Annotated in this window: 103 protein-coding genes, 3 tRNA genes and 2 pseudogenes (2 of these 108 running past the window's edge); 62 read left to right on the forward strand and 46 right to left on the reverse strand. The window is 59.9% G+C overall.

Annotated elements, in window-relative coordinates:
- A pseudogene (ilvA, locus tag AC1UK9_RS14865) lies at positions 1-418 on the reverse strand (threonine ammonia-lyase, biosynthetic); its annotated part reaches 541 nt to the left of the window's first position; the annotation flags it as partial.
- A gap of 283 nt (positions 419-701) precedes the next feature.
- On the opposite strand from ilvA, the pseudogene AC1UK9_RS14870 reads away from it, so the two are divergent.
- Positions 702-1,036 (forward strand): annotated as a pseudogene (locus AC1UK9_RS14870) (DUF2834 domain-containing protein).
- Between the two features lie 91 nt (positions 1,037-1,127).
- Here AC1UK9_RS14870 and AC1UK9_RS14875 read toward each other — a convergent pair.
- The 3 genes from AC1UK9_RS14875 to AC1UK9_RS14885 form a co-directional block, all read right to left on the reverse strand.
- Positions 1,128-2,090 (reverse strand): IS110 family transposase, encoded by a 963-nt coding sequence (locus AC1UK9_RS14875; RefSeq protein WP_482577820.1) that lies wholly within the window; start codon positions 2,088-2,090, stop codon positions 1,128-1,130.
- A gap of 232 nt (positions 2,091-2,322) precedes the next feature.
- On the reverse strand, positions 2,323-3,246 hold the full coding sequence (locus AC1UK9_RS14880; RefSeq protein ID WP_025109569.1) for a magnesium transporter CorA family protein: 924 nt from the start codon (positions 3,244-3,246) through the stop codon (positions 2,323-2,325).
- A 7-nt stretch (positions 3,247-3,253) separates the two neighbouring features.
- A complete protein-coding gene (locus tag AC1UK9_RS14885; RefSeq protein WP_482577821.1) occupies positions 3,254-4,828 on the reverse strand; it encodes a RimK family protein in 1,575 nt (524 codons plus the stop codon).
- A 92-nt stretch (positions 4,829-4,920) separates the two neighbouring features.
- Here AC1UK9_RS14885 and rimI point away from each other — a divergent pair, with 92 nt between their 5' ends.
- Positions 4,921-6,015, forward strand: coding sequence for a ribosomal protein S18-alanine N-acetyltransferase (gene rimI / locus AC1UK9_RS14890; RefSeq protein ID WP_482577823.1), 1,095 nt, complete (start codon positions 4,921-4,923; stop codon positions 6,013-6,015).
- Positions 6,016-6,155: 140 nt separating this feature from the next.
- Here the strand turns inward: rimI and AC1UK9_RS14895 are convergent, their stop codons facing one another.
- Positions 6,156-7,301, reverse strand: coding sequence for a PQQ-dependent sugar dehydrogenase (locus tag AC1UK9_RS14895; RefSeq protein WP_482577825.1), 1,146 nt, complete (start codon positions 7,299-7,301; stop codon positions 6,156-6,158).
- Positions 7,302-7,353: 52 nt separating this feature from the next.
- Positions 7,354-7,695: a hypothetical protein gene (locus tag AC1UK9_RS14900; RefSeq protein WP_482577826.1), complete on the reverse strand. Its 342-nt coding sequence runs from the start codon at positions 7,693-7,695 to the stop codon at positions 7,354-7,356.
- Between the two features lie 189 nt (positions 7,696-7,884).
- Here AC1UK9_RS14900 and ku point away from each other — a divergent pair, with 189 nt between their 5' ends.
- A complete protein-coding gene (ku, locus tag AC1UK9_RS14905) occupies positions 7,885-8,757 on the forward strand; it encodes a non-homologous end joining protein Ku (protein WP_473015858.1) in 873 nt (290 codons plus the stop codon).
- Between the two features lie 154 nt (positions 8,758-8,911).
- Here the strand turns inward: ku and lpxO are convergent, their stop codons facing one another.
- Complete coding sequence (gene lpxO, locus AC1UK9_RS14910) at positions 8,912-9,811, reverse strand: lipid A hydroxylase LpxO (protein WP_025109563.1); 900 nt, start codon at positions 9,809-9,811, stop codon at positions 8,912-8,914.
- A 391-nt stretch (positions 9,812-10,202) separates the two neighbouring features.
- Between lpxO and AC1UK9_RS14915 the strand changes: the two genes are divergently transcribed.
- Positions 10,203-11,789 (forward strand): ABC-F family ATPase, encoded by a 1,587-nt coding sequence (locus AC1UK9_RS14915; RefSeq protein ID WP_025109562.1) that lies wholly within the window; start codon positions 10,203-10,205, stop codon positions 11,787-11,789.
- A 280-nt stretch (positions 11,790-12,069) separates the two neighbouring features.
- Entirely contained in the window at positions 12,070-13,263 is a 1,194-nt protein-coding gene (locus AC1UK9_RS14920; RefSeq protein ID WP_482577828.1) for an MFS transporter, read from the forward strand.
- 121 nt (positions 13,264-13,384) lie between these two features.
- Here the strand turns inward: AC1UK9_RS14920 and AC1UK9_RS14925 are convergent, their stop codons facing one another.
- Positions 13,385-14,422 carry an alpha/beta hydrolase family protein gene (locus AC1UK9_RS14925; protein WP_025109560.1) on the reverse strand — a complete coding sequence of 346 codons (1,038 nt, stop codon included), beginning with the start codon at positions 14,420-14,422 and terminating at the stop codon, positions 13,385-13,387.
- A gap of 236 nt (positions 14,423-14,658) precedes the next feature.
- Complete coding sequence (locus AC1UK9_RS14930) at positions 14,659-15,270, reverse strand: FMN-dependent NADH-azoreductase (RefSeq protein ID WP_025109559.1); 612 nt, start codon at positions 15,268-15,270, stop codon at positions 14,659-14,661.
- A 125-nt stretch (positions 15,271-15,395) separates the two neighbouring features.
- Here AC1UK9_RS14930 and AC1UK9_RS14935 point away from each other — a divergent pair, with 125 nt between their 5' ends.
- Both AC1UK9_RS14935 and AC1UK9_RS14940 read left to right on the forward strand, forming a co-directional pair.
- Positions 15,396-16,304 carry a LysR substrate-binding domain-containing protein gene (locus AC1UK9_RS14935; protein WP_025109558.1) on the forward strand — a complete coding sequence of 303 codons (909 nt, stop codon included), beginning with the start codon at positions 15,396-15,398 and terminating at the stop codon, positions 16,302-16,304.
- Complete coding sequence (locus tag AC1UK9_RS14940; RefSeq protein WP_473015862.1) at positions 16,301-16,660, forward strand: MmcQ/YjbR family DNA-binding protein; 360 nt, start codon at positions 16,301-16,303, stop codon at positions 16,658-16,660. Before AC1UK9_RS14935 ends, AC1UK9_RS14940 begins: the two co-directional genes overlap by 4 nt.
- A 114-nt stretch (positions 16,661-16,774) precedes the next feature.
- On the opposite strand, the gene AC1UK9_RS14945 is transcribed toward AC1UK9_RS14940, so the two are convergent.
- Together AC1UK9_RS14945 and AC1UK9_RS14950 are read right to left on the reverse strand one after the other, a co-directional pair.
- Positions 16,775-17,203 carry a DUF1294 domain-containing protein gene (locus AC1UK9_RS14945; RefSeq protein WP_482577830.1) on the reverse strand — a complete coding sequence of 143 codons (429 nt, stop codon included), beginning with the start codon at positions 17,201-17,203 and terminating at the stop codon, positions 16,775-16,777.
- A complete protein-coding gene (locus tag AC1UK9_RS14950) occupies positions 17,200-18,030 on the reverse strand; it encodes an undecaprenyl-diphosphate phosphatase (protein WP_025109555.1) in 831 nt (276 codons plus the stop codon). The genes AC1UK9_RS14945 and AC1UK9_RS14950 overlap by 4 nt, the downstream gene beginning before the upstream one ends.
- Before the next feature lie 305 nt (positions 18,031-18,335).
- Between AC1UK9_RS14950 and AC1UK9_RS14955 the strand changes: the two genes are divergently transcribed.
- The 9 genes from AC1UK9_RS14955 to AC1UK9_RS14995 all read left to right on the forward strand — a co-directional run bounded on the left by AC1UK9_RS14955 (position 18,336) and on the right by AC1UK9_RS14995 (position 26,580).
- Positions 18,336-19,970, forward strand: coding sequence for a methyl-accepting chemotaxis protein (locus AC1UK9_RS14955; protein WP_473015864.1), 1,635 nt, complete (start codon positions 18,336-18,338; stop codon positions 19,968-19,970).
- 193 nt (positions 19,971-20,163) lie between these two features.
- A complete protein-coding gene (gene pnuC / locus AC1UK9_RS14960) occupies positions 20,164-20,727 on the forward strand; it encodes a nicotinamide riboside transporter PnuC (protein ID WP_482577832.1) in 564 nt (187 codons plus the stop codon).
- Positions 20,724-21,248, forward strand: a complete 525-nt coding sequence (locus tag AC1UK9_RS14965) for an AAA family ATPase (RefSeq protein WP_025109552.1) — start codon at positions 20,724-20,726, stop codon at positions 21,246-21,248. The genes pnuC and AC1UK9_RS14965 overlap by 4 nt, the downstream gene beginning before the upstream one ends.
- 335 nt (positions 21,249-21,583) lie before the next feature.
- Positions 21,584-22,033, forward strand: a complete 450-nt coding sequence (locus tag AC1UK9_RS14970) for a hypothetical protein (protein WP_025109551.1) — start codon at positions 21,584-21,586, stop codon at positions 22,031-22,033.
- A 1-nt stretch (position 22,034) separates the two neighbouring features.
- On the forward strand, positions 22,035-22,607 hold the full coding sequence (locus tag AC1UK9_RS14975; protein WP_025109550.1) for a hypothetical protein: 573 nt from the start codon (positions 22,035-22,037) through the stop codon (positions 22,605-22,607).
- Positions 22,608-22,678: 71 nt separating this feature from the next.
- Positions 22,679-23,677 carry a hypothetical protein gene (locus AC1UK9_RS14980; protein WP_025109549.1) on the forward strand — a complete coding sequence of 333 codons (999 nt, stop codon included), beginning with the start codon at positions 22,679-22,681 and terminating at the stop codon, positions 23,675-23,677.
- Between the two features lie 63 nt (positions 23,678-23,740).
- Positions 23,741-24,421, forward strand: a complete 681-nt coding sequence (locus tag AC1UK9_RS14985; RefSeq protein ID WP_025109548.1) for a C39 family peptidase — start codon at positions 23,741-23,743, stop codon at positions 24,419-24,421.
- A gap of 44 nt (positions 24,422-24,465) precedes the next feature.
- Entirely contained in the window at positions 24,466-25,212 is a 747-nt protein-coding gene (locus AC1UK9_RS14990) for a hypothetical protein (protein ID WP_473015867.1), read from the forward strand.
- A gap of 45 nt (positions 25,213-25,257) precedes the next feature.
- On the forward strand, positions 25,258-26,580 hold the full coding sequence (locus tag AC1UK9_RS14995) for a hypothetical protein (RefSeq protein WP_482577835.1): 1,323 nt from the start codon (positions 25,258-25,260) through the stop codon (positions 26,578-26,580).
- A gap of 102 nt (positions 26,581-26,682) precedes the next feature.
- On the opposite strand, the gene AC1UK9_RS15000 is transcribed toward AC1UK9_RS14995, so the two are convergent.
- Positions 26,683-28,008, reverse strand: coding sequence for a sigma-54 dependent transcriptional regulator (locus AC1UK9_RS15000; RefSeq protein WP_025109545.1), 1,326 nt, complete (start codon positions 28,006-28,008; stop codon positions 26,683-26,685).
- 344 nt (positions 28,009-28,352) lie between these two features.
- Here AC1UK9_RS15000 and AC1UK9_RS15005 point away from each other — a divergent pair, with 344 nt between their 5' ends.
- From AC1UK9_RS15005 to nhaB, 3 genes are all read left to right on the forward strand, one after another.
- On the forward strand, positions 28,353-28,619 hold the full coding sequence (locus tag AC1UK9_RS15005) for a hypothetical protein (RefSeq protein ID WP_025109544.1): 267 nt from the start codon (positions 28,353-28,355) through the stop codon (positions 28,617-28,619).
- Between the two features lie 279 nt (positions 28,620-28,898).
- Positions 28,899-30,188: an NHL repeat-containing protein gene (locus AC1UK9_RS15010; protein ID WP_025109543.1), complete on the forward strand. Its 1,290-nt coding sequence runs from the start codon at positions 28,899-28,901 to the stop codon at positions 30,186-30,188.
- A 67-nt stretch (positions 30,189-30,255) separates the two neighbouring features.
- Positions 30,256-31,758 (forward strand): sodium/proton antiporter NhaB, encoded by a 1,503-nt coding sequence (nhaB, locus tag AC1UK9_RS15015; RefSeq protein WP_482577836.1) that lies wholly within the window; start codon positions 30,256-30,258, stop codon positions 31,756-31,758.
- A gap of 1,653 nt (positions 31,759-33,411) precedes the next feature.
- On the opposite strand, the gene AC1UK9_RS15020 is transcribed toward nhaB, so the two are convergent.
- The 3 genes from AC1UK9_RS15020 to gnd are packed head-to-tail and all read right to left on the reverse strand — an operon-like array spanning position 33,412 to position 36,718.
- Complete coding sequence (locus AC1UK9_RS15020; protein ID WP_482577837.1) at positions 33,412-34,221, reverse strand: HAD family hydrolase; 810 nt, start codon at positions 34,219-34,221, stop codon at positions 33,412-33,414.
- Positions 34,218-35,741: a glucose-6-phosphate dehydrogenase gene (gene zwf, locus AC1UK9_RS15025; RefSeq protein ID WP_473015871.1), complete on the reverse strand. Its 1,524-nt coding sequence runs from the start codon at positions 35,739-35,741 to the stop codon at positions 34,218-34,220. Before zwf ends, AC1UK9_RS15020 begins: the two co-directional genes overlap by 4 nt.
- A complete protein-coding gene (gene gnd, locus AC1UK9_RS15030; protein ID WP_025112437.1) occupies positions 35,738-36,718 on the reverse strand; it encodes a phosphogluconate dehydrogenase (NAD(+)-dependent, decarboxylating) in 981 nt (326 codons plus the stop codon). The genes zwf and gnd overlap by 4 nt, the downstream gene beginning before the upstream one ends.
- Positions 36,719-36,991: 273 nt before the next feature.
- Between gnd and AC1UK9_RS15035 the strand changes: the two genes are divergently transcribed.
- Both AC1UK9_RS15035 and AC1UK9_RS15040 read left to right on the forward strand, forming a co-directional pair.
- Positions 36,992-37,174, forward strand: a complete 183-nt coding sequence (locus AC1UK9_RS15035) for a DUF6026 family protein (protein WP_003225385.1) — start codon at positions 36,992-36,994, stop codon at positions 37,172-37,174.
- A gap of 199 nt (positions 37,175-37,373) precedes the next feature.
- Positions 37,374-39,122, forward strand: a complete 1,749-nt coding sequence (locus AC1UK9_RS15040) for a phosphoethanolamine transferase CptA (RefSeq protein WP_025112438.1) — start codon at positions 37,374-37,376, stop codon at positions 39,120-39,122.
- A gap of 341 nt (positions 39,123-39,463) precedes the next feature.
- On the opposite strand, the gene galU is transcribed toward AC1UK9_RS15040, so the two are convergent.
- Complete coding sequence (gene galU / locus AC1UK9_RS15045) at positions 39,464-40,303, reverse strand: UTP--glucose-1-phosphate uridylyltransferase GalU (protein ID WP_007912230.1); 840 nt, start codon at positions 40,301-40,303, stop codon at positions 39,464-39,466.
- Between the two features lie 258 nt (positions 40,304-40,561).
- Between galU and AC1UK9_RS15050 the strand changes: the two genes are divergently transcribed.
- Positions 40,562-40,747, forward strand: a complete 186-nt coding sequence (locus tag AC1UK9_RS15050; protein ID WP_122611379.1) for a hypothetical protein — start codon at positions 40,562-40,564, stop codon at positions 40,745-40,747.
- Between the two features lie 154 nt (positions 40,748-40,901).
- Positions 40,902-41,189 carry a hypothetical protein gene (locus AC1UK9_RS15055; protein WP_081794906.1) on the forward strand — a complete coding sequence of 96 codons (288 nt, stop codon included), beginning with the start codon at positions 40,902-40,904 and terminating at the stop codon, positions 41,187-41,189.
- A 3-nt stretch (positions 41,190-41,192) separates the two neighbouring features.
- Here the strand turns inward: AC1UK9_RS15055 and AC1UK9_RS15060 are convergent, their stop codons facing one another.
- Both AC1UK9_RS15060 and AC1UK9_RS15065 read right to left on the reverse strand, forming a co-directional pair.
- Positions 41,193-41,423 (reverse strand): hypothetical protein, encoded by a 231-nt coding sequence (locus AC1UK9_RS15060; protein WP_003225391.1) that lies wholly within the window; start codon positions 41,421-41,423, stop codon positions 41,193-41,195.
- A 72-nt stretch (positions 41,424-41,495) separates the two neighbouring features.
- Positions 41,496-41,852 (reverse strand): hypothetical protein, encoded by a 357-nt coding sequence (locus AC1UK9_RS15065; RefSeq protein ID WP_025112440.1) that lies wholly within the window; start codon positions 41,850-41,852, stop codon positions 41,496-41,498.
- A gap of 212 nt (positions 41,853-42,064) precedes the next feature.
- Here AC1UK9_RS15065 and AC1UK9_RS15070 point away from each other — a divergent pair, with 212 nt between their 5' ends.
- The 5 genes from AC1UK9_RS15070 (at position 42,065) to ada (ending at position 45,197) form a co-directional block, all read left to right on the forward strand.
- The gene (locus AC1UK9_RS15070) at positions 42,065-42,367 is read left to right on the forward strand and encodes a DUF1883 domain-containing protein (protein ID WP_025112441.1); all 303 of its coding nucleotides are present in this window, start codon (positions 42,065-42,067) and stop codon (positions 42,365-42,367) included.
- 29 nt (positions 42,368-42,396) lie between these two features.
- Complete coding sequence (locus AC1UK9_RS15075; protein ID WP_177327363.1) at positions 42,397-42,567, forward strand: hypothetical protein; 171 nt, start codon at positions 42,397-42,399, stop codon at positions 42,565-42,567.
- 93 nt (positions 42,568-42,660) lie between these two features.
- Positions 42,661-43,371 (forward strand): 2OG-Fe(II) oxygenase, encoded by a 711-nt coding sequence (locus AC1UK9_RS15080; protein ID WP_025112442.1) that lies wholly within the window; start codon positions 42,661-42,663, stop codon positions 43,369-43,371.
- Between the two features lie 5 nt (positions 43,372-43,376).
- Positions 43,377-44,042 carry a DNA oxidative demethylase AlkB gene (gene alkB / locus AC1UK9_RS15085; protein ID WP_473016000.1) on the forward strand — a complete coding sequence of 222 codons (666 nt, stop codon included), beginning with the start codon at positions 43,377-43,379 and terminating at the stop codon, positions 44,040-44,042.
- 87 nt (positions 44,043-44,129) lie between these two features.
- A complete protein-coding gene (ada, locus tag AC1UK9_RS15090) occupies positions 44,130-45,197 on the forward strand; it encodes a bifunctional DNA-binding transcriptional regulator/O6-methylguanine-DNA methyltransferase Ada (protein WP_482577841.1) in 1,068 nt (355 codons plus the stop codon).
- Here the strand turns inward: ada and AC1UK9_RS15095 are convergent.
- Positions 45,194-45,652 carry a GyrI-like domain-containing protein gene (locus tag AC1UK9_RS15095; RefSeq protein WP_025112445.1) on the reverse strand — a complete coding sequence of 153 codons (459 nt, stop codon included), beginning with the start codon at positions 45,650-45,652 and terminating at the stop codon, positions 45,194-45,196. The two genes, ada and AC1UK9_RS15095, sit on opposite strands and share 4 nt — an antisense overlap.
- Positions 45,653-45,714: 62 nt before the next feature.
- Positions 45,715-46,698 (reverse strand): acrylyl-CoA reductase (NADPH), encoded by a 984-nt coding sequence (gene acuI / locus AC1UK9_RS15100; RefSeq protein ID WP_482577842.1) that lies wholly within the window; start codon positions 46,696-46,698, stop codon positions 45,715-45,717.
- Between the two features lie 189 nt (positions 46,699-46,887).
- On the opposite strand from acuI, the gene AC1UK9_RS15105 reads away from it, so the two are divergent.
- The 12 genes from AC1UK9_RS15105 to msrA all read left to right on the forward strand — a co-directional run bounded on the left by AC1UK9_RS15105 (position 46,888) and on the right by msrA (position 58,822).
- Positions 46,888-49,350, forward strand: coding sequence for an autotransporter (locus AC1UK9_RS15105; RefSeq protein ID WP_482577844.1), 2,463 nt, complete (start codon positions 46,888-46,890; stop codon positions 49,348-49,350).
- A gap of 114 nt (positions 49,351-49,464) precedes the next feature.
- Complete coding sequence (locus AC1UK9_RS15110; RefSeq protein ID WP_473015877.1) at positions 49,465-50,529, forward strand: NAD(P)H-dependent flavin oxidoreductase; 1,065 nt, start codon at positions 49,465-49,467, stop codon at positions 50,527-50,529.
- Between the two features lie 169 nt (positions 50,530-50,698).
- On the forward strand, positions 50,699-51,466 hold the full coding sequence (gene modA / locus AC1UK9_RS15115; protein ID WP_025112449.1) for a molybdate ABC transporter substrate-binding protein: 768 nt from the start codon (positions 50,699-50,701) through the stop codon (positions 51,464-51,466).
- Positions 51,467-52,147 (forward strand): molybdate ABC transporter permease subunit, encoded by a 681-nt coding sequence (gene modB, locus AC1UK9_RS15120; protein WP_025112450.1) that lies wholly within the window; start codon positions 51,467-51,469, stop codon positions 52,145-52,147.
- Positions 52,148-52,150: 3 nt separating this feature from the next.
- Positions 52,151-53,230 (forward strand): molybdenum ABC transporter ATP-binding protein, encoded by a 1,080-nt coding sequence (gene modC, locus AC1UK9_RS15125; RefSeq protein WP_473015879.1) that lies wholly within the window; start codon positions 52,151-52,153, stop codon positions 53,228-53,230.
- Positions 53,231-53,303: 73 nt separating this feature from the next.
- Positions 53,304-54,332, forward strand: coding sequence for a DNA topoisomerase IB (locus tag AC1UK9_RS15130; protein WP_025112452.1), 1,029 nt, complete (start codon positions 53,304-53,306; stop codon positions 54,330-54,332).
- 146 nt (positions 54,333-54,478) lie between these two features.
- Positions 54,479-56,104 (forward strand): ABC-F family ATP-binding cassette domain-containing protein, encoded by a 1,626-nt coding sequence (locus AC1UK9_RS15135; RefSeq protein WP_482577846.1) that lies wholly within the window; start codon positions 54,479-54,481, stop codon positions 56,102-56,104.
- Positions 56,105-56,174: 70 nt separating this feature from the next.
- Positions 56,175-56,405 carry a hypothetical protein gene (locus AC1UK9_RS15140; RefSeq protein WP_473015882.1) on the forward strand — a complete coding sequence of 77 codons (231 nt, stop codon included), beginning with the start codon at positions 56,175-56,177 and terminating at the stop codon, positions 56,403-56,405.
- Positions 56,406-56,527: 122 nt separating this feature from the next.
- Positions 56,528-56,758, forward strand: coding sequence for a hypothetical protein (locus AC1UK9_RS15145; protein ID WP_007964939.1), 231 nt, complete (start codon positions 56,528-56,530; stop codon positions 56,756-56,758).
- A 106-nt stretch (positions 56,759-56,864) separates the two neighbouring features.
- Complete coding sequence (locus tag AC1UK9_RS15150; RefSeq protein WP_025112455.1) at positions 56,865-57,149, forward strand: hypothetical protein; 285 nt, start codon at positions 56,865-56,867, stop codon at positions 57,147-57,149.
- A gap of 259 nt (positions 57,150-57,408) precedes the next feature.
- Complete coding sequence (locus AC1UK9_RS15155; RefSeq protein ID WP_482577847.1) at positions 57,409-57,975, forward strand: hypothetical protein; 567 nt, start codon at positions 57,409-57,411, stop codon at positions 57,973-57,975.
- A gap of 340 nt (positions 57,976-58,315) precedes the next feature.
- On the forward strand, positions 58,316-58,822 hold the full coding sequence (msrA, locus tag AC1UK9_RS15160) for a peptide-methionine (S)-S-oxide reductase MsrA (protein ID WP_025112457.1): 507 nt from the start codon (positions 58,316-58,318) through the stop codon (positions 58,820-58,822).
- A gap of 33 nt (positions 58,823-58,855) precedes the next feature.
- On the opposite strand, the gene AC1UK9_RS15165 is transcribed toward msrA, so the two are convergent.
- On the reverse strand, positions 58,856-60,286 hold the full coding sequence (locus tag AC1UK9_RS15165) for an aldehyde dehydrogenase family protein (RefSeq protein ID WP_482577848.1): 1,431 nt from the start codon (positions 60,284-60,286) through the stop codon (positions 58,856-58,858).
- Positions 60,287-60,410: 124 nt separating this feature from the next.
- Between AC1UK9_RS15165 and AC1UK9_RS15170 the strand changes: the two genes are divergently transcribed.
- A complete protein-coding gene (locus AC1UK9_RS15170) occupies positions 60,411-61,313 on the forward strand; it encodes a LysR family transcriptional regulator (RefSeq protein WP_473015884.1) in 903 nt (300 codons plus the stop codon).
- 145 nt (positions 61,314-61,458) lie between these two features.
- Positions 61,459-61,620 (forward strand): hypothetical protein, encoded by a 162-nt coding sequence (locus tag AC1UK9_RS15175; RefSeq protein ID WP_482577849.1) that lies wholly within the window; start codon positions 61,459-61,461, stop codon positions 61,618-61,620.
- A 234-nt stretch (positions 61,621-61,854) separates the two neighbouring features.
- Here the strand turns inward: AC1UK9_RS15175 and AC1UK9_RS15180 are convergent, their stop codons facing one another.
- Positions 61,855-62,295, reverse strand: a complete 441-nt coding sequence (locus tag AC1UK9_RS15180) for a hypothetical protein (protein ID WP_482577850.1) — start codon at positions 62,293-62,295, stop codon at positions 61,855-61,857.
- A gap of 577 nt (positions 62,296-62,872) precedes the next feature.
- Positions 62,873-62,959: transfer RNA gene (locus AC1UK9_RS15185), tRNA-Leu, on the reverse strand.
- 587 nt (positions 62,960-63,546) lie between these two features.
- On the opposite strand from AC1UK9_RS15185, the gene AC1UK9_RS15190 reads away from it, so the two are divergent.
- A complete protein-coding gene (locus tag AC1UK9_RS15190; RefSeq protein WP_482577851.1) occupies positions 63,547-64,638 on the forward strand; it encodes an acyltransferase family protein in 1,092 nt (363 codons plus the stop codon).
- 365 nt (positions 64,639-65,003) lie between these two features.
- On the opposite strand, the gene AC1UK9_RS15195 is transcribed toward AC1UK9_RS15190, so the two are convergent.
- The 8 genes from AC1UK9_RS15195 to AC1UK9_RS15230 form a co-directional block, all read right to left on the reverse strand.
- Positions 65,004-65,414: a hypothetical protein gene (locus AC1UK9_RS15195; protein WP_049828038.1), complete on the reverse strand. Its 411-nt coding sequence runs from the start codon at positions 65,412-65,414 to the stop codon at positions 65,004-65,006.
- A gap of 22 nt (positions 65,415-65,436) precedes the next feature.
- Positions 65,437-65,510: transfer RNA gene (locus AC1UK9_RS15200), tRNA-Cys, on the reverse strand.
- A gap of 46 nt (positions 65,511-65,556) precedes the next feature.
- A tRNA-Gly gene (locus AC1UK9_RS15205) sits at positions 65,557-65,632 on the reverse strand.
- Between the two features lie 60 nt (positions 65,633-65,692).
- The gene (pgsA, locus tag AC1UK9_RS15210) at positions 65,693-66,253 is read right to left on the reverse strand and encodes a CDP-diacylglycerol--glycerol-3-phosphate 3-phosphatidyltransferase (RefSeq protein ID WP_025112503.1); all 561 of its coding nucleotides are present in this window, start codon (positions 66,251-66,253) and stop codon (positions 65,693-65,695) included.
- A gap of 32 nt (positions 66,254-66,285) precedes the next feature.
- Positions 66,286-68,109 carry an excinuclease ABC subunit UvrC gene (gene uvrC, locus AC1UK9_RS15215; RefSeq protein ID WP_473015887.1) on the reverse strand — a complete coding sequence of 608 codons (1,824 nt, stop codon included), beginning with the start codon at positions 68,107-68,109 and terminating at the stop codon, positions 66,286-66,288.
- Positions 68,110-68,111: 2 nt separating this feature from the next.
- Positions 68,112-68,753, reverse strand: a complete 642-nt coding sequence (gene gacA, locus AC1UK9_RS15220) for a response regulator transcription factor GacA (protein WP_024012761.1) — start codon at positions 68,751-68,753, stop codon at positions 68,112-68,114.
- A 127-nt stretch (positions 68,754-68,880) separates the two neighbouring features.
- Positions 68,881-69,324: a GNAT family N-acetyltransferase gene (locus tag AC1UK9_RS15225; RefSeq protein WP_482577852.1), complete on the reverse strand. Its 444-nt coding sequence runs from the start codon at positions 69,322-69,324 to the stop codon at positions 68,881-68,883.
- Complete coding sequence (locus tag AC1UK9_RS15230) at positions 69,321-70,082, reverse strand: carbon-nitrogen hydrolase family protein (protein WP_482577853.1); 762 nt, start codon at positions 70,080-70,082, stop codon at positions 69,321-69,323. The genes AC1UK9_RS15225 and AC1UK9_RS15230 overlap by 4 nt, the downstream gene beginning before the upstream one ends.
- 616 nt (positions 70,083-70,698) lie before the next feature.
- Between AC1UK9_RS15230 and AC1UK9_RS15235 the strand changes: the two genes are divergently transcribed.
- Complete coding sequence (locus tag AC1UK9_RS15235; protein WP_482577854.1) at positions 70,699-71,775, forward strand: 3-deoxy-7-phosphoheptulonate synthase; 1,077 nt, start codon at positions 70,699-70,701, stop codon at positions 71,773-71,775.
- Positions 71,776-71,848: 73 nt separating this feature from the next.
- Here AC1UK9_RS15235 and AC1UK9_RS15240 read toward each other — a convergent pair whose 3' ends face one another.
- Positions 71,849-73,027 (reverse strand): hypothetical protein, encoded by a 1,179-nt coding sequence (locus AC1UK9_RS15240; protein WP_482577855.1) that lies wholly within the window; start codon positions 73,025-73,027, stop codon positions 71,849-71,851.
- A 337-nt stretch (positions 73,028-73,364) separates the two neighbouring features.
- Between AC1UK9_RS15240 and AC1UK9_RS15245 the strand changes: the two genes are divergently transcribed.
- The 10 genes from AC1UK9_RS15245 to AC1UK9_RS15290 all read left to right on the forward strand — a co-directional run bounded on the left by AC1UK9_RS15245 (position 73,365) and on the right by AC1UK9_RS15290 (position 86,779).
- Entirely contained in the window at positions 73,365-74,234 is an 870-nt protein-coding gene (locus AC1UK9_RS15245) for an esterase/lipase family protein (RefSeq protein WP_482577856.1), read from the forward strand.
- 96 nt (positions 74,235-74,330) lie between these two features.
- Positions 74,331-74,612: a peptidylprolyl isomerase gene (locus AC1UK9_RS15250; RefSeq protein WP_007912303.1), complete on the forward strand. Its 282-nt coding sequence runs from the start codon at positions 74,331-74,333 to the stop codon at positions 74,610-74,612.
- Positions 74,613-74,746: 134 nt separating this feature from the next.
- Entirely contained in the window at positions 74,747-76,615 is a 1,869-nt protein-coding gene (locus AC1UK9_RS15255; protein ID WP_482577857.1) for an extracellular solute-binding protein, read from the forward strand.
- Positions 76,615-77,676, forward strand: coding sequence for a microcin C ABC transporter permease YejB (locus tag AC1UK9_RS15260; RefSeq protein WP_482577859.1), 1,062 nt, complete (start codon positions 76,615-76,617; stop codon positions 77,674-77,676). Before AC1UK9_RS15255 ends, AC1UK9_RS15260 begins: the two co-directional genes overlap by 1 nt.
- On the forward strand, positions 77,676-78,698 hold the full coding sequence (locus AC1UK9_RS15265) for an ABC transporter permease (protein ID WP_473015895.1): 1,023 nt from the start codon (positions 77,676-77,678) through the stop codon (positions 78,696-78,698). Before AC1UK9_RS15260 ends, AC1UK9_RS15265 begins: the two co-directional genes overlap by 1 nt.
- Before the next feature lie 9 nt (positions 78,699-78,707).
- Positions 78,708-80,282 (forward strand): ABC transporter ATP-binding protein, encoded by a 1,575-nt coding sequence (locus AC1UK9_RS15270; protein ID WP_482577860.1) that lies wholly within the window; start codon positions 78,708-78,710, stop codon positions 80,280-80,282.
- A 600-nt stretch (positions 80,283-80,882) separates the two neighbouring features.
- Entirely contained in the window at positions 80,883-82,289 is a 1,407-nt protein-coding gene (locus AC1UK9_RS15275) for a sigma-54 interaction domain-containing protein (protein WP_482577861.1), read from the forward strand.
- Positions 82,290-82,572: 283 nt separating this feature from the next.
- Positions 82,573-83,964, forward strand: a complete 1,392-nt coding sequence (locus tag AC1UK9_RS15280) for a GntP family permease (protein ID WP_473015898.1) — start codon at positions 82,573-82,575, stop codon at positions 83,962-83,964.
- A gap of 7 nt (positions 83,965-83,971) precedes the next feature.
- Positions 83,972-84,745 (forward strand): 3-hydroxybutyrate dehydrogenase, encoded by a 774-nt coding sequence (gene hbdH / locus AC1UK9_RS15285; protein WP_482577862.1) that lies wholly within the window; start codon positions 83,972-83,974, stop codon positions 84,743-84,745.
- A gap of 78 nt (positions 84,746-84,823) precedes the next feature.
- Positions 84,824-86,779: an acetoacetate--CoA ligase gene (locus AC1UK9_RS15290; protein ID WP_473015899.1), complete on the forward strand. Its 1,956-nt coding sequence runs from the start codon at positions 84,824-84,826 to the stop codon at positions 86,777-86,779.
- A gap of 922 nt (positions 86,780-87,701) precedes the next feature.
- On the opposite strand, the gene AC1UK9_RS15295 is transcribed toward AC1UK9_RS15290, so the two are convergent.
- Positions 87,702-88,814: a PilT/PilU family type 4a pilus ATPase gene (locus AC1UK9_RS15295; protein ID WP_473016001.1), complete on the reverse strand. Its 1,113-nt coding sequence runs from the start codon at positions 88,812-88,814 to the stop codon at positions 87,702-87,704.
- Between the two features lie 133 nt (positions 88,815-88,947).
- Between AC1UK9_RS15295 and AC1UK9_RS15300 the strand changes: the two genes are divergently transcribed.
- Both AC1UK9_RS15300 and AC1UK9_RS15305 read left to right on the forward strand, forming a co-directional pair.
- Entirely contained in the window at positions 88,948-91,497 is a 2,550-nt protein-coding gene (locus AC1UK9_RS15300) for a PAS domain-containing hybrid sensor histidine kinase/response regulator (RefSeq protein ID WP_482577864.1), read from the forward strand.
- A gap of 39 nt (positions 91,498-91,536) precedes the next feature.
- Positions 91,537-91,812, forward strand: a complete 276-nt coding sequence (locus AC1UK9_RS15305; protein WP_025112520.1) for a peptidylprolyl isomerase — start codon at positions 91,537-91,539, stop codon at positions 91,810-91,812.
- 224 nt (positions 91,813-92,036) lie between these two features.
- On the opposite strand, the gene kdgK is transcribed toward AC1UK9_RS15305, so the two are convergent.
- From kdgK to AC1UK9_RS15345, 8 genes are all read right to left on the reverse strand, one after another.
- Complete coding sequence (gene kdgK / locus AC1UK9_RS15310; RefSeq protein ID WP_482577865.1) at positions 92,037-92,969, reverse strand: 2-dehydro-3-deoxygluconokinase; 933 nt, start codon at positions 92,967-92,969, stop codon at positions 92,037-92,039.
- Positions 92,970-93,099: 130 nt separating this feature from the next.
- Positions 93,100-94,314, reverse strand: coding sequence for an amino acid deaminase (locus tag AC1UK9_RS15315; RefSeq protein WP_482577866.1), 1,215 nt, complete (start codon positions 94,312-94,314; stop codon positions 93,100-93,102).
- Positions 94,315-94,354: 40 nt separating this feature from the next.
- Positions 94,355-95,119: an IclR family transcriptional regulator gene (locus AC1UK9_RS15320; protein WP_025112523.1), complete on the reverse strand. Its 765-nt coding sequence runs from the start codon at positions 95,117-95,119 to the stop codon at positions 94,355-94,357.
- Between the two features lie 146 nt (positions 95,120-95,265).
- A complete protein-coding gene (locus tag AC1UK9_RS15325; RefSeq protein ID WP_025112524.1) occupies positions 95,266-95,655 on the reverse strand; it encodes a RidA family protein in 390 nt (129 codons plus the stop codon).
- Positions 95,656-95,684: 29 nt separating this feature from the next.
- Positions 95,685-96,482 carry an amino acid ABC transporter ATP-binding protein gene (locus AC1UK9_RS15330; protein ID WP_025112525.1) on the reverse strand — a complete coding sequence of 266 codons (798 nt, stop codon included), beginning with the start codon at positions 96,480-96,482 and terminating at the stop codon, positions 95,685-95,687.
- Positions 96,479-97,141: an amino acid ABC transporter permease gene (locus AC1UK9_RS15335; protein ID WP_025112526.1), complete on the reverse strand. Its 663-nt coding sequence runs from the start codon at positions 97,139-97,141 to the stop codon at positions 96,479-96,481. Before AC1UK9_RS15335 ends, AC1UK9_RS15330 begins: the two co-directional genes overlap by 4 nt.
- Positions 97,142-97,150: 9 nt before the next feature.
- A complete protein-coding gene (locus AC1UK9_RS15340) occupies positions 97,151-97,813 on the reverse strand; it encodes an amino acid ABC transporter permease (RefSeq protein WP_003225455.1) in 663 nt (220 codons plus the stop codon).
- A 51-nt stretch (positions 97,814-97,864) separates the two neighbouring features.
- Positions 97,865-98,713, reverse strand: coding sequence for a transporter substrate-binding domain-containing protein (locus AC1UK9_RS15345; protein ID WP_482577869.1), 849 nt, complete (start codon positions 98,711-98,713; stop codon positions 97,865-97,867).
- A 337-nt stretch (positions 98,714-99,050) separates the two neighbouring features.
- Between AC1UK9_RS15345 and AC1UK9_RS15350 the strand changes: the two genes are divergently transcribed.
- The 6 genes from AC1UK9_RS15350 (at position 99,051) to AC1UK9_RS15375 (ending at position 108,080) form a co-directional block, all read left to right on the forward strand.
- Positions 99,051-99,482 (forward strand): thioredoxin family protein, encoded by a 432-nt coding sequence (locus AC1UK9_RS15350; RefSeq protein ID WP_473015903.1) that lies wholly within the window; start codon positions 99,051-99,053, stop codon positions 99,480-99,482.
- Positions 99,483-99,658: 176 nt separating this feature from the next.
- Positions 99,659-100,813 (forward strand): non-hydrolyzing UDP-N-acetylglucosamine 2-epimerase, encoded by a 1,155-nt coding sequence (gene wecB / locus AC1UK9_RS15355; RefSeq protein ID WP_473015904.1) that lies wholly within the window; start codon positions 99,659-99,661, stop codon positions 100,811-100,813.
- On the forward strand, positions 100,810-102,984 hold the full coding sequence (nfrB, locus tag AC1UK9_RS15360; RefSeq protein WP_482577870.1) for a cyclic di-3',5'-guanylate-activated glycosyltransferase NfrB: 2,175 nt from the start codon (positions 100,810-100,812) through the stop codon (positions 102,982-102,984). The genes wecB and nfrB overlap by 4 nt, the downstream gene beginning before the upstream one ends.
- A complete protein-coding gene (locus AC1UK9_RS15365) occupies positions 102,981-106,142 on the forward strand; it encodes an NfrA family protein (protein WP_482577871.1) in 3,162 nt (1,053 codons plus the stop codon). The genes nfrB and AC1UK9_RS15365 overlap by 4 nt, the downstream gene beginning before the upstream one ends.
- Positions 106,142-107,020 (forward strand): DUF4434 family protein, encoded by an 879-nt coding sequence (locus AC1UK9_RS15370; RefSeq protein ID WP_473015907.1) that lies wholly within the window; start codon positions 106,142-106,144, stop codon positions 107,018-107,020. The genes AC1UK9_RS15365 and AC1UK9_RS15370 overlap by 1 nt, the downstream gene beginning before the upstream one ends.
- Positions 107,004-108,080: a GGDEF domain-containing protein gene (locus AC1UK9_RS15375; RefSeq protein WP_473015908.1), complete on the forward strand. Its 1,077-nt coding sequence runs from the start codon at positions 107,004-107,006 to the stop codon at positions 108,078-108,080. Before AC1UK9_RS15370 ends, AC1UK9_RS15375 begins: the two co-directional genes overlap by 17 nt.
- A gap of 105 nt (positions 108,081-108,185) precedes the next feature.
- Here AC1UK9_RS15375 and AC1UK9_RS15380 read toward each other — a convergent pair whose 3' ends face one another.
- From AC1UK9_RS15380 to cobN, 5 genes are all read right to left on the reverse strand, one after another.
- Entirely contained in the window at positions 108,186-109,745 is a 1,560-nt protein-coding gene (locus tag AC1UK9_RS15380; protein ID WP_482577873.1) for a TerC family protein, read from the reverse strand.
- A gap of 413 nt (positions 109,746-110,158) precedes the next feature.
- On the reverse strand, positions 110,159-111,805 hold the full coding sequence (locus tag AC1UK9_RS15385) for a phospholipase D-like domain-containing protein (protein WP_482577874.1): 1,647 nt from the start codon (positions 111,803-111,805) through the stop codon (positions 110,159-110,161).
- Between the two features lie 172 nt (positions 111,806-111,977).
- Positions 111,978-112,613: a vWA domain-containing protein gene (locus tag AC1UK9_RS15390; protein ID WP_473015911.1), complete on the reverse strand. Its 636-nt coding sequence runs from the start codon at positions 112,611-112,613 to the stop codon at positions 111,978-111,980.
- A gap of 23 nt (positions 112,614-112,636) precedes the next feature.
- Positions 112,637-113,635 (reverse strand): magnesium chelatase ATPase subunit I, encoded by a 999-nt coding sequence (locus AC1UK9_RS15395; RefSeq protein ID WP_482577875.1) that lies wholly within the window; start codon positions 113,633-113,635, stop codon positions 112,637-112,639.
- 166 nt (positions 113,636-113,801) lie between these two features.
- Positions 113,802-114,601 carry the final stretch of a cobaltochelatase subunit CobN gene (gene cobN / locus AC1UK9_RS15400; RefSeq protein WP_482577876.1) on the reverse strand. 3,049 nt of this gene lie beyond the right edge of the window, so the window shows 800 of its 3,849 coding nt (coding positions 3,050-3,849); its start codon lies off the right edge, out of view; the stop codon is at positions 113,802-113,804.

The raw sequence follows: 114,601 nt of genomic DNA on the forward strand, positions 1-114,601 counted from the left end.
GTGCGCCCGGTCTGCTCGGCCAGTTGCAGCGCATGGGCCAGGGCAAACGGAAAACTCTCGCCGTGCAGCAGCGCATCGGCACCACGACTTCGCACCCCAAGCACCTTGAGTTCGGGTGTGGTCGAGGGCATGACGATGGTCGCCGCGATCCCCAATTCCCGCGCCGCCAGCGCCACGCCCTGGGCATGATTGCCCGCCGAGGCGGTGATCACCCCGCGTGCTTTCTGCGCATCGCTCAACTGGACCAGCCTGTTGTAGGCACCACGGATCTTGAAGGAAAACGTCGGTTGCAGGTCTTCGCGCTTGAGCAGGATCCGATTGCCCAGCGCCTCGGACAGTGCGGGCGCCGCCTGTAACGGCGTGCGCACGGCAATGTCGTAGACCGGCGCGGCCAGGATTTTTTTCACGTACTGCTCAAGCAGGGCTTGCTGGTCGGGGCTGTGCGGCATGATCGTCTCCTGACGTTTTGATCAGAACCCCGGAGACAGAAAGTAAAAACCCGCCTCTAGGGCGGGTTGGGTGCTGCAGTCGTGAGCTAGCCCGCCAAATGAGGAATGGCGGTAATAATGCTTGGCTGGCAGCGCAATACGGTGGAAGTCATGAACCTGAAATTAGCCCGACGGCGGTGCGCGCGTCAATGGCTTATTTGGCGCCGGCGCTATAGGCTGGCGATTCTGCTCATCACCCCAAGGAAGGAATGCATGATGTCTGTCGCCCTGCCCCTCACTGCGTTGATTGCGTTTACTGGCTACACCGTGTCGGTGATGCTCCAGGCTGAACAGTCGTTGATCGACTTCGGCATCAGTCTGATGTCGCGTCCGGATACCGCGCAGGTGGTGATTGATCTGTATTTGCTGGCGACGCTGGCCGGGGTGTGGATGGTCAAGGATGCGCGGGCGCGGGGGATGTCTGTGTGGTCGGTGGTGCCGTATTTGCTGCTGACGGCGGTGTTTGTGTCGGTTGGGCCGTTGTTGATCTGGTGGTGCGTGGGGTTCGGGAACGCAGGAAGGTGGTTGTGGCGGATCCAGCGAGCTGATCCCGAGCTCCAGTGCTGCTGAAATAGCTTTCGCGAGCAAGCCCGCTCCCACAGGGGTTATGCGTCAGACTCAGATCCAATGTGGGAGATTCTATGTTGCAGGGGAACCCTGCAACCTCACATTCGGTTGGTATTCGCTCTGATTTTTCATGAGAGCGAATGCCACTCGGCAGAGCTTGCGGGCGAGGATGACCAAGGCTCGAGTTCTGGCCAGACCTCTTGCCAAGTAGGACTCATAGAACGGTTTCCAAACAGGAGACCGGCAGGCAGCCATTGCGGCATTGTGCGCAAGACGCCTTAACTCTCCATCACCTTTTTTGCTCAGGTGGCGAGGACTGTGCTTTTTCCCTGAGTCCTTTGCCCTCAAGTCCATCCCCAAAAAGGCTATAAAAGCGTCGGCGCTGGCGAAATCACCAGGCATAAAAGTGGTAGCCAAGCCCGTGGCCGTCAACTCACCGATCCCTTCAATCGCCTTACAGCGCCGGATATTTTCGGTGATGCCCGCCTCCTCGCTGATTTCGCGCAGCAATTTCTGAATCACCTGTTCAGAGCGTTTGAAGTGTTCCCGCTCTTGGACCGAGAGTTCTTTCAAAAGAGGTTCGCTTGACCAGCTCAGCATGAGGCCAGCGTGGTTTTTTACCAGCTGTGCACGCTTATTAAGCAGGCTTTTCAGCACGGTATAGAGCTGAGGAGGTGGACTCCAGACCCGCAGTCGTTGCTGCTCGCTGGAAAGATAACGCGCCAGCAGGCGCGCATCGCAGGGGTCAGTTTTTGCTCTCTGACCAACACCTTCGCGGTAATGGCTCACCCGGTAAGGGTCCACAATATAAACACGGTGCCCCATGCCGTGAGCCAGCTCAGCCGTATCGAGGTGGTAAAGGCTCGTGGCCTCCAGGGCAATCGAGCTATGAGCAGGTAGGGTCTTGAGCCAGCGGCCAATCGATGCGCGATCGTTGCTGATGAACTGGATATTTTTCAAGTCTTCGCGGTAAACGACGATTTCGGCCTTGGCGACATCGATACCAACTACCGTTGGCGAGGTAAGGATTGTCATGACGAATCCTCGGAGCTAGGGTTTAGGTGCTTGTTGGGGTCTACCGTAGCGCTGGCTTGCCTCTATCGTCGGTTCTACCGATGAATTCTTTATCGGCGCTTTAGGTAGAAGGGGCGGAACGAGAAGTCTCCCACGGTCCGTACTGGCTAGAGTCGGAATCGAGCTTTTAGTCCCGCCCACCCCTTCAAGTCTAAACATACAAGCGGGCTTGCTCGCGAAGGCGTCCGCTCAATCACTTGGCCAACCGCCGCAGCCCAAACAACATCCCCCCTGCCCCCAACAACATCACCAGCAGAAACACCGGGTACGAAATCCACCACGGCGTGCCTGCCGTCATCATGCTGAACTCCGACATCCCGCCGATGCTCGCAATCAGGTTCAACGGCAGAAACACCACGTTGATCAACGTCAGTTTGCGCAGCAGGTTGTTCATGCTGTTGTTCATCAGGTTGCCACGCGCATCGATCAGCCCGGAAAACACCGTGGAGTAGATCTCTGCCTGCTTGTAGCACTGGTTGTTTTCGATGATCAGGTCGTCGATCAGCCCGATCGCCTCGCTACCGAAATGCTGTTTGTCGGCATGATTACGCAGCCGCGTCAGCACCGCGCCGTTGCTGTGCAGGGCGTTGATGTAATAGATCAGGCTTTCGCTGAGGTTGAACATCTGCACCAGATGCTGGTTCTGCATCGAGGCGTTGAACTTCTGTTGAAGTTCACGGGCCACCAGTTTGATTACCTTCAGATGGCCGAGGTAGTGGTGAATGTTGTTGAACAGCAAATCAAGCAACACATCCAGCGGCGCGTTGAGCGGCTGGCGCGTGCCGATGCCGTGCAGCGGCGTATCGTCGGTGGCGATTACCAGCAGTTGCCCAGGTGAGAACAGCAAGCCGCAGGACGACACTTCAAATGCCAGGCTGCCACCGCCGGAATAGTTTTCCGGGCGTTTCCAGATCAGGAACAAGTGATCGGGGTGAAACTCGATTCGCGAGACTTCATCCGGGTCCAGCGCCGAGGCCAGCGCGTGTTCATCGACCTTGTAGTGACTGTGGAGCAAGTCGCGCTCGGCAGCATCGGGCTGACTGAACAGCATCACCTCGGCGTCCAGCCGCTCGACCCGCTGCAACGCGCCATGACTCAATGCAAAACTGCTGATCATCGGCGCTTCACCAGGCCTGGCCGCGACGTTTGAGCTCCAGCCGTCGCACAAACTCTTCCAGTACCAGTGAATACAGATCGTCCTGCAAATAAGCGTCTTCGATGCCGGCGTCGAGGTTCGGGTTGTCGTTGACCTCGATCACCACCACCTTGTCGCCAGCCTGTTTAAGATCCACGCCGTAGAGGCCGTCGCCAATCAGGTTCGCGGTCTTCACCGCCAACTCCACCACCGCACGCGGCGCTTCATGAACGGCCATAGTGCGGCACTCGCCGTTGATGTCCTGGCCCTTGGCCTTGTGGTTGTAGATTTGCCAGTGACCCTTGGACATGAAGTATTGGCAGGCAAAGATCGGCTTGCGGTTAAGCACGCCGATGCGCCAGTCGTACTCGGTGTAGAAAAACTCCTGGGCCAGCAGCAACACCGAGTGTTCAAACAGTTCTGCGGTGGCCTCAAGCAGCGCCTGCTGGCTTTCAACCTTGATCACCCCACGGGAAAAACAGCCGTCGGGAATCTTCAGCACCAGCGGAAAGCCGAGGCGCTCGCCGACCCGTTCGAAATCTTCCGGTCGTTCCTTGTAGAGGATTTCGGTGGCAGGCATGCCCAGTTGATGGCTGTTGAGCAGGTCGGTCAGATAAACCTTGTTGGTACAGCGCAGAATCGACGTCGGATCGTCCATCACCACCAGCCCTTCGCTTTCAGCCTTCTTGGCGAAACGATAGGTGTGGTTGTCGACGCTGGTGGTCTCGCGAATCAGCAAGCCGTCGTACTCGGCGAGCCGCGCATAGTCCTTGCGCTCGATCAGCTCGACATCGATGCCCATGCGCTTGCCGACTCGCACGAAATTCTCCAGTGCCTTGGGGTTTGACGGCGGCAGCGCTTCCTGCGGATCGTGCAGGATCGCCAGGTCATAACGCGCTACTTGTGGCGAGCGCGGCACCCGCCAGACTTTACGGCTGAAACCGTCCAGTGCATTGGCGAACTGATCTTCCTGATCGTCACGCAACTTGTGCAAGGCGCCAGACTTTATGCCTTCGATGTGCCAACCGTTAGTTCGACGAAACTCAACTAACAAAATCGGACACGGGAACACTTCAAACAACTGACGGGCCAGATCCTGCAGCGGCTCGATATGCGTGTTGCCGAAATAAAGTGTCAGGGTGAAACCTTCGGTATCACTGTACAGATGATGACTGAGCGCTTTTTCCAGGGTTTTATCCAGGTCATCCAACGCCAGCCCGTACAGTGATTTTCTGGTCAGTTCGCTGATGGTGCGTACCGAGGGAATCACCTTGTGCCCACGGGCTTCCGCCAGCAGCGAGCAGTAGTAACCGTGCCCCAGGTACTTGTAACTGCGGCACAGATTGATCACCTGCACGCGCTTGCCCGGCTCACTGTCACGGGTTTGCTCAAGGTATTCCTGCGCGGTGACGATGTCCTCGCTAGGAAAGTATGAGGCCCAGTCTTCCTTGCGTTCGACGATGATCAACACTTGACTGGAAGTTCTGATGGCTGGATTTAAAAAAGTTGCCGCCGGCAAACTTTGCTCGGATACTTCGCGCCAATGACCCTGTACCGCTGACATAGAGATTGATCCGTTGGAGAACAAGACCATTTCTATTAAGCACGAAGTTTTTCGAAAGTCCCGTTTCGTTACGCAACTTTTACGGTGGTCATATGAAGGCTGTTTTTCGTTTGGCGGTAGTTGAAGATCTGCCGGCGCTGCTGGCTCTGGAAATGCAATGTTTCACCACCGATCGGCTGACCAGCCGCAGCTTCCAGTGGATGATCACCCGCGCCCATGCGCAGTTGCTGGTGGCCGAACATGAGGGGCAATTGCTCGGCTACGCGCTGGTGCTGTTTCATCGCGGCACGTCGCTGGCGCGGCTGTACTCCATCGCCATTGCCAGCGAAGCGCGGGGCATCGGTTTGGGCAAACAGTTGCTGCAACGTATCGAGGCCTGCGCGGTGGAGCACGATTGTGCGTACTTGCGCCTGGAAGTGCGCATCGACAACCCCGCCGCGATTGCCCTGTACGAGCGCAACGGCTATCGGCGCTTTGCGCTGATTCACGATTACTACGAAGACCATGCCGACGCGCTGCGTCTGGAAAAGCGCATCGTGCAGCACCGTGATTCACTCGGCATCAAGGTGCCCTACTACCCGCAAACCACCGAGTTCACCTGTGGCCCGGCATGCCTGTTGATGGCCATGGGCGCGCTGCAACCCGGGCGTTTGCTGGAGCGGCGTGAAGAACTGCAACTCTGGCGAGAAGCGACCACCGTGTTCATGACCTCGGGTCACGGCGGCTGCAGCCCGCAGGGTCTGGCGCTGGCGGCATGGCGCCGGGGCTTTCGCGTACGTTTGCAATTGAGTATGGCCGGGCCGTTGTTTCTCGACGGCGTGCGCGATGAGCATAAAAAAGACGTCATGCGCCTGGTGCATGAGGAGTTCAGCGCGCAACTGCAGGAGACCGACATCGAACGGATGATTGGCACCCATCTTGATCTGCCGCGCCTGCTGGGGACTGGCGGTCAGCCTCTGGTGCTGATCAGCAGCTATCGCCTGACCCGCTCCAAGTCACCGCACTGGGTGGTGGTTACCGATTGCGACGAAGATTTTGTGTACCTGCATGACCCCGACGTCGATCACAGCCAGCATCGTCAGCCCATGGATTGCCAGCACGTGCCGGTCAGCCATGGGGAGTTTGAGAAGATGAGCCGGTTTGGGCGAGGGAAATTGCGCGCGGCGGTGGTCTTGTCACCTCGATAAGTCTTCGCGCTAAGAAACCCGTGGCGAGGGGGCCTGCCCCGCTGGGTCGCGGAGCGGCCCCTGTTTTAACCAGGCCTGCTTCGCAGGCGAACGGGGGCAAGCCCCCTCACCACAGGATTATCCGCCTGCCAGGACGAGGGTTACTTCAGGCCGACCTTGTACAACGAGCCATTGTCCTCATCCGTCAGCACATACAGATAGCCATCCGGCCCCTGCCGCACGTCACGAATTCGCTGCTTCAGATCGCCCAGCAAGCGCTCCTCGTGCACCACCTTGTCTCCGTCAAACTGCAACCGGATCAATTCCTGACTGACCAGCGCGCCGATAAACAGATTCTGCTGCCAAGGCTTGAAGCGATCGGCATCGTAGAACGCCATGCCGGTAACGCCGGGTGACTTCTCCCAGACATGGTGCGGATCAACGGCGCCCTCGACACTCTTGCCCTTGGCTTCCGGGATCGGTTGCAGGGAGTAGTTGATGCCGTGGGTCGCCAGCGGCCAGCCGTAGTTCTTGCCGCGTTCGATGATGTTCACCTCATCGCCACCACGGGGACCGTGTTCGTTCTCCCAGAGTGTTCCGTTCCATGGATTGAGCGCCGCGCCTTGCGGGTTGCGATGACCGTATGACCAGATTTCCGGACGCACGCCGGACTGCCCCACGAACGGGTTGTCATCCGGCACCTTGCCATCGGGGAAGATCCGCACCACCTTGCCCTGCAGTTTGTCGAGATCCTGCGCGGTAGGCCGGTCGTTGTTTTCGCCCAGGGTGATGAACAGGTAACCGTCGCGGTCGAACACCAGCCGTGAACCAAAGTGATTGCCGGTCGACAGTTTCGGCTCCTGACGGAAGATCACCTTGAAGTCGTTCAAGGTGCGCAGGTCATCCGAGAGCCGTCCACGGCCCACCGCCGTTCCGGCCATGTCCCCGGCGCCACCACCCTCGGCGTACGACAGGTAGACCAGCCGATCCTGCTTGAAGTCCGGCGACAGCACCACATCGAGTAAACCACCCTGCCCCTTGGCCCAGACCTTGGGCACGCCGATGATAGGCTCCGAACGTTTGCCGTCGGCACCAATCACCCGTAGGGCGCCCGGACGCTCGGTTACCAGCATGCCTTGGCGATCGGGCAGAAAGGCCAGTGCCCAGGGATGTTCGAGACCCTGGGTAATGGTCGTGACCTCAAGGGTGCCCTGTTCGCTTTGCAGCTCTTTGGGGGTAGTGGCGAACACCGGAGCGCTGACCAGCGCGCCGGCGCACAGCGTGGCTAGAAGGGTTTTACGCAACATGCACGATTCCTTTTGTTCGTCTGAAAGGCTTGCAGGCGCTCAGGCCTGGCGTTCACCGGTTGCTGTCTCCGTCTCGTGGAGGAGGATTGGGAATGAATTTCGGCGGCGTACTCGGTACTGAACGTTGCTGCTGGCCATTGCCGATGCCGCCGTTGCCGACCGTTGGCATGCTCGGCACCGGCACCGTGCCGGGCCCGCGAATCACCGGCGCACTGGGCTGTGTGCCCTGCATGCTGTTGGGATTGGCCCGGCGGATCGGGCTGTTGTAGGGATTGTTGTTGGTGCCCGTGGGACTTTGCGCCAGCAACAGCGGCGCGGACGGTGCCCCGACATCAGCATGCGCCAGACCTGCCCCAAAAAGCAGAACGATGATGCCTAGCGGAATTCGGTTCATGGGTCAGCCTCACGATGCACAGGGGATAGAGCCTTCGTGTCCACGCTACGCCGCCGGTTCGGATTTGTTAACCCATGGCCTTTAAACAACATGTAACACGGCTTGACCAGAACCCTTGGGGCCCACGCAATCACTGGAAACTTTCGCCGCGCGTCGCAGGTCACCTGATCATCACTCGGAGAACTGACCATGGCTCGGGCAATCTGGAAAGGCGCGATCAGCTTCGGACTGGTGCACATCCCCGTCGCGCTGGTGTCGGCAACGTCCTCGCACGGTGTCGACTTTGACTGGCTGGACAGCCGCAGCATGGATCCGGTGGGCTATAAGCGGGTCAACAAGGTGACCGGCAAGGAAGTCACCAAGGAGCACATCGTCAAAGGCGTGGCCTATGAAAAAGGTCGCTACGTGGTGCTCAGCGAGGAAGAAATCCGTTCAGCACATCCGGTATCGACCCAGACCATCGACATCTTTTCGTTCGTCGATGCCGAGCAGATCCCGCTACAGAACATCGACACGCCCTACTACCTCGCCCCGGACAAACGCGGCGGCAAGGTCTACGCGCTGCTGCGTGAAACCCTGAGCAAAACCAACAAGGTCGCCCTTGCCCGTGTCGTTCTGCACACCCGGCAATATCTGGCTGCACTGATGCCGCTGGAATCGGCGCTGGTGCTGGTCAAATTGCGCTGGCCGCAGGAAGTGCGCGGTCTGGATGAACTGGAGCTGGGCAGCGAGGTGACCAAGCCGCAACTGGCCAAGGGCGAGCTGGATATGGCCAAGCGCCTGGTGCAGGACATGAGCGGAGACTGGAGTCCCGAGGACTACAAGGACGAATTCGAAGACAAGATCATGGCCCTGGTCGAGAAAAAGGCCCATGAAGGCAAGATCGAAGATGTCGAGACGGTGGGTGGCGAGGAAGAGCGCAAAACGGCGGATGTCATCGATTTGACCGAGTTGCTCAAACGCAGCCTGGGCGGCAAAGCGCCGGCCAAGACCCGGGCGAAAGCCAAGCCGGCCAGCAAGGCTGCACCGGCGAGAAAGACCAAAAAAGCTTCTGGGGAATAGTCAGATGCGGTTCCTGTCAGGAAGTGGACAGGTTGGCTTTGAGACACTCTTCGCGAGCAGGCTCGCTCGCACATTTGGAATGCATTTCTTTCTGAGGGAATGTAACCCTCAGGATTAATCATCCGCTGTGGAAGCCAGCCTGTTGGCGATGCGGTCAGATCAGAATGAAGATCGCCAGCAAACCGCCGAAGATCGCCCACTTTTCCATGTAATAGCGGGCGCGATTACGTTTTTTCAGCTCTTTGCCACGCAGGCGGACTTTGTAGATCCTGGTGAACAGCCGGTTGATCCCGCCGGTACGGTCGCCCGCATCGTTTGGCGCACCGGCCGCCGACATCACGGTGCGGCTGAACCAAGCGTTGAACGCCGCCGCCCAGCGGTATTTCATCGGGCGCTCGATGTCGCAGAACAGGATGATGCGGTTCTTGTCGGTGGTGTTTTCGGCGTAGTGGATGTAGGTCTCATCGAACATCACCGCTTCGCCGTCGCGCCAGTGATAGCTCTCGCCGTCGACATTGATGTAGCAACCGGCGTCGTTCGGCGTGTCCAGCCCCAGGTGGTAGCGATAGGAGCCGGCATACGGGTCACGGTGACGCACCAGTTTCGAACCCGGCGGCAGCTCGGCGAACATTGCAGCCTTGATCGACCCGATGCTCTGCACCAGCTCGGTGGTCCGCGGGCACAGCTTCATCGCCGACGGATGGCTCTCGCCGTACCACTTGAGGTAGAAACGTTTCCAGCCACTTTTGAAGAACGAGTTGAAACCGACGTCATCGTACTGATTCGAGCGCTTGATCTCACCGGCGCGCAGCAGATCCTGACCCTCCTGGCGAATTTCTTCCCAGTGCGCCTGCAACGGGCTCAGGTCCGGAAACTCCGATGGATCGAGGTACGGCTTGTTCGGCTTCTTCGAAAACAGGTAGAGGAAGCAGTTGATCGGAGCCAGAAACGTCGAGTGATCGCTCAGTTGACGGCCCAATTTGTGACGCACACGACCACGAAGGTGAACGTATGCAATCGAAATGACATAAATAGCGGCAATGATGAGTTTCACGGAAATCGTCACACGTCAAAAGTGAACAAACTGCGCGCCTGCCGGCCGGAGGCCCAGGGTCTGATGCAGTGGCATGAATACAAATACTGTCCCGGTGGCACTTCCTTGAGCCCATGCCGTTAGCGGCTCTTGGGTTATCGGATGGCATTTTAGCCATACTTTGTAACCAATGGTGAACCTCATCTGTGAAAAACTGTCCGCTGAATCTGCCAAACGGCAGTCGCGGCGTCATCGCCCTATCGTTTAAAGCGCCAGACCAGTACAATCGCCGCCAAACTTTACGCGCCCCCCTTGGTTGATGCCGGGACTCTCCCCGCCTCAGCGCACTTTGACTCGGGCCAAGCGCTCCGGCCGCACCCTCGCTACTCAGAATGCTTCGCAGGAAAAACTCTTGATTTCTACAGCTAACATCACGATGCAGTTCGGCGCCAAGCCGCTGTTCGAAAACGTTTCGGTCAAATTCGGCGCGGGCAACCGCTACGGTCTGATCGGCGCCAACGGTTGCGGCAAGTCGACCTTCATGAAAATCCTCGGCGGCGATCTCGATCCGTCCGGCGGTCAGGTCATGCTCGAGCCGAACGTGCGCCTGGGCAAGCTGCGTCAGGACCAGTTCGCCTACGAAGAATTCACCGTGATCGACACCGTGATCATGGGTCACGAAGAGCTGTGGAAGGTCAAGGCAGAACGCGACCGCATCTACTCGCTGGCGGAAATGTCGGAAGAAGACGGCATGGCCGTGGCCGAGCTGGAAACCGAGTTCGCCGAGATGGACGGCTACACCGCCGAATCCCGCGCCGGTGAGCTGCTGCTGGGCCTGGGTATCGGCATCGAGCAACATTTCGGCCCGATGAGCGAAGTTTCGCCAGGCTGGAAGCTGCGCGTATTGCTGGCTCAGGCACTGTTCTCCGATCCGGAAGTGCTGCTGCTCGACGAACCGACCAACCACCTGGACATCAACACTATTCGCTGGCTGGAAAACGTCCTGACCCAGCGTAACAGCCTGATGATCATCATCTCTCACGACCGTCACTTCCTGAACAGCGTGTGCACACACATGGCTGACCTGGATTACGGCGAGCTGCGCCTGTTCCCGGGCAACTACGACGAGTACATGACCGTGGCGACCCAGTCCCGCGAGCAGTTGCTGTCGGACAACGCCAAGAAGAAAGCGCAGATTTCCGAGCTGCAATCGTTCGTCAGCCGCTTCTCGGCCAACGCCTCGAAAGCCAAGCAGGCCACTTCCCGTGCCAAGGCGATCGACAAGATCCAGCTGGCCGAGGTCAAGCCTTCCAGCCGTGTCAGCCCGTTCATCCGTTTCGAGCAGAACAAAAAGCTGCACCGTCAGGCCGTCATGGTCGAAAAGATGGCCAAAGGTTTCGACGGCAAGCCACTGTTCAAAGACTTCAGCTTCCAGGTTGAAGCTGGCGAGCGCGTGGCGATCATCGGCCCGAACGGTATCGGCAAGACCACCCTGCTGCGCACGCTGGTCAACGAACTGACGCCGGATGCCGGTAGCGTCAAGTGGACCGACGCCGCAGAACTGGGCTACTACGCTCAGGATCACGCTCACGACTTCGAAGACGACGTGACGCTGTTCGACTGGATGGGTCAGTGGACGCAGGGTGAGCAGATGATTCGCGGTACTTTGGGCCGCATGCTGTTCTCCAACGACGAGATCCTCAAGTCGGTCAAAGTGATTTCCGGTGGTGAGCAAGGTCGCATGCTGTTCGGCAAGCTGATCCTGCAGAAGCCGAACGTGTTGATCATGGACGAACCGACCAACCACTTGGACATGGAATCGATCGAGGCGCTGAACCTGGCGCTGGAAAACTACCCGGGCACGCTGATTTTCGTCAGCCACGACCGTGAGTTCGTATCGTCCCTGGCCACGCGCATCATCGAGCTGAGCCCGGATGGTGTGACTGACTTCAGCGGCACCTACGATGACTACCTGCGTAGTCAGGGTGTTGTTTTCTAAAGGTCGCTACACACCTTTAGCTGCAAGCTGGCATTGAAAAGCCCTGTCTGTGTGACGGGGCTTTTTGCATTTCAGGGGCGAACGATTTGTCGGTGCGACTGCCTTCGCGAGCAAGCCCGCTCCCACAGGGGACCACACTCCAAATGTGGGAGCGGGCTTGCTCGCGAAGAGGCCCTCGAATACACCGCCAGCGCCAGGAAAAATAGTTAGCCTGCTTCCTTTTATTCCAGCGCCAAGCCATGATGCCGGCTCTCCTACCGCCGCCCGCGAACGAGCCCTCATGTCTGCGCAGCAACAGCCCCCGCAAAGCTCCATGGCGATCACCCTGCAGATCGTTTCCATCGTTTTCTATACCTTTGTTGCCTTCTTGTGCATCGGCCTGCCGATTGCCGTGTTGCCCGGCTATGTGCACGAACAACTGGGGTTCAGCGCGATCATTGCGGGACTGGTGATCGGCTCACAGTACCTGGCCACCCTGCTCAGCCGACCAATGGCCGGGCGCATGTCGGACACCATCGGCACCAAGCGCGCGATTGTTTACGGGTTGTCGGGGATCGTGCTCAGTGGGCTGCTGACGCTGCTGTCGACGCTGCTGCAGGACTTCCCGTTACCGAGCCTGCTGATTCTGATCGCCGGGCGGCTGTTGCTCGGAGTCGCGCAGGGCTTGATCGGGGTCGGCACCATCAGTTGGTGCATGGGCCAACTCGGCGCCGAACACACGGCGAGGTCGATCGGCTGGAACGGTATTGCTTCCTATGGCGCGATTGCGATCGGCGCGCCATTGGGTGTGGTGATGGTTGCCGATTACGGTTTTGCCAGCCTCGGCGTCGCTCTGTCGGTATTGGCGGCGGGCGCTCTGGTGCTGATCCGCAATAAACCCTCGGTGCCGGTGATCCGCGGCGAGCGGCTGCCTTTTTGGGCGGTGTTCGGGCGCATTGCACCGTTTGGCGCCAGTCTGAGCCTGGCATCCATCGGCTACGGCACGCTGACCACCTTCATCACCCTCTATTACCTCAATCGGGGCTGGAGCGGCGCCGCGTACTGCCTGACGGTGTTTGGCGTGTGCTTCATCCTCTCGCGGTTGCTGTTCATTTCAGCCATCAGCCGCTTTGGCGGCTTCAACTCAGCCATCGCCTGCATGACCATTGAAACCGTCGGCCTGGTGCTGTTGTGGCTGGCGCCGTCCACCGCGTTCGCGTTGCTCGGTGCGGGATTGGCCGGTTTCGGCCTGTCGCTGGTGTATCCGGCGCTGGGGGTTGAGGCGATCAAGCAGGTACCCAATTCCAGCCGGGGTTCGGGGCTGGGGGCGTATGCGGTGTTCTTCGATCTGGCGCTCGCGATTGCCGGGCCGCTGATGGGCGCGGTGGCGTTGAACCTGGGGTATTCGTGGATTTTCTTCAGCGCGGCGCTGTTGTCGGTGATCGGGCTGGGATTGACCTTGTTGCTCAAGCGCCGGGCAAGTTTTCAAGACTGAAATACATTGTCCCTTGTGGGAGCGGGCTTGCTCGCGAAAGCGGTGTATCAGTCACCTGATGCACTGACTGACACGGCGCTTTCGCGAGCAAGCCCGCTCCCACAGGGGGGAATTGAGTCGTTCACTGATCGGCGGTCTGCATCCCCGCCCGGCTCGGTTTGCCAAGCGTACGCGAAAAGAACTGTCCGGCTTCGGAAATCAGGTTGCGATGGATGTCTTCGCGATCCACACCGTCGGCGTCGGTACACAGCGCCGGCATGGCGCGGATCTGCTCTTCGTTGCACGGCGCCATGAACACGAAGTGTCCTGCCCCGGCAAGCAATTTGAAGTCCGGCGCAGTCGGCAGCTTGCGCGCCAGCGCCGCAGCATTCTTGTCGAAGGCCACCAGTTTGTCGCCATCGCCGCTGTACAGCAGCACCGGCACATGCACATCCGCCAGGGTGTGACGACCGAACTTCAGGCTCAGCGGTGCCATCAGCAACAACGCATGCACGCGCGGATCGGCTACGGGCTGCAAGTCATCCCGATCGACGATCAGCTCGCCCTGGGTGTTGCAGGCATCGCGGTCGTCCGGGCGTTCCTGGCAGTAACGGCGCAAACGATCCAGGTCCGGCTGCGCGCCGGAAAGGATCAACGCGGTCTCGCCGCCGGCCGAATAACCGATCACTCCGACCTGATCGGCGTTGACGAACGGCGACAGCATCGGGTCGCCGAGGGTGGCGGTGATCGCTTCGGAAATCTGGATCGGCCGTCCATACAGATTGCTCAGGGTGCCGAGCCGGCTGTGATCCTTGGAGTTGTCGCCGGGATGAATCACCGCCACCACCACAAAGCCCTTGCGTGCCAGCGAAGTGGCGAGGTCATGCAGCGCGATGGGGGTGCCGGTGTTGCCGTGGGACAACATCAGCATCGGGAAGCGGCCAATGGCGACCTTGGTGTCGGCGCCGGCCTCGACGGTGTAGCCCTCAAGCAGGCTGGTGTGTTCGCGGTCGCTGGAGGGATAAAAGGCGATGGCGCGCATCGGCTGCAGATCCAGAGGATCGAGGAACGTCATTTCGTGATATCCGACGCTCCAGACAGGGTGACGCCCGGGCGCGGCATGCACTGAACCGAGGCTGCCGAGCAGGCAAATCAGTAACGTTGCACAAAGACGCATCATCGGATGGCCCACCCTGTGTTACTCAATCGAAAGATCCTTCGTGTTCCGACGCCCGAAACCCCGTGGTTCGGTGATCCGGCGCGGCGTTGCACTCAGACGTTGATCGTTTGACTGCATAACCCGGGCCAGATTATGCAACAGTCAGAAACAAAAAACTCCGCATCTGGCCCTTGCAGAACCAGAATACAGAGTTTTTTGGGAGGCTACCTGAACGGCAGCTGGTCTTTACGCAATGCTTACGCAGCAGCGAACAGTTGCTCGCTGATCTTCGCCTGAGCAGCGCTCATCGCGTTGTTGCGCACTTCATCACCGTAAGCGAGGCCTTCGGCACGGACGATTTCGATGTCGGTGATGCCGAGGAAGCCCAGAACCAGCTTCAGGTACTCTTCGTGAGCGATGCCGCTCGCCTGACCGGCGTGGATGCCGCCGGAGGTGGAGACGATGACCACTTTCTTGCCACCGCACAGGCCTTCAGGCCCGGCTTCGGTGTAGCGGAAAGTCTGGCCGGCAACGGCCACGCGGTCGATCCAGGCTTTGAGCTGGGTCGGTACGGTGAAGTTGTACATCGGTGCGGCGATAACGACGGCATCAGCAGCGATGAATTCAGCCAGGGTCGAAGCGCTCAGTTCAGCTTCATGCTGTTGTGCGGCGTTGCGCAGCTCAGCAGTGGTGCCGGCGGCGACCAGGGTGGTCGACGAGAAGTGGCTGATGGCGTCGGCGGCCAGGTCGCGATAGGTCACGACGGCGGCAGGCTCGGCGGCTTGCCAGGCTTTGACGACTTGACTGCTCAACTGACGGGAAGCCGAGTTGTCGCCCAGAATGCTCGAATCGATGTGCAGCAGTTTCATGTGGAATCTCCTGGAAAGAATCGCCGGCGGCGACGGAATGGAGACAATCCTACGGAAGAAACCAATAGCTGATTAGCCGCCGACAATGCGATAGTTCGTCCCACTGATAGAACGGTGGACTTTTCATGCAGGATCTTAACGATCTCTACTATTTCGCCAAGGTCGTCGAGGCCGGTGGCTTCGCGGCGGCCGGGCGTTTGCTGGGCATTCCCAAATCACGCTTGTCACGGCGCATTGCCGAACTCGAAGAGCGTCTGGGCGCCCGCCTGCTGCAACGCACCACCCGCCAACTGAACCTGACCGCTGTCGGTGAGCGTTACCTGCGCCACTGTCAGGCGATGTTGCTCGAAGCGGAAATGGCCGACGAAGCGGTCGCGAGCATGTCCAGCGAGCCGCGCGGCCGCTTGCGTGTGTCGTGCCCGACCGGCCTGGCGCGAGAAATGTTGCCATGGGTGATCAGCGAATTCCTCGGCAAATTCCCTCAGGTGCAACTGGAGGTGGTGCTGCTCAATCGCCGGGTGGATCTGGTCGCTGAAGGGTTCGACGTGGCACTGCGCGTGCGGGAACTCGGCGATGAAGATCCGTTGCTGGTAACCCGCCGTTTGCGCCAGGCGCAAATGGTGGTGGTTGCCAGCCCGACATTTGTCGAAGGCAAAACAATCAGCCACCCGCAGGACCTGAAGAACCTGCCGGTGCTCGGCGCGCTGGAAGCCGACCGTATGGTGCACGTACGCTTGCTCGATCAACAGGGCAACAGTGTCGAACTGAACATGGAAGCGCGGCTGGGCATCGATGACTTCATCGTACGCAAGGCCTGTGTGCTGGCCGGCCAGGGCTTTACCCTGCTGCCGATGATGTATTGCGAAGCCGATCTCGAAAGTGGCGCGCTGGTGCAATTGCTGCCCGAGTGGTCGTTGCCTGGCGGCTGGTTGCAGGCGGTGTATCCGCATCGGCGCGGGGTGATGCCAGCGGTGCGGGCGTGGATCGACCATCTGGTCGAATCGTTCAATGCGTGTGGGGAGCGACTGTTATGACCAAGGGAAAAATGAACGAAGCGGATGTCGCCGCCTTCTGCCTGGCCTTGCCGGGCGCGCAGGAGGATTACAAATGGGGGGGCGTGCGGGTGTTTTCGATCGCCGGCAACAAGATGTTCGCCTTGCAGGGGCTGCGCGGGGATTCGTTGGCATTCAAGGTCGACAAGGATCTGTTTCTCGGCCATTGCGATCGCCCGGGCATTCAACCGGCGCCTTATCTGGCGCGGGCGCAGTGGATCATCATGCATCCGCCCTACCCGCTGGGCGCCGAGGAGCTGCAAGGATTGCTGACGCGATCGCATCAGTTGGTGGTGAGCAAGCTGCCGAAGAAAACCCAGGTTGGATTACTGCTTTGACACCATCTCTGTAGGAGTGAGCGTGCTCGCGATGGCGTCGTATCTGTCAAAGAGATGTCGACTGATACACCGCTATCGCGAGCAGGCTCACTCCTGCAGGGGATTTGTGGTGCTTTAGAACAGTGAAAGCAGGTTCGAGCCGATAAACAGCTGATCGATCCAGAACACCTGGTGCAATGCCACGATCGCCCAGAACAGCATCTGAAATGACACCTTGCGCGTCTTGTGACGGAACACCTGTTGGGCAATCAACGCGCCGGGCCAGCCGCCCGCCAGTTCCAGTGCGTGCAGGATGTTCTCCGGGGTGCGCCAGGCATCGGCGCGCGCCTTGCGCTTGTCCGCCCAGTACATGAAGAACGTCAAGACGCTGACCACACCGTAGGCGGTCAGTGGCACCAGCGAGATCCCGCGCAGCCACATCGACAGCGAGCCGAATGCCGGCAATGCGCAGACGATCAGCAACACCGCCAGTTTCAGTTTCAAATGCTGAATGCCGCCACCGGACGGGCGTCCGTCCGGGCGACGCGCGCGTGAATCACTCATGCCTTGGCCGCCGACCAGTCCACCCAGCCGAACTGCCAGGTCGCCAGAATCACCAGTCCGAAGACAATCCGGTACCAGGCGAACGCTGCGTAGCTGTGGCTGGCAATGAACTTGAGCAGACCGCGCACGGCGATCATCGCGAAGATGAACGCGGTGATGAAACCGATGGCGAACACCGGGAAGTCTGCCGGCACGAACAGATGACGATATTTGTAACCGGAATACACCGCCGCACCGACCATGGTCGGCATGGCCAGGAAGAACGAGAACTCGGTCGCAGTCTTGCGCGACAGGCCGAACAGCAGACCACCGATGATCGTCGAGCCGGAGCGCGAGGTGCCAGGAATCATCGCCAGGCACTGGGCGAACCCGACTTTCAGCGCGTCCTTCCAGGTGATCTCGTCCACGGTTTCGGCATGTACCTCATGCTGCCGGCGTTCGGCCCACAACATGATCACCCCGCCGATTACCAGCGCGGTCGCAACGGTGATCGGGTTGAACAGGTATTGGTGGATCAGATCGGCAAATATCACCCCCAACACCACTGCCGGCAGAAAGGCGATCAGCAGATTGGCAGTGAAGCGCCGCGCACTCGGCTGGGTCGGCAAGCCCATCACCACGTCGAGAATCTTGCGACGAAATTCCCAGACCACCGCCAGGATCGCGCCGAGCTGGATGATGATGTTGAACGCCATGGCCCGTTCGCCGCCGAAGTCGAGCAGGTCGGCAACAATGATCTGGTGTCCGGTACTGGAAATGGGCAAAAACTCCGTCAGCCCCTCTACAACTCCAAGAATCAGTGCCTGCAAGGCGGTCCAAAGATCCATCAATCCCCCAAAGAGCGATGCACGCCGGCATGCCCCGATAATATTTTTCTAACGTTCACTGCGTTCAGCGTAGCTGTTTGTTGCTGTACCGATTCCGCGCGCACAGGATCCACACGAAACGGTCAAAATTCCGTGAAATATCAACTTGGATTCAGGTTTTCATGCGCGGGGCCGAAATCCTAACAGACAAGCCTTAATAGTGCTGCGGCGTTATACGACTTGGGTCGCGTATGCCCGACCACCGAAACGTGGTTGGATGCTGGCGTTGATTTATTACAAGAAAAAGAAATCGGAGTGACAGCGTTATGAACAGCTTGCGCAGTGTGTCGATCAGCCGACGCTTGTGGCTCATCTTGGTTGTGGCCGTGGTCATGCTGTTGACCTTGGGTGTGTTGATGCTCAAGCAGATCCACGATGACCTGTACCACGCCAAGGCGCAGAAAACCCAGCATGTGGTGCAGACCGCCAGCGGCCTGCTGACCTACTACCACGACCTGGAAACCACCGGCACCCTCACCCGCGACGCCGCGCAGAAGCAGGCGCTGACCGCCATCCGTGGCCTGCGCTACGACCAGAGCGACTACTTCTGGATCAACGACCTCACGCCCGTGATGGTCATGCACCCGACCAATCCCAAGCTTGAGGGCCAGAACCTCTCGGCGATCCGCGATCCGGACGGTTTCGCGGTGTTCAACGAAATGGTTGCGATCGCCAAAAGCCAGGGCGCAGGCATGGTCGATTACCGTTGGCCCAAGCCCGGCGCCAGCGAGCCGGTGGCGAAGACCTCCTACGTCAAACTGTTCGAACCGTGGGGCTGGGTGCTCGGGTCCGGCGTCTATATCGATGATGTGCAGAGCGAGTTTCGCGGCCAGGTGATCAAGGCGACGGTGATCGGTCTGGCGATTGCCGTGATCATGGCCCTGCTGGTGATTTTGATTGCCCGCAGTATCGTGCGCCCGCTGCAGGAAACCGTGAACGCCATGGCCAACATCGCCAGCGGCGAAAGCGACCTGACCCGCAGCCTCGACACTCACGGCCAGGACGAAGTCACGCAACTGGCCCATCACTTCAATGCCTTTACCGCCAAATTGCGCCGGGTCATCGGTGACTTGCAGGTCTCGGCCAGCGCACTGGGCCAGTCGTCCAGCGAACTGGGCAACGATGCCACCCAGGCCCAGCAACGCAGCCAGCAGCAATCGCAGCAGATGGAGCTGGTGGCGACCGCGATCAATGAAGTGACCTACGGCGTGCAGGATGTAGCGAAGAATGCCGAGCACGCCGCCGCTGAAATGCGCGACGCCGAAGCTCAGGCGCAACAGGGCCAGATCAACATCGACGGCAGCCTGCAACAGATCGACAAGTTGTCCGGAACCATTGATCAGGCGGTCGAAGTGATTCGCACGCTGGCGGCGGAAAGCACGCAGATCGGCAGTGTGCTGGAAGTGATTCGTTCGATTGCCGAGCAAACCAACCTGCTGGCGCTCAACGCAGCCATCGAAGCGGCGCGCGCCGGTGAACAGGGTCGGGGTTTTGCGGTGGTGGCCGACGAGGTTCGCCTGTTGGCACAGCGCACGCAAAAGTCGACGGCGGAAATCCAGGCCATGATCGAACGCCTGCAGAATCACTCCGAAGCGGCGGTGAAGGTCATCGGCGACAGCAGCAAGGCTTCGCAACTGACCATCGAACAGGCCGGCCTCGCGGGCGCCAGCCTGAATGCCATCGGCCAGGCGCTGCGCAATCTCAACGGCCTGAACGCCTCGATTGCCAGCGCCACGCTGCAACAGGCGCATGTGGTCGAGGACATCAACCAGAACGTCACCCAGGCGGCCGGCCTGTCCCACAGCACGGCGCTGGCGGCGGAACAGTCGAGTGCAGCGAGCGTCAAGCTTGGGCAGTTGAGTGAGCAGTTGAACCAGTTGTTGCGTCAGTTCCGTGTCTAAACCGTAACCTGTGGGAGCGAGCCTGCTCGCGAAGGCGTCGTGTCAGTCAGTGAATCAGGTGACTGATACACCGCTTTCGCGAGCAGGCTCGCTCCCACAGGTTAATCGGTTCCGTCAAAATCGGTAACAGGCTCGTTCCCACAGGTTTTTGGGTACAATCCGCTCCCTCCTCAACTCCCTCCAAGGAAGCCACATGTCCGGGCTTGAACTGTTTGCCGCCGCCCTCGGCGTGATCGCCGTCTGGCTGACGGTCAAACAGAATCCGTGGTGCTGGCCGATCGGCCTGGTCATGGTGTTGCTGTACAGCTGGATCTTCTATGACGTGAAGCTGTATTCGGACATGTTGCTGCAAGTGATCTACGCCGCACTGCAAGTTTACGGCTGGTGGCAATGGACCCGTGCCGGAACAATGCACGACGGGCGCGACGTCACGCGTCTGGACCGGCGCTCGATCCTGCTCGGCCTGAGCGCGGGCGCCCTCGGCAGTCTGCTGCTCGGCGCGGCCATGGCGCACTGGACCGACGCCGCACAGCCGTGGCTCGATGCCGCACTGACGGCGTTCAGCCTCGTCGCGCAATTGTGGATGGCGCAGAAGCGCCTGCAATGCTGGGCGCTGTGGTTCGTGCTGGACGTGATTTTCGTCGGTCTGTTTCTTTATAAGGGGCTTTACCTCACCGCCGCGCTGTATGCCCTGTTCACCCTGATTGCGGTGCAAGGCTGGCGTGAATGGCGCGCCGATCCGGCGTTGCAGCCATGAAGGTCGTGGTCCTGACCGGCCCGGAGTCCACGGGCAAGAGCTGGCTGGCGGCCGGCCTTCAGGCACACTTTGGTGGTTTGCGGGTGGATGAATACGTGCGCTGGTTCATCGAACAGAATCCGCGCGATACCTGCCTCAACGACATCCCCGACATCGCCCGAGGGCAGTTGCAGTGGGAAGATCAGGCCCGGGCGCAGCGCCCCGAACTACTGATTCTCGACACCCACCTGCTGAGCAATATCCTCTGGAGCCAGACCCTGTTTGGCGCCTGCCCGGCATGGCTGGAACCCGAACTGCTGGCGCGGCATTACGACCTGCACCTGGTGTTGTCGCCGGAGCAGATCGACTGGACCGACGATGGCCAGCGTTGCCAACCGCAACTCAGCGAGCGCATGGCGTTCTTTCAAGCCACCCGCGACTGGCTTGAACAGCATGGGCAAACGCTGCAGATCATTCAGGGCAACTGGGATGAGCGCCGCGCGCAGGCTTTCGAGGCGGTCGCTGATTTATTGGCTGATTGACCCGGCGAACAGCCCCTTTCGGAGCACAAGTGTCCATTCCTGAAACACCCACTCCAGCGCAAAGCAGCCATTTCAATGGCCTTCATCGTTTTGTCAGAATATCTGTTACGCGCGTGAAACAGTCCCCGGCAAACCCTTGTTCCAGAGCTTTGCGCCGACATTGACCGGGTGGTTGCCTGCCTGACTGTTTCAGCGCTGAAACAGCTTGTGTATCAGCGCCACACGGCTCATCGCCAACCCGTTGAAAATCAACAACAACTCAAAACCGGCACAGCTTTCGCTCTCTCCTTCCCAACGCTGACAAGAGCCAGCCCACTGAAGAAGGAATTGCCGCCGTGGGGAACTTCAATAAAGGCCTGACCTGCCTTCTGCTGATCGGATCAGCAGCCAGCACATTCATCAGTTTCAACGTTCAGGCCGAAGGCAATGGCGTGATCGTTCTCAACCGCGACGTCCAGCCCATTCCCATCGGACGCAGCGGTGGCAAAGACCCCTACCCGACCACGGTCAATGCCAATCCTTCCGATCGAATCAATCAAGCGATGAACAGCACCGAACTCAATGACGGTGACTTCGCCAGTGTAGCCAGCGGCTCCTCGATCCGCAGCAACATCATCACACCGAACTCGGACATGCCCGGCATGAACGTTCTGACCAACCCTAACGGCCTGCCAGGCATGAGTGCCGGTCACGGTGGCGGGGGTGGCGGCACGATCTCCAACACGATCAATCGCTCGTTGAGCACCGGTCTGGCACCGCTGACCCGCATGGCTGGAGGCCAATGAGATGAATCGTTCCCTTCTGCTGCTTGCCCTCTTCGGCTGCGCCAGTGTGATGGCCGATCCCAGTTCAGTGAACAACGCAGACATTCAGGACACCGGTGTGCAGTACCGCGGCAACTTCAACGTCAACCAGGCAGCCGGCGACCAGATGCAACAGACCAATACCAAGGCAATCGCTATCGGCACCAACGCCAGCGCCTCAACCATCGTCAGGCAAAAGCTCGATACACCTGCCAATCCGTCGATGAACGCCAGCGCCACCATTGGCGGTAACTCTTTCAGTAATGGCAACGGAATCCTGGGCGTGAACCAGGGCGCCGGGGCCAACAACCAGATGGCCAACGTGACGCGCGTCAGCATCAGTGCTGCCCCGCAAAGCGTTGACGACAGCGCCCTGTCGCAACAGAACGTGGCGCTTTTACCGAGCTCAGGAGCAACTGGCACCTCACCCGGCAGTCGCCAGGTCACGACAAGTGATCAGGCCTTCACCGGCAGCCGAGGGGTGATTCAGGTGAACCAGAGTGCCGGGGTGGGGAACCGTATGGCTAACACCCTGAGCATCCGGGTCGCTGACTGACCCAAACAAGAAGCAGTGCAATTAGAAAGTACCAACACTTAACCAACTAATAAGCACGACGGAGAAACACCATGAAAACTACAATGGCTCTCAAACCACTGGTTTTCGCTCTTGCAGCAGTAATGGCAATGGCGGCTCAAGCAGGCGGCAACGATCATGGTAACAATGGTGGTCACGGTCACAACCCTCCTCCACCAAAAGGTCCAACCCTGGAAGAGCTGCTGCAAATCGGCGCAGGTGCCGGTGCCGCAGTGCTCGACGTGCAAAACAACGGCGGTAATACCGTCCTGAACCAGGGCACCCAGAACAACGCCGGCATCAGTGGCTCGCTCAACGGCGCCAACGGCAACATCGGTGCAAACAACGTGGCCGGCGACGGCAACCAACAAGACAACGCCGCTGCTCTGGCAACCGCTGACGAAAGCTTCATCTTCGGCTCTGCGGTGTCTGCTTCCAGCGCTACTCAGGTGAACAGCAACAACACCGTTGGCAACTACTCCAGCACTAACAACGCCGCTATGAACAACGTCGGCAACAGTGGCTCGGGTAACATCGGCGTGAACAACGCTGCCGGCAACTTCAACCAACAGAAAAACAACCTGGCAATCGCCGTGTCCGGTGGTCGTGTAGCGCAAGCTGCAGCAGCGGCCAACCAAAGCACTACCGGTCTGCAAGTCGGCAACAACGGCACTCAGACCTTCAAGAAAGACACCCTCACTGGCACTGTCGCCGCCGTCGGCGTATTCGGCGCCGTGGGCGAAGCGACCATCAAAGGTGACAGCCACAGCGGTGGCGGCTACGGCAATGACGACAAAGGCCATGGCGGCAATGGCGGCAGCAAAGATCAGAAAGCTACCTTCGAAGCTGTGGGTGCCTTCGGTCTGGCTGGTGTAACCACTCAACAAGTGCTGACTCCAGACGGCTGGAAAAACCCTGTCACCAACACTGCCAGCATGACCAACGTAGGCAACAACTGGTCGGGTAACGGTGGCTTCAACAACGCCTCCGGTGTTGGCAACCAACAAAGCAACTCGCTGTCCATCGCTGCAGGTTGCAAAGCCTGCATGTAATCGCGATCGAAACGAAAGCCCCGGAAACGGGGCTTTTCCTCAGTCCGCAAAGGCGTATCGATCATGCGTAAGACTGCCTTTATCGCCCTGCTTTGCCTGTCCGGCCTGACCCAGGCTGCCCAGATGCCCGTCGCTGCCCTGCCCGGCGGCGTACTCGTCTACAAGAACGTGCAAAGCATCCGTGAACGCAAGTTTGCCGACATCGTCGAACAGAAAACCGATTTCAGCTGCGGCGCTGCCGCACTGGCCACGGTACTGCGCCAGGCCTATTGGCTCGACGTCGATGAGGAGCACATCATCAAAGGCATGCTGGTCAACGCTGACCAGGACCTTGTTCGCACTCAAGGTTTTTCCATGCTGGACATGAAGCGCTACATAGAAAGCATCGGCATGCGCGCCAGGGGTTACAAGATTCCGCCGGAGAAGCTCGACGCAGTCACGATCCCGGTGGTGGTACTGATGGAAATTCGCGGCTACAAGCATTTCGTGGTGCTGCAGCGTTCGGACAAGGATTGGGTTTACATCGGAGACCCGGTTCTAGGCCACAAACGCTACTCCCATGATGACTTTGTCAAAGGCTGGAACGGCATTGTCTTCGCCATCGTCGGCCCCGGATACGACAAAACCAATGCACTACGCAGTCCTCCGGCACCGCTGACCGCCAAGAACAAGCTCGATACTTTCAACCCTGTCAAAGATGCTGAATTGATGGACTTCGGTTTCATACAGAGCGACTTCTTTTAATCGCCGATTATAAAGAATGGGACTGGATGTCCCGGGAGCAGCAGATGAAAACCTCATACTGGCTGGCCGCCGCCTGCCTGGCAGCGAGCGCGTCAGGCTATGCCAATGCAGGGTTCAAACCTATCGAAATCCAGGACCAGGAGCTCGCCGAGCTACGCGGTCGTTATGTCATGCCGGGGCGGATCATCAGCTTCGGCATTGTCATGAGCAGTACCTGGCGCAATGCCAGCGGTGATCTGATCGGGGCTGCGACTTCGATGCAGATTCAGGCCGCCACCATCAAACCGGAATTCTATGTCACGACCATCAAGCAACAGGGCAATGGCAGCACCCCGACTCCGGGCACTGGCAATGTCATCGGTGGTTCGGGGCTCGACAGCAGCCAGGGCGTGACCCAAAGCGTACGCGCCGCCGGCGACGGCAACACCGCCAACAACAATGTGGCGATCAATGTTCAGGAAGCCAATACCCCTCCTCCTCTGGTACCTGCACAAGGTCAGGCACTGATGGCCGGGCAGACGATCGGAGCCAGCAATGCCGCCGGCAGCGTCGCCGTTTCGGCCACCAGCAGTGGCGTGCAGATGGCTATTCAAGCCTCGGGGAATCAAGGCACGGCCCTGCAACAAGTCGCCCAGGGCGGCCTGCTGCAGAACACTCGCCTGCTGGGCAGCGCCAATGTGGTCAACAATATGACCCAACTCAATGTTGTGCTTAACAATAACGGCATCAGCCCCGGCGCACTGGACTGCAACCTGACTCAACTCAGGGCACTACGCAATATCGGATATTGAACTACGCTGAGTCTCGATCATTGGGCTTAAAGGGACGGCTTATTCATGTATCGATCAGTATCACTGCGTGCCGCTGTATGTTTGAGTACTCTTCTACCCGCAGCCATGCTGCAAGCGGCACCGGACGCCGACGTAGAAGCCCTGAAACAGGAGCTTCTGGAGCTGAAGCAACGCTACGATGTACAACAAAAAGCCCTGGCGGTGCTCGAACAACGGGTCCGCCAGGTCGAAGACCAACCGGCGGCCCCGCAACCCAAGCGTCTGGCCAAGTCGCCAGCCGACATGAAAGGCAATCCAAAAGTCGCCACCACCACCGGGGCTCCCGGCGTTGGCGCGGCAGCAGCGTCGGGGGGCGCAGCCGGGGGCAGTGGTGCTTCCTACGGGCAATCACTGGCCGACGATTCGCAACCGGCGCAGAGTGTGTCCAACCTCTATGATGAAGCCAGCGGCTTCTTCGGTGGCGGTAAATTCAGCTTCGAAACCGGCGTGACCTACTCGCGTTACGACACACGCCAACTGATCCTCAACGGCTTCCTGGCCCTGGACTCGATCTTCCTGGGCAACATCAACCTCGACCGGATCAAGGCCGACACCTGGACGCTGGACCTGACCGGCCGCTACAACTTCGACAACCGCTGGCAGTTCGACGTCAACGTGCCAGTGGTTTACCGCGATTCGACCTACCAGTCCGGCGGCGGCAATGGCGGTGCGTCCAACGTGACCACGGAACAGGACGTATCACGTGATCCGACCATCGGCGACGTCAACTTCGGCATCGCATACAAGTTCCTCGACGAGTCGGTCAACACCCCGGATGCCGTAGTCACCCTGCGGGTCAAGGCGCCCACCGGCAAGGACCCGTTCGGGATCAAGCTGCGTCAGACCGACGCCAACTCCAACCTGTTCGTGCCTGACACCTTGCCCACCGGTAACGGCGTCTGGTCGATTACCCCCGGCGTCTCGCTGGTCAAGACGTTCGACCCGGCTGTGCTGTTCGGCAGCTTGTCCTACACCCACAACCTGGAGGAGTCGTTCGACGACATCAGTTCGACGGTCAACCAGAAAACCCCGGGCAAGGTCCGTATCGGTGACAGCTTCCAGATCGGCGCCGGTATTGCGTTCGCTCTGAACGAGAAGATGAGTATGTCGTTCTCGGTGTCTGACCTGGTGCAACGCAAGAGCAAGCTGAAACAGGATGGCGGCGATTGGCAATCGGTGGTGTCCAGTGACGCCAACGCCGGTTACTTCAACGTCGGCATGACCATTGCCGCCACGGATAACCTGACCATCGTGCCCAACCTGTCGATCGGCATGACCGACGACGCCCCGGACTTCTCCTTCAGCTTGAAATTCCCGTACTACTTCTGACGCAGGAAAGCCCCGCCGATGCGGGGCTTTCATGCAAAAAGAACGCCGTGGTCACAGCGCCTGCCGCTTCACTGCACAGGCGCCGCACCCACGGCGTGCTTTTTAGCGGATCTGATGTTTGTGCAACAGGCGATAAAACGTCGGCCGCGACACCCCCAGCACCTTTGCCGCCACACTGAGATTGTCGCTGTGCCGGTTCAACACGTCGCACAGCGCCTGGCGTTCGGCGCGGGTCTTGTAGTCTTCGAGCGTGCCCATGGGCGTGGTCATCGAATGCTGGCTGATCAATCCCAGATCACGGGCCTCGATCTGCCGTCCCTCCGCCAGTACCAGCCCCCGTCGCACGCGGTTGGCCAGCTCGCGAACGTTGCCCGGCCAATCGTGTTTGCCCATGGCGATCAACGCGTCTTCACTGAAGCTGCGTGGACGGCGACCGGTCTCGTGGCTGTAGAAGTGGGAAAAATGGTTGGCCAGCATCGACAGATCACCGTGGCGTTCGCGCAACGGTGCGGTCACCACTTGCAGCACATTGAGCCGATAATACAGGTCCTCACGAAAACGCTTTTTCTCGATGGCCGCTTCGAGGTCGACGTGGGTGGCTGCCAGGACGCGTACATCAACCGGGATCGGCTGACTGCCGCCGACGCGTTCAATGTGTTTTTCCTGAAGAAACCGCAGCAGGTTGGCCTGCAACTCTAGCGGCAGATCGCCGATTTCATCCAGGAACAACGTGCCACCATTGGCCGCCTCGATACGCCCGACCTTGCGCTGATGCGCACCGGTAAAGGCGCCTTTCTCGTGGCCGAACAGTTCGGACTGGATCAAGTGCTCGGGAATCGCCCCGCAATTGATCGCCACAAACGGCTTGCTGTGGCGCTGGGACTGGCGATGCAAGGTGCGGGCGACCAGTTCTTTACCGGTGCCGCTTTCACCACGAATCAGGACCGGCGACTCGGTCGGCGCCAGTTTGCTCAACAACTTGCGCAGCTCGCGAATCGGCTTGCTGTCGCCGAGCAACTCATGCTCAGGCTGATCGATGTGAATCGTCCCCTGCCCGCGCAAGCGCGCCATGCCAAACGCCCGGCCAAGCGTGACCTGAACCCGTGAGACATCGAACGGCAAAGTATGGAAATCGAAAAACCATTCGCAGACGAAGTCGCCGACGTTCTGCAGCCGTAGAACTTCCTGATTCAGCACCGCGATCCACTCGGTGCCGCTGCGGCTGATCAGTTCCTTGACCGCTTCGGGGCGTTCGAGGTGAAAAGGCTGCAGTCGCAGCAGTCCGACATCGCATGTCCGATCGGCGGCGTTTTCCAGGGTACAACTGTCGACATCCCAGCCCACGGCACGCAAACCGGGTAACAGGCGATGACAGTCGTCACAGGGGTCGACTACCAATAAACGTCGTAACGCTGGCACTTCGATCATGACTGTTCCTTGGCGCCAAATTTAAGGAAATTATTGTAAAAACAGTCATTTGGCAGACCCGACTGTAACATTAGCAAGAAATTGACAGGGCCTTGTATCGATTGCTTATAGATGTACAAGGTAACGAGTTATAAGAAGCAAGTTTATTAGTCAGCTATCGAGTTGAATCTTTCAATCAGCTTTCAAAAACGGTCTGCTGCCTGAGCATAAGCAATAAAGTTGAAATTTCTTTGTGTCATGTGTGACCTGCCACGGGGTTGCGTGCATCAGTACAAGTAACCAGCCGAACGGTAAGCCCAACCGACGGCACATCACTTGATTGGGCACGACAGAGAGAAGACCCCATGACCGCCCCGCTCCGTATCAACGAAGCTCTTTTGATTGCCAACCACGCATTTAAACCCTTCCAGTGCGTGGCCTGGGCCCCACAAGACGGCAACGGCGAACTGAACCTGACCGTCATCGACCGTACCAACTCGCACATCGGCCGCAAGCAGATTCCGAGCAGCGCCTACTCCGATCCGGCGCAACTGGAGCAACTGCTGCAACAGGCACGCGCCGAACTGAGCGAAGAAGGTTACCTGCTGCAATCGTGGTCGATGCCTGACTGACAAGAGGGCAATGCGGATGACGTTGGCGTCATCCGCCCTCTGCATCTTTAGTTATCCGTTACTTTTTATCTTCGGTACTTTTGCACAACTTCTTTTAAAGCGTCAGGCGCCATTGCTTGTCACGCTTTCATTTGGTTCAAAAAGACACTGTTCTGGCACAGTGCGACCCTCCACCTGTTAGTTATGTCAGTTGTACTTCGATGTATTCAGGGATTGAATGTTTCGCTCATGCAGTTACCCGCCCTATCGGGCCTGGTCAACTCGCAAGGAGAGGCATGCATGACCACCGAGAACGCCTTTGCGCTCCCGACACCACTGAATGACGCCGGGCAACTCGACAGACATTTTGCCCACTCCGGCATTGCTCAAGTGTATTTCGCTGACAGCGTATCCAGCATGACCCAGGGTTTGGCCGTGGACCCGCAAGGTCGGGTGCTGGTGGCCGCCAAGGTCGGCACTGCCGATGGCAGCCGTTTCGGGCTCGCGCGGATGCTTGCCGACGGTTCTGCCGACCTGGGCTTCGGTGTTCAAGGCAGCGTGATCGGCGAATTCGCTCCCGGTTTCGAAGCCATGGGCGCAAAAGTGCAGGTACTGGCGGACGGGCGAATCCTGCTGGCCGGCTTGCACTATGAAAATGCTCATCGCACCTTGCCCGCGCTCGCCCTGTTCAACACTGACGGTTCACCTGACACTTCGTTTGGCGACAACGGCCGACAAGTCGTGCGCCTGCCGGGCGATTTGTCCATCGGTTCGCGCGATATCTGGCTACCGCCCGGTATATCCGGTGCAGAAGCCTGCGACATTGCCGTTCAGGACGATGGGCACATTCTGCTGATCGCCAATCACCACTTCGAACTGGCCGACCATGCCGGCATGCTGATCCGCCTTACGCCCAACGGCGCGCTCGACGCAAGCTTCAATGGTCGCGGCTTTGTGATGATTCGCCATCTGTTGCTCAACACCTGGCTCAGCAGCCTTCTGCTGCAGAAGGATGGGCGCGTCGTTGTCGCTGGCTCCATTGATTTCCCTCAGGAGGGCCTGGTTGCGCGCTATCTGCCTGACGGGCGCCTGGACGAGCGCTTCGCGGTAGACGGTTTCCTCGCCTTCAAGGCTCACGGGCAAAGCGCGATGGTCAGCCAGATCATCGAATCAATGGAGCATCTGCACTGCTTTGGCAGCAGTCGCGATCCGATCCGCTGCCTAGCGTTGAGCCTGCACCCCAACGGACGTCCGGAACTGCGCAACAACGCAGGCCACCCGCATCTGCTGGAAATCGGCCCCAGTGGCTGCCAGTGGAGCGCTGCCCAGTGCATGGCCGACGGACGAATTATCGCGGTGGGCGCGACGATTGGCGGTATCGAGGCGGATTTCATCGTGGCGCGCTATTTGCCCGACGGGCAACTCGACGCACAGTTCGGCAACGGCCACGGTTGGCTGCGCACGCGCCTGGGACGCAGCCTGGATACCGCCAACTCATTGGCGTTGCAGGCGGACGGACACATTCTGGTCGGCGGCTATTCACTGGACGGCAACTACCGGGCCATGGTCGCGCGTTATCTGAATCAGTAATACCCAAGACTTGAACTTGCCTGGCACTTGCGGCAACTTGCGCGCTTCTTAATACAAGGAGCAACCGATGTCCGGTTCACTGGCCCAGGCGTTCGCGCACAATTTCCTCGGGCACTCGCCCCGCTGGTACAAGGCGAGCATCGTCGGGTTCCTGATCCTCAATGCCGTGGTGCTGTTCACGGTTGGCCCGGTCGCCGCCGGCTGGCTGCTGGTGATCGAATTCATTTTCACCTTGGCGATGGCCCTCAAGTGCTATCCGCTGATGCCCGGTGGCTTGTTGCTGATTGAAGCCCTGCTGCTGAAGATGACCACCCCGCAAGCCCTCTACGATGAGCTGGTGCACAACTTCCCGGTGATCCTGCTGCTGATGTTCATGGTCGCGGGCATCTACTTCATGAAGGACCTGCTGCTGTTTCTGTTCTCACGGCTCCTGCTGGGCGTGCGCTCCAAGGCGATTCTGGCGCTGATGTTCTGCTTTCTGTCGGCATTTCTGTCGGCGTTTCTCGATGCCTTGACCGTGACGGCGGTGATCATCAGCGCGGCCGTCGGCTTCTATTCGGTCTACCACCGGGTGGCCTCGGGCAACGATCCGCGTCAGGACAGCGAGTTCAGCGACGACCAGCACCTGCCGGCCCTGCACCATGATGATCTGGAACAGTTTCGTGCTTTCCTGCGCAGCTTGCTGATGCACGGCGCGGTCGGCACCGCACTCGGCGGGGTTTGCACACTGGTGGGCGAGCCACAGAACCTGTTGATCGGCCATGAAATGGGCTGGCACTTCGGCGAGTTCTTCCAGAAAGTCGCGCCGGTCTCGCTGCCGGTGCTGGTAGCGGGTCTGGTGACCTGCGTGTTGCTGGAAAAACTGCGCTGGTTTGGCTACGGCACTCTGCTGCCGGACAACGTGCGCGCCGTGCTGGCCAACTACGCCGCTGAAGACAATGCCGAACGCACACCGCGTCAACGTGCCGCCCTGCTGGTGCAAGGTGCTGCGGCGTTGATTCTGATTGGCTGTCTGGCGTTTCACGTTGCTGAAGTGGGCTTGATCGGCCTGATGGTGATCGTGTTGATCACCGCCTTTACCGGCATTACCGACGAACACCGCCTGGGCAATGCGTTTCGCGACGCCATGCCGTTCACCGCGTTGCTGGTGGTGTTTTTTGCCGTGGTCGCGGTGATTCACGATCAACAACTGTTTGCCCCGCTGATCCAGTGGGTGCTCGCGCTGCCAGCGGATCAACAACCGGGCATGTTGTTCATTGCCAACGGCCTGCTCTCGGCAATCAGCGACAACGTGTTCGTCGCCACGATCTACATCACCGAAGTGAAACAGGCCTTCCTCTCCGGACACATGAGCCGCGAGCATTTCGAAACCCTGGCGATCGCGATCAACACCGGCACCAACCTGCCAAGCGTGGCGACCCCGAATGGACAGGCGGCGTTCCTGTTCCTGCTGACCTCGGCGATTGCGCCGCTGGTGCGCCTGTCATACGGCCGGATGGTGTGGATGGCGTTGCCATACACCGTGGTGATGGGGCTGCTGGGCTGGTACGCGGTGAGCTACTGGCTCTGACAACACCCGCTTAAAACTGTGGAAGCGAGCCTGCTCGCGAAGAGGTCGTGTCAGGCACTTCATGTGTTGCCTGGCACACCGCCTTCGCGAGCAGGCTCACTCCTACATTGGTATGCGCTGAGCCAATAGCCCTGGCAACCCGAGATTAAAACTGTGGGAGCGAGCCTGCTCGCGAAGAGGTCGTGTCAGGCACTTCATGTGTTGCCTGGCACACCGCCTTCGCGAGCAGGCTCATTCCCACTTGGGTATGCGCTGAGCCAATAGCCCTGGCAACCCAAGATTAAAACTGCGGGAGCGAGCCTGCTCGCGAAGAGGTCGTGTCAGGCACTTCATGTGTTGACGGGTACACCGCCTTCGCGAGCAGGCTCACTCCTACATTGGTATGCAGTGAGCCAATAGCCCTGACACCCCAAGATTAAAACTGTGGGAGCGGGCTTGCTCGCGAAGAGGTCGTGTCAGGCACTTCATGTGGTGACTGACACACCGCCTTCGCGAGCAAGCCCGCTCCCACTTTGGTATGCGTTGAGCCAATAGCCCTGACACCCCAAGATTAAAACTGTGGGAGCGAGCCTGCTCGCGAAGAGGTCGTGTCAGGCACCGCACGTGTTGACTGGCGCACCGCCTTCGCGAGCAGGCTCACTCCTACATTGGTATGCGCTGAGCCAATAGCCCTGACACCCCAAGATTAAAACTGTGGGAGCGGGCTTGCTCGCGAAGAGGTCGTGCCAGGCACCGCACGTGTTGACTGGCACACCGCCTTCGCGAGCAGGCTCACTCCTACATTGGTATGCGCTGAGCCAATAGCCCTGGCAACCCGAGATTAAAACTGTGGGAGCGAGCCTGCTCGCGAAGAGGTCGTGTCAGGCACTTCATGTGTTGACTGACACACCGCATTCGCGAGCAGGCTCACTCCTACATTGGTATGCGCTGAGCCAATAGCCCTGGCAACCCGAGATTAAAACTGTGGGAGCGGGCTTGCTCGCGAAGAGGTCGTGTCAGGCACCGCACGTGTTGACTGGCACACCGCATTCGCGAGCAGGCTCACTCCTACATTGGTATGCGCTGAGCCAATAGCCCTGGCAACCCGAGATTAAAACTGTGGGAGCGAGCCTGCTCGCGAAGAGGTCGTGTCAGGCACTTCATGTGTTGACGGGTACACCGCCTTCGCGAGCAGGCTCACTCCCACTTGGGTATGCGTTGAGCCAATAGCCCTGGCAACCCAAGATTAAAACTGTGGGAGCGAGCCTGCTCGCGAAGAGGTCGTGTCAGGCACTTCATGTGGTGACTGGCACACCGCCTTCGCGAGCAGGCTCACTCCTACATTGGTATGCGGTGAGCCAATAGCCCTGACACCCCAAGATTAAAACTGTGGGAGCGAGCCTGCTCGCGAAGAGGTCGTGTCAGGCACTTCATGTGTTGACGGGTACACCGCCTTCGCGAGCAGGCTCACTCCCACTTGGGTATGCGCTGAGCCAATAGCCCTGGCAACCCAAGATTAAAACTGCGGGAGCGAGCCTGCTCGCGAAGAGGTCGTGTCAGGCACTTCATGTGGTGACTGGCACACCGCCTTCGCGAGCAGGCTCACTCCTACATTGGTATGCGCTGAGCCAATAGATCTTCAACACCCACTCATTCTTTTTGTTCCTGGGTGATTCAGCGCGGCAGGATGTACTTCTCGATGGCCTGCGCTACGCCATCTTCGGTGTTCGGGCCGGTGATTACATCGGCCTGACGCTTCACCGCCTCTTCGGCCTGCCCCATGGCAATCGATAACCCCGCGCAGTGGAACATCGCCGGGTCGTTGCCGCCATCGCCAATCACCGCCGTCTGCTCCAGCGGGACGCCAAGGTGCGCGGCAATGGTCGCCAGCGCGCTACCCTTGTTGGCTTCCAGCGCCGTCACGTCCAGGTACACCGGTTGCGAGCGCGAGACCTGGGCCATGCCGTCGACCTTGGACAACAGGCGCGCTTCAAGCTCGATCAGCAAATCCGTGTTGTTGCTGGTGGCGACGATCTTGTCGATCCGCTCCAGGTACGGCTCGAAACTCTCGACCACCACCGGCGGATAACCGAGGCCATGCTGTTCGCGTGGCACCATCGGCCCGTGCGGATCCTTGAGCAACCAGTCACCACCGCTGAACACCCAGATTTCGACATCCGGTTGATCAGCGAAGGTCGCCAATGCAATTAACGCTGTCGTAGCGGGCAGGTAATGCGCGACCAGCAAGCTGCCATCCGGGTTGACAATGGTGCCGCCATTGAACGCCGCCGTCGGCAGATCAACACCCAGGGCTTCGATCTGCTGCAGCATGGCTTTGGGTGGGCGGCCGGTCGCCAGGCTGAACAACACGCCAGCCTCGCGCAATGAACGAACGGCGTCGATGGTGCGCTGACTCAGGCTGTGATCAGGCAGCAACAGCGTGCCGTCCATATCGCTGAGTAAAAAACGGATCGCGTCACTCATCCCAGGCCATGCCAGACGCGACCATCGCGACTCAGTAGATCGTTGGCAGCTTGCGGGCCGTCTTCGCCGGCAGCGTAAGTCTGTACGCTCGCGTCCTGCTGCCAGGCGTCGAGGAACGGTTGCACTGCGCGCCAGCCGTTCTCGATGTTGTCGGCGCGCTGGAACAGCGTCTGGTCACCGGTCAGGCAGTCGTAGATCAGGGTTTCGTAGCCGGTGGACGGCTGCATCTCGAAAAAGTCTTTGTACGCGAAACCCAGCTCGATGTTGGCCATGTTCAGCGCCGGCCCCGGCCGTTTGGCCAGCAGGTCGAACCACATGCCTTCGTTGGGCTGGATCTGGATGCGCAGATAGGTCGGCTGCAATTCATCGACCTCGGTGTCACGGAACTGCGCGTATGGCGCCGGCTTGAAGCAGATGACAATTTCGGTGTCGCGCACGCTCATGCGCTTGCCGGTGCGCAGGTAGAACGGCACGCCGACCCAGCGCCAATTGTCGATCATGACTTTCAGGGCGACGTAGGTTTCGGTGTTGCTGTCGGGCGACACGTTGGCCTCCTGGCGATAACCCGCCAGCGGCTTGCCATCGATCTCGCCGGCGCTGTACTGGCCACGCACCGAGTTGGCCCGCGCCTCTTCAACGGTCCATGGGCGAATCGCGCCGACCACCTTGGCCTTCTCGCCACGCACCGCATCGGCGCCGAACGCGGCCGGCGGCTCCATGGCAACCATCGCCAGCAACTGGAACAGGTGATTGGGCACCATGTCGCGCAGTGCACCGGTGTGCTCGTAAAAACTGCCACGGGTTTCGACGCCGACGGTTTCGGCGGCGGTGATCTGCACGTGGTCGATGTAGTGGTTGTTCCAGAACGCTTCGAACAGGCTGTTGGAGAACCGGCTGACCAGAATGTTCTGCACGGTTTCCTTGCCCAGATAGTGATCGATCCGGTAGATCTGCTTTTCCGACATCACCTTGAGCAGGCAGGCGTTCAACGCCTCGGCGGTCTGCAGATCGGAGCCGAACGGTTTTTCGATGACCACCCTTCTGAACGCTTCGGGCGTTTCTTCCAGCAGTTTGGCGGCGCCCAGACGGCGCACCACTTCACTGAAGAAACGCGGCGCGGTGGCCAGGTAGAACACTGCATTGCCAGTGCCGCTGTCGGCGATTTTCGCCGCCAGCGCAGAATAAGTGCTGTCGTCCAGGAAGTCGCCCTGAACGTAGCTGATACCTTTGGCGAGCTTGGCCCACAAGGCCGGATCAAGCATCTGATCGCCCTTGCCGACCTTCGCCGCCACTTCGGTACGGATGAAGTCTTCGAGTTTTTGCGCGAAGGCTTCATCGGTAATGGCGTTGTGATCAACGCCGACGATCCGCAGATTGTCGTCAAGCAAGCCGTCGCGACTGAGGTTGTACAGCGCCGGCATCAGCAAGCGCTTGACCAGGTCGCCGTGGGCACCGAACAAAAACAGCGTGGTCGGTGGTGCGGGTTCTGCCTTGGATTTTCTGCGGATCGTATGGGTCATTTCTTCGGTGTCTCCACGTGGCCGCCGAAGCCGAAGCGCTGGGCCGAAAGAATCTTGTCGCCAAAGGTGCCCTGGCCGCGGGAGCGGTAGCGCGAGAACAGCGAGTTCGACAACACCGGTACCGGCACCGCTTGCTCCATGGCCGCTTCGATGGTCCATTGACCTTCGCCGCTGTCAGCCACCGAACCAGAGAAACCGTCGAGCTTCGGATCGCTCGCCAGCGCATCGGCGGTCAGATCGAGCAGCCAGGACGACACCACGCTGCCACGACGCCACACTTCAGCGATGTCGGCAACGTTCAGGTCGAAACGCTGATCTTCCGGCAGGCGCTCGCTGGACTTGGTCTTGAGGATGTCAAAGCCTTCGGCGAATGCGGCCATCATGCCGTACTCGATACCGTTGTGAATCATCTTCACGAAGTGCCCGGCACCGGCAGGACCGGCGTGGATGTAGCCGTGCTCGGCACGGTGGTCCTCGGACTTGCGATCCTTGGTGCGCGGAATCTCGCCCATGCCCGGCGCCAGTGCGGCGAACAGCGGATCCAGACGCGAAACGGTCTCGGCGTCACCGCCGATCATCATGCAGTAACCGCGTTCCAGGCCCCAGACGCCGCCGGAGGTGCCGACGTCGATGTAGTGCAGGCCCTTTTCAGACAGGGCCTTGGCCCGGCGGATATCATCTTTGTAGTTGGTGTTGCCGCCGTCGATGATAGTGTCGCCGGCTTCGAGCAAATTGCTCAGGGTGTTGATGGTGTCTTCGGTCGGCGCGCCGGCCGGCAGCATGACCCACACTGCGCGTGGCTTGGCCAGGCCTGCGACCAGCGCCGGCAGGTCGGCGACGCCCGTGGCGCCCTCGGCGGCCAGGGTGTCGACAAAGGCGGTATTGCGGTCGTAAACAACGGTGGTGTGCCCGTTGAGCATCAGGCGCCGCGCAATATTGCCGCCCATGCGGCCCAGTCCAATAATCCCGAGTTGCATGTGCTGATGCTCCTTACTACAAATAAATGTGTGACATTGGTTATAGCCCAACGCGACTAATGGAGGTTAGTCCAGAGCGTCCGGCGGAAGTTTCCGGGCATTGTGCCCGATCCAGACTGATAACGCCCCGAATCATGCCGAAGACACACCGACCATGAAAAATAAAAAAGTTCCATTCATGAGCGAAAGAAATCAAAATTGGCGCCGATAGCAGATCAGTACCCCGAAACCGGGACGATTTGCAGTTGAGACACGCCATTTGCGAGGTGAGCAATGGGCACAGTACACACAGCAATGCCGCCACAAACCCTGTACGTCACGATCCGTCGCGATGAATTGCGTCAGTTGAAAGACGAGCGCGACCAATTGAAACAGGAGCTGGCGCAGCTGCGCTCGCTGACCCAGGGCGCTCAGCCCAAACCTTTGCCGGTTGTCCAGCGCAACCCGCACGCCTGACCTGCCCCGCCAGCTTCGGGAACGGCGCCTGTCGTTCCCGACATGATCCTCTTCTGCCCCTGATCAGCAACTAACGAAGTTTTCACATTCCGTTCGTGATACTCCGGCGCATTCTGGCCGTGCGTTTGCGCGCGGCCTCCGTTCGTCGGTTTCATGAAGCGTTCCGGCGGTGGTTAGTGACGATGAGCTGGAGTGCTGAATGGCATTGTTCAAACGCAGCAAAACGACTGCGACAGGTTTCGACTGGGCCGGGGTTCTTTGGCTTTTCGCGTTTTTCTGGTATTTCTCGGGTATCACCCAACTGTTGATCCAGCTGACCGGCACTTCCGGCTTCAGCGGATTCCGTCAGGCCTTTGTGATGAGCGCGGTCTGGCTCGCACCGATGCTGCTCTTCCCCAAGCGCACCAAGCTGCTGGCCGCATTGATCGGCATCGTCTTGTGGGCCTGCTCGATGGCCAGCCTGGGCTACTTCTTCATCTATCAGCAGGAATTCTCGCAAAGCGTCATCTTCATCATGTTCGAGTCGAACATTTCTGAAGCCGGCGAATACATGACCCAGTACTTTGCCTGGTGGATGATTCCGGCGTTCCTCGCGCATACCGCTTTCGCCTACTTCCTGTGGACTCGCCTGCGTCCGGTGTACATGCCCCGTGGGCGCGCTTTCGTCGCCGCCATGGCGATCCTGATTGCCGTGGTCGGCTACCCGCTGATCAAGCAGACCCAGCGCACCGGCAGTTTCGCCGGGGGCTTCGAGAAGTTCGAAGACCGCATCGAGCCTGCCGTGCCTTGGCAAATGGCCGTGGCTTACCACCGTTACCTCGATACTCTGGCCGGCATGCAAGACATGCTGCACAGCACGAGCAAGGTTCCGCCACTGCATAACCTCAAGGCAGCAGACGCCGATAAACCTTCGACCCTGGTGCTGGTGATCGGCGAATCGACCAACCGTCAGCGCATGAGCCTGTACGGCTATGGACGCAAGACCACACCGGAACTGGACAAGCTCAAGGATCAGCTCGCGGTGTTCGACAACGTCATCACCCCGCGTCCTTACACCATTGAAGCGCTGCAGCAGGTCCTGACCTTCGCCGACGAAGAGCATCCGGATCTGTACCTGTCCACGCCGTCGCTGGTCAGCATGATGAAACAGGCCGGCTACAAGACGTTCTGGATCACCAACCAGCAGACCATGACCAAGCGCAACACCATGCTCACGACGTTCTCAGAACAGGCCGACGAGCAGGTGTACCTGAACAACAACCGCAACCAGAACGCCGCTCAGTACGACGGCGACGTGATCGAGCCATTCAACAAGGCGTTGACCGACCCGGCGCAGCGCAAGTTGATCGTCGTGCACCTGCTCGGCACTCACATGAGCTACCAGTACCGCTATCCGCCGAGCTTCGACCAGTTCCAGGACCGTACCGGTGTGCCAGCCGGCGTGCGTGACGATCAGGTGCCGACCTACAACAGCTACGACAACGCCGTGCTGTACAACGACTTCGTGGTGTCCAGCCTGATCAAGGACTACGCCAAGTCCGACCCGAACGGTTTCCTGCTGTACCTCTCCGACCACGGTGAAGACGTGTTCGATTCGGCCGGCCACAGCACCCTGGGCCGCAACGAGAACAAACCGACGGCGCCGATGTACACCATTCCGTTCATGGCCTGGGCTTCGCCGAAATGGCGCGAGAACCATAACTGGAACTTCGCCGCCGACCTGGGGCGGCCGTACAGCAGCTCGCACCTGATCCACACCTGGGCGGACATGGCCGGTTTGAGTTTCGATGAGCTGGACCGCAGCAAGAGCCTGGTCAGTGACAGCTTCAAACCGCGTCCACTGATGATCGGCAACCCGTACGAGCGTGAGCAGCGGGCCCTGATTGATTTCAGCCTGATGAAGCCGAAGAAAGTCGAGCCGACCGCCGCAAATGTCGTTCAGCAGTAACCGTGTAAAAGACGCCGGTTTCGAGAGATCACAATCGGCGTAACGCATAAAGAAAAAGCTCCGTATCGCAAGATACGGAGCTTTTTTCGTTCTGGTCGACTGTAGCGCCCGCGCATACAAGCCCCTGTCGTGACGCCTGAGAGAAAATGGGCGCAACTGCACCCTCTCAGCCCCTCCCACCTCGAACTGGCAGCCTGCGCGCTCAGAGGGCGCCAGTTAACGTCCTTGATGCACTCGGTGCTTTTTCACCGCACAAAAACAAACGCCCCGAACAAGTCGGGGCGTTTGCGTGTGCTTGCGCCAGAGTGTTCTCACACTCTGGCGCTGCAGATCCGGCGTTATCAGTAAGCTTTGCCGGTCTTGTAGAAGTTCTCGAAGCAGAAGTTGGTTGCTTCGATGTAGCCTTCCGCACCACCGCAGTCGAAACGCTTGCCTTTGAACTTGTAGGCCATGACGCAGCCGTTCTGGGCTTGTTTCATCAGGGCGTCAGTGATCTGAATTTCACCGCCCTTGCCTGGCTCGGTTTGTTCGATCAGGTCGAAGATGTCCGGAGTCAGGATGTAGCGGCCGATGATGGCCAGGTTCGACGGTGCATCTTCAGGCTTTGGCTTCTCGACCATGCTGTGTACGCGGTAGATGTCGTCGCGGATCATCTCGCCGGCGATCACGCCGTACTTGCTGGTCTCCTGCGGATCGACTTCCTGGATGGCGATGATCGAGCAGCGGAACTGCTTGTACAGCTTGACCATCTGGGTCAGTACGCCGTCGCCTTCGAGGTTGACGCACAGGTCGTCCGCCAATACCACGGCGAACGGTTCGTCACCGATCAGCGGGCGACCGGTCAGGATCGCGTGGCCCAGGCCTTTCATTTCGGTCTGACGGGTGTAGGAGAACGAGCACTCATCCAGCAATTTGCGGATGCCGACCAGGTATTTCTCCTTGTCGGTACCTTTGATCTGGTTTTCCAGCTCATAGCTGATGTCGAAGTGGTCTTCCAGAGCACGCTTGCCACGACCGGTCACGATGGAGATTTCTGTCAGGCCAGCGTCCAGAGCTTCTTCAACGCCGTACTGGATCAGTGGCTTGTTTACCACCGGCAGCATTTCTTTGGGCATGGCTTTAGTCGCTGGCAGGAAGCGAGTACCGTAACCGGCTGCTGGGAACAAGCATTTCTTGATCATATAAGTCCTTGAAAGGGCTGTGTGTACGAGTTTCGGCGCAGTCTAATCAGGCGGCGTGCACCTTACAATGCCCCGCACTGGCTAACCGATGCCAACATAGAGAAATATTCTCGCCGATAGTTCCGTTGGCGCCTTTTGGCGGCGAAAACAGAGTAGCTCAAAGACGCAGCTGCGCTGCACCACCATACGCCGATCGCCCCCCAATGTGAGCATTTGTCGGTATCATGGCGCCTTTGAACCAGCGAACGAGACAGATAGATGGCCGCGGTAAAAATCATCAACGGGTATGTGATCGACAAGAAAGACGGCAAGTGGACGCTGACCACGACCAATGGCGAACACATCGCCGGGCCGTTCGACAGTGAGCAGATGGCGACTGATGTAGCGTCGGTGTTCACAGACACCCCGGCATCGTCCAAGCGTCGTAGCAAAGATCAAGACTGATCGGCTGCGACACATGATGCCGAGCCCTGCCCTTGCGCAGGGCTTTTTTGTGGCCACCGGAAAGATCAATGAAACAAGTGGCCTATCGCTATAACCTTTTCACTGCGGCGCTGTCAGAGCGTTTAGCCCCTCCCTCGCTGAAGACGACACTCCTATGAACATGAACAGATTGCTGCCGCTGCTCGCGGTATTGGCCCTCGGTGGCTGTGCCACTTCGCAAACCACTTACCTGAACAACGGCGAACAGGGCTTGACCATCGACTGCTCCGGCGAGGCCAACTCCTGGGCCACCTGCTACGAAAAGGCTGATGCCTCCTGCGCCGGCACCGGGTATCGCATCGTTGGTACCGATGGCACGCCGGCGCCGAAGGAAAGCGACAAGACCCTGGGGGTCGATGTCGGCAACTACAAGAACCGCAGTGTGGTGGTGGTCTGCAAATAGACCCTACATGTGAATCTCGGCGAATTTGATTCCGAGCCCGCGTACGATCTCGATCAAGTCATCGAGCCGGGCAAAGGATTCGACTTCGTCGTTATCGTCCACCAGAAAATAGCTGCGCCCGGCGCTCTTCTTGAAAAATACGATCCACTCGCCCGGATTGGCCGGGTTCTGAATGACATGCGTGGCAGAAATCAGGCCTTCTGCGTGGCGCTCCCGTACTTGCTCTCGCTTCATTCGCGACTCCAGAAATGAAAATGCCGTCACAGCATGGCTGTGACGGCATTGGTGCTGATGACTATCAGTCTATCAGCCGGAAATACAGGCATTGGCAGCGTTTTGCACGTCACGCGGACGAACCGGCACATTGGACATGCGCTCGTGCAGCTTGATGCTGCTGCCGCCGGAGCGATCGTCGATATCAAACACGGCAGCCGCACCGGTCGAAAACTTCCCGGGAACAATCACTCGAACGCCATCCTTGTGCGGTTCCATCTGTAACGCGCCACGGCTGCTGGCAAGCTTTTGCGCCAGGCACTGAGCATACTCATGGGGTTTCTTGCCGGAAATCACGCTCATGGTCGGCAACGTCTCATTGATTTCGGAAACGCTCGCGCAACCACCCACGGCCAACATCAACGGCAGACACACCACACCCCACTTCATACAAACACCTCCCATAAAGACCGTCGGACAGCAGTAATGCCATTTTTCTCCGAGGCTCACTCCATTAAACCCGCATCGAATCGCGAATAACTGTTTTTAATTGTCAAAGCGGCGCTCGACGGCGGGATAATAACCCGTTCGGGCTGATAAACTGCGCCAATCGCACATGCTATCGTTTTGATTTAGTAGAAAAAGCCCTTTTGGAGGCGCCCATGAAATTCATTCACCAGCGCGAGCACCTCAACGAAGACGACATCGTCGTCATCCAATGCTCGCAAACCTGCAACATCCGTTTGATGAACGACGCCAACTTCCGCGCGTTCAAGAACGGCGGACGCCACACCTACCACGGCGGCGCTTTCGACACGTTTCCTGCGCGCATCACCGCGCCGAGCACCGGTTTCTGGAACATCACCATCGACACCGTCAACCGTCGCGCCATCAGCGTCACGCGCAAACCGACCCTGACCCACTCGATCAAAATCATCCGCCGCTCCAGCACCAAACTCAGCTGAGTCGCCCCCAACGCAAGGTAAGCACGACCGTGGCCCAAACGACCAAATACGTCATCAAATACAAGCTCAACGGTGAGCGCCGCTTCGAGTTCGCGCAACTGGAGCACGGCACTGTGGAAGAGGCCAAGGCGGCGCTGGACGCGATCCACGGCACCACTGAAGATGTGATCAGCGATATCGCCGTCAGCAAAGCCCTGTAACGCAACACATCGGATTTGACCGCAAGCGGCGGAGTGTTCTGCCGCCGGGACCTGCCCAGACTGAGCGCCCAGACCACGCGTTCAGGAGTCAGCATGTCAATGTCCCCCTCACGGCTGGATGCGCTCGATTGGGCAGCCCTGGAACAGCAACTGGATGAGCAAGGCTACGCCATCATCCGTGCGCTGCTTTCGGCCCACACCTGCGAGCGCCTGAGTGTCCTGTATCCGCAGACCGAACCGTTTCGCTCGCAGGTCGTCATGGCCCGTCACGGTTTCGGTCGCGGGCAATACAAATATTTTCGCTATCCCCTGCCGACCACGGTCGAGCGCCTGCGCAACGCGCTTTATCCGCGCCTGGTGCCGCTGGCCAACCGCTGGAACGAACGCATGGGTTTGCCCGCACGTTTCCCTGTCGCCCATGCCGAATTTCTTCAGCGCTGCCACGCCGCCGGTCAGTTGCGGCCAACGCCGCTGTTGCTGCAGTACGGCCCGCAGGACTACAACTGCCTGCATCAGGACCTCTACGGGGAGCTGGTTTTCCCACTGCAAGTTGCGATTCTTCTGTCAGCACCGGGGCAAGACTTTACCGGCGGCGAGTTCGTCATGACCGAGCAGCGGCCGCGCATGCAATCGCGCCCGCATGTGGTGGATCTGCAACAAGGTGATGCGGTGATCTTTGCGGTCAACCAGCGTCCGGTCAGAGGCACACGCGGCGACTATAAGGTGACCCTGCGGCATGGCGTCAGTCGCCTGCACAGTGGAAATCGGCATACCCTAGGCATCATTTTCCACGACGCAACATGAGCAGCATGCAACCGACCACCTTCGACCTGTTCGCCGACCACGAACCTGCGCAACAACCGCGTGCCGAGCAAATCGGTGAACAGTCATGGGTGTTGCGCGGCTTCGCGCTGCCAATTGTCGATCAGGTGTTGTCGGCGCTGGATGCCCTGCTCGCTGCCGCGCCGTTGCGCCACATGGTCACACCGGGAGGTTTCAGCATGTCGGTGGGCACCAGCAGTTGCGGGGCGCTGGGCTGGATCACCGATCGCAGCGGCTATCGTTACAGCGCCGTCGACCCGCTGAGCGGCAGGCCATGGCCGGCGATGCCACTGGTGCTGTTCGAACTGGCGCAAACAGCCGCGCAACGCGCAGGATTTGCCGACTTTCACGCGGATTCCTGCCTGATCAACCAATATATCCCCGGCGCCAAGATGTCTTTGCACCAGGACAAAGACGAACATGCCTACGCGGCGCCAATCGTTTCGTTGTCACTGGGCTTGCCGGCAATGTTCCTGTTCGGTGGTTTTGCCCGGAGCGACAAGAGCCAGCGCATTCCCCTGCTGCACGGCGACATGGTGGTCTGGGGCGGCGTCGATCGCCTGCGTTTTCACGGCGTGCTGCCGATCAAGCCAGGGCGGCATCCACGCTTGGGCGAACGCCGGATCAACCTGACTTTTCGCGTTGCCGGATGAGCCTGAAAAATTTGACCGCAAGGCGCGGAGTGTTACTGACATCGCCGCTGATTAACCTGAATCAAACAGGTCAACGGACTACTCGCCATGAAAAAGCTTTCGCCCATCATCAACGTTGAAACCGATCCACGCTGGGCCGCCGTCGTTGCGCGGGACCCGCGGGCCGACGGGCAGTTTGTCTATGCAGTGAAAACCACCGGGGTCTATTGCCGCCCGAGCAGTCTTTCGCGCTTGCCCAAGCCACAGAACGTCGAGTTCTTCGACAGCGCCGAAGCCGCCGAGGCGGCGGGTTATCGTCCGAGCAAACGCACCAGCAAGGATCAGACTGACGTCGCCACCCAACACGCCGCGACCGTGGCGCTGGCCTGCCGGCAGATCGAAACCTGCGAAACGACGCCCGCGCTCAACGAACTCGCCGAGGCGGCCGGACTCAGCCCGTTTCATTTTCACCGTGTGTTCAAGGCTGCAACCGGCCTCACGCCCAAGGGTTACGCGGCGGCGCATCGCTCACGCCGGGTGCGTGAACGACTGGCGGACGGTGGTTCGGTGACCGATGCGCTGTACGACGCAGGCTTCAACTCCAACAGCCGCTTCTACGAATCGGCCGACAAGGTGCTGGGCATGAAGCCTGGCGACTATCGCGCGGCCGGGCGCAACAACGACATTCACTTTGCCGTCGGCCAATGCTCACTCGGGGCGATTCTGGTGGCACAGAGTGAGCGCGGAGTGTGCGCGATTCTGTTAGGAGATGATCCGCATCAACTGGTGTGTGATCTGCAGGATCAGTTCCGTCAGGCCAACCTGATTGGCGCCGATGCCGGCTTCGAGCAGTTGATTGCCCAAGTGGTCGGCTTCATCGAGGCGCCAGCGCTGGGCCTCGATTTGCCTCTGGACGTGCGCGGCACGGCTTTTCAGGAGCGAGTGTGGCAGGCGCTGCGGGAAATCCCGGCTGGGCGCACCGCCAGTTACGCCGAGATCGCCCAGCGCATTGGTGCTCCGACCTCCATGCGCGCCGTCGCCCAGGCTTGCGGTGCCAATCGCCTGGCCGTGGCGATCCCCTGCCATCGCGTGGTGCGCAGCGATGGCAATCTCTCAGGGTATCGCTGGGGCGTGGAGCGCAAGCGCCAACTGCTGGAGCGCGAAACGCTGCCTTAATGGATGCCGATGTAGACCGCCACTGACTCGGGGCCGGTATAGGCCTCGAAGTCGGTGGCGTAACGGCGCTGAATCTGCGGATTGTCTGCAAAGAACGTCCAGATCCGCCCCCAGGTCGCAATGACCGCGTCAGGCAGGGTGCCCTGTGCTTCAAACACCAGATACTCACCCGCTTCAATCTGCACCGCTTCGTAGTCCTTGGTGCGCGCACTCACGGCGACGCCAGCGGTGACATCGAACGCACCCGAGGCATCGGACTCGTAAGCCGAGTACACACCATAAATTGGCGAGTTGGCGGTCTTGGCAGGAATGCTCTCGGCCAGTTCTTCGCTGAAAAACTGCCCCCACATCGGACCGATTTTTGCGGTCGCGGGCTGGTGCTCTGCGGCGTTGGTGGTACGTACGCGCAGGCCGGCAACGGTAAAGGCGTCGATTTGCTGTCGTTTCAAGTCCATCGAAATTGCGGCTCCCTGTTATAGAAGTGCGGCCACAGAGGGCCGCAATGAGGCTTACTTTGTCAGCGATTGACGTCGACCACAACCCTGCCGCGCAACTGCCCGGCGAGCAGTTTTGGTGCCGCATCAATGGCTTCGCTCAGCGCGATTTCGTGGCTGATCAATGGCAACAGGGTGCAGTCCAGATCGCTGGCCAGACGTTCCCAGGCTTCGATCCGGCGTGCCTTGGGTTGGGTCACGCTATTGATCCCGGCCAGAGTTACCCCGCGCAAAATGAACGGCGCCACCGACGCCGGGAAATCCATGCCCTGAGCCAGACCGCAGGCCGCCACCGTTCCTTCGGCACGGGTGCTGGCACAGGCGTTGGCCAACGTATGGCTGCCGACCGAATCGATCACCGCTGCCCAGCGCTCCTTGGCCAGTGGTTTACCCGGCTGCGACAGGGTCGCGCGATCTATGATTTCGCTGGCGCCCAGTTGCTTCAGATATTCATGCTCGGACACCCGGCCGGTTGACGCCACTACCCGATAACCCAGTTTGCCGAGCAAGGCGATAGCGAAGCTGCCCACCCCGCCATTCGCGCCAGTCACCAACACCTCGCCCTGAGTCGCGGTCACGCCGTTACGTTCCAGCGCCAGAATGCACAGCATCGCCGTGTAGCCGGCGGTGCCGATGGCCATCGCTTGCGCGGCGCTGAACGCTTTGGGCAAAGGAATCAGCCAGTCGCCATTGAGTCGCGCCTTTTGCGCCAGCCCGCCCCAATGATTCTCGCCCACGCCCCAGCCATTGAGCAGCACTGAGTCACCGGCCTTGTAGTCGGGGTGCGAACTGACCTCGACCGTTCCTGCCAGATCGATACCCGGAACCATCGGGAACTTGCGCACCACCGGACTGCTGCCGGTAATCGCCAGACCGTCCTTGAAATTCAGCGTGCTGTACGCAACCTTCACCGTCACGTCACCATCAGGCAGCTGCGCCTCGCTGATCTGCTGCAGACTGGCGTGGTAACCGTTGTCGTCTTTGTCGATCAAAATGCCGTTGAACATGGCTGCCTCGCAATCAATGGATTCAAATCCTCGCGCCTTGAAATAACACAAAGCAACACATTGCCCCACCCGACTTTGCGCCAATTCGCAAATCTGCAAAGTAATTCCAGAGCGGGCGGCTATGCTTTTTCGACGGTCATGCTTTCGCTGCCCTCCCTCCCGAAAGTGAACCTGTCGATGGAGCTGACAATGTCTTACCCGCGTTCATTGCTTGCGATGTTATTGCTGTGCCTGCTGACCGTTGGCACCACTTGGGCAGCCCCGGCCACTGCCACCACACCTGCCGCAGCCGATGCCGCGCCCAGCGCGCCGACATGGCCGCAAGTGATCACCAGCGGCAAGGCCAAACTGACCGTGTACCAGCCGCAACTCGACAGTTGGGACGGCTACACCCTAAATGCCCGGGCGGCGGTCGAAGCCACCGGCGCCGATGGCAAACCCACCTACGGAATTGTCCAGTTCAGCGCACACACCCTGGTCGACAAGGCCACACGCTGGGTCGCGCTGGATCAATACAGGATCATCAAGGCCGACTTCCCCGTTGATGCCAGCCAGACCGATGTGTGGCTCGCAGCGCTGCAAAAGGATGCCGAAAGCCGCAAGAAAACCATTTCCCTCGATCAACTCGAAGCCGCCGTCGGCGTGCTGTCGGCCGAGCAGAAAGCCGACAGCGCACCGCTGGAAAACACCCCGCCGGCGATCATCAGCGCCGACGTCCCCGCCCTGCTCGTCTACATCGATGGTGACGCAGCCTACCGCGCCGTCGATGGCACCGCGTTGCAACGGGTGATCAACACCCGCCCGCTGCTGCTCAAGGACGCTGAGGGCAAGCACTACCTGCACGTGTTTGATGGCTGGATGGTCGCCGACAGTCTCAGCGGCGAGTACACGCGCCTGACCACACCCCCGGCCGATCTGGAGAAAGCCAGGCAGGCGGCGATTCAGAGCCGTCAGGTCGATCTGCTGACTGGCCAGAGTGATCCGAAAGACAAGGCCCCCAGCCTGGCCAAGGCGCCACAGCCGAGAATCTTCATCGCCACCACCCCCACCGAACTGATCGTCACCGACGGGCCGCCACAGTGGTCGCCGATTCAAGGCACCAGCCTGTTGTACGTAAGCAATACCACCGGCCACATTTTCAAGGAAATCGGCGATCAGAACAGTTACGTGCTGATCTCCGGCCGCTGGTTCCGTGCCGCCGACATGAGCGGTCCCTGGACGTTTACCCCGGCGGACAAACTGCCGGCAGACTTTGCCAACATTCCCGACGACAGCCCAAAAGAAAACGTCAAGGCCTCCGTCGCCGGCACGCCACAGGCCAAGGAAGCCGCGATCGCCGCGACCATTCCGCAAACCTCGGCGATCAAGAAAAGCGCAGTGAAAATGACCGCGCCGCAGTTCGACGGCGAGCCGCAACTCAAGGCGATCAACAACACATCGCTGCAGTACGTGGTCAACAGCGCCACACCGATCATTCGCGTCGACAATGACAACTGGTATGCGGTGGAAAACGGTATCTGGTTCACCGCGACATCAGTGAACGGGCCGTGGGTCGTCGCCAGTTCGGTACCGGCGGTGATCTACTCGATTCCGCCAAGCTCACCGATGCATTACCTCACTTACGTCAAGGTCTATGAGTCCAGCGGCGATACCGTGGTCGTCGGCTACACCCCGGGTTATCAGGGTTCGAACCTGGACCCGACCACGGGTGTGGTGGTCTACGGCACCGGTTATCCGTACACGCCATGGGTCGGCAACGTCTGGTACGGGCCACCGGTGACGTACGGTTTCGGCGTCGCGATTCGCTACACGCCGTGGACCGGCTGGACCTTCGGTTTCGGCTTCGGCTGGAGCTGGGGCGGCAACACCGTGGCGATGGGCTGGGGCTGGGGCGCTTACCCGTGGTGGGGCAATTATGGCTGGGGTTACGCCTGGGGGCCGCACTTGTACCCGGCGCCGCTGGCCTGGGGCGGCGCCGCTTACGGTTATCGAGGTGGTGCCGTGGCCTGGGGCCCTGGCGGCTGGGCCGGCACCACCGGCAATATCTATCGTCAATGGGGTGACCGCGCGACCGTGAGTCGCTATGGCGCTGGCTACAACGCCTGGACCGGCAATCGCTGGGCGGGTCAGGTCGGCTCGTCCTATAACTCGCGCACCGGCATTGCCGCGGCGGGTCAGCGCGGGGCCGTACACAATGTCTACAACGGCAACTACGCGGCCGGACGCAGCGGCGAAGTGGTCGGGCCGAACGGTGGCGCCATTGCCGGCGGCCGGGTGACGGCGGGCAACGCACGCAATGGCACTCAGGTCACCGCCAATCGTGGCGCGGTCTACAACCCCAACACCGACAAGACCACGCAATATGGCGGCGTGAAGGGACGCAACGGCGGTGCGGCACGGGTCGGCGACAACGTGTATGCCGGGCACGACGGCAATGTCTACAAGAAGACCGACAGCGGTTGGCAATCAATGGTCAAGGGCAGTCCGACACGCACGGCACCGGTCAACAACAATGCCCAGTTGCAGAACCTCAATCGCGAATCGGCGGCGCGCAACTTCGGCAACCAGCGCACCAATAACTTTCACAACTCTTCGCAAAACATGAATCGCTCCTTTGGAGGCGGCGGTGGTGGCGGACTTCATCGACGCTGACAGGGGACGATTGCCCCTGCCCTGAAAATCCGGGCTGGCCCTGAGGCCGGTTTTGCTGTTAAAAAACCGGCTCTGCCGTCCCTGCCCCGTTTCATCGTTCGGAGAACTGCTTCCATGAGTCAATGGCCTGACACCCGCTTGCTTGACCTTCTCGGCATCGAACTGCCGATCATCCAGGCTCCCATGGCCGGCGCCACGACTCCGGCCATGGTGATCGCTGTGTGCAACGCGGGCGGGTTGGGTTCGATGCCTGCCGCCATGCTGAGCATCGAGCAACTGCGCGAAGATCTGCAGACCATTCGCGAGCACACCCGCAATCCGTTCAACGTCAATTTTTTCTGTCATCAGCCACCGACCGCCGATGAACAACGGGCACGCGACTGGAAAAATCTGCTGGAGCCTTATTACCGCGAGCTGGGCGTCGATTTCGATGCGCCGACACCGGTTTCCAATCGGGCGCCATTCGATGCGGCGGCGTGCGCCGTGCTGGAAGAGTTTCGCCCGCCGGTGGTGAGTTTTCACTTTGGCCTGCCGGAGAAATCCCTGCTGGATCGGGTCAAGGCCACTGGCGCGAAAATCCTCTCTTCCGCGACCACCGTCGATGAAGCGTTATGGCTTGAACAACACGGCTGCGATGCGATCATCGCGATGGGTTACGAGGCGGGTGGACACCGCGGGATGTTTCTCAGTGATGACTTGAGCAGCCAGGTCGGCACCTTTGCCCTGGTGCCGCAGATTGCTGACGCGGTCAAGGTCCCGGTCATTGCTGCCGGCGGCATCGCCGACGGCCGAGGTGTGGCGGCGGCATTGATGCTGGGCGCATCGGCAGTCCAGGTCGGCACCGCCTACCTGTTCACGCCGGAAGCCAAGGTCAGTGCGTCCCACCACCAGGCGCTGCGCAGCGCCAAGGAAAGCGAAACCGCCCTGACCAACCTGTTCACCGGGCGCCCGGCTCGGGGGATTTTCAATCGGGTGATGCGCGAGATCGGCCCGATGTCGCCCAAGGCGCCGGCGTTCCCGCTGGCCGGCGGAGCATTGATGCCGTTGCGCGCCAAAAACGAAGCGCAATTCAGTAATCTCTGGGCCGGTCAGGCCTTTCCATTGGGCGAGGAGCGGAGCAGCGCCGAACTGACCCGGCAACTGGCTGAAGGCGCCCTGGCAAAACTGGCGCGCCGATGATCCGGCACGGGGTGAGGAACGGCACAGCCTCACCCCGTGTTTATAAGCACTTCCTGTTTAGCGGCATTTCGCTATATATTTCGCTATATAGCGTTTCACCCCCTCGCATCGGTGCAGTCCACCCCCAACAATAACTGCCCTCTGCACTCGCCAATAACGGAGCTGTTACATGACCATTCGTGCCTCACGTTTTGCCCCAACTTGCCTGGCCACTTTGCTGGCGGTATTCGCCTTTGGCGCCGCTCAGGCTGATGAAGTGCAGGTGGCAGTTGCCGCTAACTTCACCGCACCAATCCAGGCGATCGCTGCCGATTTCGAAAAAGACACCGGGCACAAACTGGTGGCTGCCTACGGCGCCACCGGCCAGTTCTACACCCAGATCAAGAACGGCGCGCCGTTCGAAGTGTTCCTCTCGGCCGATGACACCACCCCGGAAAAACTGGAAAAAGAAGGCGACACCGTCAAAGGCTCGCGCTTCACCTACGCCATCGGCACCCTGGCACTGTGGTCGGCGAAAGAAGGTTACGTCGACGCCAAAGGTGACGTACTGAAGAAAAACGAGTACCAGCACCTGTCCATCGCCAACCCGAAAGCCGCGCCGTATGGCCTGGCGGCCACTCAGGTACTGGAAAAACTCAAACTGACTGAAGCGACCAAAGCCAAGATCGTCGAAGGCCAGAACATTACCCAGGCTTACCAGTTTGTCTCCACCGGCAACGCCGAACTGGGCTTCGTCGCGCTGTCGCAGATCTACAAGGACGGCAAGGTCACCAGCGGTTCGGCGTGGATCGTTCCAGCCAGCATGCACGACCCGATCAAACAGGACGCAGTCATCCTGAACAAAGGCAAGGACAGCGCCGCCGCCAAGGCATTGGTTGAATACCTCAAAGGCCCGAAAGCTGCTGCGGTCATCAAGTCCTACGGCTACCAGCTCTAAATGGCGCTCTCGAGTGCCGACTTTGCGGCGATCTGGCTGACCCTGAAACTGGCGTCCCTGACCACCGCGATCTTGCTGGTCGTCGGCACTCCGATTGCCTTGTGGTTGTCGCGCAGCCGTTCCTGGCTGCGCGGCCCGATCGGGGCGATCGTCGCCTTGCCCCTCGTGCTGCCACCGACCGTGATCGGTTTCTATCTGTTGCTGATGATGGGCCCCAATGGTTTTCTCGGGCATTTCACCCAATGGCTGGGCCTGGGCACCCTGACCTTCAGCTTCACCGGGCTGGTGATCGGTTCGGTGATCTATTCCATGCCGTTTGTGGTGCAACCGCTGCAAAACGCCTTCTCGGCGATAGGCACTCGCCCACTGGAAGTGGCCGCGACCTTGCGCGCCAATCCCTGGGACACCTTTTTCAGCGTGATACTGCCATTGGCCCGCCCCGGATTCGTGACGGCGGCGATCCTCGGTTTCGCGCATACCGTCGGCGAATTCGGCGTGGTGCTGATGATCGGCGGCAACATTCCCGACAAGACCCGAGTGGTCTCGGTGCAGATCTACGACCATGTCGAGGCCATGGAATACGCTCAGGCCCATTGGCTGGCCGGAGCAATGCTGGTGTTTTCGTTTCTGGTGTTGCTGGCACTGTACTCCAGCCGCAAGACCCGTGCGGGCTGGAGCTGATTGATGATTGATGCACGTCTGAAAATCGCCTATTCAGGCTTCAGCCTGGATGTCGATCTGCACTTGCCGGGGCGTGGAGTGACCGCGCTGTACGGTCATTCCGGTTCGGGCAAAACCACCTGCCTGCGCTGTATCGCCGGTCTTGAGCGGGCCGAACAGGGTTTTATCCAGGTCAACGACGAAGTCTGGCAGGACAGCGAACGGCGCATTTTTGTCCCGCCGCACAAACGTGCACTGGGTTATGTGTTCCAGGAAGCCAGTCTGTTCCCGCACTTGTCAGTGCTGGCCAACCTGCAGTTCGGCCTCAAGCGCATCGCCAAGGCCCAGCGTCGGGTCGACATGGCGCAAGCCACCGAACTGCTGGGCATCGGTCATTTGCTGGAACGCCATCCGCAGCACCTGTCCGGCGGCGAACGCCAGCGTGTCGGCATCGCCCGCGCACTGCTGACCAGCCCGAAACTGCTGCTGATGGACGAGCCATTGGCCGCCCTCGATAGCCAGCGCAAAAACGAAATCCTGCCGTACCTGCAACGCCTGCACGATGAACTGGACATTCCGGTGCTGTACGTCAGCCACGCTCAGGATGAGGTCGCGCGCCTTGCCGATCATTTGGTGCTGCTCAGCGACGGCAAGGCGCTGGCCAGCGGCCCGATCGGCGAGACCCTCGCCCGTCTGGACCTGCCAATGGCGATGGGCGATGACGCTGGCGTGATCATCGAAGGCCAGGTCAGCGCCTACGACGCCGATTATCAGCTGCTCAGCCTGCAACTGCCGGCCACCGAGATGAACATCCGCGTGACCCACGCGCCCATGACCGTGGGCCAGGCCTTGCGCGCCAAGGTGCACGCGCGCGACATCAGCCTGAGCCTGCACGACAGCGAAGCCAGCAGCATTCTCAATCGGTTGCCGGTCACCGTGGTCAGCGAGCAGGCGGCGGACAACACCGCGCATGTATTGATTCGGCTGGATGCCGGTGGCACGCCGCTGTTGGCGCGGATTACCCGGTTTTCCCGGGATCAGTTGGGCATCCATCCGGGCCAGCATTTGTGGGCGCAGATCAAGGCTGTCGCGGTGCTGGCCTGAATTCGTTGGCACGACGGCCATGGCGCGCGGTCAATCGCTGTAACAGAGCGATTCGCCGCCAAGGACCTCCGCCATGCCCGACACTGCGCCAGCCGACCTGCTGCCACCCGATCTGCATTACGTCGACGACACCCAACCCGGCCTGACCCGCAAGAAGCTGCGTGGCAAATTCGCCTATTTCGATCCGACCGGACAGCGCATCAGCGACCCTGACGAGATCCGCCGGATCAACGCACTGGCGGTGCCACCGGCCTACACCGACGTGTGGATCTGCGCCGACCCGCGCGGCCATTTGCAGGCCACCGGCCGCGATGCCCGGGGCCGCAAGCAATATCGGTATCACCCACGCTGGCGTGAAGTACGCGACGCCGACAAGTACTCGCGCCTTCGTGAGTTCGGCCTGGCACTGCCAAAGTTGCGTAAACAACTCGAAACCTTACTGGCCGCGCCCGGTTTCAGCCGCGACAAGGTCATGGCCACAGTCATCACGTTGCTCGACGCCACGCTGATCCGCGTCGGCAACACTCAATACGCGCGGGACAACCGTTCCTACGGCCTGACCACCCTGCGCAGCCGGCATGTCGAGGTCAATGGCAGCGCGATCCTGTTCCAGTTTCGCGGCAAGAGCGGCATCGAGCACCAGATCACCGTCAAGGATCGGCGCCTGGCGCGCATCATCAAGCGTTGCCTGGAGATTCCCGGGCAAAATCTGTTCCAGTACCTGGACGACAACGGCGAGCGGCACACCGTCAGCTCGCAGGACGTCAATACTTACCTGCAGACGCTCACCGGCGCCGACTTCACCGCCAAGGACTACCGCACCTGGGCCGGCAGCGCGCTGGCTCTGGCGGTGTTGCGCGAGCTGCAATGGGAGTCGGAAGCCGAGGCGAAACGACACGTGGTGGACATGGTCAAGAGCGTGTCCAAGCAACTGGGCAACACCCCCGCGGTGTGCCGCAAGTGCTACATCCATCCAGCGGTGGTCGAGCGGTTCCTGCTGGGTGCGCTGGCCGAACTGCCGCGTCCAAGAGTGCGCAAGGGCCTGCGCTCTGAGGAAGTGGCCCTGGCGATGTTTCTGGAGCAAATGCTGGATGTGCCTTGATCGAGACGCACAGCTGGACTAGGCTAGCCACCTTTCCCCTCTCCAGGACAACCGCAGAAAGTGAACAATCAAGCCTTCTGAAAATGTAATCGCGACACGCGCTGAATCGCGCCTGTCAGTGTTCACGACATTTCTCGGAGGTGCCGATGACTCACGTCTCGCGTACGCCTGCCCTCGTCTCCCTGAATCAAACGACTTTTCAGTTCGCCAATGGCGAGACGATTTTCAACGACCTGAATCTGCAATTCGATCACACCCACACCGCGATCGTCGGACGCAATGGCGTCGGTAAAAGCGTCCTCGCACGGCTGATTGCCGGACGTCTGCAACCAACTGCCGGCAGCGTTACCTGCACGGTTGCCACGGCCTATGTCGCGCAGACATTCCTCGCCGAGCCGGGGCAGACCGTGGCCGACGCCACGGGCAGCGCTGCCGCCCTTCAAGCGCTGGAGCGTCTGCAGCGCGGCGAGGCGACGGCGGAAGATTTCGACATCCTCGGCGAACGCTGGGACTTGCCCGAACGTCTGCGCCAATGGCTGGATGATGCCGGTCTGCCGGACGTTGCACCGACGGATTTGACCCAGTCTTTGAGCGGCGGTCAGCAAGCACGACTGGCGTTGATCGGCGCCTTCCTGAGCCCGGCGCGCCTGCTTGTGCTGGATGAGCCCACCAACCATCTGGACGCCGCCGGCCGGCACTGGTTGATGAGTGAGTTGCAACGCTGGCGCGGCGCCCTGATCGTCGTCAGCCACGACCGGCAGTTACTTGAGCGCATGCAGCGTATCGTCGAGCTGACGCCATTGGGCGCCACGGTGTTCGGCGGCAACTTTTGCACGTATCAACACCAGCGGCAGATCCACAAAGCGGCGGCGCAAGCAACGCTCGATCAAAGCCGGACCGAACGCCGGCGTGAGCAGCAACGCCTGCAAAGCGAGCACGACACCATTCAGCGCCATGCCGCGCGCTCGTTGCGCAATGCCAGAACCGCCAATGTTTCTGGCTTCGAACGCGCCAGCCTCAAAGGTGCCGCGCGACAGATCATGGGGCATGTGCGTTACGACCATCAGCAACGCAAATCACAACTGGACGCCCGAGTGCGCGACGCCTACGCCAAAGTGCTCGCGGACGATGTGGTACTGATGAACATTCCAGGCAGCGCAGTGCCCTCCTCGCGCAGGGTCTGCACATTGATTGACGCCCGCCTGCCATGGCTGCCGGCACACACGCTCAACCTGACGCTTAGCGGCCCGGCACGCGTCGCCGTCAACGGCCCCAATGGCTGCGGCAAATCGACCTTGCTCAGACTGCTTGCCGAAGAACTGCACCCCGTCAGCGGCGAATGCACCCTTCATGTTCCAGTGGCCTATCTGGACCAGCATCTCGCGCTGCTGGACGATCGCCTCAGCGTCATTGAACAACTGAGCGCGCTGCAGAGCCCATGGAGTGAAAGCGAACTGCGCAGCCATCTGGCGCACTTGCACCTGGACGCACAACGGGTCACCCGCCCAAGCGGGTCGCTGAGCGGCGGCGAGCGCTTGAAAGCCGCGTTAGCCGTGGCCTTGTGGCGCAAGATCCCCGCGCAATTGTTGCTGCTCGATGAGCCGAGCAATCATCTGGACCTGGCCTCGGTACAGGCTTTCGAACAGGCATTGCAGACGTTTCCCGGCGCAATCGTCGCGGTTTCCCACGACCCGGACTTTCTACTGGGGTTGAAACCGACGCATCGCCTGGATTGGCATCACGAGGGATGGCGATTGCAACCGACGAACTGACTGTCTATTTTTTGCACGATTGGCCAAGGCTTCTATAGTTGATCTGACACCTAATTGCTGTGGTGACGCCATGGAAGACATATTTGTCGTGAAGCGCTGCAACAAGATCATCATTCACGGCCGCCGCGCCGGGGAAAGCCTGCATGAGCCCGCCGAGGCCAGCAGTTGGTATCGAATCAACGACACCCGCACCGGCGGCTTCATCGGCGATGGCTACGACCTCGAGGACGATGCCCGACGCGAATGCCGTCGTCTCAATGCCGCCAGCGCGCCACTGCCGGCGCGCCAGTCGGCTGGCTGATGCAATTGACAGGCGGGGTCTATACTCAATTCAGCTGACGGACCAGCGCCCCAACGGCAGAGAGCTCGCAGCCCTGCGAGCTTTTTGCTGCCTCTCAACGGTTTTCTGAACGGAGGTGTTTCATGTCCGAAAAAGAGTCCATCACCACCCTCCTCACCCTGCTCGACTCCCGTCAGGCGCGCCTTGCTGCAGCCTGCAAGGAGATCGCCGACTGGGTTGATCATCAAGGCGGGCATCCGACCGCCCTGCGCATCCGTGATCGCCTGAACGACATCGAAAAAGACACGCCGCTGATCCGCAGCACCCTGTCTTCGCTGCAACCTGTCGAACGACCATTGCCGCGCTTCAGATGATTGCACAGCGATAAACGACAGTACTCGTCTTACCATTTGGCCGATGCAACGAACGCCCTGGGTCGTGGGAGGTCATAACCTGTACACGTCACCCAGGAGACTGGTCATGGTTATCCATTTCAAAACAGACGGACATCTGGCTTGTGGTCACAAGGGCAACAACCTTGCCTCGAGCCTGGAACTCAATCGCGTCAAATGCCGTAGCTGCCGCAATACCGATGCCTTCAAAGAGGCGCGCAAAACCCAGCGCAATGCTGCACGCCGCGCAGCCCGTCTTGCCAAAACCGATCACGGTGCGTCGAACTGGCGATCGGAATGGATCGAACGATTGACCGCACTGGCCGGGCCGCAGCGTCTGCCACGAGGCTTTCACGGGCAGGCGTTTGTCTAGATCCGACTAAAAATGGGCCGACATGATCGGCCCATTGGCTTGAGACGCCTTCCGTATTTTTTAAAAGCACCTTTCCTCGATTCTCCTGCCCCACCGGCCATCTCTTTTATTCAACGCCGATTTGAAAGTGCCCATAACCTGTGCTTTAAACAGTGAGCCACGAGATCGGATTCCGTGGTTTATCGCGCCAGGAAGGCGCCGGCCAACAGAGGCGGATTGTCTCCAGGTGTGCCCGGAAACAACTAAAAGGATTTTAGCTATGACTTTGTCTTTGCAAGATCTCAAGCCCGACCAGATCGAAGCGTTCAAGAAGCAGTCACAAGTTGCATTCGACGCTGAAATCAAACGCCGACAGGATGTCGTCGCTGCACAACCGGCACTTCGTGAGGTTCTCCACCAGAATGTGCATCCACAAACGCTGTGCGGTTGCGGCTGTCAGCAGAACATCTGCGGCTACTTCAACTTTTCAGGGTGCGGATGTGGCTGCGGCCCTCAGACCGAGACGATCCAGATCAGCTCATCTCTTTGCAATATCGGTCCTGAAGCGCCCCAGCAAGGGACAAGTGTCCGGTTCATCGGCCAAGCGACAGGAACCGGCACCAGCCTCAATATTTCCAACGCCTATCTGCGGGGCACAGTGCCTGATGCGGAGAATCTGATCGGCATCCAGCTGACACTGCAACTGTCGATCAATCAAGGGGCACTCTCACTTGCCATCCTGGAAGGAAACCGGTTGTTAGCCGTACTGGTCCATCCATCGCAATATGCCGCCAACATCAACGGCCAGTTCTATGGCAGTGGTTTTGGTACGTTCACCCGAGCGTGAAGTAACTGACCTGGACTAACGGTCCGAGTCAAAAAAAGCCCCGGCCTCAACCGCCGGGGCTTTTTATTGCGCCTGTGCAACGCCAGCTCGAATGTTAAAGTTTGACCGTACTTTCAAGGACGACACCTCGTGCGTGCGCAAAAATTTGCTGTATCGGCTGCGATGTTCACCCTCAGCCTTTCTGCTCACGCTGCCTCCGCCTGCATCGTGACTGCCGAAAAGCGTTTAAACGAAATAGGTTAAGCGTCGGCCAGGTTCGCAGACCGGTGGACCTTGGAATCAGCCAACACGCCCTCATAACAATGGCTATACGCACTGCCACCGAGAGGAAGCAAAAATCATGACCGGACAAACCGAAACCGCCATTCTCGCCGGCGGCTGCTTCTGGGGGATGCAGGATCTGCTGCGTCGCTATCCCGGCGTGCTGCAGACCCGAGTCGGATACACCGGCGGAGACGTAGCGAATGCCACCTACCGCAATCACGGCAACCACGCCGAAGCCATCGAAATCGTGTTCGATCCGGCCGTGATCAGCTACCGGCAGATCCTCGAGTTCTTCTTCCAGATTCATGACCCGAGCACGCCCAACCGTCAGGGCAACGACCGCGGTCCCAGCTATCGTTCGGCAATCTATTACCTCAACGAGCAGCAACGCGATATCGCCGAAGACACCGCTGCCGATGTCGATGCCTCAAAATTGTGGCCTGGCCGTGTAGTCACCGAAATCGAGCCGGCGGGACCATTCTGGGAAGCGGAGCCCGAGCATCAGGACTACCTGGAGCGGATCCCGAATGGCTACACCTGCCACTTCATCCGTCCGAACTGGAAGCTGCCCAAGCGCGGCTGAGGACCTGTCGGCCGACTTCGGCAGAGGCTCAAGTCAGTCCGACAGGACAGCCGTGAGCAGGGTCTTCGGCTCCAGAAAAGCACTCATCCCCCACTTGCCCATTTCGCGCCCAAGGCCTGAATGCTTGAACCCGCCGAACGGCGCGCGAGGCTCGTGGGCCAGGGTGTTGATGAGCACACGTCCCGAGTCGATCTGCCGAGCGATATTCACACAGCGTTCGCGACTTTTTCCCAGCACCAGGGCACTCAGTCCATAGTCGGTATCGTTGGCAATGCTGAGCGCATCGGCGTCATCCTCGTAAGGAATGATCGTCAGTACCGGGCCGAAGATTTCGTCACGCGCAATGCGCATCCGGTTGTGCGCATCGGTGAAGATCGTGGGCTTCACGAACCACCCGGCGTGCAAGCCTTGCGGGCGCCCTTCGCCACCTGCCAGCAACCGCGCACCCTCTTCCTGGCCAATACGGATGTAACGCTGTACCCGCTCCCATTGCTTCTGGCTCACCATCGGACCGATGTCGGTATCGGCGTTGCGCGGATCACCCGAACGAATCTGGGCGACCGCCTCTTTCGCCACACCTTCGAACTCTGCCAACCGGCTGCGCGGCACCAGGATGCGTGTGCCCGCGATGCAAGCCTGGCCGCTGTTGAGAAACCCGGCCTGTAGCACCAGCGGCATGACCGCTTGAAAATCAGCGTCGTCGAGCACCACGGTGGGCGACTTGCCGCCAAGCTCGAGCGTCACGCGTTTCATGGTGTCAGCACCGGTTCTTACCAGGTGCTGACCGACTGCGGACGACCCCGTAAACGAGATTTTGGCAACGTCGGGATGACGGGCGATTTCCTCGCCCACCACATCGCCTCGTCCGTTGACGATATTGAATACGCCCGGTGGCAACTGCGCTTCGTGCAGCGCCTTGAGTACAACCTGCGTTTGCAGCGCACTCATCTCGCTGGGCTTGATGACAGCAGTGCAACCTGCGGCCAGCGCCGTCGCCAGTTTGTTGCAGATGAAGCCGGCATTGCTGTTCCACGGCGTGATCAGACCGGTAACACCCACAGGTGTCAGAATGACCCGTGCCATGCCGACCTGCTCCTCGAACTCGAACGTCTGCAGTGCATCGATTGCCTGCGCAATCACATCCGCCGGATAGGTCGCCATCCAGCGCCCGCGAACCGCAGGCGATCCATATTCCAGAAGGATGGCTTCCAGCAACTCCTCCTCCCTTGCCGCCACGGCCCGGTGCATGCGTTGCAATGCGCCAATGCGCTCGCCCCGAGTGGTACGAGACCAGGCCGGGAATGCGGCCTTGGCAGCGGCAATTGCATGCTGAGCGTCCACCGAGTCGCCCAGTCGAACCTGGCCGATAACCTCTTCGGTGCTCGGATTATGCAGGTCGAACCACTCCTGACCGTGGGGAACGACGTATTCGCCGTTGATGTAGATGTGTTCAATGCGCTGCATGACGACTCCTCACTCAAATTGACTCGGCTGAATCGAGCCTCTGTGAACCGAAGTCTAAGAAGGGTTTATTATTCCGATAAGCCATCCATTGATTGATGAAGCATCCGCATTTTCAGGACAATCCATGCACAAGACAGGAATGACCGAGCTGGAAGTGGTTCTGGCCGTTGCGCGCCGCAACAGTTTTCGTGGCGCAGCGCAGGAACTGGGCATGTCCACCACCGCTGTGAGCAGCGCAGTGGCTGGCCTCGAAGCGCGCCTGAAGGTGCGCCTGTTCAATCGCTCCACGCGCAGCGTCGCCCTCACCGATATCGGGCAACGATATGTAGAGCGCATTGCTCCCGCCTTGGCGCAGATCAAAAGTGCCGGCGAAGAAGCCAGCGTCGGCCTCGATCAACCCAGTGGCACCCTGCGCATCAATGCGCCCTATGGCGCGGCCTACCTGCTGCTTGAGCCGCTGTTCAAACAATACGCGCAGCGCTATCCCGAGGTACGCATCGACATCGTCAGTGAAGCCAGCATGATCGACATCGTCGCCGGTGGCTTCGACGCCGGGATTCGTCTGGCGGAGTCCGTGCCCCAAGACATGATTGCCGTGGCGCTGTCAGACGATATCCGCATGCTCGTGGTAGCGACGCCTGAGTACCTCGAGCGCCACGGCGTGCCTGAGCATCCGCGAGACCTGCTGACTCACCAGAGCATCGGCATGCGTATGGCTCATGGCGGCCTCTATCACTGGGAACTGCAGCGCGACGGCGAAAAACTGCAAATGGATCTGCCGGTGCGCTTTGCATTCAACGAGTTGCTCGCGATTAAACAGGCCGTGGTGTCGGGCCTTGGCATCGGCTTCATTTCCGAATGGTTCATCCAGCAAGAACTGGCCAGTGGCGCACTTGTGCCGGTGCTGATGCCCTGGTGTCCTTCGTTTGACGGACTGCGGCTTTATTACTCGGGGCACCGCTTCGTACCGGCGCGATTGCGCGCGCTGATTGCTCTGGTGCATGAATTGCGGCCCGGCGTGGCTTGATCCAGAACGCATATTTTGTGTTCGAAAACAGAGCGTCGCCTTAGCACAGTTCAAACCTTCGAGGATGAACATACGTTCATCGCAAACAGGGCTCAATGCGTCTAGCCTGCGGGTTCCAACATAGTGACTACAGGAGTACCCCACCATGTTCTCGCACGAAAGCATCCCGCTGATTGCCATTTTCATCATCATGCTGCTGTGCGTGCTTGCGGCCTTTCTACACCCGGTTCACGCACTTTGCAGTTGGATTCGCAGGCGCCGGCAAAGATCATCCACCCGGATTTGCAAAGAAGCCGATTCGCGCTGAAATTTATCCTGACAGGCCCGGACAAATCCGGGCTTTTGGTTTCCTGCCTGGAGGCGCGGAAACGAAAAAGCCCAGCGCAGGGCTGGGCTTAGTGTTTTTCGTACGACCGCACAAGAGGGGCACCTCGAGACGCCAACAGCCCACGCCTCGTCGATGGCGAAGATCGTCGCAGATCACAACACCTCATCATTGCCTCAATGTCGCAGGCTTCACACAGGAATCTCGGCGAGCAGCCTATGCGAGCGACCGCTCGTGCTCGCTCTCGTGAACGTAAATCCACGAGATGCCCGATGGAGATGCGTGGTCGACGCGCATCAGCGCTGAGTCGACCTTCTTCTTGGTGATTCCATCCTTGACCAGATCGAAGACTGCGAGGAAGAAATCCCCTGGAAGCGGTGTGATCGAGAGATTGGTGATGTGCGATTCCGGGCTTCCGGCACGCTTGCCGTACAGCCCCCAAAGTCGCTCCCAATAGTCCGCCCGACTCATGATCTGACCGTCGGTGAGCACCACTCGGAACTCGTTGGACAGCGCATCGTACAAGGGTTTGATCGCACCTTCCGATTGGGAAGACACACCGCGTGACCACGGGAAAAAGAGGTTGTACCAACGGTACACCTCGGCTTTGACGAGCGCTGTTTTGTCTGAGGTTGCAAGTGTTTGACTGATAGCCATCTGTGTTCTCCTTAACACGTTTAAGGTGGCGGGTTTTGCGTTACAGACTCAACGTCTGCTACCCATCGCCTGAGCGATGCACCGCGCCTTGATCAAGATCCATCCTGACATCGACGTCGTGGAGGGCCTGCTCCATTATCGCTGCAATGACTTCTGGCATCTGCCACGACTTTTTCGACCCAGCCACAAAAGTAGCCCCTTGCCTGGCGGATTGCATTGAGAGCTGACCAACGGTTTTAGGACCCGATGGTCTGGATCAGAACTCATCACTTCACGCGTCCCAAACCGAGCGATGTTCTGTGTCTGCGCTGGGAATGCCAGTCGGCCCAAGCGTTTGAGGAAATCAGAGAAGGAAAAACACACAGACGATGGAGTGGATTCCAGGCCGCGCGGCCGGTTGGCCGCCCGATTCAATGAGCCTTAAGCCCCACTGAGAGGATGACCGAACAATCCATCCGCAATAACAATGGCAACAAGATCGTGCCTGCACAATGAATCGCGAACCACTGTCAGAATGGCGGCCCGAAAGCAAACAAGGGTTTGCATCAGCTTTCGCCCGCAAACCCTTGATTTAAGATGGTGCCCGAAGCCGGAATCGAACCGGCACGCCCTTACGAGCGGGGGATTTTAAGTCCCATGCGTCTACCAGTTTCGCCATTCGGGCGGTAGCGCGGTACGGCGCTCATATCAGTCGTTCAACGAATCTGACACTGTTGAGCCTTGTGAAGCAGAGCGGGAAATATATACATCAGTTCCCGGTGAAGCAAGTTCACAGTGGCTCATTTCAAGACTAAATCTTGCAGCGCACTGAAAATAAAAAAGCTGGGTAAATCATAGATCTACAGAGCTTGTTTGCGGTGGAGCTCGAGGTTGGTATCGAACTGCTGCAAGTAGATTTGCAGTTCACCTATAAAGCTCGGAATTTCAATAGGTTAGCACTATTCGTCGCTCGCAAGCTACTGATTTTTAAGGCCCCTTCACGCCAGGTTGATCCCACGGCTTGCCGTTCAGAGCGCACGTCAAAGGCTTGTCGGCAGCAGCGCATCGCAAGTCAACAAACCAGCACGTAAAAACCTTACTGATTGGTATCAATCGCGACCTCCCTCACCCCTTGAATCCACCGTGCGCTGGAGGGCGACTTAACAATTTTCAGCGAGACATCACAAATCCAAAAAAATTCCGTAACAATTCAGTTACATTTTTTATACAAATCTGTACCATGCCGCGCAAAAAACAACAACAAGGAACTGGATGATGGGATTCTTCCGACTAATACTGGCATTGGCAGTATTCATCGACCACGCACATGAAATTCTAGGACGAGAGATTTCAGTAACCCACCAAAGTACAAACATTTTCATTTGGTCAGGGCACGCAGTTTTTGCATTTTTTATTTTGTCTGGCTTTTACATTTCAATGGTGATCACAGAGAAATACTCAAAGCTAAGCAATGGCGCCGGTAAGTTTTACCTTAACCGAGCTCTAAGACTTTATCCTGTCAACTGGCTGATGCTTATACTCTTTGCATGGCTGATACTCTCAACGGGTGAAAAATCATTTCTGGTTTTCGACACCGAACCAGGAAAAGAGTGGCTCATGCCGGTCGCTCTTTTTTGTAATGCCTTTTTCTTTGGCGCCGAACTCATTCCTTTCTCCACACCGGAGAACTGGAACTATGTCATCGGCCCTGTATGGTCCCTCAGCCTGGAACTGTATTTTTACGTCCTTGCACCATTCATTGTTACCAGATCACTCAAAACGATACTCGCCTTGACGATGGCCGGAGTAATACTGAGGATCACCCTTTACGCCCTGGATTTCCCCGTCGTCCCTTGGAGATATTTCTTCTTCCCATCGTCGATAGCCTTCTTCATGCTCGGCGTATTGGCCTACAGGTTGTATATCGAAGCCAAAAACAAATCCTGGGTCATAATGGCCGGAAAGATTTCTGCATTAGCTTTAATTGTTTTCATAGTCACCCCTCAACTCTGGACAAGCGGCGATCAGGACGCTCCGCTCTCCTGGTTGTTTTACTTGACTGTTTTTGTCTGCACGCCCTTCTTGTTTGAGCTTACAAAAAAATCAAAGATCGACAGGATTACCGGCCAGCTCGCGTACCCGGTATACCTCGGACATTTTGTCGTAATGTCCGTGGTACTGCATTACTACGAAGGCGAATTGGATAAATCAGTTGTCTCCCTAATCGGCACTTTCTTGTTTGCCTTTATCGCCTATTATGCAGTGGACATTCCAATCGAGAGAATTCGCTTGGTAATCTCGAAAACAAACAACGCAAAAGAATTGAATACTCTGAATCAAGTCATTTCAAGAGTTGCAACATAGAAACGCCCACCAAGGCAGAAGGAAGGAGCATTAGCAACTCCTTCCCTCTGCCTCTATCGCATCAAATTCAAAAGCGTCTAGACGAGCACTGTGCGATCTTTTCTATGCATCCTGCACGACCAGCCATGCCCCCATGAGCTGAAGCCAGCCGCACACGCATTTAAAAAAAGCCAGAGCCCGATGCCTTCTATAATGCGGCGCAGAGAGGATGAAATCCGACGCAAGGAAATGGCGATGCCTGTCTGGAACGCCATTGAGGAAATAAACGAGGAGCTACGCAACCCGACTCTAAACACTCATGCGCTTGAGGCACATCAAGCACTTTAGAGTCCACGCAGAAGCGACACAGGACCAAGGCCGCAAGGTTATTTCCCCTCTATAGCCTTGAACTGCTCCCAAGCCCCCATCAACTCTTTCTGAGCGCTGTCGACGTGGGGGTAATTCAGTTTTACATATTTACTGTAGCGCTGAATAAGCTCTCTGGAAGCGTCACACAAAGTATCGTGATCAATACCAAGCTCGGCAGCCGCGCCAAACGCTGCGACAAGCGCCTGCTCCAACGCAATTTCACGATCAGATATCACCACCGCCCCCTCACTCAACCTCAATTTGAATACAAATCGTACCGAAAACGACATCAAATTGCCACGTTTGCGACCACCACCGATCATCGAGATCGGAATCCACATCAGCATGCCTGCCAAGTTGCGGAGCATATGAGAAAAATTGCGGAACACCCGACTTTCTTGCAGGCAATAAAAAACCCCGTAGATCATTGATCTACGGGGTTTTTAAGAGTGGAGGCCGAGGTCGGAATCGAACCGGCGTAGGTGGATTTGCAATCCACTGCATAACCATTTTGCTACTCGGCCTCAAACGATCGCTGCTTAGTAGCACAACAACAACCGCGTACAAACTTGGAGCGGGAAACGAGACTCGAACTCGCGACCCCGACCTTGGCAAGGTCGTGCTCTACCAACTGAGCTATTCCCGCTTGGTGTGGCGCATTCTATAGATTTCAGAAGCCCCGTCAACCCTTTGATTCAAAAAAGTTTTATTTCTTTTCAACGTCGGTTTTCAGATGCGGCCAGGCAGCCCGCAAGTATTGAACCATCGACCACAATGTCAGGCCTGCCGAGATCAGCAACAAGGCGTAACCCAGGAAGACCCAGAAGCTGAAGTCACGAGGGTTGGCCAGCAGGATCACCAGCGCCAGCATCTGGGCGGCGGTTTTCCACTTGCCGAGATTGGACACCGCCACATGAGCGCGGGCACCGAGTTCGGCCATCCATTCACGCAAGGCCGATACGACAATCTCGCGGCCAATGATGACGGCAGCAGGAAGTGTCAGCCACAGGTTGCCGTGTTCCTGTACCAGCAGCACCAAAGCCACTGCCACCATCAGTTTGTCGGCGACCGGATCGAGGAACGCACCGAACGGCGTGCTTTGTTCCAGGCGACGGGCCAGATAGCCATCCAGCCAGTCAGTCGCCGCCGCAAAGGCGAATACCGAGGCGGAAGCCATGTAACTCCACTGGTAAGGCAGGTAAAACAGCAAAATGAAGATCGGGATGAGCAGGACGCGGAGAACGGTAATCAGATTAGGGATATTCATCGGCACAACTGGCTACGAGGTGAGTTGGCATTCTACTCGCTATGCAGGTTTGCATAAATCGACTCTGCGAGCTTTTTACTGATCCCCGGTGCTTTGGCGATCTCTTCGATGCTTGCACGAGATAGCTCCTGCAATCCACCAAAATGTTTCAACAAGTCGCGGCGCCGGGTAGGCCCGACGCCTGCAACGCCTTCAAGTGTCGACGTGCGGCGGGTTTTACCGCGGCGCGCGCGGTGTCCGGTAATCGCGAACCGGTGGGCTTCGTCGCGAATCTGCTGGATCAGATGCAGTGCCGGCGAGTCGCCCCGCAGAGTGAACTCGTGCGCAGCATCATTAAGATACAAAGTCTCGAAACCAGCCTTACGTGTTGCTCCTTTCGCCACACCCAAGAGAATGAGATCAGGCACCGCCAGTTCGTTCAGCACGTCACGCGCCATCGACAGCTGCCCCTTGCCGCCGTCCACCAACAGGATGTCCGGCAATTTGCCCTCCCCGTCCTTCAGTTTACTGAAGCGGCGGGTCAATGCCTGGTGCATGGCGGCATAGTCATCGCCTGCAGTGACGCCTTCAATGTTGTAGCGACGGTAATCGGACTTGATCGCGCCTTCCGGGCCGAACACGACACAGGAGGCAACGGTCGCCTCACCACTGGAATGACTGATGTCATAGCACTCCAGGCGCTGCGGCGGCTCATCCAGGTTCAACACTTCGGCGAGCGCATCGAAGCGCGCGGCCGTGTGTTGGCGGTTGGCCAGGCGCGCGCCCAGCGCCTGCTCGGCATTGGTGACCGCCAATTGCTGCCAACGCGCCCGCGTGCCACGTACCCGAAGACTGATGGTCAATTCTCGACCGCGTAACTCGTGGATGGCTTCGATCAACGCCGTTGCGTCTTCTGGAACCACGTTGACGATCAACTCGCTCGGCAAGTCGCGCTCCGGACTGCTGATGAAGTACTGGCCAAGGAACGCGGCCATGACTTCAGCAACGTCTTCCTCAATACCCACCTGCGGAAAGAAGTTCTTGCTGCCCAGCACACGCCCGCCGCGCACACTGATCAAATGAACGCAGGCGCCGCCCGGGTTGACGAAGGCAGCAATGACGTCGATGTCGCCGGTGCCGCCCTCCATGCTTTGCTGATCCTGAACCCTGCGCAGTAAGGCAATCTGGTCGCGCAACTCGGCAGCACGCTCGAACTCCAGATTGATTGCTGCCTCTTCCATCGCCGTAGAAAGCTCATTGGTCAGTGCGTGACTGCGGCCCTCAAGAAACATCACCGAATGGCGAACATCCTCGGCATACACCTCAGGTTCGACCAGGCCGACACAAGGCGCTTTGCAGCGCTTGATCTGATATTGCAGACACGGGCGTGTGCGGTTCTTGTAGTAACTGTCTTCGCACTGACGGACGAAAAAGGTTTTTTGCAACAGGCTGAGGCTTTCGCGGATGGCCCCGGCGCTCGGGTATGGGCCGAAATACTTGCCCTTGGCTTTCTTTGCACCGCGGTGGATGCTCAGCCGCGGAAATTGACCGTCGGAAAGAAACACATAGGGGTAGGACTTATCGTCGCGCAACAGAATGTTGTACGGCGGGCGCCACTCCTTGATCAGGGTCTGCTCAAGCAGCAACGCTTCGGTTTCGTTGGCGGTGATGGTCGTTTCGACCTGCGCGATACGCCCGACAAGCGCAGCAGTCTTCGGCGCCAGTCCGGTCTTGCGGAAGTAGCTGGCAAGGCGCTTCTTGAGGTTCTTGGCCTTGCCGACGTACAGCAGGCGCGCCTCGCTGTCGAACATGCGATAGACGCCGGGACGCCCACTGACAGTCGCCAGGAAGGCGCCGGAATCGAATGTTTCAGTCATGATCAGGCGCTGGCATCAACCATGCCGTGGCGCACAGCCAGCAACGTCAACTCGACATCACTGCTGATCGACAGCTTTTCGAAGATCCGATAGCGATAGGTGTTCACCGTTTTCGGCGACAGGCAAAGTTTGTCGGAAATGATCTGTACCTTCTGGCAGCCGACAATCATCAATGCGATCTGGATTTCCCGTTCGGACAGAGCATCGAACGGCGAATCGTTGGTCGGCTGAAACGACTTGATCGCCAGTTGCTGGGCGATCTGCGGGCTGATGTAACGCTGCCCGGCAAATACCAGCCGAATGGCCTGGACCATTTCCGGCAACCCGGCGCCCTTGGTCAGATAACCGGCGGCACCGGCCTGCAACAGGCGTGTAGGAAACGGATCTTCCTCACATACCGTCACGGCGACGACCTTGATGTCCGGATGGCTGCGCAACAGCTTGCGCGTCGCCTCAAGACCACCGATACCGGGCATCTTGACGTCCATCAGGACCACATCGGGTTTCAACTCACGGGCCTTGATCAGGGATTCTTCCCCGGATTCGGCCTGGCCAACCACCTGCAAGCCATCGATATCGGCCAGCATACGTGTAATGCCTGTACGAACGAGATCATGGTCATCGACCACTAGCACCCTAATCAAGCAGACACCTCGCGAAATGGTCTTATTGGGATGCCCGACACCTTAGCAAAAAGTGCCAGACAGACCTAGCGGCAAGCAGCATTTAAAAAGTTTCAATTCATCATCGAAGGCTTGCCAGCCGTGGGTTTCAGAGCACAGGTGTACCGAATTCGAGCTGCATCCTCAGGAAACACTCGTCCTCGCCGCACACCTTCAAGCCTTTTCTCTTATACAGGCTTTGCGCCGGATTATTTTTGAATACGGTCAAACGCAACGCCGGGAACCCTTCAGTGCGGGCCATCACGATAACCTGATCAAGCGCCCAGGATCCTGCACCCTGACCGCGAAAGGCTTCAGTCACTTGCAACTCGCGTATGTACAGTGCCCGGCGATCCCGACTGAGACTGAAGAATCCCACGGCGACTTCAGCACGCATGATCACCCAGTTGTCACGCCCGGACCAGGCAACATCAAACGCTTCGTCCTGCCAAAGCAGGTCGTGATCAATGTAATAGCGCAGCATGTTCCGACACGCCAGGTCACGGGCAAATGCCGTGTCATTCGGTTGCGCGCGACGCAAACTGTAGCTCATTGCGCGATCGTCACTGGCACCACCTGCCCCTGCCATCCATCGGCGTCACGCCGAGCGACCACCAACAACTCTCCAGGCCCGGGCGCGGCAACGATCAACGCCCCGATTTCAGACCAGAACGCGCTGCGCCCTGCTGACTGCCACCCACCCGTGAGCCCGGCATGATTGGCCACCAGCACCGCCATCGAGTGCTTTTCCGCGTAGCCCTGTAGCAGCGCGCTGTCCGCGCCATAGCCGCTTTCCCCAATCAGCACACCTGCGGCGTACAGGTCGGCACCAAGACCAGCAGCCGCTGCCGCGTGGCTGGCGTGGGAAAAATCAGCACAGACCGCCAGTGACACGGTATCGCGGACTATTCGAAGGGTCGAGCCACCGGTGCCAGGCGCAAAGAAACGCTCTTCGCCAGCGTGCAGATGCTGTTTGCTGTAAACCTCAAGAGAGCCGTCCTTCGCTAACGTTAACGCACCAATCAATACCTGCGAACTTCCCTTCAGACGAATCGGCATACCGACGACAGCACTGATGCCCAGTTCTCGGGCGTAATCGCGCAGGGGTTGCAGCACCGCGTCCAGCGGATCGATCGCCATGTCTGCGGCAAGCTGGCCTTCGTAGCCTGTCAGGGACAGTTCCGGGAACACCAGAAGCTCGACACCCTGCTCCGCCGCTGCGGCCATGAAGCGCAAATGAGCGGTGATGTTCGCGGCCAGATCACCTGCAACGGAAAACGATTGGGCTGCTGCGACAGTGAAAACCGACATGACTCTTCCTTGGACTCTGACAAAACACCCAGTGTGTCACAACGCCTTCAGCACTCAAGCGATAGGTCACACGCTGAATGAGCGATAGCAATTTCTGATTGCTCAGGCGCACGGGCCTCTAGTAAGCTCGGCGCATTCATCGGAGACAGACCATGTTCAACGCCCTCTCACAGCTTTGTGCCGACAGCGCCCCGCGCTCGGTTGCGGCTGCCCGGGTGAATGACGTTTGCGCTCCAGCCAGCTTTTATTTTGGGTATTGGTTTAGCCACTGGCGCGCCTGATACCCACACGGCGCCCATGTAAACGGGTCGCCTACCAGAGAATTCTCAACCCCCGGTCGGCCTCCCGACCGGGGGTTTTGTTTTTTCAGGCCCACACTTTTTCAGCAACACACCAGACACTTTGAGGATTTACGCCATGAACTACGCCACTTATTACCGTTACGACAGTTTTACCGCCTGGCGATTTACCAGCCTCCGCTCGGGACAGCCTGCCGCCTCCGATCGGTCACCCACAGGTGGCAAGCACACACACGTAGCCAATACGGCCAATTGTCGAACACCCCAGTAGGGCCGAGTGAGCGGGAAGCCCCGCCACCAGCCCAGGAATCCCGAATATGAACTCGTCTGTTTCTGCTCTGCCACTGTCCACCCTCAATTCTGCCAACGAAGCGCTGACCCTGCGCCTGCCCAGCTCGCTGCAGCTCAAGCAGCAATTGCCGCTGAACAATGCTCTCGCCCAGCAAGTCGCCGCCCACCGCCAGGCGATTCGCGCGATTCTCGATGGTGAAGACCAGCGCCTGCTGATTGTCGTCGGCCCATGCTCGATTCACGACCCGCGCTCCGCGCTGGAATATGCCGAAAAACTTGCCCGATTGGCACAGGACGTCAGCGACGAAATGCTGCTGGTCATGCGTGCCTATGTCGAAAAACCACGCACCACGGTCGGCTGGAAAGGCTTGGCTTATGACCCACATCTGGACGGCAGCGATGACATGGCCGCAGGTCTGACCCTGTCGCGCGAATTGATGCTCGAGATGGTCCGTCTGGGACTTCCCATCGCCACCGAACTGCTGCAGCCAATGGCTGCCGGCTACTTCGACGACCTGCTTGGCTGGGTTGCCATCGGCGCACGTACGACCGAATCGCAGATCCACCGGGAAATGGCCAGCGGTCTGAGCATGCCCGTAGGTTTCAAGAACGGCACCGACGGTGGCGTGACCGTAGCCGTCGACGCCATGCGTTCGGCTGCCCATCCACATCGGCACTTCGGCGTCGACAGCCAAGGCCACCCGGCGATCATCCAGACCCCGGGCAACCCCGACACTCACCTGGTACTGCGCGGTGGTCATCATGGGCCGAACTATGATCGCGAAAGCGTGGCCCGGGTACATGCCGACTTGACCCGCCTGAAGATTCCAGGCCGGATCATGGTCGACTGCAGTCACGCCAACAGCGGCAAGGATCCACTGCGCCAGCCCCACGTATTCAACGAGGTGCTCGAGCAACGCTTGCAAGGTGATCGCTCCTTGATCGGCATGATGATCGAGTCCCATCTGTTCGAGGGTTGCCAACCTTTGAGCCCTGCCCTGCGCTATGGCGTATCGGTCACCGACGGCTGCCTGGGATTCAGCGCGACGGAACAGTTGCTGTCGAGCGCAGCCGAACGTCTTCGGGCACGCCCTCAGGCCTGATGCTCTGAACGACCTTTGCGGCGAGCCAGCATCCCGCAAAGGCTGAACTGTCACTCGGAACTTCAACCCAGGCTTACGCCCGCACCCGGATACGGGTAACGCCGGAAGCCTGGCTGACGTCATCCAGCCGCTCCACCGAGTAGGACACCTGCACCACGGTTTCCCGATGCTCTCGCCAGAATCGGTGAGGCACGATGAATACCAGTGGCTGACCGGCAGTTTCCCGAGTGATATCACGATCATCGCGATGACCGAAATACTCCCCGTCGCACTTGAGATACACCAACTCCCCTTCCTCTGCATGCGGATCAGTGATCACCACGGTCACGCCGTCCACAGCATCTTCTGCGCCCAGTTCGCCGCCTTGCGCTTCCAGCACCTGCGGCGCCGGCAGATCGCCACGAATCAACGGTGCGATCAGAATTCGGGAAGTTGCGGAGTCCCTCACCTGTCCATCCATTGACTCGACTTGGTATCTGACCATTACCGCTTGAGTGGAACAGGCCGCGATGCGGTCGGCAGCAACCCAGAAAGACAGCGCCTCACCGACAGCAAACTGCTCCACAGTCACTACATCTTTGAACACCGACTCTGGTGCGGCGCCTTGCCAGGACAGCGTGACCCGATCACTCGCAGCCATGCGCGCATAAGGTCGCACGGTGACGCTCGTGCCGTGCGGCACACGAACGGGATCAAGTGTGCCACCCACCGTTTCTTCGATGATCGGTGCAAGCAACTCGGGTTCTGGATCGCCTACATCCAGTTGCAGGCGACAGGATGACACCGGTTCGGAAAGGGCCACGCTATATAGCGTCCAGTAAAGCTCCAGCGAACCGCGCTCCAGCGCTGCGACGTGTACGCCTTTTATGGCAAACACGATTTCCTTGCCCACTTGCCCATCGCTGACAGAGCGCGAGGCCTCATGCCGATAGGGCAATCCTTCGTCATCGATCCCGTGCCAACTCAATACCAGTCTGTCGCCGCTCATCATGTTCGGGTAAGGCGCAACCCTGACGAATGCGTTGCCCAGCGAAGGATCAAGCATTCCCTGCTCCAGGACCTCAAGCATCGGAGCAGGCAGGCACAAGATCGACGTTGGCGCAGCCAGGCAGGCGGGGTGATAGCTGAATTCGAGGCTACCTCCGTCCACCTTAAAATTCAGATGACCACAGCCATCGCTATCAATCGACAAGGGAGATGTATTGGCTATCGGCTTTACAGAAGAGTCGTCATTGGCTTCGTACATAGACATTCGTGGCTCCATTCCTTGGATAGAACGCCGCCATCAAGGCCGCGTCGAACGAAACCCATTGAACATCATCCAGCGAATCCTCGAAGTCAGCCCTGAGCCTTGCGAACCGGGGGTAAACACACCGCATGACGTAGGCATCCGGCAGCGTTTTGGTAGAAACAGGGCAAAAGATTGCCAAATGTTCCGACTCCCCCCTCAAGCAGAATCGAAAAATCGCACAGTTTTTTGTCCAGTTTCCTCACGAACAGGCGGACTTTTCAGACATCGCCCGCCCGTAGGCCTGTTTTACAGTGGCACGCATCAACCACTGACAAACATCTGCAAAAGAGGCAGGAACATGCAACGGAATGCGACAACACGCTACCCCATCCTTTTGGTCCATGGCCTGTTCGGCTTTGACCGTATCGGTCATTTCGAGCTTTTTCATGATGTCAAGCAAGCACTGCGGGAAGCTGGCGGCCAGGTGTTCGTGCCACAGCTGTCTGCTACCCATGACAACGAAGTACGCGGCCAGCAATTAATCTGGCAGATCGAACGCGTGCTGCAAGGCACCGGTGCCGGCAAGGTCAACCTGATCGGGCATAGCCAAGGCGCGCTGGCCTGCCGCTACGCCGCTGCCCTGATGCCGGAGAACGTGGCCTCAGTGACATCCGTCAGCGGCCCCAACCACGGTTCGGAACTGGCTGACGCTTTACGCATGGCGCTGATTCCGGGAAGCCTGCCGGAGCAGGTGGCAGAGCAGGTTGCAACGCAATTCGCTGACTTTCTCTCGTTGCTCAGCGGTCAACCGGCGATGCCACGCAACGCCGTGGCGGCACTCAACGCCCTGACAACTGCGGGCGTCGGCGAATTCAATCGCAAATACCCTCAAGGCCTGCCCTCGACTTTGGGTGGTCACGGCGCGGAATGCGTCAATGGCGTCCACTACTATTCCTGGAGCGGCACGCTGCAAGGCGATTTGCTACAGACACTCGATCCGGTGAATGCGGTCTGCCGGGCATTGTCGGGACATTTTGCGATGGAAGCCGGGCAGAACGACGGTTTCGTCGGTCGTTACAGCTCGCATCTGGGCACGGTCATCCGCTCCGACTACCCTTTCGATCACCTCGCCAGCCTGGGTCACCCCCGCGGTCTGCGAAAACGCGACGATGATCCGGTCGAACTGTATGTCGAGCACACGATGCGCCTGAAGGCTGCACAGCTGTAGGCACGTGCCAATGTACCGAGCGGAACTTTGCCGAGAAATCGCTTACTGAATCCGGTAGGCTCCACACTTTACTGAAATAGATTGGAGAGTTTCCCCATGGCCAAAGCCACTGCCCGCCACATCCTGGTTTCCAGCGAAGACAAGTGCAACGAACTCAAGGCCCAGATCGAAGGCGGTGCTGATTTCGCCGAAGTCGCCAAAGCCAACTCCACCTGCCCGTCCAGCCGTCAGGGCGGCGATCTGGGTTCGTTCGGTCCTGGCCAGATGGTCAAGGAATTCGACACCGTGGTATTCAGCGCGCCGATCAACGTCGTGCAAGGCCCGGTGAAGACCCAGTTCGGTTATCACCTGCTCGAAGTCACCAGCCGCCAGGACTGATCCGTCGCCTGATTGCTGTCCAACGGCCCGCCTTTTGGTGGGCCGTTGTGTTTCGGTTACAGGATACGGCTGGCGGCTGACGCACCGCTCGCGTACAAATTGCGCTTATCGATCACCCGGCTTTAAGGCTGACAATGCGACTGGCTTTCCCTTCTCTGCTGTTCACTGCCGTGGCCCTGCTGTTGGGCGCCGCTGGTGTGGACGCCACCCCGCAACACGCGTTGACCGTCTATGGCGAACCTGCCAAATACCCGGCCGGTTTCAGCCACTTCGACTACACCAATCCGCAGGCGCCCAAGGGCGGCACCCTGCGCCGTTCGGCGATAGAGATCGGTCACTTCGATCACATCCTTCCGTACATCGACAAAGGCATCGGCGTCACGCAGATTGACGGCATGCTTTATTCGCCGCTGGCCCAGCGTTCGATGGACGAGCCGTACACCGTCTACGGCCTGGTGGCGCAAAAGATGGAGCGCGCTGAAGACGGGTTGTCCCTGCGCTTCTTTATCAACCCCAAAGCGCGCTTCGCCGATGGCACACCGATCACCGCCGAAGACGTGCGCTACACCTATGACTTGTTGATGACCCAGGGCAGCCTGCGCTATCGCACGCAATTCGCCGACGTCAAAGGCGTCGAAGTGGAAACGCCACTGACCGTGCGTTTCGACTTCAAGAGCAATGAGAATCGTACCTTGCCGCTGGACATCGCCACCCTGCCGGTGTTTCCCGAACATTGGTGGAAAACCCGCGACTTCGCTGGTGGCGGCGGCTACGAGCCGCCACTGGGCAGCGGCCCGTACCGGGTGGGCAAGGTCGACTCCGGCCGCAGCATCACTTTTGAGCGCAACCCCGACTGGTGGGGCAAGGACCTGCCGGTCAGTCGCGGCCTGTACAACTTCGATCACTTCAGCATCGAGTACTTCGGCGACACCGATGTTGCCCGCCAGGTGCTGCGCGGCGGCGCCTATGACTACAACCGCGAGTTTTCCGCGACCGGCTACTCGATCGGCTACGACAGCCCGGCGCTGAGCGACGGCCGCTTGCAGAAAGCGCACCTCGCCACCGAAGCCCCGCAGTCGGCCCAGGGTTTCGTGTTCAATCTGCAAAAACCGATGTTCCAGGATCGCCGGGTGCGCCAAGCGCTGGCGATGCTCTGGGATTTTGAGTGGAGCAACCGGCAGATGATGCGCAACATGTACATCCGCCAGCAGAGTTACTTCTCCAACTCCGCGCTGGCCGCCCGCCAATTGCCGGATGCCGCAGAACTGAAGATCCTTGAATCGTTGCGCGGGCAGATTCCCGACGAAGTCTTCACCCAGGTCTTCGAAGCACCGAAAACCGATGGCAGCGGCTTGATCCGCGACAAACAGTTGCAAGCCCTGCAGTTGCTCGAACAGGCCGGCTGGAAACCTGATGGCGACCAACTGGTCAACGCCGAGGGCGAACCGTTGAGCTTCACCTTTCTGGTCAGCCAGAACGGCATGGACCGCCTGCTCCTGCCATATAAACGCACGCTGAAGCAGATCGGCATCGACCTCAATATCCGGCGCATCGACTCCTCGCAATACGTCAACCGCCTGATGAGCCGCGACTACGACATGATCGTCACCGGCTACCCGGTCACCACGTCACCGGGTGGCGAGTTGCTCAACTACTTCGGTTCGATTTCGGCCAACGACCCCGGCGCCAACAACTACATGGTGCTGAAGAATCCGGCGGTCGACAGCTTGATCAACGGCCTGATCCGCGCCTCGACCCAGAGCGACATGCTGCATTACGCCCATGCGCTGGACCGCGTGCTGCAGTGGAACTACTACTGGATCCCCAACTATTACCCGCCGGGCACTTCCACCGTCTGGTGGAACCGTTTCGGCATGCCGGCGATACAGGCCAGCAATGACGAAGCCATCGAGAGCTGGTGGGAGATCAGTAGCACGCCGCTGACCAACCAGCAGATGACCGCCGAGAAAATCGGCCGTGGCAGACCTGGAGGACCGCACTGATGTGGGCATACATTCTGCGGCGACTGTTGCTGATCATCCCGACGCTGGTGATCATCCTGCTGGTCAATTTCGTGATCATTCAGGCGGCTCCCGGCGGCCCGGTCGAACAGGCCATCGCCCATTTGCAGGGGATTGGCGGCACCGGCGTCGGCGGCAGTGCCAGCGAAACCATGAGCAGCACCTCGCGCGCCAGCCGTGGCCTTGATCCGCAACTGATCAAGGACATCGAAAAACAGTACGGTTTCGACAAACCGGCGCATGAACGCCTGTGGCTGATGCTCAAGAACTATGCGCAGCTGGATTTCGGCAAAAGCTTTTTCCGCGGTGCCACGGTGACTGACCTGATCCTCGAAAAAATGCCGGTGACCATCTCCCTCGGTCTGTGGGCGACGCTGATCACCTATCTGGTGTCGATCCCGCTGGGCATTCGCAAGGCGGTGCATCATGGCAGCCATTTCGACATCTGGAGCAGCACCGCGATCATCATCGGCTACGCGATGCCGGCGTTTCTGTTTGCGATGTTTCTGATCGTGGTGTTTGCCGGTGGCACCTCGCTGAACTGGTTCCCGGTGCGCGGGCTGGTCTCCGACAATTTCGAATCGCTGTCGACCCTGGGCAAGATCGCCGACTACTTCTGGCATCTGGTGTTGCCAGTGACGGCGCTGGTGATCGGCGGCTTCGCCACGTTGACGATCCTCACCAAAAACTCGTTCCTCAATGAAATCACCCGCCAGTATGTGGTCACCGCCCGCGCCAAAGGTCTGAGCGAACGCCGTGTGCTCTACGGCCATGTGTTCCGCAACGCAATGCTGCTGGTGGTGTCGGGGATTCCACAGGCGTTCATCAGCGTGTTCTTTGCCGGCTCGTTGCTGATCGAAGTGATCTTCTCCCTCGACGGTCTCGGCCGCATGAGTTACGAGGCTGCGGTTTCCCGGGACTACCCGGTGGTGTTTGGATCGCTGTTCATCTTCACGCTGTTCGGTCTATTGATAAAACTGATCGGCGACCTGTGCTACACCTTGGTCGATCCACGCATCGACTTCGCCGCGAGGAACGCCTGATGTTCAAGCTCTCGCCTCTGGGCCGTCGCCGTTTCACGCGATTCAAGAAAAACCGCCGTGGCTGGTGGTCGCTGTGGCTGTTCATCGGACTGTTCATCGTGACGCTGGGCGGTGAACTGATCGCCAACGACAAACCGCTGGTCGTCAGTTATCAGGGCCAGTTCTACTTCCCGGTGTTCAAGCGTTACACCGAGCAGGCGTTTGGCGGGCAACTGCCGTTCCAGGCCGACTACCGCAGTGATTATGTGCAGAAGCTGATCCGCAAGGACGGTGGCTGGCTGGTGTTTCCGCCGATTCCATTCAGCGATGACACGCCCAACTACGACCTCAATCAGCCCGCGCCGAGCCCACCTTCGACGGTCAACTGGCTGGGCACTGACGATCAGGCGCGCGACGTGTTGGCGCGGGTGATTTTCGGTGCTCGGGTATCGATCCTGTTTGCCTTGATGCTGACCGCCGTCAGCGCGCTGATCGGCATTGCCGCCGGCGCTCTGCAAGGCTATTACGGCGGCTGGGTCGATCTGCTCGGGCAACGCCTGCTGGAGGTCTGGAGCGGATTGCCAGTGTTGTACCTGCTGATCATCCTGTCCGGTTTCGTCGAGCCAAACTTCTGGTGGCTGCTGGGGATCATGGCGCTGTTTTCGTGGCTGGCCCTGGTGGACGTGGTGCGCGCCGAGTTCCTGCGCGGGCGCAACCTGGAATACGTCAAAGCAGCTCGTGCGCTAGGCCTGAGCGACCGCAAGGTGATTTTCCGACACATCCTGCCCAACGCCATGAACGCGACGTTGAGTTACTTGCCGTTCATTCTGACCGGGGCGATTTCCACCCTCACCGCCCTCGACTTCCTCGGCTTCGGCATGCCCGCTGGCAGTGCCTCGCTGGGCGAGTTGATCGGTCAGGGCAAACAGAACCTGCAAGCGCCGTGGCTCGGACTGACGGCGTTTTTCACGCTGGCGCTGATTCTTTCCCTGCTGGTGTTTATTGGCGAAGCGTTACGCGACGCGTTCGATCCACGATCCTGAAGTGCAACCATGACTGATAATCTGATCGAAATTCGTGACCTCAACGTCGCCTTCCATGGCCAGCCAGCGGTGCGCAACCTGTGCCTGGACATTCGTCCCGGTGAATGCCTGGCGCTGGTCGGCGAGTCGGGCTCGGGCAAGTCGGTAACCGCACATTCGATCCTGCAGTTGCTCCCCGAAGGCGATGCGCAAACCACTGGCAGCATTCGCTATCGCGGCCAGGAGCTGGTCGGCGCCGAGCCCAAGGTGCTGCGCGAACTGCGCGGCAACCGTATCGCGATGATCTTCCAGGAGCCGATGACCTCACTCAATCCCCTGCACAGCATCGAAAAGCAGATCGGCGAAACCCTGCTGGTGCATCGGGGCCTGGGCGGTAAAGCGGCGCAACAGCGCATTCTCGAACTGCTGGAACTGGTGGGCATTCAGAAACCCAAGGAGCGCCTCAAGGCCTATCCGCACCAACTGTCCGGCGGTCAGCGGCAACGGGTGATGATTGCCATGGCGCTGGCCTGCGAGCCGGAACTGCTGATTGCCGACGAGCCAACCACCGCGCTCGATGTGACCGTGCAGCGCAAGATCCTACTGCTGCTCAAATCCTTGCAGCAGCGCCTGGGCATGTCGCTGTTGCTGATCAGCCATGACCTCAATCTGGTGCGCAGCATCGCGCAACGGGTATGCGTGATGAAGTCTGGCGAGATCGTCGAGCAGGCGCCGTGTGAAACCCTGTTTACCGCGCCGAAGCATCCTTATAGCTGTGTGCTGCTCAACGCCGAACCGGAAGGCGAGGCATTGCCTCGGGACGAGCGCGAAAACGTGCTGGAAGTCGATGATCTGCGAGTCGAGTTCGTCGTCGGTGGCGGGCTGTTCCAGCGCAAGCAATACCTGCGGGCAGTGGACGGCATCAGCCTGAATATCCAGCGGGGCAAAACCCTGGGCATTGTCGGTGAGTCCGGTTCGGGCAAATCGACCCTGGGTCAGGCGATTCTGCGCCTGCTCGATTCCGAGGGCAGTATCCGCTTCCAGGGCACCGCCCTAGACGGCCTCGATCAGAAGCAATTGCGACCGTGGCGGCGACAGATGCAAGTGGTGTTTCAGGACCCGTTCGGCAGCCTCAGCCCACGGATGTCAGTGGCGCAAATCATCAGCGAAGGGCTGGAGGTGCATTGTCAGTCCAGCGCTGATGAGTGCGATGAACAGGTGATCCGCGTACTCAAGGAAGTCGGCCTCGACCCGCAGAGTCGCCATCGCTACCCGCACGAGTTTTCCGGCGGTCAGCGCCAGCGCATCGCCATCGCCCGCGCACTGGTGCTGAAACCGGCATTGATCCTGCTCGACGAGCCGACCTCGGCCCTCGACCGTACAGTGCAGAAGCAAGTGGTCGCCCTGCTCCGCGATCTACAGGAAAAACACGGCCTGACCTACCTGTTCATCAGCCATGACCTGGCGGTGGTGCGGGCCCTGGCGCACGACATGATCGTGATCAAGGATGGCAAGGTGGTCGAGCGGGGAGCCAGCCATGATGTGTTCGATTCGCCGCAGCATCCGTACACGAAGGAGCTGTTGGCGGCGGCGCATCCGGGGTAAGCAAGATCAGCGCTTGCCTTGAAACCGAGTCGCGGCCTTCGCGAGCAAGCCCGCTCCCACAGGAGAATGCATTTCAAAATGTGGGAGCTGTTGGCGGCGGCGCATCCGGGGTAGGCATGATCAGTGCTTGCCTTGAAACCGGGTCGCGGCCTTCGCGAGCAAGCCCGCTCCCACAGGAGAATGCACTTCAAAATGTGGGAGCTGATGGCGGCGGCGCATCCGGGGTAGGCATGATCAGCGCTTGCCTTGAAACCGGGTCGCGGCCTTCGCGAGCAAGCCCGCTCCCACAGGAGAATGCATTTCAAAATGTGGGAGCTGTTGGCGGCGGCGCATCCGGGGTAGGCATGATCAGCGCTTGCCTTGAAACCGGGTCGCGGCCTTCGCGAGCAAGCCCGCTCCCACAGGAGAATGCATTTCAAAATGTGGGAGCTGATGGCGGCGGCGCATCCGGGGTAGGCATGATCAGCGCTTGCCTTGAAACCGGGTCGCGGCCTTCGCGAGCAAGCCCGCTCCCACAGGAGAATGCATTTCAAAATGTGGGAGCGGGCTTGCTCGCGAAGAGGCCCTCACACACAACCCAAATTCCGGATCAGCCCACCCATGAACACCACCGAAAGCCTCAAGGACTACCAACGCGTTCGCACGCTGGCGATCCGCTCGCTGTTCGAGATCATCGAGCAGTCCAGCGAAGGCACGGTGATTGTCGATCGTGATGCCAATATCGTCTGGATGAACGAGCGCTATGCCCGGCGCTTTGGTCTTGAGTCGGCGAAACAGGCCATCGGCAAGCCCTGCGAAAGCGTGATCCCCGGCAGTTTGCTGCGCGAAGTGGTGCGCACCGGCCGGCCGATCCTGCTGGACATGCAGGACACGCCCAAAGAGCCGCTGGTGGTGATGCGCCTGCCGATCCACGACGACGCCGGCGCAGTGATCGGGGCGATCGGTTTTGCCCTGTTCGATGAGTTGCGCACGCTGTCGCCGATGCTCAAGCGCTACCTGAGCATGCAGGAGGAACTGGCCTCGACCCGCTCCTTGCTGCGGGCGCGACAGACCAAATACAACTTCGCCCATTTCATCGGCACCAGCGCCGCCAGCCTTGAAGTCAAACGCCGCGCCCGACGCAGTGCCAGCGCCGAGTCGGCGGTGTTGCTGCTCGGCGAAACCGGCACCGGCAAGGAGCTGCTGGCCCAGGCGATTCACAGTGCCTCGCCACGCGCGCACAAAGCCTTCGTCAGCATCAACAGCGCGGCAATTCCCGAGGCGTTGCTGGAAGCCGAGTTTTTCGGCACCGCACCCGGCGCGTTTACCGGCGCTGACCGCAAGGGGCGCACCGGCAAGTTGCAGATCGCCCAGGGCGGCACGCTGTTTCTCGACGAGATCGGCGACATGCCGCTGCCTTTACAAAGCAAACTGCTGCGGGTGCTGCAGGAAAAGGAGTTCGAACCGGTCGGCTCCAATGACGTGATCCAGAGCGATGTGCGGGTGATCGCAGCGACTTCGACCGACCTGCAAGCGGCGATCAAGCGTGGCGAGTTTCGCGCCGACCTGTATTACCGCCTCAACGTGCTGCCGATTCATGTCCCGCCGCTGCGCGAGCGTCTCGACGATTTGCCGGCGCTCAGCGAAGCGATCCTCGAAGAGCTGCGCAGTCAGCATGAACTGAGCCGTGCGGCGCTGGAGTTGCTCGGCCAGCATGCGTGGCCGGGGAATATCCGTGAGTTGCGTAATGTGCTGGAGCGCGCGGCGCTGCTCGGTGATGAGCTGATCCTGAGCGCAGAGGATATTCACGCCGCCATCGGCACCTTCACCCCGGTTGAACGCACCTCGGCGCCGATGGTGGAGTCCTTGGCAGACGAAACATTCGCCCAGGCGCGCCAGCGTTTTGATCGGCAACTGATCGAGTCAGCCCTCGCGCAATGCGCGGGCAAGGTGCCAGAGGCGGCGGCTCGCCTGGGGCTGGGACGGTCGACGCTGTACAAGAAGATGCTGGCCTTGGGCATCGCCTAGTCTCAACAAAGAGACTCGAGTCTCAATAAAAGGACAACAGCCAAAGCTTCGCGAGCAAGCCCGCTCCCACAGGGAAATGCGTTCCAAGTGTGGGAGCGGGCTTGCTCGCAAAGACGTCGTACATTCAAAAAATATCTCAGAAAAGAGACAAAACTTCTAAACCGTGCTCACAAGAAAAATAAAACCTTTAAATTTCAATAGCTTGAATATCTGGCACAGATCTCGCTAAAGCCTCATCCGCACCCGTTTCACCCACAAAAATAACAATCCCTGGAGACACACCATGAGTGTGATCATTGCCTTGGCAGCCCTCGCGCTGCTGATGCTTGCCGCCTACCGTGGCTACAGCGTTATCCTCTTCGCCCCGATCGCCGCCCTCGGCGCCGTCCTGCTCACTGATCCGTCCGCCGTCGCCCCAGCATTCACCGGGGTGTTCATGGAGAAAATGGTCGGTTTCATCAAACTGTATTTCCCGGTATTCCTGCTCGGCGCCGTGTTCGGCAAGTTGATCGAGTTGTCGGGGTTCTCCCGTTCAATCGTGGCCGCGGCCATTCGCCTGCTGGGCACCCGGCAGGCGATGCTGGTGATCGTGCTGGTCTGTGCCCTCCTCACCTATGGCGGCGTGTCGCTATTCGTCGTGGTGTTTGCGGTTTATCCGTTCGCGGCGGAGATGTTCCGTCAGAGCAATATCCCCAAACGCCTGATCCCGGCGACCATCGCCCTCGGCGCGTTCTCGTTCACCATGGACGCCCTGCCCGGCACCCCGCAGATCCAGAACATCATCCCCAGCACCTTCTTCAACACCACTGCCTGGGCGGCGCCGTGGCTGGGCCTGATCGGCACGATTTTCGTGTTCTGCGCCGGCATGCTGTTCCTGCAGCGCCAACGCAACAAGGCCCAGCGCGCCGGCGAAGGCTATGGCACCGAGTTGCGTAACGAACCGGAAACGGCTGAAGACCTGAAGTTGCCAAACCCGTGGGTCGCCCTGTCGCCGCTGTTGGCGGTGGGCATCATGAACCTGCTGTTCACCCAGTGGATTCCGCAGTGGTACGGCAAAACCCACAGCCTCGCGTTGCCAGGCATGGCCACGCCGGTAACCACGGAAATCGCCAAGCTCACCGCAATCTGGGCGGTGCAAGCAGCCTTGCTGATCGGCATCCTGATGGTGCTGGCGTTCGGCTTCAAAGCGATCCGCAGCAAACTCGCCGAAGGCAGCAAAAGTGCGGTCAGCGGTGCGTTGCTGGCGGCGATGAATACCGCCTCCGAATACGGTTTCGGCGCGGTGATCGCCTCGTTGCCGGGCTTCCTGGTGCTGGCCGACTGGCTCAAGCAAATCCCCAACCCGCTGGTCAACGAAGCGATCACCGTCACCCTGCTGGCCGGGATCACCGGCTCGGCGTCGGGCGGCATGAGCATTGCGCTGGCGGCGATGTCCGAGCAGTTCATCACGGCGGCCCACGCGGCGAATATTCCGCTGGAAGTGCTGCACCGCGTGGCGGCAATGGCCAGCGGCGGCATGGACACCCTGCCGCACAACGGCGCGGTGATCACCCTGCTGGCGGTCACCGGCCTGACCCACCGCGAAGCCTATAAAGACATTTTCTGTATTACGCTGATCAAGACCCTGGCGGTCTTCGTAGTGATCGGCACTTTCTACGCCACTGGCATTGTGTGAGGTATTCATGACCACTCTTTCGGGCAAGACCGCATTGGTTACCGGTTCCACCAGCGGCATTGGCCTGGGCATCGCCCTGTGCCTGGCCAAGGCCGGCGCCAACCTGATTCTCAACGGTTTCGGTGATGCGTCGAGCGTCATCGCCGAAGTCCGCCAGTTCGGGGGCAAGGTCGGTCACCACCCTGCAGATGTCAGCGATCCAGTGCAGATTGCCGACATGATCGCCTACGCCGAGCGCGAGTTTGGCGGCGTCGACATTCTGGTCAACAACGCCGGGATCCAGCATGTGGCGGCCGTGGAAGAGTTCCCGGTGGAGCGCTGGGACTCGATCATCGCGATCAACCTGTCGTCGGTGTTTCACAGTACCCGCCTGAGCCTGCCGGGGATGCGCGCCAAAGGCTGGGGGCGGATCGTCAACATTGCCTCGGTGCACGGTCAGGTCGGTTCGACCGGCAAGGCTGCTTATGTCGCGGCCAAACACGGGGTGATCGGTCTGACCAAAGTGGTCGGGCTGGAGACTGCGACCAGTAATGTCACTTGCAACGCGATCTGCCCGGGCTGGGTGCTGACGCCGTTGGTGCAAAAACAGATCGACGACCGGGCGGCCAAGGGTGTCGATCCGCAGCAGGCGCAGCATGATCTGCTGGCCGAGAAACAACCATCACTGGCGTTCGTCACGCCGCAGCATCTGGGGGAGCTGGTGCTGTTTTTGTGCAGCGAGGCTGGCAGCCAGGTGCGGGGCGCGGCGTGGAATATTGATGGGGGGTGGTTGGCGCAGTAACTTTTCGCACAGAAATTCCCCTTGTGGGTGATGCGTCACCCTGGCGTGTGCATGAACAACAAAACAAGAGGCAAACCAATGTCCGACATCCTCTGGCAACCCGATGCCGAGCGTATCGCCCACTCGCGCATGGATCACTTTCGCCGCGACATCAATCAGCGTCATGGCCTGGCCCTGAGCAGCTATAACGACCTGCACCGCTGGAGCGTCGAACATCGCGAGGCGTTCTGGCAGGCGATTGTCGACTGCTTCGACATCCGTTTTCACACCCAGCCCGACGCCGTCCTGCGTGAAGGCGCACACATGCCCAGCGCCGAGTGGTTCCCCGGCGCGACCCTGAATTTTGCCGAACACCTGCTTCGCCGGCGCGACGATGCCGTGGCGGTGATTGCCGTGGCGGAAAACGGTCAGCGCGAACAACTGACCTGGGCCGAACTGGCCGAGCAGGTTGCCGGTGTTCAGGCCAGCCTGAAGGCCGCCGGTGTCGGCCTCGGCGACCGCGTGGCTGCGTGCATGCCGAATACCTGGCAGACGCTGGTGGCGATGCTCGCGACCACCAGCCTGGGCGCAATCTGGTCCTGCTCGTCGCCGGACTTCGGCACCCACGGGGTGATCGACCGTTTCGGCCAGATCGAACCCAAAGTGCTGATCACCTGCGCGGGCTACCGTTACGCCGGCAAAGACATCGACCAGACCACCAAGGTTAACGAAATCCTCGCGCAACTACCGTCGCTGCAACAGTTGATCATCGTGCCCTATGCCCGCCCGCAGGCCTGCATCGGGGACTACCACACCCACGCCAACGTGACGTTGTGGGACGACTTCTACCAACCCGGCGGCGAGCCGCGATTCGTCCCGGTGCCCTTCAATCACCCGCTTTACGTGCTGTATTCCAGCGGCACCACCGGCGTGCCCAAATGCATCGTGCACAGTACCGGGGGGGTGCTGTTGCAGCATGCCAAGGAGCACGGCCTGCACGTAGATCTCGGTCCCGGCGACCGACTGTTCTACTACACCACCTGCGGCTGGATGATGTGGAACTGGCTGGTCTCGGCCCTCGCGGTCGGAAGCGCGGTGGTGCTGTATGACGGCTCGCCGTTTCATCCGGATAACCAACGCCTGCTCGACCTGATCGACGATGAGCGCATCAGCGTGTTCGGTACCAGCCCCAAGTTTCTGGCGACGCTGGAAAGCAGCGGCGTCAAACCGGCCGCCAGCCATGACCTGGGTAGCCTCAAGACCTTGCTCTGCACCGGCTCGGCGCTGTCGCCGCAGAGCTATGACTTCGTCTACCGCGACTTCAAGTACGACGTGTGCCTGGCGTCGATGTCGGGCGGCACCGATGTGGTGTCCTGCTTCGTCAACGGCAATCCGATGTCCGCGGTGCGCCGTGGCGAGATCATGGGCAAGAGCCTGGGCATGGCGGTTGAAGTGTGGAACGACGCGGGCGTCGCCGTCATCGGCGAGAAAGGTGAACTGGTCTGCACCCGGCACTTCCCGGCCATGCCCGTCGGGCTCTGGCACGATGCCGATGGCGAAAAGTTGCGCAAATCCTATTTCAGCCTGTTCCCCGGGGTCTGGGCCCAGGGCGATTACGCTGAGCAATTGCCCCACGGCGGGATGCTGATCCACGGCCGCTCCGACGCGGTGCTCAACCCTGGCGGCGTACGCATCGGCACGGCGGAAATCTATCGTCAGGTGGAGAAAGTCCCGCAGGTGCTGGACTGCGTGGCCATCGGTCAGCAATGGCAGGACGATGTGCGCGTGGTGTTGTTCGTGCGCCTGCAGGATGACGTGGCGCTGAATCACAACCTGCAACAACAGATCCGCCAGGTGATTCGCGCCAACACCACACCACGCCATGTACCGGCGAAGATCGTTGCCGTCACTGACATCCCGCGCACCATCAGCGGCAAAGTGGTCGAACTTGCCGTGCGCAATGTGGTGCACGGTGAGCCGGTGAAAAACACCGATGCGCTGGCCAATCCCGAGGCGCTGGAGCAGTTTCGCCATCGCCCGGAGTTATCGGATTAATATGCCATCCCCTTGTGGGAGGGGGCTTGCTCGCGAATGCAATCTGTCAGTTGATAACAATGTGACTGACACACCGCTTTCGCGAGCAAGCCCGCTCCCACAGAGGGTCGTCGGTGGATGGTGGATCTGCGGCTGGTCGGGATCAAGGGTGGGAGTGGGCTTGCTCACGAAGGCGGTGGGTCATCCGGTGAAGATGGCGGCTGAACCGGCGCTTTCGCGAGCAAGCCCGCTCCCACAGGGGGTCGTCGGTGGATGGTGGATCTGCGGCTGGTCGGGATCTAGGGTGGGAGTGGGCTTGCTCACGAAGGCGGTGTGTCATTCGGTGAAGATGGCGGCTGATCGGGCGCCTTCGCGAGCAAGCCCGCTCCCACAGGGGGGCGTCGGTGGATGGAGAATTCGGGGCTATCCGGGATCTAGGGTGGGAGTGGGCTTGCTCACGAAGGCGGTGTGTCATTCGGTGAAGATGGCGGCTGAACCGGCGCTTTCGCGAGCAAGCCCGCTCCCACAGGGGGTCGTCGGTGGATGGTGGATCTGCGGCTGGTCGGGATCAAGGGTGGGAGTGGGCTTGCTCACGAAGGCGGTGTGTCATTCGGTGAAGATGGCGGCTGAACCGGCGCCTTCGCGGGCAAGCCCGCTCCCACAGGGGGTCGTCGGTGGAGGGAGAATTCGGGGCTATCCGGGATCTAGGGTGGGAGTGGGCTTGCTCACGAAGGCGGTGGGTCATTCGGTGAAGATGGCGGCTGAACCGGCGCCTTCGCGGGCAAGCCCGCTCCCACAGGGGGGCGTCGATGGATGGAGAATTCGGGGCTATCCGGGATCTAGGGTGGGAGTGGGCTTGCTCACGAAGGCGGTGTGTCATTCGGTGAAGATGGCGGCTGAACCGGCGCTTTCGCGAGCAAGCCCGCTCCCACAGGGGCAAGGGTTAATCCATCAGGCCCCAATCCCCCGATGCCGGTGGTGCCGGCGTCGGCGCCGCCTCGGCATGCAGCTTCAGGCGCAGGCGCAGATTGTTTTGTGAGTCGGCATGCTTGAGCGCCTCGTCTTCGCTGATCACCCCTTCCACCACCAACGCATACAGCGCCGCGTCGAAGGTCTGCATGCCGACTTCGGCAGATTTGTCCATGATGCCCTTGAGCTCGCCCAACTCGTTGCGGCGGATCAGGTCGGCAATGGTCGGGGTGCCCAACATGACTTCGACCGCCGCCCGCCGCTGCCCGTCGAGAGTGCGCACCAGCCGTTGCGAGACAAACGCCTTGAGATTGTTGCCCAGCGCATGCAGCAACTGCGGGCGGCGTTCTTCGGGGAACAGATTGACGATACGGTCCAGCGCCTGATTGGCGTTGTGCGCGTGCAGTGTCGACAGCACCAGGTGCCCGGTGTCCGCGAACGTCAGGGCATGCTCCATGGTTTCGCGGTCGCGGATTTCGCCGATCAGCACCACATCCGGCGCTTGGCGCAGGGTGTTTTTCAGCGCGGCCTGGAAACTGCGGGTATCGACCCCGACTTCGCGCTGGTTGATGATCGAGCGCTTGTGCCGATGGATATACTCCACCGGGTCTTCGATGGTGATGATGTGCCCGCTGCTGTGCCGGTTGCGGTGATCGATCAGCGCGGCCAGCGAGGTGGACTTGCCGGAGTCGGTGGCGCCGACGAACAGAATCAGCCCTTGCTTGAGCATCACTGTTTCCAGCAGCACCGGAGGCAGCTTGAGGTCTTCGAAGCGCGGGATATCGAGTTTGACGTTGCGGATCACGATTGACACGTCGTTGCGCTGCTTGAAGATGTTCAGGCGAAAACGCCCGACACCGGTGCGTGAAATCGCCAGGTTCATTTCCAGTTCCCGATCGAACTCGCGCCGCTGCTCGGCGTCCATCAAGGAGTTGGCGATGGCCTGGACCTCACCCGGTTTGAACGGCCGCTCGCTGAACGGCGTCAGCACGCCGTCGATGCGGGCGCTGGGCGGCGCGCCGGTGGAGAGGAAAAGGTCAGAGCCGTGCTGGCTCGACAGCCGGATCAACAGTGCATCGATTTCCATGGCAAAAAGCACCCGCGAAGCATTCAATGAACAGAAATAACCCAGTGTCGTGACGTAATGGGTCATACAGCGTCTACCGCAAGTGCAAGAATAGTAGACGCCTACGCACTGACCGACGCTCAGGATAGATGTGATGAACGCAGCCCCTTCCCCCGACGACGCCCAAGCCTTGATCGCCCGTACCGACTGGAGTCGTACGCCTTTGGGCGCGGCCGGCACTTGGCCACAAAGCCTGCGCACCGCGGTGGACATCGTGATTCACTCGCCGATGCCGATGCTGCTGTTGTGGGGCGCGCAGCTCACACAGATCTACAACAACGGCTTCGCGATGCTCGCCGGGAGCAAGCATCCGCACGCTTTCGGACAGCCGGCACACCTTATATGGCCGGAACTTCAAGACTTTACCGACCCGATTTATCGAGCCGTCCTACAAGGCCAGGTGCGCACCTACAGCGAGCGGCGATTTACCCTGCAACGCGAAGGGAAGGAATCCGACTTCTGGCTGGACCTGACCTACAGCCCGATCCGGGACGAGAATGCGCAAGTGGCCGGCATTCTGGTGACCGCCATTGAAACCAACGAACGCCGACGCATCGCGCTCGAACTGCAACGCCGTTCCGAAGAAAGCCTCAAAGCCCAGCGCAACACTGAAGAACGCCTGCAGCTCGCGCTGGCCGCCACCGATGCCGTCGGCACCTGGGACTGGGACATCGGCGAAGACCGCTTCATCGCCGACGCCCATTTCGCCCAGTTGCATGGCATCGATCCGGCGCTGGCCAGCCAATTGCCGATCAGCGATTACCTGCAAGGCGTGCATCCCGAAGACCGCGCCCTGATCGCCCGCAGCATCAAGCACTGCATCACCCATGGCACCGAATACGCCGAGGAATATCGCCTGCTGCGCGCCGACGGCGAACTGCGCTGGGTGTTTGCCCGAGGCCGCTGCTACAAGGATCACCACGGGCGCCCGGTACGGTTCCTCGGGGCCGCACTCGACCTGACCGAGCGTAAACACACCGAGCAGGCGCTGCGCCAAAGCCAGACGGAGTTGCAGTTGATCATCAACGCGATGCCGATCCTCATCAGTTACGTTGACCATGAAGAGCGCTTTCGCCTGAACAATGCTGCTTATCTGGACTGGTACGGTCTCACCCCGCAGGAGCTGTATGGCCGTACCATTCGCGACGTGATCGGCGAAGAAGCCTACTTTTTGCGCGCGCCGTACATCGCCGAAGCGCTGGCCGGGCGATCCTGCTCGTTCAGTCTGTACACCCCCCACCGTGACGGCAGCAACCGCCATGCGCTGATGAACTACCTGCCGCGCCACGGTGCCGATGGCGCGGTCAACGGTTTCTACATTTTCGTGATCGACGAGACCGAACGCAAAAAGACCGAAGAAGCCCTGCGCAATCTCAATGAAACCCTGGAGGAGCGGGTCAGCGCCCGCACCGAACAACTGGCCCAGGCCAATCAGCGACTGCAAAACGAAATGTTCGAACGCGAGCGCGCCGAAGATGCCTTGCGCCATGCGCAAAAGATGGAAGCGGTCGGCCAGCTCACCGGCGGTATCGCCCACGACTTCAACAATATGCTGACCGGGATCATCGGCAGTCTCGACCTGATGCAACGCTACATCGCCGATGGCCGCGCCGATGAGATCGGACGTTTCACCGAGGCGGCGGTGTCGTCGGCCAACCGTGCCGCCGCCCTGACTCATCGCTTGCTGGCGTTCTCCCGCCGACAGTCGCTGGACCGCAAGCCCCTCAACGTCAACGAGCTGATTCATTCGCTGGAGGACTTGATCCGCCGCACCAAGGGCGATCCGATCGACCTCACACTGCACTTGGCCGCCAATGTATGGGCGATCAGCACCGATGTCAGTCAGTTGGAAAACGCCCTGCTCAACCTGGTGATCAACGCCCGGGATGCGATGCCCAATGGCGGCGAACTGCTGATCGAAACCGCCAACGTCTACCTCGACGGCAGCGACATCACCACCCTAGAACCGGTCAAGGCCGGCGACTATCTGATGCTGGCGGTCAGCGATAACGGCACCGGCATGACCCCGTCGGTGCGGGCCAAGGCGTTCGATCCATTCTTCACCACCAAACCGATCGGCCAGGGCACCGGGCTGGGCCTGTCGATGATCTATGGCTTCGCCCAGCAGTCGGGCGGCCATGTCAGCCTCGACAGCCTGCCCGATCAGGGCACGTGCGTGCGCCTGTACCTGCCGCGCCTGAATCTGCTGGAACCCGAGCAGCCAATCGTGGAAACCCTCAGCACCGCGCCGGCTGCCAGGTCCGGGGAAACCGTGGTGGTGGTTGAGGATGACCCGGCGGTGCGCATGCTGGTTCTCGACTTGCTCAAGGAGCTGGGTTACCTCGCCCACGAAGCCGCCGACGCCAGCGCCGCCCTGCCGCTGCTGGAGTCGGATCTGCGCGTGGACTTGCTGGTAACCGACGTCGGCCTGCCGGGCATGAACGGCCGCCAATTGGCGGAAATCGCCCGTCAGCATCGCCCTGGCCTGAAAGTCCTGTTCATGACCGGTTATGCGCAGAAAGCCGCCGAGCGCCAAGGCTTTCTGGAGGATGGCATGGACATGGTCGCCAAACCGTTTTCGCTTGACGTGCTGGCGAACAAGATCCGCACGATGATCCACCAAACGCCGTCACTTGAGGCATAATCCCGCGCCCCGCCGTCACCCCGTTACAGGTATCGCACGATGAAAGCCCAAGCCCGCCACATTCTGGTGAAAACCGCCGAAGAGGCCGAACAGCTCAAACAACGCATTGCCAAGGGCGAAGCATTCGATGTGCTGGCGAAGAAATATTCGACCTGCCCGTCCGGCAAACGCGGCGGCGATCTGGGTGAAGTGCGGCCGGGGCAGATGGTCGGCGCGATTGACGCGGTGATCTTCAAGAAGCCGTTGCGCACGGTGCATGGACCGATCAAGAGCAAGTTCGGTTATCACCTGGTCCAGGTGTTTTACCGCGATTGAGTGTTTGGCCTTAGGGCCTCTTCGCGAGCAAGCTCGCTCCCACAGTTTGGAATGCGTCACTGTGGGAGCTCGTTCGGTTATCACTTGGTGCAGGTGTTTTTTCGCGGTTGAGTGTTTGGCTCCAGGGCCTCTTCGCGAGCAGGCTCGCTCCCACAGTTGGAATGCGTCATTGTGGGAGCGGGCTTGCTCGCGAACCGATTGCGCAGCAAACGGCCATTCACCGCTTACTTGGGGATCAACGCCCCTGGCACCTGAATCACCCGACTCGCCAGCAAATGCCCCGCCTCGGCCGCCTCAGCCGGGCTGCCCCCCAGCAAGCGGCTCGCCAGATACGCGGCACTGAACGAATCCCCCGCCGCCGTGGTGTCCACGACCTTCTCGACCTTCTGCGCCGGCACTTCGAACGCTTCGCCATCACAGCGAATCAGACACGCCTCGGCACCACGCTTGAGCACCACTTCCGGTGTGCCGACCTGCGCATAAGCCTCGAACACGGCATCGCAATCAGCAAAATGGAACAGCGCCTGCTCGTCATCCACGGTCAGCAATGCCAGATCGACATGCGGCAACACACTGCGATACGCCGCCCGAGCCTCTTCCTGCGAGGCCCACAAGCGTGGTCGATAGTTGTTATCGAAGACAATCCGCGCATCGCGCTGCCGGGCCTCGATCAGGGTCTGGATCAATCGTTCGCGGCCCTTGGCGCCCAGCACTGCGAGGGTGATACCGCTGAAATACAACACGTCGTAATCCGCCAGCGCGGCCAGAATCGGCTCGGCGGCCGGTGTAGTAAAGCAGTCGCGCACCGCCGCTTCATTGCGCCAGTAGAGAAAACGACGCTCGCCGTTGGCGTCGGTCTGGATGCAATACAGTCCCGGCAAGCGACCGGGCAGACGCTGCACCCATTGCAGGCCAATGCCTTCTTCGGCCCAGCTCTGGCACATGGCGTCGCTGAAGTTGTCGTCACCCAGCGCCGTGACGTAATCGACCTGCGCTTTATCGCCGAGGGCGCGGGACAGGTACACCGCCGTGTTCAAGGTGTCACCGCCGAAGCTTTGCTGCAGGCTGCCGTCGGCGCGGTGCTGGAGTTCGATCATGCACTCACCGATCAGGGCGATGCGCGGGGTGTTCGGGCCCAGGGGGCTGAGGGTGGTCATTGGGTGGGTCTCCAGTTGCTCGATGGTGTCTGGCCTGGCGCCTTCGCGAGCAGGCTCGCTCCCACAGGGAAATGCATTCCAAATGTGGGAGCGGGCTTGCTCGCGAATGGCTGCACCTCGGTTTCAGGCCTTAGAAACAGGTCTCCATGCTCTCGACCACCGCCAACTGTTCATCCACCAGCAACCCCACCCGCCACTTGTCGAACGTCAGGCACGGGTGCGAAGTGCCGAAGGAAATGATGTCACCCACCCGCAGTTCAACGCCCGGCGCCACGGTCATGAACGCATGCTGATCCATCACCGCCGTCACCTTGCACGCTCCGACATCGTCGCCCACCGCCGGCACCCCACCGGCCTTGTAGCGCAGCAACGGCACCGGCAGCCCGGCATCGAATGCCACATCGCGTTTGCCGAGGGCTATCACCGCAAAGCCCGGTTCCGGCATCGATTGCACATGGGCCCAGATTTCCAGCGCCGGGCGCAGGCCTTCATCCAGATCGCTGCGACGATCAAGCACGCAGCACTGCGCTTCCTTGTAGATGCCATGATCGTGGGCCACATAGCTGCCCGGACGCAGCACGCTGAGGAAACGTCCGCCCGCATTCTGCGCTTCGAACGACTCGGCGATCAGGTCATACCATGCCGAACCCGAGGCCGTGATGATCGGCTTGGCAATGGCAAACGCGCCGCTGTCCTGCAGTTGCACCGCCAGGCGCACCAACGACGCAGCAAATTCGCGAATGCCGCTGACCGCGTGATCGCCGTGGATCACGCCTTCGTAGCCTTCGATCCCGGTCAGGGCCAACGCCGGCTGCGCACTGATCGCCTTGGCCAGTTCGATGACTTCCTGCTCGCTGCGGCAACCGCAACGGCCGCCGACCACGCCGTACTCGATCATCACGTTCAACTTGACCCCGCGCGAGGCGAAGTAAGCCCCGAGATCGGCGACGTTGTCCGGGTGATCGACCATGCAGTAGAAATCGAAGGCAGGGTCTGCCAGCAGATCGGCAATCAGCGCCATGTTCGGCGTGCCGACCAGTTGGTTGGCCATCAGTACCCGGCGTACGCCGTGGGCATACGCAGCGCGAGTCTGCGTCGCGCTGGCGAGGGTGATGCCCCACGCACCGGCGCCGAGCTGACGCTTGAACAGGGCCGGGGTCATGCTGGTCTTGCCGTGCGGCGCGAGCTCTGCGCCGCTGTCACTGACGAACTTCTGCATCCAGCGAATGTTGTGCTCCAGCGCTTCGCGGTGCAGCACCAGCGCTGGCAGGCTGACGTCTCGCACCAGATGCGCGCCGATGGCGGCATCGCCCTTTTCCACAGCAGAATTGATGGCAGTCGTCATGGTCGAACTCCTCACTGTCGCGGCCGGCAGGCAGCCGCGGTTATTCGTTGATCCGCCGGGCGAGGCTGTTGGCGCTCTCGATCAGAACCCGGCGATAGTCGTTGTAATTGTTCTTCGCATCAGCCCGTGGGGCAACGATGCACAGGGTGCAGATGGCCACGCCGCCGGGGTCTTTGACCGGGGCGGCGAAACAATGGGTGAAGGTGTCGGCAACACTGTCGAAGGAGAAGAAGCCATCGATGCCGGCCTGACGGATTTCCGCCAGAAAGCGTTCCAGCGGCAGGCGTTCGCCATCGGGCAGGATGTAGTCGTCTTCGTCGATCAGGTCGATGATCTGCTGGTCACTCAGGTGCGCCAGCAGCAGGCGCCCCGAGGCCGTCCACGGGATCGGCGCGTTTTCGCCAATGTCAGAAGAAATACGAAAATGCCGCTCTCCCTCCTTCATCAACGCCACCGTGTATTTGCGCCCGTTGAGCAGGCACATCTGCGCGGTTTCCCGGGTCTGGCTGACGATTTCCTGCAAGGCCTGATCGGCCTCGCGACTGAGGTCGAAATGGCGCAAGTGCGCCTGCCCGAGGAAATACAACTGGCGACCGAGATAGACGTGACCGTCCTTGCCCACCGGCTCCAGAATCCGCCGTTCGAGCAGCGAGGCAACCAGCTCGTAGACCGTGGATTTCGGACCGCCGATGCCATTGGCGATGTCGTTCGGACGCAATGGCTGGCCGATTTCCTTGAGAAAATCGAGGATATCGAACGCCCGGTCCAGACCGCGGGCCCGGCGTTTGATGGTGTCTTCGGTCATGTCTTCAGTTCCCAATGAATGTGCCGGGAGTTTACCGAGAGTGCAGCGTCGACGGTGAGATCGCTTTCGCGAGCAGGCTCGCCCCCACATCTGGAATGCAATCCCCTGTGGGAGCGAGCCTGCTCGCGAAGAATTCGGCGCAAATCTCAGGCCTTCTTCTTGTACGCGATGCAGTCGATCTCGACCTTGCAGTCGACCATCATGCTCGCCTGCACGCAGGCTCGCGCCGGTGCGTGCTCAGGCTTGAAGTACTCGCCGAAGACCTTGTTGAAACTGCTGAAATCCCGCGGATCGTCCAGCCACACCCCGGCGCGCACCACATCTTCCAGGCCATAACCCGCCTCTTCGAGAATCGCGATCAGGTTCTTCATGGTCTGGTGGGTCTGTTCGACGATGCCGCCAGCGATTATCTCGCCATCCACTGCCGGCACCTGACCGGACACGTGCAGCCAGCCATCCGCTTCAACGGCGCGGGCGAATGGGCGTGGCTGGCCACCAGCGGCGGTGCTGCCGGTGCCAAAACGGGTAATGCTCATGGGTACTTCTCCTGATTACAAACCTGAAGTTAAAACCGCGTGCTCTTGAGAAACTCAGCCAGCCGCGGTGATTGCGGGCGTTCGAACAGCTGCTTGGGAGGCCCTTGCTCTTCGATCCGCCCCTGATTCATGAAAACGATCTTGTCCGAGACCTCGAAGGCGAATCGCATCTCGTGGGTCACCAGCAACATGGTCATTCCGTCCTCGGCCAGGCCCTTGATCACGTTCAGCACTTCGCCGACCAGTTCCGGGTCGAGGGCCGAGGTGACCTCATCGAAGAGCATCAGGCTCGGGTTCATCGCGATCGCCCGGGCGATCGCCACCCGCTGTTGCTGACCACCGGACAACTGACCGGGAAAGTGATTGCGCCGTTCCAGCAGGCCGACCCGCTCCAGCCATTTTTCGGCCAGCACCACGGCTTCGTCCTTGTGCATTTTCTTCACCTTGAGCAGGCCCAGGGTGACGTTCTGCAACGCCGTCAGGTGCGGAAACAGATTGAATTGCTGGAAGGCCATGCCGGTCATTGCGCGATGGCGGGCGATGACTTTTTCCGCGTGGCGCAGGCGCTTGCCACCGACTTCGTCATAACCGATGGATTCGCCGTCGAGCAGAATCTGCCCGCCCTGGAACTCTTCGAGCATGTTCACGCAGCGCAGCAGCGTGGTTTTGCCCGAGCCGCTGGAGCCGATCAGCGTCACGACATTGCCGCGCTGCATGCTCAGGTCGACGCCCTTGAGCACTTCGACCGCGCCGTATTGTTTGTGCAGGCCACGAATGTCCAGCAGTGGCTGGCCGTTTTCAACGGTGGAAACTTGAGCTTGAGTCATGGCAGGGCCACCCGCTTTTCAATGTGCCGGCCTAGTAATTCGATGCCGTAGTTGATGACAAAAAACAGAAAACCGGCGAACAGATAGAACTCCAGAGTCATGAAGGTCCGGGCGATGATCTGTTGCGTGCTGAGCAGCAATTCGGCCACGCCGATCACCGAAAGCAAGGTCGAGGCCTTGACGATTTCGGTGGACGAGTTGACCCAGGTCGGCAGGATCTGCCGCAACGCTTGTGGCAGCAGCACGTAGCCAAGGGATTGATAAAACGTCAGGCCGATCGCCTTGCTTGCCTCCATCTGCCCGCGCGGCAGTGCCTGCAGGGCTCCGCGCACAATCTCGGCAACGTGCGAGCCGCAGAACAGCGTCAGGCCCAACGCTCCTGCCTGAAACGCGCTGATCTGCCAGCCCAGCGCCGGCGCCATATAGAAGCAAGCCAGCACCAGCACAAACACTGGTGTGCCGCGAATCAGATCGACGTAAAAGCGGAACGGCGCGCGCATCCAGAACTTGCCGTACGTCAGCACCAGACCGGTGACAACACCCAGTAACGTGCCAAACAGAATCGCCAGCGCCGACACCTGCACACTGGTCAGAAACCCTTGCAGCAACGTCTCGCGTGCCACCCACAACTCATGCAACCAACTAGGGGATTGGTACATCGCAGCCTCCTATCGGCGGATCGCCAGACGCTGCTCGAGGTAACGCAGCAGCATGGCAATGAGGTAACAGGCCGCGACATACAACGCCGTGGTCACCAGCCAGGTTTCGATCACCCGGTAGCTCTCGACGTTGATCTTGCGCGCGTAATAGGTCAGTTCCGGCACCGCAATCGCGGCAGCCAGCGAGGTGTCCTTGAACAGCGAGATGAAGTTGTTCGACAGCGCCGGCAACACGTTGCGCAACATCACCGGCACCGTGACATAGGCCTTGACCTGCCATTCACCAAGACCGATCGCCAGCCCCGCTTCACGCTGGCCCTTGGGGATGCTCAGCAAGCCGCCACGGAACACTTCGGTCAGATAGGCCCCGGCATACAGTGACAACGTGATGATGAACGACGGGATCTTGTCCAGACGGATCCCCAGACTCGGCAAGGCAAAGTAGATCAACAGAATCAACACCAGAATCGGCGTGTTACGGACCACCGTGACGTACACCGAGGCCAGCACCCGCAAGGCGCGATGCTTCGACAGCAAGGCAAACGCCATCAGCAGGCCGATCACGCAACCGATGGCGATCGACACCAGCGCCAGTTCAAGGCCCAGACCGAGCCCCGCCAGCAAGGTGTCGAAATCGCGCCATACGGCGGCAAAGTTCAACTGATAGTTCATGGTCAGCAGTACCTTGAGCGGGGCGATTCGAGTCGCCCCACTCTCACGGGATCATTTGAATTCGACAGGGAAACCGATCGCCGGCGACGGCAGATCGACACCGAACCATTGCTTGAACGATGCGGCGTACGTCGGGAACTCGACGCCGGTCATGGCCTCATGCAGGGTGGTGTTGACGAAGTTCAGCCAGTCCTGATCGCCGCGTTTGACTGCGCAGGCATAGGTCTGCGGGCTCCAGGCGTAGGTCGGGCTGCGGTAGCGGCCAGGGTTCTGCACCATCAGGTACTTGACCGACGACTGATCAGTGGCAGCGGTATCGGCGCGGCCGGAGTTCACCGCCTGGTACATCAGGTCGACACTGTCGTACTGATCGACCTTGGCCTTGGGCAGCGCCTGGTGCACCAGTTCTTCGGCATAGACGTTTTGCAGCACGGCCACGGTGACGCTGTCGCCGGCGGCCTGCAGGTCTTCGATTTCCTTGTACTTGCTGTTGGCCGGCAGCAGCAGGCCGACGCCTTCGCGGTAGTACGGCAAGGTGAACGCCACTTGCTGCGCACGGCTCGCGGTGACGGTGATGAACTGGCAGCTCATGTCGACCTTGTCGGTCAGCAGATTGGGAATCCGCGCATCGGACGACTGCACCACGAACTCGACTTTGTTCGGATCATTGAACAGACCTTTGGCCACCATCCTGGCGATGTCGATATCAAAACCCTGCAACTTGCCGTCAGCGCCCTGAAAGTGCCAAGGCGCATTGGTGCTGCCGGTACCCACAATCAGCTTCCCACGGGCCAGAACACTGTCGAGTTTGCTGTCGGCTGCCTGGGCCATGCCCATGACAGCGGACGAAGCCGCAAAAACAAAAACACACGCTTTGAACAACGAAGGACGGCGATGCATGGCAAGCACTCCAGGATGATGTTTATTCCGCTATACCGGAACACGGTTTGTTACTACGGAATAGACAGCAGAAAGTGTGCCACAGGAATCAGGTGGAATCTGTAGTGGTTTGAAATGTTTTTGGAATCAACAAGATGCCCAACAATGTTGGACGGGTGTAACCCGCGGTGAGTTTTTTCAAGCGCTACCGAGGGCTACACCGCTCGAGTACTCGGGCCACATTTGAGTGCGCGTTCACCGAAAAGGCGCACGGTCTACTGTCAACTCTGACAGTAGAGGAAAGTCACCCATGGGATTAGCGTCAGCAACGCGTACTGCGCTTTTCAAGGAGGTTCCCATGCGTTCGACATCTCGCCTTTCAGACCTTCCGCCCACCTACCGCAAAGCCCTGAAAACCTGGCGCCCGGTGATCCTGTACTTCGCCAACGAATACTGCCCCGCCTGCGAGTGGGCCGGACCGGTGTTTCGTGAGGTTGCCGAGCCGTATCGGCTGCGGGCGAACATTTACATGCTCGACACGCGCCAGTCACCGCGCCATCCGCTGGTCACCGGCACGCCCACGGTGTTGTTCTACAAGAACGGCAAGCTGATCAAGAAGCTCAAAGGCATCGGCACGCCAGAAACATTAAGTGATGATTTCGCCAGGCACATCGGCAAGACCAAGGCGCCGGCCGCCACCCGCCAGCCACGGCACGATCTGGCCTGGTTACGCCGCACCCTGTGCACACTCTGCACCCTCCCTCGCACACGTCAGCGGAACTTTTGCTGAAAGTGCCACCTAAGAGCCATCAACCGATGGCACTTTCGTTCCAAATCATCGGTAACACACAAGCCTCAGGCCGGATTGGACAAGCTCCCATCTGGCTGCTTTTCTTTATTTCTCAGTAAGAGAACACACGCTCGCGGCAGTTGCGCCCAAGCGTTGCCATGTCCCAGGAGGGGTCAATGTCGTTTAAAGTCATGATGGTTTTCGGTACTCGTCCGGAGGCCATCAAAATGGCCCCGTTAGCCCGGGTTCTGCGTCAGTGGCCTGACATCCAACTGAACATCTGCTCCACCGGCCAGCATCGGGAGATGCTCACCCAGGTGCTCGATGCCTTCGAACTGGCGGTCGACGAAGACCTGCAAGTGATGACTCAGGGCCAGACCATCAACGGCCTCTCGCAACATCTGCTGGCACAACTCGACCAGGCCTATGACCGGGTCAAACCGGATATCGTGCTGGTACACGGCGACACCACCACCAGCTTCATCGCCGCCCTCGCCGCGTTCAATCGTCAATTGCCGATCGGTCACGTCGAAGCCGGGTTGCGCACCGGCAACTTGCGCGCGCCCTGGCCGGAAGAGGCCAATCGGCGCCTCACCGGAGTGATCGCCGACCTGCATTTCGCTCCCACATCCAAAACAGCCGCCAATCTACTGCGCGAAGGTGTCCCCGAGGACAACATCGAAATCACCGGCAACACCGTGATCGATGCCTTGCTGTGGATGCGTGATCATCAGCAGAAAACCGCTTGGCAGCCAGCAGCTGATTCACCATTGGCAGCCCTCGATGAACAGCGCCGGATGATTTTGATCACCAGCCATCGCCGGGAAAACATCGGCGATGGCTTCCGCAACATCTGTCAGGCGCTGGCCGAACTGGCCGAGCGTTATCCCGACGTCCAGTTCGTTTACCCGGTACACCTCAACCCGCTGGTGCAGGAGGTGGTGTACGGCACTCTTTCGGACAAACCCAACATCTATCTGATCGCCCCGCAGGACTACCCTAACTTCGTGTGGCTGATGAGCCGTGCGCATTTCATCCTCACCGATTCCGGGGGCGTGCAGGAAGAAGCGCCGGCCATCGGCAAACCGCTGCTGGTGCTGCGTGACGTCACGGAGCGGCCGTCCGTGCTGGAGAGTGGCACCATGCTGCTGGTGGGAACCGACAAGGCGCGTATTGTCGAGGAGTCCAGCCGGCTGCTGGATGACGCAGACACCTACACCCGTATGAGCCGCGTGCACTTCCCTTATGGCGACGGCCACGCCAGCGAATTGATTGCCACCCGCCTCCACGCCTGGTTGAGCGCACGCTCGGCGGCGGGTACAGGGGTATGAGTCTGGGTTGGGTCGACTTCTTTGCGTACGTGCTGTTTGCTCTTAAATATGTGGCGATTGCTCTCGCCCTGTTGATGTTCATCCTCGGCCTCGATGACCTGTTCATCGACCTGGTCTACTGGTTCCGCAAACTGATCCGGCGCTGGCGGATCTACGAGAAATTCGAGCGCGCCGACGAAGAGCGCCTCTACAGCATTCCCGAGAAGCCACTGGCGATCATGGTGCCGGCGTGGAATGAAGTCGGTGTGGTCGGCGAAATGGCCCGTCTGGCCGCCTCGACCATCGATTACGAGAACTATCAGATTTTCGTCGGCACCTACCCCAACGACGCCGAAACCCAGGCTGACGTCGACGCGGTCTGTCAGCACTACCCCAACGTGCACAAAGTGGTCTGCGCCCGCCCCGGCCCGACCAGCAAGGCCGACTGCCTGAACAACATCATCGACGCGATCCTGCGCTTTGAAAGCGAGGCGAAAATCCAGTTTGCCGGTTTCATCCTGCATGACGCCGAGGACGTGATTTCGCCGATGGAGTTGCGCCTCTACAACTACCTGCTGCCGAACAAGGATCTGATCCAGATTCCGGTCTACCCCTATGCGCCGGAGTGGAAAGGCTTCACCGCCGGGCACTATGTCGACGAGTTCGCCGAGAACCACGGCAAGGACGTTATCGTGCGCGAAGCGCTGACCGGCCAGGTGCCGAGCGCCGGTGTCGGCACCTGCTTCAGTCGCAAGGCCATCAGCGCCCTGCTCGAAGACGGCGATGGCATCGCCTTCGATGTGCAGAGTCTCACCGAAGATTACGACATCGGTTTCCGTCTCAAGCAGAAAGGCATGAAATGCATCTTTGCCCGCTATTCGGTCAGCGATCCGAAACTGGCACTGGAGCAGCCTTGGGTGTTCGGCATGAACCGCGAGTTCTCCCAGGTGATCTGCGTGCGCGAGCACTTTCCTCGCGACTTGCAACACGCGATCCGCCAGAAATCACGCTGGATCGTCGGCATCGTATTCCAGGGCACCAAGAACCTTGGCTGGAGCCGCAAGGGCTTGCTCAACTACTTCCTGTGGCGTGACCGGCGCGGCTTGATCGCCTACATGCTGAGTTTCCTCGTCAACCTGCTGTTCGTGGTTCTCATCGCGATGTGGCTGGTCACGGTGATTTCGCCCGAATCGTGGCGTTATCCATCGATCCTCTCTGACAGCTCGCTGCTCTCGGTTCTGCTCTGGCTCAACGGCTTCATGCTGCTCAACCGGCTGTTCCAGCGTGGCTGGTTCGTCACCCGCTATTACGGTCTGGTGGAAGGCCTGCTCTCGGCACCCCGCATGATGTGGAGCAACTTCGTCAACTTCTTCGCCAACCTGCGCGCGCTGCGCCAGGTCATGGAGATGGGCGACTCGCGGCGCGTGGCATGGGACAAGACCACCCATGAATTTCCAGCATTGACCAAGGCGCAACGGACGCCGCTGGGCCACCGTCTGGTGGAAAAAGGCCTGCTTACCGAAGATCAGCTGGAAGCGGCGATCACCAGCCCGGTGCGTCGGCGCCTGGGTCGCGAACTGCTACTGCGTGAGTACATCAACAGTACCCAACTCGTACAGGAACTGGCCGAACAACTGGAGCTGGAATGGGCTCCGCTTAATCCGTTCAAGCTCGACAAGCGCCTGATCGACGCAGTGCCGCGCCGGGTCGCTTCGCACTACGGCGTGCTACCGGTTGCCGAGGAAGGCGACACGTTGGTGCTGGCCTCCGAAGGCCCGGTCAGTCAGGTATCGCTCGGCGCGATCAGTCGCCAGCTGAAACGCCCGGTGCGTTGCCGACTGGCACCGCAAGGCCGCGTGACATTGGGGATTCGCTACTGGTACGCCAGCCCCCGGCAAAGTGAGGAAGTGCGACATATGCTGCAAGTGCTCGAGCGTCATCAGGACGATGAGGCCCTGCTGGAACGCGTCAGCCGCCATCAGGTACTGCTCGGCAACCTGCTGCAAGTGCGCGGCATGGTGCCGCCGACCCTGTTCAATCAGGCACTGATCGATTTCGATGCGGAACGGATGTCCCTCGGCGAGCACCTGATTTCCCGCGGCATGATCACTCAGCAAGTGCTCCAGCAAGCCCTGGCCGATCAGGCCAGCGAACAACAAGCGGCTTACCGCATCGTCCGGGAGGTCGCATGAAACCTGTACATCGTCATACCTTGTTGATGGGCAGCCTGCTACTCGGCCTGAGCACCGCCTACCCGCTGCAAGCTGCGCCGCTGAGCGACTTTGAACAGTTCCGCAGCTATCCGTACATGGACCGCAGCTACCGCGAGGCGAAAAAAGGCAACTGGAAAGAAGTCGAGCGGCTGATGCGCCACCTGCTGGAAAAGGTTCCGAAGAACGATGAAGCACGGGCTTTGCTGGTGGAATCCCTGGCCAGGCAACGACGTTACAAGGACGCCGTCGAAGCCTTGCCGGCCAACGACAGCGAAGCCACGCTGGACTTGCGCTTGACCTGGATCGAACAGGATCCGCCGAGCAGCACTCAGGTTGAACAGTGGATGGCGGGCAGCGACCTCAATGACCGCGTGCGCCTGTGGCAGGCCTACAGTCTGAGCCTGGCCAAGTTCGGCGGTGCGGCCAAGGCCCACGACTGGCTGGCACAACTGGCCCCCAAGGGCGATGACAATATCTTGCGTCTGGCCCGCGCCAACTGGTCCGAGCAATTGCGTGACTGGAGCGGCACCATCGACCAACTGGCCCCGCTCGCGGCGCGCAAGCAACTGGATGCCGAGGGCTGGCAACGCCTGGCCAATGCCTATGTGCAGCGCCTGGACGAAAGGCCGCTGCAGCAACTGCTGCAACAGGCGCCCAGTCCTGACGCCGCACGCAAGGTGCGTCTGGCGATGGTCGATCGCGCCATCGCCATGGGACACGATCAACAGGCTCAGCGCTGGCTGCAGTCACTGCCTGCAGAAGATCTGGCAGATCCGGCCCAGCGCCAGCGGCTGTGGGAACTGGCACGCCAGACCGACGATGTACCCAGCGTGCAACGCCTGAGCAACGACCTGCAGCGCCCCTGCCTGGAAACCGTCGACTGGTTGTCGCGTCACGATCCGGAAGCAGCGTTGAAACAACTGCGCGGCTGCCAACCAAGTGATGATCCCCAAGCGTGGCTGGTACTCGCCCAGCGCCTGCAAGCTACCGACCTGCTGCAAAGCACAACCTTGCCGCCGCCGTGGGAAAGCCGTCGACAGGCACAACTGCTCGACGTCTGGCAGGAGCAGGGTCAGAGCAGCAAAGTCATGGTCTGGCTCGCGGGGCAGCAGCAGACCCCGGCGGTAGTCAAACGCCGCGCGCAACTCGCCCAGTCCATGGGCCGCCACACCGAAGAACAGACACTGTGGGAATACCACTACCGTCAGACCGGCGATCTGGCGTCGCTGAATCAGGCCAGTTTCCTGGCGCTCAACAGCGGCGATCGTGCGCACGCACAGGAACTGCTGGAAAACGCCTATGACCGCGTCGGCGGGCGCCTGCCTGCCACAGCGCTTCAGCGCCTGGCCGGCCTCTACGCGTCAGCCAAAGATACGACACCCGCACAACAGCGGCGGATGGCGTCACTGATCAGCCATATCGACGGCGCCACTCGTGGCCAACTGCTTGCGCAACTGGCGGAAAACGGCCAGTGCGAGGCTGTTCAACAAGCGATTGGCAGCCATCCGCAAGCCGCTGGGGACTATCGTGCGCTGGGTCGATGTGCCATGCCGGATCGTCCCGGTGAAGCGGTGGTTTATTACCAGCAAGCGGAAAAACTCGGTGACCGAAGCAGCCGCTTGCCGCTGGCCTATGCCCTGGAAGCGGCGGGTGACTCCGCGGGGGCCTTGGCGATCTGGCGCAGCCTCCCTGCTGCCGAGCTCAGCGACAACGCTCGACTGACTGCCAGCCGCAGCGCGCTGAATGCCGGTAACAGCCAGATCGCCGAACGCTATTGGCAACAAAGCACAACCCGCGGCGCCAACGAATGGGCGCTCGGCGCGGCCATTGCCGATGCCCGTGGCGATCATGCCCAGGCCTTGCAACGCCAGCGTCAGGCGTTGCAACAAGCGCCGGACGCCGGACATTTCTATGCCGCTTCCGTCACTGCGCAAAAGGCCGGCGACCTGGCGCAGAGCAACGTCTGGCTGGCGGAGGCGGTACGCCGCGATCCGAATAACCCGCGTTACCGCGCTGATTACGGCATGCGCCTGTCCGGCGCGCCCACTCGCGAGGAGCGCGCCCGCGCCATTGCGTATCTGCAGCAAGCCACCCGGGATTTCCCCGAGGACTATCGTCTGGGCGAAACCCTCGCCTGGCGCTATGACGAAGTCGAAGACAGCGCCTCGGCACGCAAGGAACTGCGTCGGGTCATTGATCTGGAACAGAACCCGGTGGCCGCCGACGACGAAGACGGCAGCATGGAAGCCCGGCGCTACCGTCAGCGTCGAGCCCACGAAACCTTGTCCCGGCGTGACAGCTTCACCATTGCCAGTACCTGGTCGCCTGCAGGGGTGTCCACCAACGATTTCCTGCGCGACGACGACAGCAAAGGCTCGCGTCGCAGCGCCAACTCGCAGAACGTGCAGGTGGCCATGTGGGATCACGCCCTGGGTGAAGAACCGAGCCGCGCCGGCAGTACGCTGTCGGTCTACGGGCGGGTGCTGCTCGGTGGTCAAAGTCGCTCCAGCTACGCTGAATCCGCTGCGGCAGGCGTCGGCCTGCGGTACAAACCGTGGGGTACGCAGAACATCAACCTTTACGCCGAGATCTACAAGCAGAGCCAGTTCGATGATCAGGACAACCATGGTTTGAGCCTGGGGCAGATGATCAACCCGCACAAACTCTCGGACCAGCTCGACGATCATCGCCAGGACGGCCACACCACCACCGACTACCTGCTGCGCGCCACGGCCTCGTTCCTCGATCAGGGCAAGTACCGCAACGACTGGCGGGTGGATGAAAGCGACTGGGACGAACGCTTCCTCTATCTGGATGCCGCGTGGTGGACCAAGGCCGGCGATCACCAGTGGCTGTCGCGTTTCCAGCAAGGTCATGCGTGGAAGCTGCCGTCCAACGCCGCGCAGACGATCATGCCATACGGCTTCCTCGAATTTGCCAGTCAGGACCCGAGCAACGACTGGCGCCAGGACCTGCGCACCGGGATCGGCCTGCGCTGGCAATGGTGGTACGACGAGGATCGCTACAACGCTTACCGCTCGAAGTTGACGGTGCGCACCGAATACCAGCAGTCGCTGGGCGGCAATCTGTATGAAGGCGGCAACGGTGTGCTGCTGGGCGTGGAGTGGAACTTCTGATGGCGCGCTGGATAATGTTTTTCTGCCTGTTGCTGGGCGCCGTCGTCGTACGTGCCGACGAGCGCGTGTTCTATCAACCGCTGAATGTCGACGCCAGTCTCACTCAGGCGCAGTGGCAGCAGATCTGGCGGGACACCGCCCGACAAGGCACCCGGACGCTGATCGTGCAGTGGACGGCTTACGGAGATTCGGACTTTGGCGGCGCCGACGGCTGGCTCGCCAACAGCCTGAAACTGGCGCAACAACACGGCCTGCAACTGGTCCTGGGGCTGAGGATGGATCCGGCTTACTACCAGCGCATCGATGAACTGGACAGCGCCGGCCTCGGCACTTACTGGCAGGCGCAACTGGGACAAGCGCTGGGTCAGCAGCAAAAGTTGCGCAAGGACTGGAAACTGCCGGTCAGTGGCTGGTACCTGCCGCTGGAACTGGATGACTTCCATTTCCTCGCGGCAGACCGCCGAGCCACGCTGCAGCGTCAGCTCAAGGATTTTGCCAGCAAGCTTGATGCACCGTTGCACATCAGTGCCTTCAGCGCCGGCAAACTTGCCCCCAGCGTCAATGGGCAATGGCTGGGCGAACTGAGCGCTGCGGGCATTCAGGTGTGGTGGCAGGATGGCGCAGGCACGGGCAAGTTGTCGCCACTGGTGCGCAATGGTTATGCGAGTGCCCTGCCCTGCTCCGTGGGTATCGTGCGCGAGGCGTTCCGGCAGGTCAGTGCCGAGGGCCAGCCGTTTCGTGCCGAGCCTGCGCAGCCCGATGCGACGCCTGCCGGCTGTCACAACAGCGCTGTGTTTTCCCTGCGTTACCGCCCTTGGGGCCGGGTGATTCTCGACAACCAGCACAGGCATCAGGTTGGCGATGTACAAAACCATTGAAGAGCAAGTGCTGAAGAAAACCGCGCCCGCCGCCGTATGGAACGAGTTCATCCAGCATGAGTTCGAACGGTTGCACTCGTTCTGCGTACTGATCTATATCGCCAGCATTAGTGTCTGGGTGGCGTTCGACCTGATCGTCAGTTTCCTCGCAGGCCAGGGCTTTACCTGGCTGTCGATGGTGTTCATGACGGCATTCGCGATTCTGACACTGGTGCTGCTGTTCACCCGCAAGGCGAGACACTTCAACGTGTTGAACCTGTTGTTTGTCGCGACCATCACATTGGGCATTCGCCTGATAGTCGACGGGCTGCCGCCAACTTTCCATGGCGTCTGGCTGGTGCTGGCCGCCGCCAGCACGCTGTACAGCGCTTCGGTGCTGCCACTGAGTCGCTGGTCGTTTTTCGCCGCACAGGCAATCACTTGGCTGGTACTCAATCCGTTCATCCATACCGGAGTCGATCTGTTCGAGCTCAAAGGGGTGATGACCATTTGCTACAGCGTGTTTCTCTGCTCACTGACCATCTACACCTTTCTCAAACTGCGCGAGGCCAAGCTCTACAACTACATCATGTCCAGACTGTTGCTGGATCAGGCCTACAACGACACGCTGACCGAAATCCCCAACCGTCGATCATTCATGACGGTGGCGCAAAAACACCTGCAAGCCGTCCCTCGCGAGCACGACCATTATCTGGCGATGATCGACATCGATAACTTCAAGAAGGTGAATGATGTGTACGGTCACGACATCGGCGATGAAGTGCTGAAACGCGTGGCAGCGGACATAAAAACGGTGATGGTGCAGCACGAATTCGCGCGGCTGGGTGGCGAGGAATTCGCGATTTACCTGGCGGGCGTGCGGCGCGAGGATGTCGAAGCACTGGCGGGTGAATTGTGCCGGGTGGTTCGCGACCAACCGACGCAGCACCCGGTCACGATCAGCATCGGTGTGACGCGGGTGGAGGATGGCGATACGTTGAATCAGGCCCTGGTCAAGGCGGATGACGCGCTGTATGAGTCAAAGCACGCGGGGAAGGATCGCTTTACTTTCCATCAGTGATTTTTGCAGCGCCGGACAGATTGCATTCGCGAGCAGGCTCGCTCCCACACTGGCGTGCGTTGCACCTGTGGGGGCGAGCCTGCTCGCGAAGGGGGCGCACACGGATTACACGGCGTCGCGCACCAGCAACACCCGCGTCACCCGCCGTTCTTCCACCGCCACCACCGTCATCTGCCAGCCTTCGTACTGCAGGCGATCGCCCTTCATCGGCAAGCGGTCCAGCAGGCTCATCACCAACCCGGCCAGGGTCTGGTAGTCCTCGGTCGGCTGCGCACCAAACCCCGTGCGTTCCCGCACACGCATCAGGTTCAGCGCGCCGCTGACCACGAACCCGCCTTGCTCTTCGATCACGTCCGGGCCTTCGATTTCGCTGGCATCGGGTAATTCGCCAGCAATCGACTCGAGGATGTCGGTCATGGTCAACACGCCGACAAAGTCACCAAACTCATTGACCACGAAGGCGATGTGGGTCGAGGCCGCGCGCATCTGTTCCAGCGCATTGAGGATCGAATAGCTGTCGAGCAGGTTGATGGTCTTGCGCGCCAGGTGTTCCAGGTTCGGCTCATTGCCGGCCAGATACTCCTTGAGCAGCTCCTTCTTGTGCACGAAGCCCAGCGGTTCATCCACCGCGCCGTGGCGAATCAACGGCAAGCGCGAGTAGGACGAATGCATCAGGCGCGTGCGAATCGCTTCGGCGTCGTCCGCCAGATCAATGGTGTCGACGTCGGCGCGCACGGTCATCAGGTTGCGAATCGGGCGCTCGGCCAGTTGCAGCACGCCGCTGATCATCACCCGCTCGCGACGGTCGAACAGCTCCGCGCCTGGCGCTTGACCATCGTCCAGCAAGTCGGAAATCTCCTCGCCGACTTCTTCCACCGCCAACTTGCGGCCACCCAACAAGCGCATCACCGCATGGGCCGTGCGCTCACGCATCGGGCGCAAGCCCTGCATCGAGCGCTTGCGACGGGCTCGCGCGATCTGGTTGAACACTTCGATCAGAATCGAGAAACCAATCGCCGCGTACAGATAGCCTTTCGGGATGTGGAAGCCCAGGCCTTCGGCCGTCAACGCGAAACCGATCATCATCAGGAAGCCCAGACACAACATGATCACCGTCGGGTGCGCATTGACGAAGCGAGTCAGCGGCTTGCTTGCGACGATCATCAGGCTGATGGAAATGATCACCGCGATCATCATCACCGCCAGTTCATCAACCATGCCGACCGCCGTGATCACCGCGTCCAGCGAAAACACGGCGTCGAGCACCACGATCTGCGCCACGATTGGCCAGAACAGCGCATAAGCGGCGTTGTTCGAGCGCTGGCCGACGTGGCCCTCAAGCCGTTCGTGCAGCTCCATGGTGGCCTTGAACAACAGGAACACACCACCGAACAGCATGATCAGGTCTCGACCGGAGAAGCTCTTGCCGAACACCTCGAACAACGGCTGCGTGAGGGTCACCAGCCAGGAAATACTCGCCAACAGGCCCAGGCGCATGATCAAGGCCAGCGACAAGCCGATGATCCGCGCGCGGTCGCGCTGATGCGGCGGCAGTTTGTCCGCCAGAATCGCGATGAACACCAGGTTGTCGATACCCAGCACCAGTTCCAGCACAATCAGGGTCAACAAGCCTAACCAGGCCGTGGGATCCGCTAACCATTCCATAAAATGTCTCGATCTCTCTTCAGTGAATTCAGGCTGCCGGACACGGCAAAGCGCAACGCGAAGGCTCTGAAGCCGCGTTGACAACGATAGTCGGGAGTCGGAAGACCGGATGCTGCGAGTGAGTCAAGACCGCGCGATGGCGCGAGGAGAAGGTACGACTGGGAGGCTCCGAGAGGGTGTTCATGTAAATCCTGAATGAAAAATGGCCTTGGAGCGTACAGGCTCAAGGCACATTTTCTACAGCGGCAAATCATTTCAAAATCTGTAAGAACACAAAAAAAGCGTTTCCTGATGGCCCTCTCGCGAGCAAGCCCGCTCTCACAGGGATTATTTGTCGGACACCGGTTCCGGGGTCACTGAAGATCCAATGTGGGAGCGGGCTTGCTCGCGAAGAGGCCATCAAACGCGCAACATCAACGCCCGGCAAAACGCAACCGCGACAACTGCCGCAAATCCCCCTCGACGTAGTAATCGTTGGTCCAGCTGTCATCCACCGCCAGCGGACTCACCTGCTTCAGCTCCAGTTTTTTCGCGAAATAGCGAAAGCGGTAATGCTCGTAGAACCGCAGCAATTCCAGACCATAGCGGTCGGCCAGATCAGTGTCGCCACGAATGATAAGGAAGTTCTCGTCATTGCCATTGCTGGCCGAGGTGCTGAGGTTGTGACTGCCGCTGATGATGGTCGGCGCGTCTGTGGTGAAGTCGGTAATCACGGCTTTGGTGTGCACCAGCAGGTTGCCCTTCTGGCCTTTCATGTTTTCCTTCAGCCAGCCTTCCAGCCCGGTGTTGAGCAAAGCCGTGGCGGCGAATTCAGCCGTACGGTCCGCGTGAAACCCCGTGATGCTGCTCGCACTGTTTTGCAGGCCGTAACGCAGGATGTCGTCATGGGGCTTGCCGAGCAGCGCGTTGAGAATCGCGTCCGGCAAGGTAAACGCAGTGACGAACAATACGTCCTTTTTAGCCGCCTCGATGATCTCGACGAATTCGCGCAGGTCGGCGCCACCGCTGCGTGGCGAGAACCCGGCGAACAACGGTTGCGTGGGGTCAATGGGGTTGTTGGCAGTGATCCAGGTGCGCGTCGCGCCGACATCGGCGGGATTCGCCCAGACCTCTTCGAACGTTTGCAGATAACGCGCGGCGATCGTCACGTCATCGAGGGTGTGCACCACGTTGGCCTGGCGATACACACCATTGGTGGTGAAATTGGTGCTGCCGCACAACACGGCCTGCGGTTGACGCTGCCCGGCAGCATCGACGCGGCTGAGGACAATGAACTTGTCGTGGAAGATCTCGTGGGTGATTCGACCGCGCTTGTTCGCCGCCGGCAATTTCACCAGGTTGGTTTCGTTCAGTGCCGTATCGGCGTCATCCGGTCGGGCGTGATACAGCACACGCACTTGAACGCCTCGGGCGAACGCCGCGTTCACCGCATCGATGATCGCCTGCAACTGGTACTCGTAGATCGCGATATCCAGCGCCCACTGAGCGTCCACCGCACGCTCGATGTAACCCAGCAAACGCTCCAGCAGCCCGTTCTCCAGCCACAGGCGCGCTGCGTCGGGCCACGCTTCAATGGGCAGGTTCTTGTTGGCGCTGATCTGCGCGTCGAGGTCGGGGAACTTGCGCTGGAAGGCCTGGCTGGCGGCCACGGCACGATTGAAGATCACGCTCTGGTTGGCCGGGTGGCCATCGTCGGACGTGATGCTCAGCTCCAGCGACTCGCCCAATTGCGGCGCGTCCGCCGTGCCGTAGGCCAAGTGCACGCGATAGTGCAAGGTTGTGCCTGGGTTGACTGCGTAATCGGCCCAGCGAAATTTCTGCAGCGGCGCTTTATCGCTGGGCGTGGCGTAATATTGGGGAAAAGTGTGGGCCATGCCGGGAAACGTCAGGCTGTTGAACAGGAACTGCCACGGCTTGTCGCCCTGCTGCTTCTCGATGGCAAAGCCGAGCAAGCCTTTGCGTCGGGGCTCGGCCAGATCCATGGCGAGCAACACGCCGTTGGTGCCGGCGTAGGCTTTGACGCGAAAATCGTCCTGAGGATTGGCGACCAGTACCCGCATGATTCACTCCTTGTGATTGGGCTGGAGTGGAGCATAGAGCAGCGCTGCGAATTGTGGTTGGCAGATCTGCAACCGAGTGAACCTCTTCGCGAGCAGGCTCGCTCCCACAGCGGAAGCGGTGTTCAGCAACCTTGTGGGAGCGAGCCTGCTCGCGAAGAGGCCCGTTCAGGCATCACAGATCATCGATATGCCGATACTGCGCATTCAGCGCCGCCGCAATTTGCCGCGCTCGGGCCAAGCGGATCGGCCCACGCTCAATGTCGATCAACAACCCCGGGCACTCCAGCGGCAGCAGCGGCGGCAAGGCTTTCAGGCGCCCGTCCGTGACCAGCAGCAATCGCTGCTGCTCGGCAGGAAAACGCTTTTTCCGCTGCGCCAGCCATTGCTGCGCCTGCGTCAACGCAGCCAGCAACGGCGTGCCGCCGCCCGCCCCCAGCGCTTCCAGCCAGGTGCGCAAGCCACTCGACGCCTTCAAGCCCTGTACCTGCCATTTCGGCGCACTGCCGCTGGCAGTCAGTAATGCCAGACGGGCGCGCTGTCGATAGGCATCATCGAACAGTTGCGCGAGCAAGCCCTTGGCATCGCTCAGTGCCTGATGACGACGAGTCGAGGCCGACGCATCGACGATCACCAGCCACAGCTCATGGGCCGAACGGGTGCGTAACTGGAACTGCAGATCTTCCCGTGTCTGCGGCCGACCGCTGAGCAACGTACCCGGCCAGTTCACCGAGCCGCTGCGCGCGGCGTGGCGCTGGCCCTGGCGTCCGTGGTCGAGTCGTCCGGCGCGGGGCCTGGCATTCGCCCCCACGTCGGATCGGGGACGAATGCCGGTTACTTTTTTGGCCAGCTCGGCACTTCACGGCGCGCACCGGTGGCCAGTGCCGGGGCAGGCATGTCGCCCCACTGCCCCTGCCCTTCGCTCGGCCCGGCCTGCGCATGGGTCGAGTGCTGCGCAGGGGGCTGAGGGCTGGACGAAGGCGATTCACGACGGCGATGACGCAGCGCGAATTCCGCCACCGCGTCGATGTCCTGCTTGGCAATCGCGTCAGCACCGCGCCACGCCGCGTGGGCCCGGGCAGCACGCAGCCAGACCAGATCGGCACGCAAGCCATCAACACCAGCAGCAAAGCAACGTTCGGTGATCAGCGCCAAGGCGTCGTCGTCCAGGGGAATGCCCGACAAGGCACTGCGCGCGTGTTCGCAACGCTCACGCAGGGTTTGCTGCTGCGTTTCCCACTGCGCGCAGAACGCTTGTGGATCGCTGTCGAAATCCAGTCGGCGACGAATGATCTGCCCGCGTTCGGCCGGTACCGTGTGACCGCTGAGAGCGACGTTCAGGCCGAAACGGTCGAGCAGTTGCGGACGCAATTCGCCCTCTTCCGGGTTCATTGTGCCAATCAACACGAATCGGGCCGAATGCCGATGAGAAATACCGTCGCGTTCAATCAGGTTGGTGCCGCTGGCCGCCACATCGAGCAGCAGATCCACCAGATGGTCGGGCAGCAGGTTCACTTCATCGACGTACAACACGCCGCCATCGGCCTTGGCCAGCACACCGGGGGAAAACTGCGCGCGCCCTTCACTCAACGCGGCGTCAAGATCGAGCGTGCCGACCAGACGCTCTTCGGTGGCGCCCAGCGGCAGCGTGACGAACTGACCGCTCGCCAGCAGATCGGCCAGACCACGGGCCAGGGTCGATTTGGCCATGCCACGCGGACCTTCGATCAGCACGCCACCGATTTTCGGGTCGATGGCGGTGAGGCACAGAGCGAGTTTCAGGTCATCGGCGCCGACCACGGCGGAGAGCGGGAAATGCGGGGTGTCGGTCATCTTCAATACTCAGTCATGGTCGGTGATCTATCGAAAAACATTGGGCGCTAACCTGATCCCCTGTGGGGGCGGGCTTGCTCGCGAAAGCGGTGTATCAGTAAAAGGTATATCGACTGACACGACGCCTTCGCGAGCAAGCCCGCTCCCACAGTTGATTTACAGCGCATCAGGTGTCTTCTTCTATATCCAGCAGCAGGTTTTCGAGGGCCTCTTTATAGGCGCCGGGTTCCTGCCACATTCCGCGCTGTTGCGCTTCCAGCATGCGCTCGGTCATGTCGCGCAGCGCATGCGGATTGTGCTCGCGGACAAAGTCGCGGGTCGCCGGGTCGAGCAAATAGGCGTCGGCCAGCAACGCATACTGATGATCGTCGATCAGTTGCGTGGTGGCATCGAAGGCGAACAGGTTATCGACCGTCGCTGCCAGTTCGAACGCGCCTTTATAGCCGTGGCGCTTGACCCCGTCGATCCATTTCGGATTGGCCGCCCGCGAGCGGATCACCCGATTCAGTTCTTCTTTCAGGGTGCGGATTTTCGGCAGATCCGGTTGGCTGTGATCGCCGTGATAACTGGCCGCCGCTTCCCCGCGCAAGGTTTCCACCGCCGCGAGCATGCCGCCCTGGAACTGGTAATAGTCGTTGGAATCGAGCAAGTCATGCTCGCGATTGTCCTGGTTTTGCAGCACAGCCTGCACCTGGCTCAGGCGCTGGACGAACTGCTCGCGGGCGGCGGTGCCCTCGTCGGACCCACCGTATGCGTAGGCGCCCCAATTCAGATAGACCTCGGCCAGATCCTCGCGGCTCTGCCATAGACGTCCATCGATGGCGCCCTGCACACCCGCGCCGTACGCTCCGGGTTTAGCGCCGAAGATCCGCCAACCGGCCTGGCGCCGCGCCGCGTCTTCATCCAGCCCCGATTGCAGCAGAGCCTCGCGCTCGGCACGCACTTTCGCCGCCAGCGGGTTGAGAT

This window comes from Pseudomonas sp. AK-TSAG1-1 (assembly GCF_056821665.1).

Excerpts from the sequence above, each read along its gene's own strand:
- alkB (WP_473016000.1), top strand. The coding sequence starts at position 43,377 with ATGCAACCGACCACCTTCGACCTGTTCGCCGACCACGAACCTGCGCAA.
- AC1UK9_RS14975 (WP_025109550.1), top strand. The coding sequence starts at position 22,035 with ATGAATCGTTCCCTTCTGCTGCTTGCCCTCTTCGGCTGCGCCAGTGTG.
- AC1UK9_RS15165 (WP_482577848.1), bottom strand. The coding sequence starts at position 60,286 with ATGCAGCGCATTGAACACATCTACATCAACGGCGAATACGTCGTTCCC.
- AC1UK9_RS15180 (WP_482577850.1), bottom strand. The coding sequence starts at position 62,295 with ATGGCTATCAGTCAAACACTTGCAACCTCAGACAAAACAGCGCTCGTC.
- AC1UK9_RS15255 (WP_482577857.1), top strand. The coding sequence starts at position 74,747 with ATGCGACTGGCTTTCCCTTCTCTGCTGTTCACTGCCGTGGCCCTGCTG.
- AC1UK9_RS14885 (WP_482577821.1), bottom strand. The coding sequence starts at position 4,828 with ATGTCAGCGGTACAGGGTCATTGGCGCGAAGTATCCGAGCAAAGTTTG.
- AC1UK9_RS14985 (WP_025109548.1), top strand. The coding sequence starts at position 23,741 with ATGCGTAAGACTGCCTTTATCGCCCTGCTTTGCCTGTCCGGCCTGACC.
- AC1UK9_RS15365 (WP_482577871.1), top strand. The coding sequence starts at position 102,981 with ATGAAACCTGTACATCGTCATACCTTGTTGATGGGCAGCCTGCTACTC.
- AC1UK9_RS15325 (WP_025112524.1), bottom strand. The coding sequence starts at position 95,655 with ATGAGCATTACCCGTTTTGGCACCGGCAGCACCGCCGCTGGTGGCCAG.
- AC1UK9_RS15135 (WP_482577846.1), top strand. The coding sequence starts at position 54,479 with ATGACTCACGTCTCGCGTACGCCTGCCCTCGTCTCCCTGAATCAAACG.
- AC1UK9_RS14950 (WP_025109555.1), bottom strand. The coding sequence starts at position 18,030 with ATGGATCTTTGGACCGCCTTGCAGGCACTGATTCTTGGAGTTGTAGAG.
- AC1UK9_RS15000 (WP_025109545.1), bottom strand. The coding sequence starts at position 28,008 with ATGATCGAAGTGCCAGCGTTACGACGTTTATTGGTAGTCGACCCCTGT.
- AC1UK9_RS15175 (WP_482577849.1), top strand. The coding sequence starts at position 61,459 with ATGTTCTCGCACGAAAGCATCCCGCTGATTGCCATTTTCATCATCATG.
- AC1UK9_RS14995 (WP_482577835.1), top strand. The coding sequence starts at position 25,258 with ATGTATCGATCAGTATCACTGCGTGCCGCTGTATGTTTGAGTACTCTT.
- AC1UK9_RS15095 (WP_025112445.1), bottom strand. The coding sequence starts at position 45,652 with ATGGACTTGAAACGACAGCAAATCGACGCCTTTACCGTTGCCGGCCTG.
- AC1UK9_RS15375 (WP_473015908.1), top strand. The coding sequence starts at position 107,004 with ATGTACAAAACCATTGAAGAGCAAGTGCTGAAGAAAACCGCGCCCGCC.
- AC1UK9_RS15340 (WP_003225455.1), bottom strand. The coding sequence starts at position 97,813 with ATGAACTATCAGTTGAACTTTGCCGCCGTATGGCGCGATTTCGACACC.
- hbdH (WP_482577862.1), top strand. The coding sequence starts at position 83,972 with ATGACCACTCTTTCGGGCAAGACCGCATTGGTTACCGGTTCCACCAGC.
- AC1UK9_RS14945 (WP_482577830.1), bottom strand. The coding sequence starts at position 17,203 with ATGAGTGATTCACGCGCGCGTCGCCCGGACGGACGCCCGTCCGGTGGC.
- AC1UK9_RS15150 (WP_025112455.1), top strand. The coding sequence starts at position 56,865 with ATGGTTATCCATTTCAAAACAGACGGACATCTGGCTTGTGGTCACAAG.
- AC1UK9_RS14965 (WP_025109552.1), top strand. The coding sequence starts at position 20,724 with ATGAAGGTCGTGGTCCTGACCGGCCCGGAGTCCACGGGCAAGAGCTGG.
- modB (WP_025112450.1), top strand. The coding sequence starts at position 51,467 with ATGGCGCTCTCGAGTGCCGACTTTGCGGCGATCTGGCTGACCCTGAAA.
- AC1UK9_RS15330 (WP_025112525.1), bottom strand. The coding sequence starts at position 96,482 with ATGACTCAAGCTCAAGTTTCCACCGTTGAAAACGGCCAGCCACTGCTG.
- gnd (WP_025112437.1), bottom strand. The coding sequence starts at position 36,718 with ATGCAACTCGGGATTATTGGACTGGGCCGCATGGGCGGCAATATTGCG.
- AC1UK9_RS15055 (WP_081794906.1), top strand. The coding sequence starts at position 40,902 with ATGAACATGAACAGATTGCTGCCGCTGCTCGCGGTATTGGCCCTCGGT.
- nfrB (WP_482577870.1), top strand. The coding sequence starts at position 100,810 with ATGAGTCTGGGTTGGGTCGACTTCTTTGCGTACGTGCTGTTTGCTCTT.
- uvrC (WP_473015887.1), bottom strand. The coding sequence starts at position 68,109 with ATGACTGAAACATTCGATTCCGGCGCCTTCCTGGCGACTGTCAGTGGG.
- AC1UK9_RS15315 (WP_482577866.1), bottom strand. The coding sequence starts at position 94,314 with ATGACGACTGCCATCAATTCTGCTGTGGAAAAGGGCGATGCCGCCATC.
- AC1UK9_RS15190 (WP_482577851.1), top strand. The coding sequence starts at position 63,547 with ATGATGGGATTCTTCCGACTAATACTGGCATTGGCAGTATTCATCGAC.
- AC1UK9_RS14900 (WP_482577826.1), bottom strand. The coding sequence starts at position 7,695 with ATGAACCGAATTCCGCTAGGCATCATCGTTCTGCTTTTTGGGGCAGGT.
- AC1UK9_RS14930 (WP_025109559.1), bottom strand. The coding sequence starts at position 15,270 with ATGAAACTGCTGCACATCGATTCGAGCATTCTGGGCGACAACTCGGCT.
- ku (WP_473015858.1), top strand. The coding sequence starts at position 7,885 with ATGGCTCGGGCAATCTGGAAAGGCGCGATCAGCTTCGGACTGGTGCAC.
- pgsA (WP_025112503.1), bottom strand. The coding sequence starts at position 66,253 with ATGAATATCCCTAATCTGATTACCGTTCTCCGCGTCCTGCTCATCCCG.
- AC1UK9_RS15380 (WP_482577873.1), bottom strand. The coding sequence starts at position 109,745 with ATGGAATGGTTAGCGGATCCCACGGCCTGGTTAGGCTTGTTGACCCTG.
- AC1UK9_RS15230 (WP_482577853.1), bottom strand. The coding sequence starts at position 70,082 with ATGTCGGTTTTCACTGTCGCAGCAGCCCAATCGTTTTCCGTTGCAGGT.
- AC1UK9_RS15300 (WP_482577864.1), top strand. The coding sequence starts at position 88,948 with ATGAACGCAGCCCCTTCCCCCGACGACGCCCAAGCCTTGATCGCCCGT.
- pnuC (WP_482577832.1), top strand. The coding sequence starts at position 20,164 with ATGTCCGGGCTTGAACTGTTTGCCGCCGCCCTCGGCGTGATCGCCGTC.
- AC1UK9_RS15320 (WP_025112523.1), bottom strand. The coding sequence starts at position 95,119 with ATGACCGAAGACACCATCAAACGCCGGGCCCGCGGTCTGGACCGGGCG.
- msrA (WP_025112457.1), top strand. The coding sequence starts at position 58,316 with ATGACCGGACAAACCGAAACCGCCATTCTCGCCGGCGGCTGCTTCTGG.
- AC1UK9_RS15235 (WP_482577854.1), top strand. The coding sequence starts at position 70,699 with ATGAACTCGTCTGTTTCTGCTCTGCCACTGTCCACCCTCAATTCTGCC.
- AC1UK9_RS15240 (WP_482577855.1), bottom strand. The coding sequence starts at position 73,027 with ATGTCTATGTACGAAGCCAATGACGACTCTTCTGTAAAGCCGATAGCC.
- AC1UK9_RS14935 (WP_025109558.1), top strand. The coding sequence starts at position 15,396 with ATGCAGGATCTTAACGATCTCTACTATTTCGCCAAGGTCGTCGAGGCC.
- AC1UK9_RS15110 (WP_473015877.1), top strand. The coding sequence starts at position 49,465 with ATGAGTCAATGGCCTGACACCCGCTTGCTTGACCTTCTCGGCATCGAA.
- acuI (WP_482577842.1), bottom strand. The coding sequence starts at position 46,698 with ATGTTCAACGGCATTTTGATCGACAAAGACGACAACGGTTACCACGCC.
- AC1UK9_RS15260 (WP_482577859.1), top strand. The coding sequence starts at position 76,615 with ATGTGGGCATACATTCTGCGGCGACTGTTGCTGATCATCCCGACGCTG.
- nhaB (WP_482577836.1), top strand. The coding sequence starts at position 30,256 with ATGTCCGGTTCACTGGCCCAGGCGTTCGCGCACAATTTCCTCGGGCAC.
- AC1UK9_RS15275 (WP_482577861.1), top strand. The coding sequence starts at position 80,883 with ATGAACACCACCGAAAGCCTCAAGGACTACCAACGCGTTCGCACGCTG.
- AC1UK9_RS15385 (WP_482577874.1), bottom strand. The coding sequence starts at position 111,805 with ATGCGGGTACTGGTCGCCAATCCTCAGGACGATTTTCGCGTCAAAGCC.
- wecB (WP_473015904.1), top strand. The coding sequence starts at position 99,659 with ATGTCGTTTAAAGTCATGATGGTTTTCGGTACTCGTCCGGAGGCCATC.
- AC1UK9_RS15335 (WP_025112526.1), bottom strand. The coding sequence starts at position 97,141 with ATGTACCAATCCCCTAGTTGGTTGCATGAGTTGTGGGTGGCACGCGAG.
- AC1UK9_RS15370 (WP_473015907.1), top strand. The coding sequence starts at position 106,142 with ATGGCGCGCTGGATAATGTTTTTCTGCCTGTTGCTGGGCGCCGTCGTC.
- AC1UK9_RS15065 (WP_025112440.1), bottom strand. The coding sequence starts at position 41,852 with ATGAAGTGGGGTGTGGTGTGTCTGCCGTTGATGTTGGCCGTGGGTGGT.
- rimI (WP_482577823.1), top strand. The coding sequence starts at position 4,921 with ATGAAGGCTGTTTTTCGTTTGGCGGTAGTTGAAGATCTGCCGGCGCTG.
- AC1UK9_RS15195 (WP_049828038.1), bottom strand. The coding sequence starts at position 65,414 with ATGATCTACGGGGTTTTTTATTGCCTGCAAGAAAGTCGGGTGTTCCGC.
- AC1UK9_RS14920 (WP_482577828.1), top strand. The coding sequence starts at position 12,070 with ATGTCTGCGCAGCAACAGCCCCCGCAAAGCTCCATGGCGATCACCCTG.
- AC1UK9_RS15040 (WP_025112438.1), top strand. The coding sequence starts at position 37,374 with ATGGCATTGTTCAAACGCAGCAAAACGACTGCGACAGGTTTCGACTGG.
- AC1UK9_RS15350 (WP_473015903.1), top strand. The coding sequence starts at position 99,051 with ATGCGTTCGACATCTCGCCTTTCAGACCTTCCGCCCACCTACCGCAAA.
- galU (WP_007912230.1), bottom strand. The coding sequence starts at position 40,303 with ATGATCAAGAAATGCTTGTTCCCAGCAGCCGGTTACGGTACTCGCTTC.
- AC1UK9_RS15170 (WP_473015884.1), top strand. The coding sequence starts at position 60,411 with ATGCACAAGACAGGAATGACCGAGCTGGAAGTGGTTCTGGCCGTTGCG.
- AC1UK9_RS15225 (WP_482577852.1), bottom strand. The coding sequence starts at position 69,324 with ATGAGCTACAGTTTGCGTCGCGCGCAACCGAATGACACGGCATTTGCC.
- AC1UK9_RS15280 (WP_473015898.1), top strand. The coding sequence starts at position 82,573 with ATGAGTGTGATCATTGCCTTGGCAGCCCTCGCGCTGCTGATGCTTGCC.
- zwf (WP_473015871.1), bottom strand. The coding sequence starts at position 35,741 with ATGACCCATACGATCCGCAGAAAATCCAAGGCAGAACCCGCACCACCG.
- AC1UK9_RS15395 (WP_482577875.1), bottom strand. The coding sequence starts at position 113,635 with ATGACCGACACCCCGCATTTCCCGCTCTCCGCCGTGGTCGGCGCCGAT.
- modC (WP_473015879.1), top strand. The coding sequence starts at position 52,151 with ATGATTGATGCACGTCTGAAAATCGCCTATTCAGGCTTCAGCCTGGAT.
- AC1UK9_RS14925 (WP_025109560.1), bottom strand. The coding sequence starts at position 14,422 with ATGATGCGTCTTTGTGCAACGTTACTGATTTGCCTGCTCGGCAGCCTC.
- AC1UK9_RS14880 (WP_025109569.1), bottom strand. The coding sequence starts at position 3,246 with ATGATCAGCAGTTTTGCATTGAGTCATGGCGCGTTGCAGCGGGTCGAG.
- AC1UK9_RS15010 (WP_025109543.1), top strand. The coding sequence starts at position 28,899 with ATGACCACCGAGAACGCCTTTGCGCTCCCGACACCACTGAATGACGCC.
- AC1UK9_RS15145 (WP_007964939.1), top strand. The coding sequence starts at position 56,528 with ATGTCCGAAAAAGAGTCCATCACCACCCTCCTCACCCTGCTCGACTCC.
- AC1UK9_RS15035 (WP_003225385.1), top strand. The coding sequence starts at position 36,992 with ATGGGCACAGTACACACAGCAATGCCGCCACAAACCCTGTACGTCACG.
- AC1UK9_RS15245 (WP_482577856.1), top strand. The coding sequence starts at position 73,365 with ATGCAACGGAATGCGACAACACGCTACCCCATCCTTTTGGTCCATGGC.
- AC1UK9_RS15005 (WP_025109544.1), top strand. The coding sequence starts at position 28,353 with ATGACCGCCCCGCTCCGTATCAACGAAGCTCTTTTGATTGCCAACCAC.
- AC1UK9_RS15060 (WP_003225391.1), bottom strand. The coding sequence starts at position 41,423 with ATGAAGCGAGAGCAAGTACGGGAGCGCCACGCAGAAGGCCTGATTTCT.
- AC1UK9_RS14955 (WP_473015864.1), top strand. The coding sequence starts at position 18,336 with ATGAACAGCTTGCGCAGTGTGTCGATCAGCCGACGCTTGTGGCTCATC.
- AC1UK9_RS15345 (WP_482577869.1), bottom strand. The coding sequence starts at position 98,713 with ATGCATCGCCGTCCTTCGTTGTTCAAAGCGTGTGTTTTTGTTTTTGCG.
- AC1UK9_RS15265 (WP_473015895.1), top strand. The coding sequence starts at position 77,676 with ATGTTCAAGCTCTCGCCTCTGGGCCGTCGCCGTTTCACGCGATTCAAG.
- AC1UK9_RS15140 (WP_473015882.1), top strand. The coding sequence starts at position 56,175 with ATGGAAGACATATTTGTCGTGAAGCGCTGCAACAAGATCATCATTCAC.
- AC1UK9_RS15270 (WP_482577860.1), top strand. The coding sequence starts at position 78,708 with ATGACTGATAATCTGATCGAAATTCGTGACCTCAACGTCGCCTTCCAT.
- AC1UK9_RS15105 (WP_482577844.1), top strand. The coding sequence starts at position 46,888 with ATGTCTTACCCGCGTTCATTGCTTGCGATGTTATTGCTGTGCCTGCTG.
- AC1UK9_RS15305 (WP_025112520.1), top strand. The coding sequence starts at position 91,537 with ATGAAAGCCCAAGCCCGCCACATTCTGGTGAAAACCGCCGAAGAGGCC.
- AC1UK9_RS15050 (WP_122611379.1), top strand. The coding sequence starts at position 40,562 with ATGGCCGCGGTAAAAATCATCAACGGGTATGTGATCGACAAGAAAGAC.
- modA (WP_025112449.1), top strand. The coding sequence starts at position 50,699 with ATGACCATTCGTGCCTCACGTTTTGCCCCAACTTGCCTGGCCACTTTG.
- AC1UK9_RS15080 (WP_025112442.1), top strand. The coding sequence starts at position 42,661 with ATGTCAATGTCCCCCTCACGGCTGGATGCGCTCGATTGGGCAGCCCTG.
- AC1UK9_RS15130 (WP_025112452.1), top strand. The coding sequence starts at position 53,304 with ATGCCCGACACTGCGCCAGCCGACCTGCTGCCACCCGATCTGCATTAC.
- AC1UK9_RS14895 (WP_482577825.1), bottom strand. The coding sequence starts at position 7,301 with ATGTTGCGTAAAACCCTTCTAGCCACGCTGTGCGCCGGCGCGCTGGTC.
- AC1UK9_RS15295 (WP_473016001.1), bottom strand. The coding sequence starts at position 88,814 with ATGGAAATCGATGCACTGTTGATCCGGCTGTCGAGCCAGCACGGCTCT.
- AC1UK9_RS14990 (WP_473015867.1), top strand. The coding sequence starts at position 24,466 with ATGAAAACCTCATACTGGCTGGCCGCCGCCTGCCTGGCAGCGAGCGCG.
- ada (WP_482577841.1), top strand. The coding sequence starts at position 44,130 with ATGAAAAAGCTTTCGCCCATCATCAACGTTGAAACCGATCCACGCTGG.
- AC1UK9_RS15250 (WP_007912303.1), top strand. The coding sequence starts at position 74,331 with ATGGCCAAAGCCACTGCCCGCCACATCCTGGTTTCCAGCGAAGACAAG.
- AC1UK9_RS14980 (WP_025109549.1), top strand. The coding sequence starts at position 22,679 with ATGAAAACTACAATGGCTCTCAAACCACTGGTTTTCGCTCTTGCAGCA.
- AC1UK9_RS14940 (WP_473015862.1), top strand. The coding sequence starts at position 16,301 with ATGACCAAGGGAAAAATGAACGAAGCGGATGTCGCCGCCTTCTGCCTG.
- AC1UK9_RS15020 (WP_482577837.1), bottom strand. The coding sequence starts at position 34,221 with ATGAGTGACGCGATCCGTTTTTTACTCAGCGATATGGACGGCACGCTG.
- AC1UK9_RS15155 (WP_482577847.1), top strand. The coding sequence starts at position 57,409 with ATGACTTTGTCTTTGCAAGATCTCAAGCCCGACCAGATCGAAGCGTTC.
- AC1UK9_RS14875 (WP_482577820.1), bottom strand. The coding sequence starts at position 2,090 with ATGACAATCCTTACCTCGCCAACGGTAGTTGGTATCGATGTCGCCAAG.
- kdgK (WP_482577865.1), bottom strand. The coding sequence starts at position 92,969 with ATGACCACCCTCAGCCCCCTGGGCCCGAACACCCCGCGCATCGCCCTG.
- AC1UK9_RS15290 (WP_473015899.1), top strand. The coding sequence starts at position 84,824 with ATGTCCGACATCCTCTGGCAACCCGATGCCGAGCGTATCGCCCACTCG.
- AC1UK9_RS15070 (WP_025112441.1), top strand. The coding sequence starts at position 42,065 with ATGAAATTCATTCACCAGCGCGAGCACCTCAACGAAGACGACATCGTC.